The sequence below is a fragment of the Cellulomonas taurus genome (assembly GCF_012931845.1).
GTDB lineage: Bacteria > Actinomycetota > Actinomycetes > Actinomycetales > Cellulomonadaceae > Cellulomonas > Cellulomonas taurus.
The window spans coordinates 3,313,332-3,428,674 of record NZ_CP051884.1; the positions used below are offsets into that span (position 1 = coordinate 3,313,332).

At 72.1% G+C, this 115,343-nt stretch carries 98 protein-coding genes, 1 tRNA gene and 1 riboswitch; of the genes, 59 read left to right on the plus strand and 40 right to left on the minus strand.

Translation table 11 applies throughout. The features are described from left to right. Positions 1–65 precede the first annotated feature (65 nt). Positions 66–1,583 (minus strand): MFS transporter, encoded by a 1,518-nt coding sequence (locus HGK68_RS15370; protein WP_169166751.1) that lies wholly within the window; start codon positions 1,581–1,583, stop codon positions 66–68. 119 nt (positions 1,584–1,702) lie between these two features. Between HGK68_RS15370 and HGK68_RS15375 the strand changes: the two genes are divergently transcribed. Together HGK68_RS15375 and HGK68_RS15380 are read left to right on the plus strand one after the other, a co-directional pair. Further along, the gene (locus tag HGK68_RS15375; RefSeq protein WP_169166752.1) at positions 1,703–2,221 is read left to right on the plus strand and encodes a TetR family transcriptional regulator; all 519 of its coding nucleotides are present in this window, start codon (positions 1,703–1,705) and stop codon (positions 2,219–2,221) included. A 237-nt stretch (positions 2,222–2,458) separates the two neighbouring features. Then, positions 2,459–5,158, plus strand: a complete 2,700-nt coding sequence (locus HGK68_RS15380; protein WP_169166753.1) for a cation-translocating P-type ATPase — start codon at positions 2,459–2,461, stop codon at positions 5,156–5,158. A 15-nt stretch (positions 5,159–5,173) separates the two neighbouring features. Here HGK68_RS15380 and HGK68_RS15385 read toward each other — a convergent pair whose 3' ends face one another. The 5 genes from HGK68_RS15385 to dcd all read right to left on the minus strand — a co-directional run bounded on the left by HGK68_RS15385 (position 5,174) and on the right by dcd (position 10,183). Continuing rightward, the gene (locus HGK68_RS15385; RefSeq protein WP_169166754.1) at positions 5,174–5,695 is read right to left on the minus strand and encodes a hypothetical protein; all 522 of its coding nucleotides are present in this window, start codon (positions 5,693–5,695) and stop codon (positions 5,174–5,176) included. Between the two features lie 101 nt (positions 5,696–5,796). Further along, entirely contained in the window at positions 5,797–6,597 is an 801-nt protein-coding gene (locus HGK68_RS15390) for an SDR family NAD(P)-dependent oxidoreductase (RefSeq protein ID WP_169166755.1), read from the minus strand. Further along, complete coding sequence (locus HGK68_RS15395) at positions 6,598–8,454, minus strand: glycoside hydrolase family 15 protein (protein ID WP_169166756.1); 1,857 nt, start codon at positions 8,452–8,454, stop codon at positions 6,598–6,600. It lies immediately after the preceding gene. Positions 8,455–8,535: 81 nt separating this feature from the next. Then, positions 8,536–9,603, minus strand: coding sequence for a hypothetical protein (locus HGK68_RS15400; RefSeq protein ID WP_246260429.1), 1,068 nt, complete (start codon positions 9,601–9,603; stop codon positions 8,536–8,538). 4 nt (positions 9,604–9,607) lie between these two features. Further along, the gene (dcd, locus tag HGK68_RS15405) at positions 9,608–10,183 is read right to left on the minus strand and encodes a dCTP deaminase (protein ID WP_169166757.1); all 576 of its coding nucleotides are present in this window, start codon (positions 10,181–10,183) and stop codon (positions 9,608–9,610) included. 167 nt (positions 10,184–10,350) lie between these two features. Between dcd and HGK68_RS15410 the strand changes: the two genes are divergently transcribed. After that, a complete protein-coding gene (locus tag HGK68_RS15410) occupies positions 10,351–12,825 on the plus strand; it encodes a glycoside hydrolase family 94 protein (protein WP_169166758.1) in 2,475 nt (824 codons plus the stop codon). A 59-nt stretch (positions 12,826–12,884) separates the two neighbouring features. Here the strand turns inward: HGK68_RS15410 and HGK68_RS15415 are convergent, their stop codons facing one another. After that, the gene (locus tag HGK68_RS15415; RefSeq protein ID WP_169166759.1) at positions 12,885–13,289 is read right to left on the minus strand and encodes a hypothetical protein; all 405 of its coding nucleotides are present in this window, start codon (positions 13,287–13,289) and stop codon (positions 12,885–12,887) included. Between the two features lie 79 nt (positions 13,290–13,368). Between HGK68_RS15415 and HGK68_RS15420 the strand changes: the two genes are divergently transcribed. The 3 genes from HGK68_RS15420 (at position 13,369) to HGK68_RS15430 (ending at position 16,523) form a co-directional block, all read left to right on the plus strand. Further along, positions 13,369–13,439: transfer RNA gene (locus HGK68_RS15420), tRNA-Gly, on the plus strand. A 227-nt stretch (positions 13,440–13,666) separates the two neighbouring features. Then, entirely contained in the window at positions 13,667–15,598 is a 1,932-nt protein-coding gene (locus HGK68_RS15425; RefSeq protein WP_169166760.1) for an oxidoreductase, read from the plus strand. 61 nt (positions 15,599–15,659) lie between these two features. Further along, the gene (locus HGK68_RS15430) at positions 15,660–16,523 is read left to right on the plus strand and encodes a DUF4031 domain-containing protein (protein WP_343036939.1); all 864 of its coding nucleotides are present in this window, start codon (positions 15,660–15,662) and stop codon (positions 16,521–16,523) included. Between the two features lie 59 nt (positions 16,524–16,582). On the opposite strand, the gene HGK68_RS15435 is transcribed toward HGK68_RS15430, so the two are convergent. From HGK68_RS15435 to HGK68_RS15455, 5 genes are all read right to left on the minus strand, one after another. Beyond that, positions 16,583–18,754 carry a threonine/serine exporter family protein gene (locus HGK68_RS15435; RefSeq protein WP_169166761.1) on the minus strand — a complete coding sequence of 724 codons (2,172 nt, stop codon included), beginning with the start codon at positions 18,752–18,754 and terminating at the stop codon, positions 16,583–16,585. Next, complete coding sequence (locus HGK68_RS15440) at positions 18,751–19,020, minus strand: acylphosphatase (RefSeq protein ID WP_169166762.1); 270 nt, start codon at positions 19,018–19,020, stop codon at positions 18,751–18,753. Before HGK68_RS15440 ends, HGK68_RS15435 begins: the two co-directional genes overlap by 4 nt. 587 nt (positions 19,021–19,607) lie before the next feature. Further along, entirely contained in the window at positions 19,608–20,159 is a 552-nt protein-coding gene (locus HGK68_RS15445; protein WP_169166763.1) for a DinB family protein, read from the minus strand. A gap of 190 nt (positions 20,160–20,349) precedes the next feature. Next, positions 20,350–20,586 (minus strand): BldC family transcriptional regulator, encoded by a 237-nt coding sequence (locus HGK68_RS15450; RefSeq protein WP_343036940.1) that lies wholly within the window; start codon positions 20,584–20,586, stop codon positions 20,350–20,352. Then, entirely contained in the window at positions 20,583–23,042 is a 2,460-nt protein-coding gene (locus tag HGK68_RS15455; protein ID WP_169166765.1) for a LuxR family transcriptional regulator, read from the minus strand. Before HGK68_RS15455 ends, HGK68_RS15450 begins: the two co-directional genes overlap by 4 nt. A gap of 243 nt (positions 23,043–23,285) precedes the next feature. On the opposite strand from HGK68_RS15455, the gene HGK68_RS15460 reads away from it, so the two are divergent. The 3 genes from HGK68_RS15460 (at position 23,286) to HGK68_RS15470 (ending at position 25,982) form a co-directional block, all read left to right on the plus strand. Next, complete coding sequence (locus HGK68_RS15460; RefSeq protein ID WP_169166766.1) at positions 23,286–23,951, plus strand: biliverdin-producing heme oxygenase; 666 nt, start codon at positions 23,286–23,288, stop codon at positions 23,949–23,951. 58 nt (positions 23,952–24,009) lie between these two features. Further along, positions 24,010–24,615: a TetR/AcrR family transcriptional regulator gene (locus tag HGK68_RS15465; protein ID WP_169166767.1), complete on the plus strand. Its 606-nt coding sequence runs from the start codon at positions 24,010–24,012 to the stop codon at positions 24,613–24,615. Positions 24,616–24,719: 104 nt separating this feature from the next. After that, entirely contained in the window at positions 24,720–25,982 is a 1,263-nt protein-coding gene (locus HGK68_RS15470) for a sensor domain-containing diguanylate cyclase (RefSeq protein WP_246260431.1), read from the plus strand. Between the two features lie 3 nt (positions 25,983–25,985). On the opposite strand, the gene HGK68_RS15475 is transcribed toward HGK68_RS15470, so the two are convergent. From HGK68_RS15475 to HGK68_RS15490, 4 genes are all read right to left on the minus strand, one after another. After that, positions 25,986–27,932 (minus strand): NHL domain-containing thioredoxin family protein, encoded by a 1,947-nt coding sequence (locus tag HGK68_RS15475; protein WP_169166768.1) that lies wholly within the window; start codon positions 27,930–27,932, stop codon positions 25,986–25,988. 69 nt (positions 27,933–28,001) lie between these two features. After that, complete coding sequence (locus HGK68_RS15480; RefSeq protein WP_169166769.1) at positions 28,002–30,053, minus strand: S9 family peptidase; 2,052 nt, start codon at positions 30,051–30,053, stop codon at positions 28,002–28,004. Positions 30,054–30,065: 12 nt separating this feature from the next. Next, the gene (locus tag HGK68_RS15485) at positions 30,066–32,123 is read right to left on the minus strand and encodes a bifunctional copper resistance protein CopD/cytochrome c oxidase assembly protein (protein WP_246260433.1); all 2,058 of its coding nucleotides are present in this window, start codon (positions 32,121–32,123) and stop codon (positions 30,066–30,068) included. Further along, a complete protein-coding gene (locus HGK68_RS15490; RefSeq protein WP_169166770.1) occupies positions 32,120–32,833 on the minus strand; it encodes a copper resistance CopC family protein in 714 nt (237 codons plus the stop codon). Before HGK68_RS15490 ends, HGK68_RS15485 begins: the two co-directional genes overlap by 4 nt. A gap of 171 nt (positions 32,834–33,004) precedes the next feature. On the opposite strand from HGK68_RS15490, the gene HGK68_RS15495 reads away from it, so the two are divergent. Genes HGK68_RS15495 through HGK68_RS15505 form a run of 3 tightly spaced genes read left to right on the plus strand, consistent with a single transcriptional unit; the run spans position 33,005 to position 34,581 of the window. Then, a complete protein-coding gene (locus HGK68_RS15495) occupies positions 33,005–33,640 on the plus strand; it encodes a JAB domain-containing protein (RefSeq protein WP_169166771.1) in 636 nt (211 codons plus the stop codon). 51 nt (positions 33,641–33,691) lie between these two features. Next, on the plus strand, positions 33,692–34,087 hold the full coding sequence (locus HGK68_RS15500; protein WP_169166772.1) for an NUDIX hydrolase: 396 nt from the start codon (positions 33,692–33,694) through the stop codon (positions 34,085–34,087). Positions 34,088–34,104: 17 nt separating this feature from the next. Continuing rightward, a complete protein-coding gene (locus HGK68_RS15505; protein WP_169166773.1) occupies positions 34,105–34,581 on the plus strand; it encodes a PPOX class F420-dependent oxidoreductase in 477 nt (158 codons plus the stop codon). Positions 34,582–34,647: 66 nt separating this feature from the next. Here HGK68_RS15505 and HGK68_RS15510 read toward each other — a convergent pair whose 3' ends face one another. The 7 genes from HGK68_RS15510 to hisC all read right to left on the minus strand — a co-directional run bounded on the left by HGK68_RS15510 (position 34,648) and on the right by hisC (position 43,230). Then, entirely contained in the window at positions 34,648–36,225 is a 1,578-nt protein-coding gene (locus tag HGK68_RS15510; protein WP_169166774.1) for a dihydrolipoamide acetyltransferase family protein, read from the minus strand. 103 nt (positions 36,226–36,328) lie between these two features. After that, the gene (locus HGK68_RS15515) at positions 36,329–37,348 is read right to left on the minus strand and encodes an alpha-ketoacid dehydrogenase subunit beta (protein WP_169166775.1); all 1,020 of its coding nucleotides are present in this window, start codon (positions 37,346–37,348) and stop codon (positions 36,329–36,331) included. After that, on the minus strand, positions 37,345–38,472 hold the full coding sequence (gene pdhA / locus HGK68_RS15520) for a pyruvate dehydrogenase (acetyl-transferring) E1 component subunit alpha (RefSeq protein ID WP_169166776.1): 1,128 nt from the start codon (positions 38,470–38,472) through the stop codon (positions 37,345–37,347). The genes HGK68_RS15515 and pdhA overlap by 4 nt, the downstream gene beginning before the upstream one ends. A gap of 360 nt (positions 38,473–38,832) precedes the next feature. Continuing rightward, complete coding sequence (locus HGK68_RS15525; protein ID WP_169166777.1) at positions 38,833–39,273, minus strand: response regulator; 441 nt, start codon at positions 39,271–39,273, stop codon at positions 38,833–38,835. After that, positions 39,270–40,850 carry a sensor histidine kinase gene (locus HGK68_RS15530; protein WP_246260435.1) on the minus strand — a complete coding sequence of 527 codons (1,581 nt, stop codon included), beginning with the start codon at positions 40,848–40,850 and terminating at the stop codon, positions 39,270–39,272. The genes HGK68_RS15525 and HGK68_RS15530 overlap by 4 nt, the downstream gene beginning before the upstream one ends. After that, positions 40,847–42,070 (minus strand): PP2C family protein-serine/threonine phosphatase, encoded by a 1,224-nt coding sequence (locus tag HGK68_RS15535; protein WP_246260437.1) that lies wholly within the window; start codon positions 42,068–42,070, stop codon positions 40,847–40,849. Before HGK68_RS15535 ends, HGK68_RS15530 begins: the two co-directional genes overlap by 4 nt. Before the next feature lie 95 nt (positions 42,071–42,165). Then, entirely contained in the window at positions 42,166–43,230 is a 1,065-nt protein-coding gene (hisC, locus tag HGK68_RS15540; protein ID WP_169166778.1) for a histidinol-phosphate transaminase, read from the minus strand. A gap of 26 nt (positions 43,231–43,256) precedes the next feature. Between hisC and HGK68_RS15545 the strand changes: the two genes are divergently transcribed. Next, positions 43,257–43,643: a phage holin family protein gene (locus HGK68_RS15545; RefSeq protein ID WP_169166779.1), complete on the plus strand. Its 387-nt coding sequence runs from the start codon at positions 43,257–43,259 to the stop codon at positions 43,641–43,643. A gap of 20 nt (positions 43,644–43,663) precedes the next feature. On the opposite strand, the gene HGK68_RS15550 is transcribed toward HGK68_RS15545, so the two are convergent. Further along, the gene (locus HGK68_RS15550) at positions 43,664–45,223 is read right to left on the minus strand and encodes a GAF domain-containing protein (RefSeq protein ID WP_169166780.1); all 1,560 of its coding nucleotides are present in this window, start codon (positions 45,221–45,223) and stop codon (positions 43,664–43,666) included. A gap of 81 nt (positions 45,224–45,304) precedes the next feature. On the opposite strand from HGK68_RS15550, the gene purB reads away from it, so the two are divergent. Beyond that, the gene (gene purB, locus HGK68_RS15555; protein ID WP_169166781.1) at positions 45,305–46,735 is read left to right on the plus strand and encodes an adenylosuccinate lyase; all 1,431 of its coding nucleotides are present in this window, start codon (positions 45,305–45,307) and stop codon (positions 46,733–46,735) included. 27 nt (positions 46,736–46,762) lie between these two features. On the opposite strand, the gene HGK68_RS15560 is transcribed toward purB, so the two are convergent. Beyond that, on the minus strand, positions 46,763–48,025 hold the full coding sequence (locus HGK68_RS15560; RefSeq protein ID WP_169166782.1) for a glutamyl-tRNA reductase: 1,263 nt from the start codon (positions 48,023–48,025) through the stop codon (positions 46,763–46,765). Positions 48,026–48,071: 46 nt separating this feature from the next. On the opposite strand from HGK68_RS15560, the gene hemE reads away from it, so the two are divergent. The 17 genes from hemE (at position 48,072) to HGK68_RS15645 (ending at position 67,970) form a co-directional block, all read left to right on the plus strand. Beyond that, the gene (hemE, locus tag HGK68_RS15565; RefSeq protein WP_169167169.1) at positions 48,072–49,190 is read left to right on the plus strand and encodes a uroporphyrinogen decarboxylase; all 1,119 of its coding nucleotides are present in this window, start codon (positions 48,072–48,074) and stop codon (positions 49,188–49,190) included. Positions 49,191–49,227: 37 nt separating this feature from the next. Beyond that, a complete protein-coding gene (locus tag HGK68_RS15570; RefSeq protein ID WP_169166783.1) occupies positions 49,228–50,682 on the plus strand; it encodes a protoporphyrinogen/coproporphyrinogen oxidase in 1,455 nt (484 codons plus the stop codon). A 14-nt stretch (positions 50,683–50,696) separates the two neighbouring features. Further along, on the plus strand, positions 50,697–51,698 hold the full coding sequence (hemC, locus tag HGK68_RS15575) for a hydroxymethylbilane synthase (RefSeq protein ID WP_169167170.1): 1,002 nt from the start codon (positions 50,697–50,699) through the stop codon (positions 51,696–51,698). Further along, complete coding sequence (locus HGK68_RS15580) at positions 51,698–52,516, plus strand: uroporphyrinogen-III synthase (protein ID WP_169166784.1); 819 nt, start codon at positions 51,698–51,700, stop codon at positions 52,514–52,516. The genes hemC and HGK68_RS15580 overlap by 1 nt, the downstream gene beginning before the upstream one ends. Positions 52,517–52,614: 98 nt before the next feature. Beyond that, complete coding sequence (gene hemB / locus HGK68_RS15585) at positions 52,615–53,553, plus strand: porphobilinogen synthase (RefSeq protein WP_246260778.1); 939 nt, start codon at positions 52,615–52,617, stop codon at positions 53,551–53,553. Beyond that, positions 53,550–54,866, plus strand: a complete 1,317-nt coding sequence (gene hemL, locus HGK68_RS15590; RefSeq protein ID WP_169166786.1) for a glutamate-1-semialdehyde 2,1-aminomutase — start codon at positions 53,550–53,552, stop codon at positions 54,864–54,866. Before hemB ends, hemL begins: the two co-directional genes overlap by 4 nt. A 506-nt stretch (positions 54,867–55,372) precedes the next feature. Further along, a complete protein-coding gene (locus HGK68_RS15595; RefSeq protein ID WP_169166787.1) occupies positions 55,373–56,065 on the plus strand; it encodes a SipW-dependent-type signal peptide-containing protein in 693 nt (230 codons plus the stop codon). Between the two features lie 7 nt (positions 56,066–56,072). Continuing rightward, positions 56,073–57,545 (plus strand): signal peptidase I, encoded by a 1,473-nt coding sequence (locus HGK68_RS16300; RefSeq protein ID WP_169166788.1) that lies wholly within the window; start codon positions 56,073–56,075, stop codon positions 57,543–57,545. Further along, positions 57,542–59,323: a choice-of-anchor G family protein gene (locus HGK68_RS15605; protein WP_169166789.1), complete on the plus strand. Its 1,782-nt coding sequence runs from the start codon at positions 57,542–57,544 to the stop codon at positions 59,321–59,323. The genes HGK68_RS16300 and HGK68_RS15605 overlap by 4 nt, the downstream gene beginning before the upstream one ends. Before the next feature lie 208 nt (positions 59,324–59,531). Then, a complete protein-coding gene (locus HGK68_RS15610; protein ID WP_169166790.1) occupies positions 59,532–61,202 on the plus strand; it encodes an ABC transporter substrate-binding protein in 1,671 nt (556 codons plus the stop codon). A 63-nt stretch (positions 61,203–61,265) separates the two neighbouring features. Then, entirely contained in the window at positions 61,266–62,354 is a 1,089-nt protein-coding gene (locus tag HGK68_RS15615; protein WP_169166791.1) for an ABC transporter permease, read from the plus strand. Further along, a complete protein-coding gene (locus tag HGK68_RS15620; protein ID WP_169166792.1) occupies positions 62,354–63,352 on the plus strand; it encodes an ABC transporter permease in 999 nt (332 codons plus the stop codon). Before HGK68_RS15615 ends, HGK68_RS15620 begins: the two co-directional genes overlap by 1 nt. Further along, positions 63,349–65,031, plus strand: a complete 1,683-nt coding sequence (locus HGK68_RS15625) for an ABC transporter ATP-binding protein (RefSeq protein ID WP_169166793.1) — start codon at positions 63,349–63,351, stop codon at positions 65,029–65,031. Before HGK68_RS15620 ends, HGK68_RS15625 begins: the two co-directional genes overlap by 4 nt. A gap of 75 nt (positions 65,032–65,106) precedes the next feature. Then, positions 65,107–65,751, plus strand: coding sequence for a response regulator transcription factor (locus HGK68_RS15630; protein WP_169166794.1), 645 nt, complete (start codon positions 65,107–65,109; stop codon positions 65,749–65,751). 74 nt (positions 65,752–65,825) lie between these two features. Beyond that, positions 65,826–66,407, plus strand: coding sequence for a hypothetical protein (locus HGK68_RS15635; protein ID WP_169166795.1), 582 nt, complete (start codon positions 65,826–65,828; stop codon positions 66,405–66,407). Between the two features lie 10 nt (positions 66,408–66,417). Beyond that, positions 66,418–67,149: a hypothetical protein gene (locus HGK68_RS15640; protein WP_169166796.1), complete on the plus strand. Its 732-nt coding sequence runs from the start codon at positions 66,418–66,420 to the stop codon at positions 67,147–67,149. A 98-nt stretch (positions 67,150–67,247) separates the two neighbouring features. Continuing rightward, positions 67,248–67,970: an MBL fold metallo-hydrolase gene (locus HGK68_RS15645; RefSeq protein WP_169166797.1), complete on the plus strand. Its 723-nt coding sequence runs from the start codon at positions 67,248–67,250 to the stop codon at positions 67,968–67,970. Between the two features lie 86 nt (positions 67,971–68,056). Here HGK68_RS15645 and HGK68_RS15650 read toward each other — a convergent pair whose 3' ends face one another. Then, a complete protein-coding gene (locus HGK68_RS15650) occupies positions 68,057–68,617 on the minus strand; it encodes an excalibur calcium-binding domain-containing protein (protein ID WP_169166798.1) in 561 nt (186 codons plus the stop codon). Between the two features lie 114 nt (positions 68,618–68,731). Continuing rightward, complete coding sequence (locus HGK68_RS15655) at positions 68,732–69,835, minus strand: acyltransferase family protein (RefSeq protein WP_169166799.1); 1,104 nt, start codon at positions 69,833–69,835, stop codon at positions 68,732–68,734. Between the two features lie 97 nt (positions 69,836–69,932). Here HGK68_RS15655 and HGK68_RS15660 point away from each other — a divergent pair, with 97 nt between their 5' ends. From HGK68_RS15660 to HGK68_RS15675, 4 genes are all read left to right on the plus strand, one after another. Beyond that, positions 69,933–70,214 carry a metal-sensitive transcriptional regulator gene (locus HGK68_RS15660; RefSeq protein ID WP_169167171.1) on the plus strand — a complete coding sequence of 94 codons (282 nt, stop codon included), beginning with the start codon at positions 69,933–69,935 and terminating at the stop codon, positions 70,212–70,214. Positions 70,215–70,243: 29 nt separating this feature from the next. After that, the gene (locus HGK68_RS15665; RefSeq protein WP_169166800.1) at positions 70,244–70,474 is read left to right on the plus strand and encodes a heavy-metal-associated domain-containing protein; all 231 of its coding nucleotides are present in this window, start codon (positions 70,244–70,246) and stop codon (positions 70,472–70,474) included. A 50-nt stretch (positions 70,475–70,524) separates the two neighbouring features. After that, positions 70,525–72,885 carry a heavy metal translocating P-type ATPase gene (locus HGK68_RS15670; protein ID WP_169167172.1) on the plus strand — a complete coding sequence of 787 codons (2,361 nt, stop codon included), beginning with the start codon at positions 70,525–70,527 and terminating at the stop codon, positions 72,883–72,885. A 66-nt stretch (positions 72,886–72,951) separates the two neighbouring features. Further along, positions 72,952–73,692, plus strand: a complete 741-nt coding sequence (locus HGK68_RS15675; RefSeq protein ID WP_169166801.1) for a copper homeostasis protein CutC — start codon at positions 72,952–72,954, stop codon at positions 73,690–73,692. Positions 73,693–73,749: 57 nt separating this feature from the next. Here the strand turns inward: HGK68_RS15675 and HGK68_RS15680 are convergent, their stop codons facing one another. Beyond that, positions 73,750–74,511: a hypothetical protein gene (locus HGK68_RS15680; RefSeq protein WP_169166802.1), complete on the minus strand. Its 762-nt coding sequence runs from the start codon at positions 74,509–74,511 to the stop codon at positions 73,750–73,752. A gap of 455 nt (positions 74,512–74,966) precedes the next feature. On the opposite strand from HGK68_RS15680, the gene HGK68_RS15685 reads away from it, so the two are divergent. Next, entirely contained in the window at positions 74,967–75,836 is an 870-nt protein-coding gene (locus HGK68_RS15685; RefSeq protein WP_169166803.1) for a CPBP family intramembrane glutamic endopeptidase, read from the plus strand. A 96-nt stretch (positions 75,837–75,932) separates the two neighbouring features. On the opposite strand, the gene HGK68_RS15690 is transcribed toward HGK68_RS15685, so the two are convergent. Further along, positions 75,933–76,535, minus strand: a complete 603-nt coding sequence (locus tag HGK68_RS15690; RefSeq protein WP_246260439.1) for an HdeD family acid-resistance protein — start codon at positions 76,533–76,535, stop codon at positions 75,933–75,935. A gap of 189 nt (positions 76,536–76,724) precedes the next feature. On the opposite strand from HGK68_RS15690, the gene HGK68_RS15695 reads away from it, so the two are divergent. Next, positions 76,725–79,229: a flippase-like domain-containing protein gene (locus HGK68_RS15695; RefSeq protein ID WP_169166804.1), complete on the plus strand. Its 2,505-nt coding sequence runs from the start codon at positions 76,725–76,727 to the stop codon at positions 79,227–79,229. A 15-nt stretch (positions 79,230–79,244) separates the two neighbouring features. Here the strand turns inward: HGK68_RS15695 and HGK68_RS16305 are convergent, their stop codons facing one another. Next, entirely contained in the window at positions 79,245–79,376 is a 132-nt protein-coding gene (locus tag HGK68_RS16305) for a hypothetical protein (protein WP_281358365.1), read from the minus strand. A 15-nt stretch (positions 79,377–79,391) separates the two neighbouring features. Beyond that, positions 79,392–79,466: riboswitch (cyclic di-GMP riboswitch) on the minus strand. Between the two features lie 64 nt (positions 79,467–79,530). Beyond that, the gene (locus HGK68_RS15700) at positions 79,531–81,405 is read right to left on the minus strand and encodes a penicillin-binding transpeptidase domain-containing protein (RefSeq protein ID WP_343036944.1); all 1,875 of its coding nucleotides are present in this window, start codon (positions 81,403–81,405) and stop codon (positions 79,531–79,533) included. Between the two features lie 103 nt (positions 81,406–81,508). Between HGK68_RS15700 and HGK68_RS15705 the strand changes: the two genes are divergently transcribed. The 4 genes from HGK68_RS15705 (at position 81,509) to HGK68_RS15720 (ending at position 84,359) form a co-directional block, all read left to right on the plus strand. Beyond that, positions 81,509–82,795 carry a hemolysin family protein gene (locus HGK68_RS15705; protein ID WP_169166805.1) on the plus strand — a complete coding sequence of 429 codons (1,287 nt, stop codon included), beginning with the start codon at positions 81,509–81,511 and terminating at the stop codon, positions 82,793–82,795. A gap of 70 nt (positions 82,796–82,865) precedes the next feature. After that, positions 82,866–83,276 carry an ATP-binding protein gene (locus HGK68_RS15710; RefSeq protein ID WP_169166806.1) on the plus strand — a complete coding sequence of 137 codons (411 nt, stop codon included), beginning with the start codon at positions 82,866–82,868 and terminating at the stop codon, positions 83,274–83,276. A gap of 25 nt (positions 83,277–83,301) precedes the next feature. Further along, positions 83,302–84,006, plus strand: a complete 705-nt coding sequence (locus HGK68_RS15715; RefSeq protein WP_169166807.1) for a DUF1361 domain-containing protein — start codon at positions 83,302–83,304, stop codon at positions 84,004–84,006. 8 nt (positions 84,007–84,014) lie between these two features. Continuing rightward, positions 84,015–84,359 carry a YciI family protein gene (locus HGK68_RS15720; protein ID WP_169166808.1) on the plus strand — a complete coding sequence of 115 codons (345 nt, stop codon included), beginning with the start codon at positions 84,015–84,017 and terminating at the stop codon, positions 84,357–84,359. 4 nt (positions 84,360–84,363) lie between these two features. Here HGK68_RS15720 and HGK68_RS15725 read toward each other — a convergent pair whose 3' ends face one another. Next, positions 84,364–85,542, minus strand: coding sequence for an MFS transporter (locus HGK68_RS15725; protein ID WP_169166809.1), 1,179 nt, complete (start codon positions 85,540–85,542; stop codon positions 84,364–84,366). Positions 85,543–85,618: 76 nt separating this feature from the next. Here HGK68_RS15725 and HGK68_RS15730 point away from each other — a divergent pair, with 76 nt between their 5' ends. Further along, the gene (locus HGK68_RS15730) at positions 85,619–86,983 is read left to right on the plus strand and encodes a glycoside hydrolase family 30 protein (RefSeq protein ID WP_169166810.1); all 1,365 of its coding nucleotides are present in this window, start codon (positions 85,619–85,621) and stop codon (positions 86,981–86,983) included. A gap of 16 nt (positions 86,984–86,999) precedes the next feature. Next, the gene (locus tag HGK68_RS15735) at positions 87,000–87,401 is read left to right on the plus strand and encodes a pyridoxamine 5'-phosphate oxidase family protein (RefSeq protein ID WP_169166811.1); all 402 of its coding nucleotides are present in this window, start codon (positions 87,000–87,002) and stop codon (positions 87,399–87,401) included. A gap of 4 nt (positions 87,402–87,405) precedes the next feature. Here the strand turns inward: HGK68_RS15735 and dnaB are convergent, their stop codons facing one another. Then, entirely contained in the window at positions 87,406–88,779 is a 1,374-nt protein-coding gene (gene dnaB / locus HGK68_RS15740; protein WP_246260441.1) for a replicative DNA helicase, read from the minus strand. Between the two features lie 267 nt (positions 88,780–89,046). Here dnaB and HGK68_RS15745 point away from each other — a divergent pair, with 267 nt between their 5' ends. Next, on the plus strand, positions 89,047–90,405 hold the full coding sequence (locus HGK68_RS15745; RefSeq protein ID WP_169166812.1) for an MATE family efflux transporter: 1,359 nt from the start codon (positions 89,047–89,049) through the stop codon (positions 90,403–90,405). Here HGK68_RS15745 and HGK68_RS15750 read toward each other — a convergent pair. The 6 genes from HGK68_RS15750 to HGK68_RS15775 form a co-directional block, all read right to left on the minus strand. Next, positions 90,392–90,625: a hypothetical protein gene (locus HGK68_RS15750; RefSeq protein ID WP_169166813.1), complete on the minus strand. Its 234-nt coding sequence runs from the start codon at positions 90,623–90,625 to the stop codon at positions 90,392–90,394. The two genes, HGK68_RS15745 and HGK68_RS15750, sit on opposite strands and share 14 nt — an antisense overlap. Before the next feature lie 201 nt (positions 90,626–90,826). Then, positions 90,827–91,276 (minus strand): 50S ribosomal protein L9, encoded by a 450-nt coding sequence (rplI, locus tag HGK68_RS15755; RefSeq protein ID WP_169166814.1) that lies wholly within the window; start codon positions 91,274–91,276, stop codon positions 90,827–90,829. A 14-nt stretch (positions 91,277–91,290) separates the two neighbouring features. After that, a complete protein-coding gene (gene rpsR, locus HGK68_RS15760; RefSeq protein WP_122149621.1) occupies positions 91,291–91,527 on the minus strand; it encodes a 30S ribosomal protein S18 in 237 nt (78 codons plus the stop codon). A 96-nt stretch (positions 91,528–91,623) separates the two neighbouring features. Beyond that, a complete protein-coding gene (locus HGK68_RS15765) occupies positions 91,624–92,163 on the minus strand; it encodes a single-stranded DNA-binding protein (protein ID WP_169166815.1) in 540 nt (179 codons plus the stop codon). Positions 92,164–92,224: 61 nt separating this feature from the next. Then, positions 92,225–92,518, minus strand: coding sequence for a 30S ribosomal protein S6 (gene rpsF / locus HGK68_RS15770; RefSeq protein WP_169166816.1), 294 nt, complete (start codon positions 92,516–92,518; stop codon positions 92,225–92,227). A 140-nt stretch (positions 92,519–92,658) separates the two neighbouring features. Next, complete coding sequence (locus HGK68_RS15775) at positions 92,659–95,025, minus strand: transglycosylase domain-containing protein (RefSeq protein ID WP_169166817.1); 2,367 nt, start codon at positions 95,023–95,025, stop codon at positions 92,659–92,661. 223 nt (positions 95,026–95,248) lie between these two features. Here HGK68_RS15775 and HGK68_RS15780 point away from each other — a divergent pair, with 223 nt between their 5' ends. The 7 genes from HGK68_RS15780 to HGK68_RS15810 all read left to right on the plus strand — a co-directional run bounded on the left by HGK68_RS15780 (position 95,249) and on the right by HGK68_RS15810 (position 102,474). Continuing rightward, positions 95,249–95,896, plus strand: coding sequence for a PadR family transcriptional regulator (locus HGK68_RS15780; protein WP_169166818.1), 648 nt, complete (start codon positions 95,249–95,251; stop codon positions 95,894–95,896). Then, a complete protein-coding gene (locus HGK68_RS15785) occupies positions 95,893–96,987 on the plus strand; it encodes an inositol-3-phosphate synthase (protein WP_169166819.1) in 1,095 nt (364 codons plus the stop codon). The genes HGK68_RS15780 and HGK68_RS15785 overlap by 4 nt, the downstream gene beginning before the upstream one ends. A 171-nt stretch (positions 96,988–97,158) precedes the next feature. Next, positions 97,159–98,442 carry an MFS transporter gene (locus HGK68_RS15790; RefSeq protein ID WP_169166820.1) on the plus strand — a complete coding sequence of 428 codons (1,284 nt, stop codon included), beginning with the start codon at positions 97,159–97,161 and terminating at the stop codon, positions 98,440–98,442. A gap of 352 nt (positions 98,443–98,794) precedes the next feature. Beyond that, on the plus strand, positions 98,795–99,076 hold the full coding sequence (locus tag HGK68_RS15795; protein ID WP_169166821.1) for a hypothetical protein: 282 nt from the start codon (positions 98,795–98,797) through the stop codon (positions 99,074–99,076). Further along, complete coding sequence (locus HGK68_RS15800) at positions 99,073–101,082, plus strand: alpha/beta hydrolase (RefSeq protein WP_169166822.1); 2,010 nt, start codon at positions 99,073–99,075, stop codon at positions 101,080–101,082. Before HGK68_RS15795 ends, HGK68_RS15800 begins: the two co-directional genes overlap by 4 nt. Then, positions 101,079–101,660, plus strand: a complete 582-nt coding sequence (locus tag HGK68_RS15805; protein ID WP_169166823.1) for a hypothetical protein — start codon at positions 101,079–101,081, stop codon at positions 101,658–101,660. The genes HGK68_RS15800 and HGK68_RS15805 overlap by 4 nt, the downstream gene beginning before the upstream one ends. Before the next feature lie 274 nt (positions 101,661–101,934). Next, positions 101,935–102,474 (plus strand): hypothetical protein, encoded by a 540-nt coding sequence (locus tag HGK68_RS15810; RefSeq protein ID WP_169166824.1) that lies wholly within the window; start codon positions 101,935–101,937, stop codon positions 102,472–102,474. A 57-nt stretch (positions 102,475–102,531) separates the two neighbouring features. Here HGK68_RS15810 and HGK68_RS15815 read toward each other — a convergent pair whose 3' ends face one another. Next, a complete protein-coding gene (locus HGK68_RS15815; RefSeq protein ID WP_169166825.1) occupies positions 102,532–104,001 on the minus strand; it encodes a CCA tRNA nucleotidyltransferase in 1,470 nt (489 codons plus the stop codon). A 66-nt stretch (positions 104,002–104,067) separates the two neighbouring features. On the opposite strand from HGK68_RS15815, the gene HGK68_RS15820 reads away from it, so the two are divergent. The 8 genes from HGK68_RS15820 to HGK68_RS15855 all read left to right on the plus strand — a co-directional run bounded on the left by HGK68_RS15820 (position 104,068) and on the right by HGK68_RS15855 (position 115,291). Further along, the gene (locus tag HGK68_RS15820; RefSeq protein WP_246260443.1) at positions 104,068–104,613 is read left to right on the plus strand and encodes an NUDIX hydrolase; all 546 of its coding nucleotides are present in this window, start codon (positions 104,068–104,070) and stop codon (positions 104,611–104,613) included. Beyond that, on the plus strand, positions 104,610–106,820 hold the full coding sequence (locus HGK68_RS15825) for a DUF6049 family protein (protein ID WP_169166826.1): 2,211 nt from the start codon (positions 104,610–104,612) through the stop codon (positions 106,818–106,820). Before HGK68_RS15820 ends, HGK68_RS15825 begins: the two co-directional genes overlap by 4 nt. Beyond that, positions 106,820–108,469 carry a murein biosynthesis integral membrane protein MurJ gene (gene murJ / locus HGK68_RS15830; RefSeq protein WP_169166827.1) on the plus strand — a complete coding sequence of 550 codons (1,650 nt, stop codon included), beginning with the start codon at positions 106,820–106,822 and terminating at the stop codon, positions 108,467–108,469. The genes HGK68_RS15825 and murJ overlap by 1 nt, the downstream gene beginning before the upstream one ends. An 84-nt stretch (positions 108,470–108,553) precedes the next feature. Then, a complete protein-coding gene (locus HGK68_RS15835; RefSeq protein WP_169166828.1) occupies positions 108,554–111,391 on the plus strand; it encodes a protein kinase family protein in 2,838 nt (945 codons plus the stop codon). Positions 111,392–111,463: 72 nt separating this feature from the next. Next, on the plus strand, positions 111,464–112,525 hold the full coding sequence (gene trxB, locus HGK68_RS15840) for a thioredoxin-disulfide reductase (protein WP_169166829.1): 1,062 nt from the start codon (positions 111,464–111,466) through the stop codon (positions 112,523–112,525). 5 nt (positions 112,526–112,530) lie between these two features. Further along, positions 112,531–112,869, plus strand: a complete 339-nt coding sequence (locus HGK68_RS15845; RefSeq protein WP_169166830.1) for a thioredoxin family protein — start codon at positions 112,531–112,533, stop codon at positions 112,867–112,869. Between the two features lie 82 nt (positions 112,870–112,951). Beyond that, a complete protein-coding gene (locus HGK68_RS15850) occupies positions 112,952–114,295 on the plus strand; it encodes an aminotransferase-like domain-containing protein (protein WP_169166831.1) in 1,344 nt (447 codons plus the stop codon). 105 nt (positions 114,296–114,400) lie between these two features. Continuing rightward, on the plus strand, positions 114,401–115,291 hold the full coding sequence (locus HGK68_RS15855) for a D-alanine--D-alanine ligase family protein (protein ID WP_425483654.1): 891 nt from the start codon (positions 114,401–114,403) through the stop codon (positions 115,289–115,291). Positions 115,292–115,343 lie beyond the last annotated feature (52 nt).

Below are 115,343 nucleotides of genomic sequence, written 5' to 3' on the forward strand. Positions count from 1 at the left end.
CGAACGCCGCGATGTGGCCGTTCCGAGAAACGTGGCGAAAATAGCGCTTAAGGCGATTTGTGCATTTACTTCCCGGTCGCCTTCCGCAACGTCACGAAGGACACCACCGCCGCCCCCACCGCCACCACGATCCCGACCAGCGACGCCCGCTGCATCCCCAGGTCGAAGGCGGCCCTGGCCGACTCCAGCAGCCCGTCCGCCACGGACGGGTCCAGCTCCCCGGCGACCCGGACCGCTCCGGCCAGCGTCTCGGCGGCGGCGTGCGCCTGATCGGCGGTGACGCTCGTGGGGACGACCACCCCGGCTCGGTAGGTGGCGTTGAGCACCGAGCCGAGGACGGCGACGCCGAGGGTGGCACCCAGTTCGTAGGCGGTCTCGGACACGGCGGAGGCGGAGCCGGCCTTCTCCGGGGGGACGGACGCGACGATCTCGTCGTTGGTCAGCGTCTCCGCGAGGCCGACGCCGAGCGCCATCACCACGAAGGCGACCGCGATGGTGGTGACGGTGGGGTCGGTGCCCACCCGGCTGGCCAGCAGGTAGCCGAGGGCGGCGAGCAGGAAGGACCCGCCGATCAGGACGCTGGGCCGCACCCAGCGGATCAGCTTCACCGCCAGCAGCCCGGCGACCACGGAGGCGACCAGCCCGGGCAGGAGCACCAGCCCGGCGTCCATCGGCGACAGGCCGAGCACCAGCTGCAGGAACTGGGAGACGACCACCAGCAGGCCGTTGAAGCCCATGATGGACAGCAGATTCGCCGACACCGCGCCGGAGAAGCTGGCCCGGCGGAACAGGGTGACGTCGAGCATCGGGAACGGCAGCCGCCGCTGACGACGGACGAACACCCAGCCCGCGACCAGACCGATCGCCACCCCGGCGAAGGTCCGCCCGGTGACGCCGCGCTCGCCGATCTCGATGATGGCGTGCACCAGCGGCAGCATGGTGACCAGGGACAGCACGATGCTCGGCACGTCGATCGGGCCGGGGTGCGGGTCGCGGGACTCCGGCACCAGCCAGAGCGCCAGCGGGATGAGCACCAGCAGCAGCGGGGTGTTCAGCAGGAACACCGACCCCCACCAGAAGTGGGTGAGCAGGAAGCCGCCGACGATGGGGCCCAGCGCACCACCGGCCGCGAAGCCCGCCGCCCAGATCGCGATGGCGAGCCGCCGCCGCGCCCGGTCGGTGAACAGGTTCCGCAGCAGGGACAGGGTGGAGGGCATCAGGGTCGCGCCGAACACGCCCAGCAGCGCCCGGGCGGCGATCAGCAGCTCCGGGGTCGGCGACCACGCGGCCAGCAGGGAGACCAGCGCGAAGCCGGTGGCACCGATCAGCAACAGGCGCCGACGGCCGATCCGGTCGCCGAGCGAGCCCATCGGCACCAGCAGTCCGGCCAGCATCAGCGGATACGCGTCGACGATCCAGAGCAGTTGCCCGCCGGTGGCACCGAGTGCCGTCGTGATCGCGGGCAACGCGAAGCTCAGCACGGTGTTGTCCACCGAGATCAACAGGACCGGCAGCATCAGGACGGCGAGCGCCGCCCACTGACGGGTGGCGGTCGCCTTCGGCGGGGCGAGGAGCGCGGACATGCGGGTGGTGCCTTTCGGACGACGGCGGTGATGGTCGCGCTCTGCCTCCTCGGGGCGGCTCTCGACCACCGCTACTGTACCGTCCAGACGGTACAGTAATCGACCGATACGGTGGTGACATGGCCGACACCGCGAGCACCCGCGACCGCCTGCTGGATGCCTTCGAGCAGGTGCTGATCGCCCACGGCAGCCGGGCCGCGACCCTGGACGCGGTGGCGGCGGCGGCCGGGGTGTCCAAGGGCGGGCTGCTCTACCACTTCAAGAACAAGGCGGCGCTGGAGGCCGGGCAGCACGCGCGCCTGCGCGCGCTGGGCGAGGCCGACATCGCGGCGATGCGTGCCGCCCCGGAGGGTGCCGCCGAGTACTACCTGGCCGAGTCCGTCTCATCCGGGGGCGCGCTGGACCGCGCGCTGATCGCCTCCGCACGACTGGCCGAGGACGCCGGCGAACAGGACACCGTCCTCGACGACCTGCGGGCGGCCTGGTACGACGTGCTGCTGGCCGAGCTCGGTGACCCGGCGCTGGCGCACGTGATCCAGCTGATCGGCGACGGGATGTACTACAACGCGGTGGCCGGCAGCCGGGACGAGGGTGCCCTGGAGCACGCCAGGGAGATCCTGTCCCGACTGCGCGGGTGACCGCTCAGATCCGCACGCGGCGCGGGTTGCTCACCGTCGACCAGTGCGACTCCTCCGTGCCCTGGGCACCGTCCTGCTCGATCGTCGTCTCGTCCATCACACGCCCCCCTTGCTGACTCCGAGTTGGGCGACCAGTCTGGGCAGCACCGAGGCCGCGCGCATCCGGAATCGGTGAACACCGTGTAAAAACCTGGGACCCACACGAATCCGGTGTGCGCCGGGCACGATGGAGGACCGATGACTGCACACCCGGACACCACCAGCTCCCCGTACGCCGACTCCGCGGACCGCGTGCTGCTCGACCTCGGTGTCACCGCGGACGGCCTGACCGACGACGCCGCCCGCGAGCGCCTGACCCGCTCCGGCCCGAATCGCCTGCCGACCCCACCGCGCCCCGGGGTGATCCGTCGACTGCTCGGGCACTTCGACGACATCCTGATCTACATCCTGCTGGCGTCGGCAGTGCTCAAGGCGATCCTCGGCGACTGGATCGACTTCACCGTGATCCTCGCGGTGGCGGTGATCAACGGCGTGGTCGGCTTCGTCCAGGAGGGGCAGGCCGAGAAGGCGCTCGACGGCATCAAGACCATGCTGTCGCTGGATGCCCAGGCGCGCCGCGACGGTCAGTGGCGGGTGGTCGACGCCGAGACCCTGGTGCCCGGTGACGTGATCCGGGTCCGGTCCGGCGATCGGGTCCCGGCGGACGTCCGGCTGCTCTCCGCGACGAACCTGCAGGTGGACGAGGCGGCCCTCACCGGCGAGTCGGTCCCGGCGGCCAAGGACCCGCGGGCGGTGGACTCCCGGGCCGGGATCGGCGATCGGTCGTCGATGCTCTACTCCGGCACGCTGGTCGCCACCGGCACCGGGACCGGCGTGGTGGTCAGCACCGGCGCCGACACCGAGATCGGCCGCATCCAGGCCCTGGTCGCGGGGGTGAACCATCTGGACACCCCGCTCACCCGGCAGCTGGCGGCCTTCGGCCGGGCGCTGTCCATCGGCATCCTGGTGATGGCGGCGGTGATGCTGGTGATCGGCCGGGTGGTGCACGACTTCGAGCTGCCGGACCTGGTGTCGGCGGCGATCGGCTTCGCGGTGGCCGCGGTGCCGGAGGGCCTGCCCGCGCTGGTCACGGTGACCCTGGCGCTGGGCGTGCAGCAGATGGCGCGGCGGAACGCGATCACCCGGAAGCTCACCTCGGTGGAGGCGCTGGGTTCGGTCACCACGATCTGCTCGGACAAGACCGGCACCCTGACCACGAACGAGATGACCGTCCGCTCGGTGGTGACCGCCGCCGGCGAGTACGCGGCGCACGGCCTGGGCTACGCCCCCGAGGGGCACCTGACCCGCGGCGACGCGACCGTCGACCCCGCGGCGCTGCCCGACCTGCGACGACTGATCCAGGCCGCCGGGGCGTGCAACGACGCCCGGGTGGTCCGGGACGACGACGGGCAGTGGACGGTCGTCGGCCAGCCCACCGAGGGCGCGGTCGCCACCCTGACCCGCAAGGCCGGGGTCGACCTGACCGAGGTGCGACGGCTGGCGGTGCTGCCCTTCGAGTCGGCGACCAAGTACATGGCGACCCTGGACGACCAGGGATCCGAGCGTCTGATCCGCGCCGTCGGCGCCCCGGACCGTCTGCTCGACCGCTGCACGCACCAGCTGGCGGCGGACGGCGGGATCGAACCGCTGGACCGCGCCCACTGGGAGGCGGTGATCGACGACCTGGCGAGCCAGGGACTGCGCACCCTGTCGGCCGCCGAGCTGGCGGCGCCGGGGCAGGAGACCCTCGACCCGGAGGACCTCACCGAGCTGGTGTTCCTGGGTGTGCTCGGCATCGTCGACCCCCCGCGACCCGAGGCGGTGCAGGCGATCGCCGACTGCCACCGGGCCGGGATCCGGGTCAAGATGATCACCGGCGACCACGTCGGCACCGCGACCGCCATCGCCCGGGAGCTGGGCATCCTGCCCGCCGACGGTGACCCGGACACCGTGCAGGCTCTCACCGGCGCCGAGCTGGAGGCGATGACCGGGGACCAGCTCAGCGCCCGGGTCCGGGAGGTCGACGTCTACGCGCGCACCAGCCCGGAGCACAAGCTGCGGATCGTGCGCGCGCTGCAGGGCCACGGGGAGGTGGTGGCGATGACCGGTGACGGCGTGAACGACGCCCCCGCGCTGACCCGGGCCGATGTCGGCATCGCGATGGGCATCAAGGGCACCGAGGCCACCAAGGAGGCCGCCGAGATCGTCCTCGCCGACGACAACTTCGCCACCATCGAGCGGGCGGTGGAGGAGGGTCGGCGGATCTACGACAACATCCGCAAGTCGGTGGTCTTCCTGCTGCCGACCAACGGTGCCCAGTCGCTGGTGATCCTGGTGGCGGTGCTGTTCGGGCTGTCCCTGCCGCTGGCACCGGTGCAGATCCTGTGGGTCAACCTGGTCACGGCGATCACGCTGTCCCTGGCGCTGGCCTACGAGCCGGCCGAGCCGGGGGTGATGAGCCGGCCACCGCGCAAGCCCGGCGGGTCGGTGCTGTCCCGCGACTCGTTCACCGAGGTGATCACCGCCTCGCTGCTGATCGGTGGCGCCACGCTGGTGGTCTACCTGGTCGAGCGCGCCGCTGGGTCACCGAATGCCGTCGCGCAGACCGCCGCGGTCACCATGCTGGCGCTCGGCCAGCTGGCCTACCTGTTCTCCTGCCGGTTCCTGAACAGCAGCAGCCTGACCGTCCGGGTGCTGCGCGGGAACCCGGTGGTGTGGTGGGCGACCGGTGCCCTGCTGGCGTTCCAGCTGTTGTTCACCTACGCGCCGTTCATGCACAGCTGGTTCGACTCCGCCCCGATCGGAGCCCGGCAGTGGGCGTTCACCGCCGGGCTCGCGATCGTGATCTTCCTGCTGGTCGAGGGGGTCAAGGCCCTCGACCGCCGGCGGGGTCGGTAGACGGTCGAGAGGCAGTCAGTAGGTCGAGGCGACCGACCAGAACTCCTCGCCCGGCTTCTGCACCAGGCGGTAGTCGAAGAACGAGCCGTCGGCGAAGGTCATCCGCACCACCGGCACACCGCCCTGCGCCTTCTTCCCGGTGTCGACGATGCTCGCCACCTGCTCGCGCGGCACGGTGGCCAACAGCTCGCCCGGCGTGTGGTTCATGGTCAGGCCGAGGTCCCAGACCGTCATCGACCGGGCACCCAGCACCAGCACGTGCGGGCCGTCCGCCAGCGGCAGTCGGCGGGCGACCCCGTCCTCGTCGCCACCGATGTGCCGGGCACCCGAGACAGCGTTCTCCACCGCCGAGGTCGCCGCGTTCAGCACCCGGCCGGAGACGCTCAGACCACCGCCGCCGCCACGCTCGTAGGCGCTCGGGATCACCCCGGTCGCCGCGAGGACGTCGTCACCCGGCGGCAGCTGACCGGCCAACGCGGTGCTCAGGTCGACCTCGGGACCGGTGAACATCTCCTTGTAGCGCTGCCACAGACCCATCGCGGGTGCACGTCCTCTCGGCTGAGGCCGGCTGGGCGCGCGGACCGATTCCGCGCTGGGTGTCACCGCAGGTCCGGCCGCGCCCAGCCTGGCACGCCGGGTCAGATCGTCGCCACCGACCCGGAGTCGACCCGGTAGTTGGACCCGTTCACGAAGCTGGCCCGCTCGGACACCAGGAACGCGATCACGGCGGCGACCTCCTCCGGGCGACCACGGCGCTTGAGCTCCATGAACGGACGCTCCTCGTCCAGGAAGGATGCGATCGCCTCGTCCCGGTCGGTGCCGCGCTCCTCGGCGCGCGCGTCCATCATGGCGTCGGTCATCGGGGTCTCGATGAAGGCGGGCGACACCGCGTTCACCAGCACCCCGTCGCTGGCGTAGGACTTGGACAGTCCCTTGGTCAGGGAGAGGATCGCGGCCTTGGCGGCGCAGTAGGGCAGCTCGTCGGCATAGGGCTGCACCCCGTCCTCGGATGCCAGCAGCACGATCCGGCCCCAACCGGATTCCCGCATCCCGGGCAGTGCCGCCCGGACCACCCGGACCGCGGCGAGCAGGTCGACGTCCAGGGTGTGCGCCCAGTCGTCGTCGGTCAGGTCGTGGAACAGCCCCTGGGCCCCGGTGATGCCGGCGGAGTGCACCAGGATGTCCGGCGCGCCGAACGTCTCCCGGGCCCGGGTGAACAGGGCGGCGACGGCGACCGGGTCGGTGAGGTCGGCCGCCACCGGGAGCAGCCGGTCGGATCCGGCGGCCAGTTCCTCGACCGCGGCGGCGAGGGCGTCCTCCTTCTGGTCGGTCAGGACCACCCGGACCCCCTCGTCCAGCAGCTGGCGGGCGGTGGCGAGGCCGATGCCGGAGTCGCCGCCGGTGATGAGGGCGACGCGGTCGGTGATGCCCAGGTCCATTCAGTCCTCCGGTGTCTCGGTGAAGGTGAGAGCCGCCTGCACCAGGGCGAGGTGGCTCAGTGCCTGGGGCAGGTTGCCCAGGAAGTCTCCGGTCCGGGCGTCGATCATCTCCGGCCAGATGCCGACGTCGTTCGCCTGGGCCAGCAGGTCATCCATCCACTCCCGGGCCTCGTCCACCCGACCGACCAGTGCCATCGCCGCGACCCCCCAGAACGCGCAGGCGACGAAGCTGCCTTCCTCCTGCGGCATCCCGGTGTAACGGTGCAACAGCGGCCCGGTGCCCAGCTCGGTGCGCAGGGCGTCGATGGTGCGGCTCATCCGCTGCCCGGTGTCGAAGCCGCTGCGGGCGTGCAGCAGGATCGACGCGTCCAGGGCATCCGCGCCGGGGTACATCAGATAGGCGCCGCGCTCCTCCGACCAGCAGTGCTCACGCACCCAGTCGGCGATCCGCTCCGCCTCGGCCGCCCAGCGCTCGGCATTGCCGGGGATCTGCCCCTGTTCGGCCAGGTGCACGGCGCAGCGCAGTGCCTGCCAGCAGCCCAGCTTGGAGGTGGTGTAGTGCCGTTCCTCGGTCAGCTCCCACATCCCGGCGTCCGGGCGGTGCCAGGCGTCGGCTGCCTGGTCGGCGATCCCGGCCAGCAGTCGACCGGTGTCGGCGTCCAGCAGGTTCCCGGCGTCGACATACCCACGCACCACCGCGAGCAGGTCGCCGTAGATCCCCAGTTGCAGCTGCCCGTCGGCCCGGTTGCCGGTGAGCACCGGACCGATCCCGCGCCAGCCCGGTGCCAGCGCCTCCTCCTGGCCCTCCGGCAGTCGACCGTCGAGGGTGAAGAAGACCCGCATCCCGTGCTCGCGCAGGGTGCGCAGCACCCAGGCGGTGGCAGCGTGTACCTCTTCGCGCAGGCCGAAGCCGATCCACGCGTCCAGGGTGTAGGCCGCGTCCCGGACCCAGGCGTAGCGGTAGTCCCAGTTCTTGCCGCCGGCCAGCGACTCCGGCACCGAGGTGGTGGCGGCCGCGGCGATGGCGCCGGTCGGGGCGTGCAGCAGGAGCTTCAGGGTGAGGGCCGAGCGCTGCACCGCCTTGCCCCAGGGTCCGTCGTAGTGGAACTCCCGGGTCCAGGCACGCCAGTTGTCGGCGGTGCGGTCCAGGCCACGGTCGGCGTCGTCGGGATCAGGCAGGAACACCGGTTCGCCCGCCGTCGCCGCCAGCACCAGGAGGTGCCGACTGGCCGGGGTGGCGGTGAAGCTGCCGGACACCGACTGCCCCTCCGGCACCACCGTCATGTCGCCGGCGGTCCGCACCCCGACAGTCACCCCGTCGTCGTGCAGCACCAGTCCGTGCACGGTGTCCTGGACCCAGGGCGACGCGGTGCCCAGCACGGTGCCGGGCCGGACCCGCCAGGCCATCGGCACCGTGCCGCGCAGCCCCTCGATCCGGCGCGCCAGCTCGCTCCACGGCAGTCGACCGGCGGTGCCGGTGTTCATCGCATCGGTGATCCGCACCTCGCCGTCGTCGGTGACGAAGGTGGTGGCCAGCACGTTGGTGCCGACCAGGTACTCCCGGCGCACCTGGAACGGCACGGTGGGAGCCAGTTCCACCTGGCCACCGTTCTCCGCGTCGACCAGGGCGGCGAACACCGGCGGGGTGTCCAGGTCCGGCAGCGGCAGCCAGTCGACCCGGCCGTCGTCGGCGACCAGCGCCACGGTGCGACCGTCACCGAGGGCGGCGTAGGTCCGCAGTGGCGCGTAGCCGTCGATCCGGGCACACGGTTCCCGCAGATCCTCGGAGGCCGCGTGCCCTGAGCCTTCGCGGGCGTGGTCGGCGTCGCCGTCCAGGTGTCCGAGGCCGTCCGTCATCGTCGTGCTGCCGTGTGCATCGGGCCATCGTCAGGGGACGACGGGTCGTCGGCAATCGGAACGGGCCGGGCCCGTCCGACGTCACAGTTCCGCGGGGTCCACCAGGAATCCGGCCATGTCGGCGACCTCGCCACCGACGTCCGACTGCACCTCGCGAGCGATGGACCGCACCACCTGCGCCGCCCGGCCGCGGGCCACCCGGTGCGCGAAGGACGGTTGCTCGGCCTCCAGCTCCTCCAGTTCCGGCGGCTCCCAGGTGACCCGGTAGGCGACCACCTCGCCCTGGGTCCACTCCAGACCGTGCAGCACCAACGGCAGCTCGCCCTCGGTCTCGGCACGGACCGAGACAGCACCGTCCGCACCCAGATCGATCAGCACCCCGAAGCCCTCGGCGGCCGGCGGGTGCGCGACCATCCACGCGTCGAAGGCGTCCGCCTCGGCATGCAGGCGACGCCGTTCCTCCGGGTCCTCGACCCCGATCCCGGCGTCCGGTCGTTCCACCAGCACCTGACCGGTGTGCGTCACGGTGGGCAGCCGCTCGCCGGTGGTCACGGGGGCGTCGGCCCGGGCCTGCGGCGCCACCCGACGGGCGGCGGCCAGCACCACATGCGGCTCCACCCACCGGTCGCTGAGCACCGTCAGGTCCAGCGCGGCGTCCATCTCCGGCACCAGCACGGCGCCGGTGTCGGTGCGCACGGCACCGCCGAGCCGACGTGCCACATCCACCAGCCAGCGCAGCACCCGACCTTCCTCGCGGACCGGCTGCTGATCGCCGAAGGCCCGGCGCAACCCGTCCCGATCACCGCCGATGGCCGGGGTGGTCGCGCGTTCCCGGGGCACGTCCACCGGCCAGGCGGCGACGATGTCACCCGGCGCCCCGAGCCGGGCGGCCACCGCGGGCTCGACCCCGAACGGGCCGGTCAGGGTGGACAGCCGTCCGAGCCGGAGCACGCCGGGAGTGGGCTGGGCGGCCGAGTCGCGCCGACTCATCGGCACTCGGGGCGGGCGCTCCCACCGCGCCGCCGCGAACCGACTGATCGCGAGCACCTCGACCTCCTCCGCCACCACTCCCTCCGGGAGCAGCAGCAGGTGGCGACCGGGCGCGGGCGGGTTCTCCGGCCAGCTGGTGAGCCGCGGCAGCGGGATCACGCGCTCACACCTGGGTGCGGTGGAAGTTCTGCCAGGACCGGGAGGCGGTCGGGCCGCGCTGACCCTGGTACCGCGAGCCGGAGGCGCCGGAGCCGTAGGGCCGCTCGGCCGGGGAGCTGAGCCGGAAGAAGCACATCTGACCGATCTTCATGCCCGGCCACAGCGTGATCGGCAGCGTCGCCACGTTCGACAGCTCCAGGGTGACGTGGCCGCTGAACCCCGGGTCGATGAACCCGGCGGTGGAGTGCGTCAGCAGGCCGAGCCGACCCAGCGACGACTTGCCCTCCAACCGGGCGGCGATGTCGTCCGGGAGGGTGACCTGCTCGTAGGTCGAACCGAGGACGAACTCCCCCGGGTGCAGCACGAACGGCGCCTCCGGGTCGACCTCGACCATGCGGGTCAGGTCGGGCTGCTCGATCGACGGGTCGATCATCGCGTAGCGGTGGTTGTCGAACAGCCGGAAGAACCGGTCCAGCCGCACGTCGACGCTGGACGGCTGCACCATCTCCGGCGTGGACGGGTCGAGGACCACCCGCCCGGACTGGAGTTCGGCACGGATATCGCGATCGGAGAGCAGCACGGGCCCACGGTACCGGTCGCCCCCGCGCTCCCTCAGCCTCGGAGCGTCACTCCTCGGAGGTCGACGGGGCCCATTGAAGCGGTTCGACCGTGCAGTACGCTGTCCGCCATGGGTGCGTGGGAGCGCTCCCGCACAGCAGTCAGCACACCACTCCGGAAGGCGCAACGATGCGGTTCGGCCACTTCGACGACGAGGCACGCGAGTACGTCATCACGACGCCGCACACCCCGTATCCCTGGATCAACTACCTGGGTTCGCAGGAGTTCTTCTCGCTGATCTCGCACACCGCGGGCGGCTACTCCTTCTACCGCGACGCGAAGATGCGCCGCCTGACCCGGTACCGCTACAACAACATCCCCGCCGACGACGGCGGCCGGTACTTCTACGTCAACGACGGCGGCGACGTGTGGACCCCGGGCTGGCTGCCGGTCAAGGCGGAGCTGGACCACTTCGAGGCGCGGCACGGGCTGGGCTACACCCGGATCACCGGTGCCCGCGGCGGCCTGACCGTCGACACGCTGTTCTTCGTCCCGGTGGAGGAGAACGCGGAGATCCAGCAGGTCACCCTCACCAACGACTCCACCGAGTCCAAGACCGTGCAGCTGTTCTCCTTCGCCGAGTTCTGCCTGTGGAACGCCCAGGACGACCAGACCAACTACCAGCGCAACCTGTCGCTGGCCGAGGTCGAGGTCGAGCTGGACGGCCCGCACGGGTCGGCGATCTACCACAAGACCGAGTACCGCGAGCGCCGCGACCACTACGCCGTCTACGCCGTGAACACCCGCGCCACCGGCTTCGACACCGACCGGGACAGCTTCGTCGGACCGTGGAACAGCCTCGGCGAGGCAGCCGTGCCGCGCGCGGGCAAGGCCACCGACTCGGTCGCCTCCGGCTGGTACCCGATCGGCTCGCACCAGGTCGAGGTCACGCTGGCACCGGGCGAGTCCCGGTCGCTGACCTACGTGCTCGGCTACCTGGAGAACGACCACGAGACCAAGTGGGCGCCGGGCAGCGACATGCAGCTGATCAACCGCGACCCCGCGCACGAGCTGCTGGCCCGCTACGCCACGACCGAGCAGACCGAGGCCGCCTTCGAGCGGCTGCGCACCTACTGGGCCGACCTGCTGGGCAGCTACACGGTCAGCTCCGGCGACGAGAAGCTGGACCGGATGGTCAACATCTGGAACCAGTACCAGTGCATGGTCACCTTCAACATGTCCCGGTCGGCGTCCTACTTCGAGACCGGCATCGGCCGCGGCATGGGCTTCCGCGACTCGAACCAGGACCTGCTCGGCTTCGTGCACCTGGTGCCGGAGCGGGCACGGGAGCGGATCATCGACATCGCCTCCACCCAGTTCCCGGACGGGTCGGCGTACCACCAGTACCAGCCGCTGACCAAGCGCGGGAACAACGACATCGGCTCCGGCTTCAACGACGACCCGCTGTGGCTGATCCTGGGTGTGGCGGCGTACATCAAGGAGACCGGCGACTGGGCGATCCTGGACGAGCAGGTGCCCTTCGACAACGAGCCCGGCTCCGAGGTCCCGCTGTTCGAGCACCTGACCCGGTCCTTCGACTTCACCGTCCAGCACCGCGGGCCGCACGGGCTGCCGCTGATCGGCCGGGCCGACTGGAACGACTGCCTGAACCTGAACTGCTTCAGCACCACCCCGGGCGAGTCCTTCCAGACCACGGAGAACCAGTCCGGCGGCGTGGCCGAGTCGGTGTTCATCGCCGCGATGTTCGCCGCGATCGGCCCGGAGTACGCCGAGCTGGCCGAGCGCCGGGGCCTGACCGAGGTCGCCGCCGCCGCCCGCACCGCCGTCGAGGAGATGCGGGAAGCGGTGCTGGCCCACGGCTGGGACGGCGAGTGGTTCCTGCGCGCCTACGACTTCTTCGGCAACCCGATCGGCACCGACGCCAAGCCGGAGGGCAAGATCTGGATCGAGCCGCAGGGCTTCGCGGTGATGGGCGGCATCGGCGTCAACCCGGAGAACACCGCTGACCCGGCCTCGCCGGCGGTCCGCGCGCTGAACTCGGTGAACACCCACCTGGCCACCGACCACGGCATGGTGCTGCAGCACCCGGCGTACACCAGCTACCAGATCGAACTCGGTGAGGTGTCCACCTACCCGCCGGGCTACAAGGAGAACGGTGGCATCTTCTGCCACAACAACCCCTGGGTCATCATCGGGGAGACCGTGGTCGGCAACGGTGCGCGTGCCTTCGACTACTACAAGCGGATCACCCCGGCCTACCGCGAGGACATCTCCGAGGTGCACCGGCTGGAGCCCTACGTCTACGCGCAGATGATCGCCGGCAAGGAGGCGGTCCGGCACGGCGAGGCGAAGAACTCCTGGCTCACCGGCACCGCCGCCTGGAACTTCGTCGCGGTCAGCCAGTACCTGCTCGGCGTGCGCCCCGACTACGACGGCCTGGTGGTCGACCCGCAGATCGGCCCGGACGTGCCCTCGTTCACCGTCACCCGGACGATCCGGGGCGCCCGGTACGAGATCGCCGTGACCAACTCGGGTGCCGCGGGTGCCCGGGCGGCGATCACGGTAAACGGCGCGGCCATCGACGGCCGCACGGTGCCCTACGCGGCGGCGGGCAGCACGGTGCGGGTCGCGGTCACCGTCTGACGACGCAGCACGACGCACGGCGCGAGCGCCTCGGGGATTCCCGGGGCGCTCGTGTCGTCCTAGCGCTCCCCGGCGCGCGTGGCCGTGGCCCAGAGCGCCTCGAACCCGTCCCGGGTGATGGTCCGCTGGAACTCGTCGTCGACCAGGTCCTCCACCGCCATCGGCTGGTCGGACAGCCCACCCCGGTCGTCGACCATCGCCTCGAACCACGCGTACCGGCGCGCGTCGGCTCCCTCTCCGTCGACCTGCCGGATCGGCCAGAACTCGCCGCCGGGGCCGGGTGCGACCTCCCACGCCTGCGACGTCCCGGACAGCTCCGGGCCGATCGCCAGGTAGCGCCGGTCGGCCCGCACCGCCACGGAGCGCAAGGCCGTCGCCGCCCGCACGAGGGCCGCACGGGCGTCGTCGTCCAGCAGCACCCGGTCCGGGTCCACCGACGCGGCGGTCGGCTCGAACCTGGTCATCCCACTCCCCCGCCGACGGTGCTCCCACTCGCTCCGCGAACCCGTTACACTGGTCGGACGCGCCCAGCAGGGCGCTCGTGCGGATGTAGTTCAATGGTAGAACTTCAGCTTCCCAAGCTGATAGCGCGGGTTCGATTCCCGTCATCCGCTCCGCCGAAGGCCCGGACCCCCACGGTCCGGGCCTTCGTCGTGCTGCCGCCGCGGTGACGAGCCCCCGCCGTCGACGCCTGCCGCGTGACACTTTGTGCCTGAGTTCACGAACTTGGGACCATCGACCCCTCCTGACCACATGGTCGGTAACCGACGATTTAAGTGATCCGTCAGGGATTCGGCGCTTCATCCCCCCGGTCGCGCCGCCGCACCACAGAGGACTCGCCATGACCACCACCTTCGACCACGTCCTGAGCCCCGGCAGGATCGGCGGCCTGGAGCTGCCGAACCGGATCGCCCTGGCCCCGATGGGCACCGAGATGGGCACCCACGAGGGCCTGATCACCGAGCGCGAGATCGCGTACTACACCGAGCGCGCCAAGGGTGGCACCGGGCTGGTGATGACCGGCATCTCCGCCGTCTCGCAGGACTACGAGGTGATCAACCCCGGTCTCTGCCGGGTGGACACCGACGACTGCCTGCCGGGCCTCACCGCGCTGGCCGCCTCGATCCACGCCGTCGGCGGGAAGATCAGCCTCCAGCTCACCGCCGGGCTCGGCCGCAACATCAACAACGTCGACCCGGAGCGGCTGCCGATCTCCGCCTCGGACAACCCGCACTACGCCCGGCCCGACGTGCTGTGCCGCCCGCTGGAGGTCGAGGAGATCCGGGTGATCGTGCAGCGGCACGCCGAGGCGGCGGCGCGGGCGCTGGCGGCCGGGATCGACGCGATCGACATCCACGGGCACACCGGTTACCTGGTCGACCAGTTCATGTCCCCGGTGTGGAACCGGCGCACCGACGAGTACGGCGGCTCCACGGAGAACCGCTGCCGGTTCGCGGTCGAGATCATCCAGGCGATCAAGTCCGCCGCACCCGGACTGCCGGTCAGCTTCCGACTGTCGGTGGACCACCGGTTCGAGGGCGGGCGCACCGTCACCGAGTCGCAGCGGATCGCTCAGGTGTTGGAGGCGGCCGGGCTGGACCTGCTGATCGCCGACGACGGTTCCTACGAGGCGATGGACTACGTCTTCCCGCCGTACTACCTCGGCGACGCGTGCATGGCCCCGGCCGCGAAGGCGATGAAGGAGGTGCTGTCGATCCCGGTGATGGCGGTCGGCAACCTCACCCCGGAGAACGCCGAGGCCGTGATCGCCGCCGGTGAGGCCGACTTCGCCGGGATCGGTCGCGGGCTGATCGCCGACCCGGAGTGGGCGAACAAGCTGCGGGCGGGTCGTCGCGGCGACCTGCGGCCTTGCATCCGGTGCAACGCGATGTGCGTCGGGCACGCGTTCTTCGCCGAGGCGCTGGGCTGCGCGGTGAACCCGCAGGTCGGCTTCGAGCGCGAGCGGGTGCTGACCCTCAGTCGACGCCCGCAGCACGTCGTCGTGATCGGCGGCGGACCGGGCGGGCTGGAGGCTGCGCGGGTCGCGGCCCAGCGCGGGCACACCGTCGACCTGTACGAGAAGGGCAGCAACCTCGGCGGCGTGCTCTGGCCCGCCGCCACCCCCGAGTTCAAGAAGGAGCTGCGCGGGATGGTCGGCTGGTGGGAGCGGCAGTTCACCGACCTGCCGGTCACCGTGCACCTGAACGCCGAGGTCACCGCCGACTCCCCGGTCCTCGCGGACGCGGACGCGATCATCGTCGCGACCGGCTCGCTGCCGATCGTGCCGCGCGGCATTCCCGGGATCGATGGCCGGAACGTGGTCGAGGTGCTCGACTTCCACCTGGGGACGCCGGTCGGTCGCCGGGTGGTGGTCGCCGGTGGCGGGCTGTCCGGCGCCGACTCGGCCCTGGAACTCGCCCAGGCCGGTCACGAGGTGACGATCGTGGAGATGGCGGACGAGATCGCCAAGGACATGATCGTGATCAACCGGATCACCCTGCTCCGCCAGCTCGCCCAGCACGGGGTGCGCATCCTCACCGGGCACACCGTCACGGCCGTCGACGACACCGGGCTGACCGCCACCGACCCGGAGGGTCGCCCGGTGCACGTCGAGGCGGACACCGTGTTGTCGGCCTTCGGGGTGCGGCCCAACACCGCGCTGCCCGAGGCGCTGGCCGGCCGCCCGCACGTGATCCCGGTCGGCGACTGCGTGCGCCCGGCCAAGGTCGGCGAGGCGATCAACGCCGGGTTCATGGCGGCCTTCGCGCTGTGACCCGACCACCCGCACGCCCCGGCAGCGGGGCGTGCGGGTGCCCACTCGTAGCATCGACCCCGTGATCCTCGTCGACCCGCCGGCCTGGCCCGCCCACGACACCCTGTGGTCGCACCTGGTCTCCGACCACTCGCTGGCCGAACTGCACGACTTCGCCGCCGCCCTCGGCATCGGCCGGCGCGCCTTCGATCTGGATCACTACGACATCCCCGCGTCCCGGCACGGCGACGCCATCGCGGCCGGTGCCACCCCGCTCGGCGGCGGGGAACTGACCCGGCGGCTGATCGGCTCCGGACTGCGGGTGCGCGGCCGGGACCGGGCGGTGCTCAAGGATCTGCGTCGACGCTGGCTGAGGCTCCGGCCCGACGACCATGCCACCGTCGACGACCTGCTGGTGCGATGGCGGGAACCGCACCGCACGTACCACGGCCCCACCCACCTGGCCGAGACCCTGGCGGCGCTGGACCGGCTCACCGGCGACGGTGCGGTGCCGACGGGCGACCGGGACGCCGCCGAACTCGCCCTCTGGTTCCACGACGCCGTGCACGACGGCGACACCCCGGCGGACGAGGAGGCGTCAGCCGACCTGGCGCTGCGCGTGCTCGGCGACGAGCGGGTCGCCACCCTGGTGCTGATGACGGCGCGGCACGAACCCGACCAGCAGGATCCGGCCTCCGCCCTGGTCAGCGACGCCGACCTGGCGATCCTCGGCGCCGACCGCGGACGCTACGACGAGTACACCCGGCAGGTGCGCGCCGAGTACGCGACGGTGCCCGACGAACGGTTCAGGATCGGCCGTCGGGCGGTGCTGGAGCAGTTGCTCGGGTTGCCGTCGCTGTACGCGACCGACCGGGGCCGGGCACTGTGGGCCGATCGCGCGCGGGAGAACCTGCACCGGGAGCTGGGCGCGCTGGCCACCGGCTGAGCAACGGCCCGGCCGGCCCGGCGGGGTGCGCGGCCCCCGCTCCAGCGCGGCGGACCGGCTCAGATCAGCGGCGGCACATCCGGCGCGAGCCGGCGTTGCAACCCCGATCCCAGGGCGAGGCCGGCCAGCACCCCGAGGCAGATCGCGACCATCGAGACCCCGGTGGTCACGATCGTGGTGACCGCCTGCGCGCTCGCACCGTCCAGGGCCGAGGCCACCCCGACCAACCCCAGCGCACCGGGCACCAGCACCCAGAACCCGGGCAGGAAGGTGACCAGGAACGGCGGTCCGGTCGGTCGGGTCGCGGCGACCATCGCCACCGGCGTCATCGCCAGCGCCCCCACGAAGGACGACACCGACGCGCCGAGCAGCAACCCGCCGACCACCTGACCGGCATAGGCCACCACCAGCACCAGCGTGATCCACGGCAAGGCGGCGGTGCGGGCGTCGTTGTTCAGCACCACCCCCACCGCGTACACCAGCACGCCGATCCACGGGGCCGCCCAGCCCAGCGGATGACCGCCGCTGCTGCCCATCTCGGTGGACGGCACCCCGACCAGCCCGGCCGCGGCGGTGATCCCGAGCGCCAGCAGCACCAGCTGCATCACTCCGGCCGCCAGCCGCGCCGAGCCCGCGATCATCTGCCGGGTCGCCAGGTCGATCACCCCGGTGGTCAACAGCGCGCCGGGCAGGAACGTCACCAGCGGACCGATCAGCGGCGCCAGCAACCCGACCGGCAGACCGGTGCGGACCAGCAGGAACACCGGCACCGCGACCAGGAACGCGCAGGCCCCGGTCAGCAACCCCTGGTAGACGGTCGGCATCCGACGGGTCAGCCGCGTCACCACCGACACCACGCCACCCAGCACCGCCGCGAGCAGCACGTCCAGCCATCCGCCGCCGAGCACCAGCGACAGTCCGGCGGCGACCAGCACGTACCCGAGCGCCCGGCGACGACCGGTGGACGGCGGCGCCGATTCCAGCACCGCGGCCAATCGGTCCAGCCCTTCGGCGGGCTCCACGTCGCCGCGGACCGCGTCCTGCGCCAGATCCAGCACGTCCGCCACCTGATCCAGCCGCAGTGCCTGCGAACCGGCGGTCGCCACCGCGGTCCGCACCGTCTGGCCGTCCGGCACCGACACCATCAGTGCGGTCGGGAAGGTCACCACCGCCGTGCCGGGCAACCCGTTCACCGCGGCGATCCGCTCCAGCGTCCCGTTCACCTGGGCGATCGGCGAACTGCTGTCCACCATCGCCTCGCCCAGTCGCACCAGGAACCGGACCGTGAGCTGCGGGTCGGCGCCGGTGCGCGCCCGCGACCCGGCCCCGGGCGACACGGGGGCCACCTGCGGCACCGGAGCGGTGGTCCCGGCGGCGCGATCGTCGGCGTCGCTCACCGCGACCAGTCCGACCACCTCCGCACCCGCCGGCTCCGCACCCCCGTCGCCGTCCGGGAATCCGGCCCCGGCCGGGTCCGCGTACTCGGGTGCGGGCACGGTCGAGGTGGGCACCCTCGAAGTGGGCACCGTCGAGGTGGGCACCCTCGAAGTGGGCACTGTGGACGTCTCGGCGGTCGCGGGCATGACGGGCTCACCCTGGGCCGCGGCCTCACCCTGACCGGCGGGCTGGCTCTGCGCGGCCGACTCACCCTGCCCGGCGGGCTGGCTCTGCGCGGGCGACTCACCCCGCGCGGCGGGTACGGCGGGTCCTGCGCCGCGCGAGCGGGGCGCCAGCGCACCGGACCGCCACAACCACACCAACCCGGCGGCCACCGCGACCAGGATCAGCGCCGCGACCAGCACCATGCCCCAGGGCAACCCCGAGTCCACCGCGGCCGGACGGCTGATCCAGCCGGGTGCCGGCACGGTCGTCGTGCCGGTCGGCTCGGGGGTCGGTGTGGCGGGAACGGTGCTCTCGGGGGTCGCGGACGGCGCCACCGTCGGCTGCTCCTCCGGAACCGTGGTCGGGGCCGTGGTCGGCTGCTGCGTCGGCGCGGGTGACCCGGTGGGCACCGGCGTGCTGCTGCTCGGTCGCGGCGAGGGCGTCGCGCTGGGGGCCGGGTCCGGGGTCGTGGTCGGCAGGGAGGTCGGCACCGCCTGCGGGTCCACGTCGGGGTTCCCCGGGTCCACCACGGCGGTCGTCCGCCCCTCGACGGCCGAGCGTGCGTCGGTCCGGGCATGGTCGGTCCCCAGGCGCGCACCCACCGCCGACCAGTCGACTGCGGCGATCACCGGTGAACGCCGAAGCCGTCGATGCCCTCGGGCTGCTCCACCTGCACCTCGACCCCGGTCACCCGACTCGAGCGCGGCCCGGTCCGCAGCCAGTCGACCATCGCCTCGACGGCGGGGCCCTCGCCCTCGACCACGGCTTCCACCGTTCCGTCGTCACGGTTCGCCACCCAGCCGGAGACGCCGAGACGCTCGGCCTCCTGAGCGGCGGACCACCGGAAGCCGACGCCCTGGACCCGGCCCCGGACCACCACCCGCCTGCGCTGCATCCACCTCTCCCCACACCCGACAACCGCTTCTGCGAGGCTACCGGCGGCTGCCCAGGCTGCCAGGCCGGGTCGGTGACGGTTCAACGTCCACACGCTCCCGGGCCCATGACCTGCATGGACGGCGCTTCGTCCCCCGTGGTCGCCCACAGTGTGGATCAACCTGTGGATAACTCGTCGACAACCTGGGCGTTGTGGGCAGATCACCGCTCCGGCCGGCCGCCCGACGCGGGTGGTTGTGCACAGTCGGCGGCGACCATTCCTCGGTCCGATACCGCGTCGGAACTGCTGGCGTCAAGCTGACCTCCGACGCGCCCGAGCACCGACCGCCTCGCCGCGTGTCGCACCGGAAACCCGCTTTCACCTGGGCCGATGCCGCCCGGTAGTGGGCGTGACGGCGACTGCGGAAGGTACACCCCTTGTGCGCTCGGGTGGCAACCCCTTGGAGCCGACTGTTTCCCGCGCACACGGTTATCCACACGCCGTCCACAGCTTCGCCCGTTCCTCACGGGACCTGTCCACAAAGCTGTGGACGAAATCTGTGGATAACACGCCTCTCGACACGCCGAGCAGCGGGCGTGAGGCAGCTCTCAGGCGCCGATGTCGTGCAGGTGGTGCACCACGTCGTGCAGGTAGTAGGCGCTCAGCGTGCTCACCGTGAAGATCGACCCGTTGGAGCGGCGGCCGGTGCGCTGCCACTGCCCACCCGACACCTGCTCCAGCGACCGGGCGAAGGCCTCGGCGGCGTCCGCGAGCTCATCCGCCACCCGGCCCGGATCCTGCAGGTCGTACCGGTCATCGCGAGCGGTGACATCTTGATCCCAGTTGGCGAACAGCGGGTCGTCCTCGGTGAGCATCAAGGCCAGCCGCTCCGCGAAGATCCGGTGCACGTCCCGGACGTGGGCGCCGTACTCCAGCGCGGACCACACCGTCGGGGCCGGGCGCACCGTGGCGTCCCGCCGCCCGAGGGCCGCCCGATAGCGCGGCACCAGGTCGCGGGTCGTCGCGGCGATCTGCTCCGCGGGCACGTCCTGCGCGCCGAAGCCGCACTCGGTGCACCGCTGGTCCAGGACCCAGGTCCAGTCCTTGGCATCGGGGGCGGCGGGAACGTAACCGGGTGCGGGCTGGTCGGCGGCAGTCATAGCGGCACGGTAGGCGCGGGCGCGGGTGATCAACAGCCCGGTATCGAGCACCGGGACGGCCCGCACCGCCGCCAGTCCCGCACCGCCGTCAGCGCCACACGGCCGTCAGCCCCACACGGCTGTCAGTCCGGCACCGCCGCCAGTCCGGCACGGCGGTCAATCCGGCACGGCGGTCAATCTCGCACGGCCGTCAGTCCCGCACGGTCACGTCACCGACCCGGGTGCGCGGCACCGCACCGACCCGCGGTGGTTCCAGCAGTCGCTGCACGTCCTCCCGGCGGTAACGGCGATGACCGCCCAGGGTCCGCACGGACGCGAGCCGTCCGGCCCGGGCCCATGCGGCCACCGTCTTCGCCTGGACGCCGAACACGGCGGCGACCTCCGCCGGCGTCATCAGGTCGTCGTCGGCTCTCGCGATGATCTTCACTTCCATACCTCCCCGAGGTCTGCACGGCTGGGGACGCCGAGCTTGCGGATGATGCGGTGGACGTGGTTCTCGACCGTGCGCACGCTGAGGAAGCAGCTCGCGGCGATCTCCGTGTTGCTCCGCCCGGCCACGACCAGGCGGAGGATGTCCTGCTCCCGCGGCGTGACGGCGGTGCGCAGCGACCGGCCGGGGGTCAGGTCCAGCGGCGTGCACCCGACCTCGTCGGCGAGGGCGTGCGCGCGGGACCGCCAGTGCTCGGCGGACCGTTCGTCGTTGCGGTACAGGGCGGCGAGCGTCCGCGCGATCACCCCGGCGAAGAACGGTCGACGCGCTGTGCGCAGGGCGGTGAAGGCCTGTTCCAGGACGGCCGGGTCGCGGCTGGCGAGGGCGTCCTGGTAGCTGATCATCGGGGCGAAGAGCGGGTGCGAGGCCCGGTCGGCCACCTCGTGCAGGTGGGCCAGCCGGTGGGCCGACCAGCTGCCGACCCCGAACGTCCACACCGCGAGCGCCGCGGGGACGAACCCGCGTCGTTCCAGCACCAGTCCCGCGTCCCACAGGGCGCCCAGCCCGGCGTCCCCCTCCCGGAGCGCGTCGATGTACGCCCGCGACCACTGGGTCGACCCGAACGGGAGGTAGGAGTGGACGACACCGAACCGCTCGGCCTGCCGTTGGGTGGACTCGGCCAGGTCGAAGCGCCCGCGTCTGGCCTGGAGCGCGGCGAGCATCGCGAGACTGCCCACCTGCACCGGCATGTGCGGGAAGGGCGGCACTCCGATGGCCAGCACCGCGTCCAGCACCGTCTCGGCCTCGGCGAACCGGCCCTGCAGGAACAGTCCGACGGTCAGGGCGTGCGAGTGCAGCGCCACGCCCGCGCCGTCCAGGGCGCTGAGCGCCCGGCCCCGGTGCTCCCGGGTGATCGCGAGCAGATGGTCCAGGTCGTCACCCCGCAACGCGGCCGCCTGCACTCGCCACAGGGCGCGCGCTGTGCGCTCCTCCGCGTCGACCGGCTCCGGCAGCGCGGCGAGCGCGGTCGCCGCGCGGTGCCCGTCACCGGCGATGAGCGCCTCGACGACGGGGGCGGCCGGGCACCACGGGGCGGCGGCGGGTGTCCGGCGGGGTGTCCAGGGTCCGGCCGTCACCGATGCCAGGTGCGCCGCCAGCCGGGCCGACCCGAGCCGCGTCCGCCCGGCATCAGGGCTGTGGACCGGGCCGGTGAGGACCGCGGTGGCCGAGGGCAGGTCGGCGTCCACCCAGGCGTGCCATCGGGCGACGACGTCCCGGTAGCGGAGGGTCTCGTCCGGCGGCCCCGAGCCGGGATCGGTGCGCTCGATCACGCGCAGCACCTCGCGCCGGTCCACCCCCCGCGCGATGAGCGCGCGGATCAGATCGGCGGCGGCGCCCGGTCCGGGATCGGCGTCCCAGCGCGCCTGAGCGCGGGCATGCACCCGGCGCTGCCGTGCCTGGAGCAGCACGGCGGGACCGAACACCTCGCTCGTCCTGGTCGCCGGCTCGTCGTCGGGGACATCGCCGTCCGCGCTGGTGATCGCCCGCATCAGCGGGGTCGCTGCCCGGCGCAGGTACTCGGCCAGCAGGGGTGGGCTGATCGCGAGCACCGGCGGCTCGTCGTCGGTCACCTCGATCAGCTGTCGTTCCTCCAGCTCCTGCAGCACCCCGTCGGGGACCAGCGCACGCGCCGCGTCGAGGTCGCATGCCCCCACCCGTGCCAGTCGGAGCAGCCCGGCGATCGGCTCCGGGGACAGATCCGAGAGGAAGGTGGCGACCACCCGGGAGATGCCCGGATTCCACAGATCGGAGGTGGCCTGCCAGAGGTCGCCGCGCTGCACCAGCCGCCCGGCCCGGCGCGCGGCGGAGGCGAACCGGACCAGGAGCCCGGGCAGTCCGGCGGACTTGGTCATCAGGCGGGCGACGGTCGCGGGTTCCACCACTCCGCCGAGCTGGTCGGCCAGCAGCTCCGCGCACTCCTCGAAGCCGAGGGGCCGGATGTCCAGGCGCAGCGCCGCCGGGAACGGCAGCCTGGCACCGTCGTCGCGGCGGACCCGGGCGGTGGCGACGACGGCTGCCCGCGTGCGGTCCACCGCGTGTTCGAGCAGCGCGACCGATGTGTCGTCCAGGTCGTCCAGATCGTCGATCAGGAGCACCTGGTCGTGGTGCCCGAGCCGTTCGACCAGCGCCGGGAACAGGGTGGACACCGTCAGGTCGGCGCTCCGAGGCATGGGTCCGGCCATCTGCGCCAGCCCGAGCGGCGATGTCGACGGGTCGAGCCCGCGCACCCCGTGGACCACCACCGGGTCGTGGCCGGACTCGCGCAGATGGCGGGTCACCGCCTGCAGCACCGTGCTGCGCCCCGACATCGGCCGACCGAGGATCACGATGCTCTCGCGCAGGGCGATCGCGTCGAGTGACTCGTCGAGCAGCGTCGAGTGGCAGAAGGTCATGGCTCACGTCCGGACGGCGGGTGGATGCGTGGGCAGCGAATCACCGCTCAGGAGCCGGGTGGCCGGTACCCGTGCGATTTAAGGGGCATTTCGGTGAAAAGTGAGTACCCCTAGCGGGCCGCCTGAGGGCTGAGCGCCACCTAGTCGCGAGTGACCACCCCTGATCCAGCAAACGTTAGGCATACCTAACTTTCTGTGCGATGCTGACGCCGTGTCACTTCCGCACCCCCGCGAAGGAGCCTCATGACCGCGACCACATCCGCCCCGACCACCGACGAGAGCCTCTCGGCGCTGCTGCGCACGGGGACCCGTGGTGAGCACCAGGCGGCCGAGTCGTCCGCGTTCGTGGACCGACTGCTCGCAGGTGATCTCACCGCCGCCGCGTACACGGATCTCGCGGCCCAGCTGCTGCACGTCTACCGCGCGCTGGAGCAGGTCGGCGACTCCCTGGCCGACGACCCGGTCGGCAGCACCCTGGTCTTCGAGGCACTGCGCCGCGCCCCGGCCCTGGAGCACGATCTGGCGGCGCTGTCCGGCGCCGACTGGCGGGAGCGACCCGACGTGATCACCCCGCACCCGGTCACCGCCGCGTACACCGCGCGGATCCTGGCCGGCGGTCTCACCGGGTACGTCGCCCACGCCTACACCCGCTACCTCGGTGACCTGTCCGGCGGCCAGATCATCGCCCGGATGGTGCAGCGGCACTACGGCATCCCGGAGGACGCCCTGACGTTCTACCGCTTCCCGGAGATCGACAAGCTGAAGCCGTTCAAGGACGTGTACCGGGCCCGTCTCGACGCCCTGACGCTGACCGCCGAGCAGCGGCACGCGGTGGTGGCGGAATCACGCGAGGCGTTCCGGGCGAACCGGGAGCTCTTCACGGTCCTGGGTGCCGCCCACCTGAGCTGACACACGATCCTCACGTCACCGGATCCCCGGTGCTGACACTTCGTGCAAAGATGTCAGCATGCCCAAGATCATCGGCGGATCCCTGCACGAGCACCGGGAGCAGACCCGCCTGAAGCTGTTCGCCGCGCTGGCGGAGCTGATGACCGAGCGGGGCTTCGACGCGATCACCCTCGCGGACATCGCCTCGGCCGCAGGCATCGGTCGGACCGCGGTGTACAACCACTTCGCCGACAAGGAGGCGATGCTGCTCGGCTTCATCATGCACGAGACCGAGCAGTACGTGGTCGCCCTCGAGCACGAGCTGGACGGCATCGACGACCCGACCGAGAAGCTGCGCACCTACATCCGCGCCCAGTCCCGGCTCAAGCGCGACTACCACCTGGTCAGCGGCGCTGACCTGCGGTCGGTGCTGTCCCGGGGCACCCAGCAGCGGGTCCGCGAGCACGTGATCATGCTGGAGCAGGTGCTGCGCCGGATCCTGGCCGCCGGCATCGACTCCGGCGCCTTCCCCGCGCAGGACCTGGGCACCTCGGTCGCCCTGGTGAACGCCTGCCTGACCCGCACCCTGCCGCCGGACGGCGAGGCGCGTGAGCAGGCGATCGAGTCGACGGTGACCTTCGTGCTGCGCGCCGTCGGTGCCGACCCGGAGCTGGCCGCCGCCTGACCTGACCCGGCCGGGGGTCGGCCACTCACCCGTGCGGGTGGTGATCCGGGGGTTCGCCCGGTGAACCGGATGTGCCGATGCTGACCAGCCGGGATGATGAGGCCATGACCGCTGCCGTTCGCGAGCTCGCCCTGCTGGCCCACCGGCTGGCCGGGACCACCGTGCCCGAGGACGTGCACCGCGCGGCCGTCGACGCCCTGACACAGTTGATCGGCGGCGAGACCACCCTGCTCCGGTTCGAGCAGGACGACCAGATCGCGATCGCCGGTGCCCAGGTGGAGGACGCCCCCGCGCTGGACGGCGACGTGCTCGGCGACCTGCGCCGGACCGGGGAGACCCTGCTGCTGCCGGCCGGTGGCCGCACCCCCGCCCGGCTGGTGGCGCCGATCCGGGTGAACGGTGAGCTGTGGGGCGCGTGCCTGGTGCGGCGGCTCGCGTCGTTCACCCCGGACGACGCCGCCCGCGCCGAGCTGGTGGGCGCGCTGGCAGCCGGGGCGATCGCCCGCACCGACCTGGCCGAGCAGGTGCGCCACCTGGTCTCCGACGACGCACTGACCGGTCTGAACACCCGCCGGGTCGCCGACGAGGCGGCGCATGTGGCCCTGGAGTCGGGGCAGGAGACCTGCATCGTGATGTGCGATGTGGACGGGCTGAAGCGGGTGAACGACGACCTCGGCCACGACGCCGGGGACGATCTGCTCCGCGCGGTCGCCGGGGTGCTGCGCCGGGCCGGAGCCGGGCTGCCGGGTGCCACGGTGGCGCGGATCGGCGGCGACGAGTTCTGCCTGGTCACCCAGGGCATCCCCCGGTCGACCGTGGTGCGGGTGATGGAGTCGGCGGTGGCGGATGCCCCGTTGCCGCACGGTGCGTCGCTGTCCTACGGGGTGGCCTCCTCCGCACGCGGGTCACTGGGCACCCGGCCGACCACCCGCTCGCTGTTCCGCCGGGCCGATGCCGCGCAGTACCACGCCAAGCGCGCGCACCGGGCGGAGCGGTCCCGGCAGTACCGCTCCGACGACCCGGCCACCGTGCTCGGCCGCACCGTCTCCGCGGCTGTGAGCGCCCTGTCCCAGGCCGGACCGAACCGGCTCAGCCGCCTGTGCGCGCTGGCCCCCGCAGTCAGCGAGTCGATGGGCGGATCGGCCTGGGCGGTGCACCGCGAGCTGTCCGGCGCCGGGGAGGACCAGCAGTGGGCGGCGGTCGCCCGCGGCGGTTCCAGCGGGGTGCACCTGCCCGACGTGCGGCGGATCGAGCTGCGCGAGGGCGAGTGGGTGATCACCGTGGAGAGCACCCTGCCGAAGCACGACCGCACGGTGGAGGCCACCCTGCACACGCTGATGTCGCTCGCGGTGCTGGGCGGCGCCTGACCGTCAGCCGTGCAACGGGAGCATCAGCTCCGCCGCGCCCGCCTCGACCACCCGGACCGGCACACCCCACTCCTGGGAGTTGAGGTGGCAGGCGGGGAACTCGATGCTCGGGTCTGCGTCGCAGGAGGCGGCACGGGCGGCGATGTGCAGCACGCCCTCGGTGACTTCGGGGTTGATCCGGAGCGTGCGGGTCAACGGGATGTCCCGACCGTCGCCGTCGAGCAGCAGCTCCGGCGGTGAGCTGGACACGGTGAGCTGGGTGGAGGGCCCGTAGCGGTCGTCGTACTTCTGCCCGGCGGCGGGGGTGAAGACCACGTCCAGGACCAGGTCCCCGGCGGCGATGTCGGTGGCGGGGCGGGCGGTGCGGTGCGCCCCGGCGTCCAGGATCTCCCCGGCGAGGGTGGCCGGCAGGGCGATCCGGGTCAGGCGGTGCGCCGCCGACTCGACCACCAGCACGGTCAGGTCGCCGTCGGTGGCGGGCAGCACCACGATCCCGCTCGGCTCGGCCAGGCCGGTCGCCAGTGTGGACACCTGGCCGTCCGCCGACCAGCGGCGCAACGCGCCGTTGTAGGTGTCGGCGATCAGCACCGAGCCGTCCGGCAGGGCCGCCACGCCGAGCGGGTGCTGCAGGAGCGCCTGCCCTGCCTCGCCGTCCCGGTGCCCGAAGTCGTAGAGCCCGGAACCGACCACGGTGCCCACGCCGACCGACGACCACGCGTCCGCCGGGTCGACCGCGGGGGCGGTGTCGGCGGTGTCCAGGAAGCGCAGGGCGGAGGTCTCCGCGTCGGCCAGCCACACCCGTCCGTCGACGCCGACGCTCAGACCGGACGGCTGGGCGAACCAGGCACCAGCCGGGTCACCGTCCTCCAGGCCCTCGTTCATGGTGCCGGCGACCGGTTCGATCGCACCGGAGACCGGATCGAACGCCCACAGCTGGTGGTTGCCGGCCATCGCGACCAGCGCGGTGCCGGTGGCGGGCACCCAGGTCACGTCCCACGGCGACGACAGCGGCACCGACCGCGGGTCGCGGTCCCGCCACAGCTCGGGGTGCCCGGGCAGCGGCGCGGCCACGGTCGGCTCGCCCACCAGGTACTGGGTGCCGGTCCCGGCCACGGTGGTCACCTCCCCGTCGGCGAGCCGCACGCCGCGCAGTGCGTGGTTCACCGTGTCGGCGACCAGCACGTCGTAGCCGACCTGCTCGGCGACGTCGGCGGGCAGCAGGGCCAGGCCGTTCGGCTCGCTGAACCGGGGCTGGTCGCCGTCGGTCAGACCGCGCTCACCGGTGCCGATCCGGCGCACCAGGGTCTCGCCGTCGGCGGCCAGCTCGGTCAGGGCGTGGTGCCCGGCGTCGGCGACCAGCAGGTTGCCCGAGGGCAGCAGCACCGCCTTGGCCGGGAAGCGCAGGGTGCCGGCGACCGGCTCGGGCGGCACGTACACCCCGGCGCCCCGGTGCAGGGTGCCCTTGGCGTCGTGCTCGGCGATCAGCTCCTCGACCAGCACGGTGAGGTTGCTCAGGTGCCCCTCGCCCGCCATCTGGGCCACGATGTAGCCCTCCGGGTCGATCACGACCAGCGTCGGCCAGGCCCGCGCGGTGTACGCCGACCAGGTCACCAGCTCCGGGTCGTCGAGCACCGGGTGGTGCACCTCGTAGCGCTCGACCGCGGCGGCCAGCGCATCCGGGTCGGCCTCGTGCGCGAACTTCGGCGAGTGCACGCCGATGATGGTCAGCACGTCGCGGTGCTGCTCCTCCAGCTCCCGCAGCTCGTCCAGGACGTGCAGGCAGTTGATGCAGCAGAACGTCCAGAAGTCGAGCAGCACGATCTTGCCGCGCAGGTCCGCGAGGGTCACCTGCGCACCCCCGGTGTTCAGCCACCCCCGGCCGATCAGCTCGGAGGCGCGGACGCGGGGCAAGCGGGAGGTGGAGGCGGTCACAGGAGAAGTAGACAGCATCGACACCGTCGCAGCCAGACAACCGAGGGGCTGTGCAACCTCACAGTTGCACAGCCCCTCGGTTGTCGATCAGCCCAGCGCGTCCGGCAGCTCGGGCAGGTCGTCGCCGGACAGCCCCAGCACGTGCTCGGCCAGGAACCGCTCGACCACGGCGTACCAGACCGTGGCGTGCTGCGGGGTGAGGACCCAGTGGTTCTCGTCCGGGAAGAACAGGAACCGGTGCGGGGTCCGGCCCTGGTCGTCGGCGGGCAGGCCCGACTTCGACAGCAGCTCGTACCAGAGCCGCAGGCCCTCACCGATCGGCACCCGGTAGTCCTTGTCGCCGTGGATGACCAGCATCGGGGTGACGATCTTCTCCACCGACAGGTGCGGGGAGTTGGCCAGGGCCATCTCGTCGGTCATCTCCCGCGCCCAGTAGAAGGCGTCGTCGGTGGTCGGCCCGAACTGGTCGAGCGCCCACAGGCTGGCGTGGGTGACGATGCCGCGGAACCGGTCGGTGTGCCCGGCGACCCAGTTGGCCATGTACCCACCGAACGAGCCGCCCATCGCGGCGGTCCGGGTCTCGTCGATGTCGGCACGCGCCACGGTGACGTCGGTGATCGTCATCAGGTCGGTGAACGGGGCGGCACCCCAGGCACCCCAGCCGCGCTGGATGAACTCCTGGCCGTAGCCGGTGGACAGCGCCGGGTCAGGCAGCAGCACGGCATAGCCCTGGGCAGCCATGATCCAGGGGTTCCACCGCCAGGACCAGGTGTTCCAGGAGTTCAGCGGCCCACCGTGGATCCAGAGCAGCAACGGCGCGGGGGTCGCGTCGCTCGCGCCCTCGGGCAGCACCAGCCAGGCACGCAGCGGCGAGCCGTCCTCGGCGGTGCCGGTGACCTCGGTCAGGGTGCCGGGCAGCTCGGGCAGCGGCGCGGGGGTGGGCAGGGCGACCGCATCGACCGGTGCACCGGAGGCGAGCGCGACAGTGAGATCGATCCGGACCGGGTGGGCCGGGGCCAGGTAGGACGACCGCAGCGCGTAGAGCGTGGCGCCGTCCGGGCTGAGCTGCAGATCGGTGAACACCGCGTCGTCGGCGGTGATCCGGGTGATCGCGTCCGTGGCGAGGTCGAGGTGGAAGACCGGACCGCGACCGTTGTCGTCGGCCTGGATCAGCAGACCTGCACCGTCCCGGGTCCAGGTGACGTGCGCCGGCCACCGGTCCCAGTCGGCGGCCAGCCGACGCGGGGTCGTCCCGTCCAGGTCGGTCAGCCACAGCTCCACCCGCGGCGCCTCGTGCGGGGTGGAGATCGTCTCGCGCAGGTAGGCGACCCGGTGACTGTCCGGGGCGATCGCCGGGCCGAAGGACTCGCCGGTCGGGTCGTCGACCAGGGTGCGTCGCTCGCCGGAGGCCAGGTCGATCGCGACCAGGATCTGCCGCAGCACACCCTTCGCGGCGGGCACCGTCCAGGAGGTCACCGCATGCCGACCTTCCGGCGTGAGCACGGCGTCCTCGTGCCGCAGCCCGACGCCCGGGTCGACGGTCACGTCCCGCAGGGTGCTCCGCTCGGCGTCCGTGGAGTCGACGGCGAACAGGTGCGGCAGCGACGGGCCGAGGTCGTGGTCCCAGTACCGGACCGGGTAGGCGTCGTGCAGGATCGCCGCCACCTTGGTGTCCTGGCGCAGGGTGTGCCGGCGCTCGTCGTCCTCGGCGTCGGTCGACCGGGGCAGCACCTCGGAGAACACCGCGGTCACGGGGGCGGCCGCCGCCGTCAGCACACCGTCGATCCCGGCGTGCCGGGTCGCCAGCACCCGGGCCTCACCCCCGGCGGCGGGCAGCAGCCACAGGGCGGCGGGGGCGTCGTCGTCGGTCGCCTCCGGGTCGGGGCGGCGCGAGGTGAACAGCAGGTCGCCGGTGGAGCTGAAGACCGCGGACGACTCGCCCTGGGCCGAGCGGGTCAGGCGCTGGGCGGGGCGCTCACCGGTCGGGTCCACCTCCCACAGCGCGGTGACGTGCTTGGTCCGCTTCGGGTCGAGGGTGGACACCGCCGTGACCAGCCGGGTGCCGTCCGGGGAGAGTCGCAGGCCGGAGAGCCGGGGCAGGGCGATGTACGCGTCGAGGTCGTGAAAAGGGGTGGTCATGCGACCGGTGTATCACGGACGACGGTCGGAGTCCGCGTTGTTATCCCGCTCGGCCAGCCCGGCCAGCATCGCGTTGTAGGCGTCCATCTCCACGTCGCCGTCCCGGTCCACCTTGCGGTCGCGGCGCTTGGCGGTGCGCTCGTCGTCGCGGGACCAGGCCAGCGCCACCCCGATCGCCAGGGCCAGGGTGGGCAACTCGCCGATCCCCCAGGCCACGCCGCCGCCGCGTTGCTGGTCGGCCAGCGCGCTGGGTCCCCAGGGCCGACCCAGGTTGCCGAACCAGTCGGGGACCAGCAGCACCTCGCCGGTGACCAGCGCGACCCCGAAGAACGCGTGGAAGGCCATCGTGGCGAACAGCAGCAGCAGCCGCTGCGGGTAGCCGGGCCGGGTCGGACCCGGGTCGATGCCCACCAGCGCGTTGGCGAACAGGTAGCCGGCGAGCGAGAAGTGCAGCACCATCGCGTAGTGGCCGACGCCGGACTCCAGCGCCCAACCGAAGATGCCGGTGTAGTAGAAGACGATCATCGACCCGGCGAAGTTCACCGCGGCGACCAGCGGGTTGGCGAAGAACCTCCCCCATCGGCTGTGCACCAGGGCCAGCAACCACTCACGGGGACCACGGGAGTCGTCCGCGTCCCGCCCGGACCGTGACTGCCGGGCCGGTAGCGCACGCAGTGCCAGAGTGACCGGCGCTGACAGCGCGAGCAGCACCGGGATCACCATCGCCAGCAGCATGTGCTGCACCATGTGCGCGCTGAACAGGACGTGCCCGTACATCGCCGGGCCGCCGGAGGTGGTCCAGAAGAAGATGACCATGCCGGTCACCCAGCTGACGGTGCGCGGCCAGGGCCAGGCGTCGCCGCGTCGGCGGAGCCGGAGCACCCAGCGCAGGTAGGTCACGATCCCGGCGACGGCCGCGGTGGCGAGCAGCACGTCCCACCGCCACTGGGTGATCCAGGACAGGGTGGTCGGCTCCGGCGGCAACGCGTGGCCGGTGACGATCTCGGCCGGGGTCGGGTTCGTGATCGGCTCGTCCGGCACCGGCGGGGCGGTGGACCCCAGGGCGACGGCGACCCCGGAGACGGCGCCCATCACGGTCAGCTCGACCAGCACCAGCCGCCAGAACAGGAACGCGACCGGTCCGTCGGTGACCGAGAGCTTGGCGACGACCCGGCGCCGGTGCAGCAGGCCGAGCAGCCCGAGCACGCCGAACAGGCCGATCTTGGCCAGCAGGAGCAGCCCGTAGCGGGTGCCGAAGTCCGACCAGGTGTCCAGCCGGACCAGCGAGTTCACCGTGCCGGAGACGGCGACCAGCCCGAAGCACCAGCCGGCGATCACACTGAACCGCGAGACGGCCGGTGCCAGGTCGCGGCCGAGCCGGTGCGCCAGCGGCGCCAGCGCGGCGAGCACCCCGATCCACAGCGCGGCCCCGACCAGGTGCAGGAACATCGACGAGGTCGCCAGGTCGTGCGAGGCGGCGCCGGAGGCGTGCCCGGTCTGCGCGGTCTGCCACAGGGCGACCAGCACCAGCGCGGCGGTCCAGGCGGCCCCGAGCGGGGAGGTGACCAGCAACGAGAGCGCGGTGACGATCCCGGCCGCGATCACCGCCGTCAGCAGCACCCGCCCGAGTTCGAAGGTGGTGACGAACTGGCCCAGCTCGGCCCCGAACGCGGGGTCGGTGGGCGAGAGTCCGGCGACGTTCGCGTAGGTGAGCACCAGCTCGACCACCGCGATCAAGGTCCAGGCGGCGGAGGCGGCGGCCGTCACCCCGGAGGCGGCCCGGATCATCCCGGGGTCGGCGCGGCGGGGCAGCACCGTCGCCAGCAGCACCAGTCCGCCGAGGGTGAGCGAGGCGGCCAGTTCGCTCAGCGTGCTCGCCACCGGCAGACCCCATCGGACCAGCGCACCGGGGTCGCGGAGCAGCACCGGGTCGGCGGCGCCGCTGAAGGCGACTCCGGCCAGCACGGCTGCCACCGCGGCGATCACCAGCGCGGTGATCCGGGTGACACCCCAGGTGGGGGTGGGGCGCGGCGTGGTGGGGCGCGGCGTGGCGGCCGCCGTCGTGGTCACTGGTCCCGGCTGGCCTTCGCCTTGCGCCGCTCGTGGACGACGAAGGTCACCACGGCCGCGAGCGCGAGCACCCCGACCACGATGGCGACGATCGCCCCGGCGGCCAGGCCGGCGTCCGCGTCCTCGGCGGTGGCGTCGTCCGACGGGGCGGTGGCGATGATCGAGGGCTCGACGATCGGGCTGGGATCGGCGCTCGGTGCGTCGGTGGCCTGGGTGGTCACCTCCGGCTCGGCGTCCGGACCCGGGTCGACGCCCACGGTGGTGGCGGCCTCCGCCGTGAAGCCGAAGCTGCCGTCGATCGGGTGACCGTCGGCGGAGGTGACCCGCCAGGTGACCGTGTAGGCACCGGCGGGCAGGTCGCCGGTGAGCGCCTGGGTCACCGTCGCGTCCACCAACTGCACCGCGCCGTCACTGACGGTCACGCCGTTCGGGTCGGTGACCACGATCTCCGAGCCGAGCGCCTGGGCCGGCTCGTTGAAGGTCAGGGTGATCTGCTCCGGGGCGGATCCGACGGTGGAACCGTCGGCCGGGTCGGTGCCGATCAGCGCGTTGTGCGCGCTGGCACCCGGTGCGGCGAGCACCAGCAGCACCAGGCCGAGCAGTGCGACCGCCAGGGTGGCGGCGGCGCGCAGCACGAGCGGCCGATCGGCGGCAGGGCGGGGCAGGGCAGACAGGGCAGACAGGGCAGAGGTGCGACGGTCGGTGCTCACCGCCCCATCATGACCCGCGGCGGCGATCCGCGGGTCCTCCACCGGCGGGTGATCGGGGTCGGGGTGGCTGATCTCACGTCCGCGAGCGTCGCCGTGGCCGCCAGGAACGGGCCAGGAACGGGCCTGTGGATAACCGCCCGCACCGGTGGGGACCGGCCTAGCGTCGAGGGCATGGGCACGACGATCGCCGACACCGACCCGTGGGACCGACCCCGCGAGCGCCTGCTGCGCCTGGGGCCCGACGCCCTGTCCGACGTCGAACTGGTCGCTCTGCTGCTCGGCTCGGGCGCACCGCGAGCCGGCGTGATCGAGCAGGCACGCGAGCTGCTGCGCCGTCACGGTGGTCTGGCGGGGCTCGCCGCCCAGAACTCGATCGGCCTGACCGCGGCACCCGGGGTCGGGCCCGCGAAGGCCACCCGGATCGTGGCGGCCCTCGCGCTCGCCCGACGGTTCGGCACCTCCACCGACCGGCGGGACACCCTGCGCGGCCCGGGCGACATCGAGCGGATCGCCGCGCCCCTGCTGGCCGGTGTCGTGGACGACCGCCTGGTGGTGATCGCCGCCGACCGGGCCAGCCGGGTCCTGGGTGCCACCGTGCTGCCGCGGACCCGCGCCCACGAGTGGCCCGCCCCGGTGCGTCCGCTGCTGGCGGAGGCGCTGCGGCACGGTGCGGTCACCTTCGCGCTGGCCCACTGCTGCACCGAGCCGACGGGCGACCACCGACCGTTCACCGCCACCGTGGCCGCGGCGGCCGAACAGTGCGGGCTGCGGCTGCTCGACCACGTGGTGCGCGGGGCGGGTCACTAGCCGGTCACGAGCCGGTCACTAGGTAGTCCCCAGGTCGGTCAGGATGGGGTCATGCCCGATGCGCCCGTCCTGACCGTTGCCGCCGCCCTCATCACCGACGACCAGGGGCGCTACCTGCTGGTCCGCAAGCGCGGCACGACGGCCTTCATGCAGGCGGGCGGCAAGCTCGAACCCGGTGAACGGCCCGACGCCGCACTGGTCCGGGAGGTCGCCGAGGAACTCGCCCTCCGGGTCCAGCTCACCGACCTGCGGCCGCTCGGCGTCCGGCACGCCCCCGCCGCCAACGAACCCGGCCACCGGATCACCGCCCACGTGTTCGCGGTGGAGAACGTGCAGGGGACGGCGGTGCCCAGCGCGGAGATCGAGGAGGCGCTCTGGGTCGACCGCGAGCAGGCGGCGGTCCTGCCGCTGGCACCGCTCACCGCCCAGCTGCTCGGCCTGGACTGACCCACTACCCTCGCCGCATGCCCCGGAGCATCGCGACCGCCACCACCGTCGACCTGCCGACCCTGCTGGACTTCGTCCGGCCCCGGCACCACCTGCTGCTGGTCACCACCCGGCGCGACGGTCGACCGCAGATCTCTCCGGTCTCCGGCGGCGTGGACGAGCAGGGCAGGATCGTGATCTCCACCTACCCCGGCCGGGCGAAGACGGTGAACGCCGAGCGCGACCCCCGGGTGTCGATCTGCGTGCTGTCCGACGACTTCGGTGACGCGTGGGTCCAGGTCGACGGCGACGCCGAGGTGCTGCACATGCCCGAGGCCGAGGACGCCCTGGTCGACTACTACCGGTGCATCGCCGGGGAGCACCCCGACTGGGACGAGTACCGCGCGGCGATGCGCACCCAGGGCAAGTCGCTGATCCGGGTCACGCCCACCCGCTGGGGCCCGATCGCCACCGGCGGTTTCCCCGCCGACGTCGCCGCCCGCCTGGACGGCTGAGGCCCCCGCGCGCACGCGGGCACGCCTCCCGCGCGGGGAAGCCTGCCTGCGTGCGGCCGCAGTGCGTCAGGCCCAGACCAGCCCCTGGGAGGGGTCGGCCAGGACTGCCGCGACGTCGGCGAGGACCCGGGAGCCGAGTTCGCCGTCGACCAGTCGGTGGTCGAAGCTCAGCGCGAGCTGGGTGACGTAGCGGGGCTTGATCTTGCCCTTGTGCACCCACGGCTGCTGGCGGATCGCACCGAAGGCGAGGATCGCGGCCTCACCCGGGTTGAGGATCGGGGTCCCGGTGTCGATGCCGAACACGCCCACGTTGGTGATGGTGATCGTGCCGTCGGACATGTCGGTCGGGGAGGTCTTGCCGGCCCGGGCGGTGGAGGTCAGGTCGGCGATGCCCTCGGCCAGGTCGTGCAGGCCCATCCGGTGCGCGTCCTTGATGTTCGGCACCACCAGCCCGCGCGGGGTGGCGGCGGCGATCCCGAGGTTCACGTAGTGCTTGTAGACGATCTCCTGCGCGGACTCGTCCCAGGAGGCGTTGATCTCCGGGTGGCGGCGCACCGCCAGCAGCAGCGCCTTGGCGGTGATCAGCAGGGGCGTGACCCGCACGTCGGCGAACTCCCGCTCCTCGCGCAGCCGGGCGACCAGCTTCATGGTGCGGGTGACGTCGACGGTGTGGAAGACGGTCACGTGCGGGGCGGTGAACGCGCTGGCGACCATCGCCTCCGCCGTGCGCTTGCGGACCGACTTCACCGGGACCCGGGTCTGCCGGCCGTCGGCGGACACCGTGCCGGAGGCGAGCCAGGGCTGGTCGTCGCCGGGGTAGGTGGCCAGGGTGCGGGGCTCGGCCTGGGCGGTGTACGCCAGAACGTCCTCCCGGGTGACGATGCCGCCGGGGCCGGTGGGCTGCACCGACTCCAGGCTGATCCCCAGGTCCCGGGCCAGCTTGCGCACCGGGGGCTTGGCGAGGGCACGACCCGCCTGCGACCGGGCGTTCGACGACGAAGCGGTCGTCGCCGGGTTGGCCGGGGCGGCGGTGGACGTGCCAGAGGTGGCCGTGCCAGCGGCCACCCGGCCGGCGCCAGGACCAGCGGTGCCGGATCCAGCGGCTCCGGGACCCGAGGTCGAGCCACCCGCAGCCGGTCCGGTGGAGCCGGTATCCGAACCGGAACCCGACGGGGCACCCACGGCGGGGTCGCCCTCGGCGGAGGTGAACCGGGCCCGGCGGCGGGTGGTGGGCTCAGCGGTGCCGTAGCCGACCAGCACCGCACCACCGGCCGCGGCGTCGGAGTCGGCGGGCTCCGGGGCCGCCGAGGCGGGCGAACTGGCCGGGGCGGCGGGGGTGGGTGCGGACTCGGCGGCCGGTGCGGCACCACCACGGGTGTAGGGCGCTCCGGCACCCTGCGGATCGGTGTCGACCACGATGATCGGCACGCCGACCTCGACGGTCTCCCCCTCGGACACCAGCAGGTCGACCACCACACCGGCGAACGGACTCGGCAGGTCGACCAGCGACTTGGCGGTCTCCACCTCGACGATGGTCTGGTTGATCTCGACGGTGTCGCCGACCGCGACGTGCCAGGCGGCGATCTCGGCCTCGGTCAGGCCCTCACCGGCGTCGGGGAGGCGGAACTGCTGGTAGGACGGCACTGGTTCTCCTTGGCGGACGAGCAGGCTCTGACGGGCAGGCTCTGGGGCGAGCGACTCGGCTCGGCGGGCGAGCTGCGCGGTGGGACGAGCGGGGCTGGGCGGCTCAGTGGGCGAGGACGCGGTCGACGGCGTCCAGCACCCGGTCGAGGCCGGGCAGGTACTCGTGCTCCAGCTTGGCCACCGGGTAGGGCGAGTGGAAGCCACCGACCCGCAGCACCGGGGCCTCGAGGTGGTAGAAGCACTCCTCGGTGATCCGGGCGGCGACCTCGGCGCCGGTGCCGTACAGCACCGGGGCCTCGTGCACGACGACGCAGCGGCCGGTGCGCCGGACCGACTCGGCGACGGTGGTCACGTCCAGCGGGGAGATCGCGCGCAGGTCGACCACCTCGATGCTGTGACCCTCGGCGGCGGCGGACTCGGCGACCTTCAGCGCGGTGGCCACGGTCGGGCCGTGCGCCACCAGGGTGACGTCGGTGCCGGGGCGCAGGATGCGGGCGGAGTCGAGCAGGGCGCCGGCGCTGGGGGCGAGCGGGTCGGACGTGGTGTCCACCTCGCCCTTCTCCCAGTAGCGGCCCTTCGGCTCGAAGAACATCACCGGATCCGGGCTGGCGATCGCCTGCTGGATCATCACGTGCGCGTCGGCGGGGGTGGCCGGGCTGACCACCCGCAGGCCGGCGGTGTGCGCGAACAGCACCTCCGGGGACTCGCTGTGGTGCTCCACCGCGCCGATGCCGCCGCCGAACGGCACCCGGATCACGATCGGCAGGTTCAGCCGCCCACGGGACCGGTAGTGCATCTTGGACAGCTGGGTGGTGATCTGGTCGAAGCCGGGGAAGATGAACCCGTCGAACTGGATCTCGCACACCGGCCGGTAGCCGCGCATGGCCAGGCCGATCGCGGTGCCGATGATCCCGGACTCGGCCAGCGGGGTGTCCACCACCCGATCGGTGCCGAAGTCCTTGGCCAGACCGTCGGTGACCCGGAACACGCCGCCGAGCGCGCCGATGTCCTCGCCCATCAGCATGACCTTGGGGTCACGCTCCATGGCCCGGCGCAGGCCGGTGTTGATCGCCTTCGCGAAGGTGATCTTCTGCGCGGCGCTGGTCTCGTGGGCTGTGCTCATTCGGCTGCACCTCCGATGAAGGACGACTCGTAGCGCTCGAACCACTGGCGCTCGGCGTCGACGATGGCGTGCGGGGTGGCGTAGACGTGCTCGAACATGCTGCTCGTGCTGGGGCGGCCCAGCGACCGGGTGAACTCCCGCACCCGCTCGCCCAGGGCGTCCGCCTCGGCGGCGACCGAGGCGCGGAACTCCTCGGTGAGGTCACCGGTGGCGGTCAGGTGGGCGGTCAGCCGGTCGATCGGGTCGCGCTGACGCCAGTAGTCCTCCTCCGCGGCCGACCGGTACCGGGTCGGGTCGTCGGAGGTGGTGTGCGCGCCCATCCGGTAGGTGAAGGCCTCGATGAACGTCGGGCCGCCACCGGACCGGGCACGCTCCAGCGCCTCGGCGGTCACCGCGTAGCAGGCCAGGACGTCGTTGCCGTCGACCCGGACGCTCGGGATGCCGAAGCCGAGTCCGCGGTCGCCGAGCGGCACCCGGGTCTGGCGGACGGTCGGCTCGGAGATCGCCCACTGGTTGTTCTGGCAGAACAGCACCAGCGGCGCGTTGTTCACCGCGGAGAAGACGAGTGCCTCGTTGACGTCGCCCTGGCTGGTCGCGCCGTCACCGAAGTACGTGACGACGGCGGTGTCGCGCTCGGGGTCGCCGGTGCCGACCGCGCCGTCCCGCTGCACGCCCATCGCGTACCCGGTCGCGTGCAGGGTGTGCGAGCCGATCACCAGCGTGTAGAGGTGGAAGTTGTGCTCGCTCGGGTCCCAGCCACCGTGGTCGACCCCGCGGAACAGCCGGAGCAGCTCGGTCAGGTCGAGGCCACGGGTGTGCGCCACCCCGTGCTCGCGGTAGGACGGGAACACGAAGTCCTGCGGGGCGAGCGCCCGGCCGGAACCGATCTGCGCCGCCTCCTGGCCGAGGCTCTGCACCCAGAGACCGAGCTCGCCCTGCCGCTGCAGGGAGGTCGCCTCGGTGTCGAACCGGCGCACCAGCACCATGTCCCGCCACATGCCCCGCAGGGCGTCGCCGTCCAGGTGGGCCACCCGCGGGCTGTAGTCCGGGTGATCGACCCGTTCTCCGCTCGGGGTGAGCAGCTGAACGAGTCCGTCGTCGGTCAGCGGTCCGCTGTCGTGCACGCGGTTCTCCTTCGCCTGCGCCTGCGCCCCCGGTCCGGGACGCTCTTAACCTACGCCACCGTAGGCTACGCAACCGTAGGTCCGCTGTCCGGGGGGTCGTCAAGCCTCGGCCGGACCGGTTGTGCGAGTCCTACAACCACGCCCGACCACTCTCCCGCGCCCACCCGTCCCGCTCCCACCCGGCTACCCCGCCCCCTCCCACGGGAAAACCCGAGTCGCGTCACCGAGATGACAGAAACCGACGCATTGCCGGCGTGGCAGCGTCGGTTTCTGTCATCTCGACGAGGGAGCGCGCGGTCGAGCGCGGAGGCGCGGGTTGAGCGCGGAGGCGCGCAGGGTCGGGCGCGGGAGCCCGCGGGGTCAGCGCTGGGGGAGGCGGACGACCTCGACGAAGAACTCGTCGATCTGGCGGACGACCTCGATGAAGCGGTCGAAGTCCACCGGCTTCGTGACGTAGGCGTTGGCGTGCAGGGAGTAGGAGCGGACCACGTCCTCCTCGGCCTCGGAGGTGGTCAGCACCACGACCGGGATCCGGCGCAGCGCCTCGTCGCCCTTGAGCGCCTCCAGCACCTCACGGCCGTCCATCTTGGGCAGGTTGAGGTCGAGCAGGATCAGGTCCGGGGTCGGAGCACCCTCGTGCTCGCCCTCCTTGCGCAGGAACTCCATCGCGCTGACCCCGTCCGGCACCACGGACAGCCGGTTGGCGACCTTGTTGTGCTCGAACGCCTCCTGGGTCATCAGGACGTCGCCCGGGTCGTCCTCCACCAGCAGCACATCGATGACCTTGCCCGCCATGTTCATTCCTCGATCCTGCCGGACAGCGCCGGCACAGTGTCGGAGCCGACCGGGAGCGTCCAGCGGATGCTGGTGCCCGGCCCGTCGGTTTCCCCGAGCCAGATGCGACCGCCGTGATACTCGACGATCTTCTTGCAGAGAGCCAGGCCGATGCCCGTGCCCCCGTACACGTCCTTGGGGTGCAGCCGCTGGAAGATGACGAACACCCGCTCGGCGTACTGCGCGTCGATCCCGATGCCGTTGTCCCGGCAGTCGAACTCCCAGGTGTCGCCGTCCTGCCGCGCGGTGATGCGCACCGTCGGGGGTCGCTCCGGGTCGCGGAACTTGATCGCGTTGCCGATCAGGTTCTGCAGCAGCTGGACCAGCAGGCCCCGCTCCCCCGCGACCACCGGCAGGTCGTCGACCTCGATCACCGCGCCGGTGTCCTCGATCAGGCTGCCCAGGTTGTCCAGCGCGTCCGCGAGCGCCTCGTCCATCGGCACGTCGGTGACCTCGCCGCCGATCCTGCCCACCCGGGAGAAGCCGAGCAGGTCCTGGATCAGTGCCTGCATCCGCTTGGCGCCGTCCACGGCGAAGCCGATGTACTGGTCGGCGCGCTCGTCAAGCTGGCCGCCGTACCGCTTCTGCAGCAGCTGGGTGAAGCTGGCCACCTTGCGCAACGGTTCCTGCAGGTCGTGCGAGGCGACATAGGCGAACTGCTCCAGGTCGCGGTTCGACCGGCGCAGCTCCTCCGCCTGCTCGGACAGCTGTTCGTGGGCGGCGGCGACCTCGGCGCGGGACGCCTCGATGGACTGCAGCTGCTCGACCAGGCTCAGCCGCATCCGCTCCACGTCGGCCGCGAGGTCGGCGATCTCGCCCGGACCGGTGGTCTCGACCCGGTGGTGCAGGTCGCCGGAGGACACCGCCCGGCTGTCCTCGGCCAGGGCGTTCAACGGTCCGGTGATCCACCGGCTCAGCGTCCGCCACAGCAGCATCGCGGCGATCACGGCGGAGACCGCCAGCACCGCCATCGCGAGCACCACCAGCTGCACCCAGGTGTTCATGTCCTGGTTCGCCTCGTCGCGGCGCTGGTTCAGCAGATCGAGGTAGTCCTGCACCGCGCTGCGGGTCTGGTCGAAGACGACCTGCCCCGCGGTGATCTGCTCCGGCCCGACCGACCCCGGCCCCTCGGTCTGCACCCGGGTGATGATCGGCTGGGCGATCTGCTCGTCCCAGTCCTCCGCGGCGTCCAGCGCCGCCTGTGCCGCCTGCTGCACCGGTGCGGACACCCGTCCGGAACGGTTCTCCGCGACGCTGCCGAAGGTGTCGAGGGCGTCACCGACCCGCTCGTAGGGCTCCAGGGTGACGTCGGACCCGGTCAGCGCGTATCCACGCACCGCCGTCTCGGCGTCGACCAGCCGGGTGTAGGAGCTCTCGGCGCGGGTGATCACCTGGAAGTAGGTGTCGGTCACCTCGTCCTGCCGGTCGAGCATCTGCCACAGCGCGAACGCGGAGGCGGCGACCAGCAGGGCCAGCACCAGGCCTCCGGCGGTCAGCGCCTGGGCGAGTCGACGTCGCAGGGTGATGGTCGTCGTGCGCCTCACGCCTGCACCACCCCGGCCCCGCCCCAGCCCACGACCACCAGTGCCGTGTCGTCGACCAGTTCTCCGCCGTGCTGGGCGCGCACCTCGTGCAGCACCCCTTCGACCACGTCGGCCGGGTCGGCCGCCAGTGCGTCATCCACCACCGTCAACAGCCCTTCCTTGCCGATCCGTTCCGAGCCGCGTCCGGCGATGGTGGCTTCGAGCACCCCGTCGGTGTACATCATCAGTCGCCACCGCTCCCCGAGCGGCAGGCGCTCCGGCTCCCAGCCGCTGGTCAGCGGGATGCCCAGCGCGCGGCCCCGCCGGTCGGTGGGCAGCAGGTGCGAACGCCGCCCGGCCGCCGGGTCGCCGAGCAGGAAGGGCACCGGGTGTCCGGCCAGGTACATGTCCACGGTCTGCCGGTCCGGGTGGATCGCGACCATCGAGGCGGTGGTGAAGATCTCGTCCCGCCCGCGCTCGGAGACCAGTACGCGCTCGAGCAGCGGGAAGAGCTGCTCCACCGGGGTGTCGGCCAGGACCAGGGTCCGCCAGGCGGTGCGCAGCACGGCACCGAGGGCCGCCTCGTCCGGGCCGTGGCCGCAGACGTCACCGACCAGGGCCAGCACGGTGCCGTCCGGCCGCTGCACCACGTCGTAGAAGTCCCCGCCGAGCACTCCGGCGCGCCCGGCGCGGTAACCGACCCGGACCTCCAGCTGGTCGTCCGCGATCGCCGGGCGGGGCAGCAGGGCGCGCTCGAAGCGGACGGTCTCCTCCGCCTGGATCCGGGAGCGGTAGAGCATCTCGTCCGCCGCCTGGAGCTGACGGCGCTGGACGGCGTACCGGATCGAGCGGCTGAGCAGTTCGCCGTCGACCTCGCCCTTGACCAGGTAGTCCTGCGCGCCGGCGGCCACCGCCTTCAGGCCGGTCTCGGTGTCGGTGCGGCCGGTGAGCACCACGACGGCGGGCGCACCGGCGCCGAGCAGCTGGCGCAGCGCGTCCAGGCCGTGCGCGTCGGGGAGGCCGAGGTCGAGCAGCACGCAGTCGACGTCCAGGCGTTCGACCGCCTCGTTCAGGGTGCGGACGTGCTCGGTGTGCACCGACAGTCCAGCGTCCTCCAGATGCTCGCCGACCAACATCGCGTCACCGTCGTCGTCCTCGACCAGCAGCAGCCGGATGAGATCACCGTCGGTGGGATCGCCGAAGTCGTGCGGAGGCGCGGGCCAGTCACCGCTGTCCGTCACTGCACCACCCTTCGTGCGGGTGGACGATTCGCGGCAGTTCGGCAACACCGACGAATCATCCCTGAGTTGCGCAGCGTAACGGTCCTGAGCTGCTGCTACCGGCGGAACTCCGCGCTCACCCGCAGCACCAGGTCGCTCGCCTCCGGTTCGCCGACGCTGATCCGCACCCCGTCACCGGCGAAGGGTCGTACCAGCACCCCGGCCGCGGTGGCCTGCTGCGCGAACCGGGCAGCGTCGTCACCGAGGGGCAGCCAGACGAAGTTCGCCTGCGAGTCCGGCACCGCCCAGCCCTGCTCGCGCAATCCGGCCAGCAGACGCGCGCGCTCGCCGACGATCCGCTCCACCCGGTCCAGGAGCTCGGCGCTGGCCCGCAGCGACGCCACCCCGGCCAGCTGCGCCAGGTGCGACACCCCGAACGGGGTGGACGCCGACCGGATCCCGGCGGCGAGCCGGGCGTCGGCCACCGCGAAGCCCACCCGGAGTCCGGCCAGCCCGTAGGCCTTGGAGAAGGTGCGCAGCAGCACCACGTTCGGGTGCGCGGCCAGCACCGCCAGGCCGTCGGGTGCCTGCGGGTCCCGCACGAACTCGACGTAGGCCTCGTCCAACACCACCAGCACGTCGCGCGGCACCGCGGCCAGGAACGCCTCCAGCTCGTCGGCGTGCACGGCCGGGCCGGTCGGGTTGTTCGGGGTGCAGACCAGCACCACCCGGGTGCGCTCGGTCACGGCGGCGGCCATCGCGGGCAGGTCGATCCGTCCGTCCTCACCCGCCGGCACCTGCACCGACTCCGCCCCGGCCAACGTCACCGCGATCGGGTACGCCTCGAAGGACCGCCACGGGTAGACCACCTGGTCACCGGCGTCGCAGAACGCGGCCAGGATGTGGCCGAGCACCGCCACCGACCCGCAGCCGGCCACCACCTGATCCGGCTGCACGCCCAGGTGCGCGGCCACCGCGTCGGTCAGCTCGGTGGCATACATGTCCGGGTAGCGGTTCACGTCCACCGCGCCGTCCGCGATCGCCGCCACCACCGAGGGCAACGGCGGATACGGGTTCTCGTTCGACGACAGCTTGAAGGCCGCGGCACCGACCGGCACCCGGGCACCGGGCACGTAGGGCGGCAGGGTCGACAGGGCGGGGCGCAGTGGCACGTGCTTCACACCCGACAGAATGGCACCATCAGGACATGAGATTCATCGTGCGCGTGCTGATCAGCGGTGTGGCCCTCTGGCTCGCCGAGATCCTGCTGTCCGGGATGGAGATCGTCGGAGCCGACACCACCGGCGGCCGACTGGGCATCATCCTGCTGGTCGCGCTGGTGTTCGGAGTGGTGAACGCCATCGTCAAGCCGATCGTGCAGGTGCTCAGCATCCCGCTGTACATCCTCACCCTCGGCCTGTTCACCCTGGTGGTGAACGCCCTGATGCTGATGCTGACCGCGTGGATCACCGAGCAGACCGACTGGGGTCTGCGGATCGACAGCTTCGGCACCGCGGTGATCGGCGCGCTGATCGTGTCGATCGTCAGCTTCGTGCTGTCGGTGCTGATCCCGGAGTCACGCCGCCGCGACTGACGACGCGGCCCCTGGGACCGTCACGTCGTCTGGAACGCCCGGGCCATCCGCCGCTGCTCGTCCAGCACCTCGCCGATCCTGGCCTGCACCTCGTCCATCCGCCGGATCGTGCTGCTGACCGACTCGATCCCGGCGGCCACCGCGGTGGTGTTGGCCTGGATGTCCGCGACCTGCTGCTCGACCCGACTGGTGGCGGCCGAGGTGCCGCCGGCCAGCTCCTTGACCTCGGTGGCGACCACCGCGAAGCCACGGCCCGCCTGACCCGCCCGCGCCGCCTCGATGGTGGCGTTCAGCGCGAGCAGGTTGGTCTGGTCGGCGATGGTGGAGATCACCCGGATCACGTCGCCGACCGCCGAGGACGAGGCCTCCAGCACCCGGACCTGCTCGGCCATCGCGTTGGTCTGGCTCACCGCCTCCTCGGCGACCGCGAGCGCCTCACCGGCGCTGTCGGAGAGCCGGGCGACACTGGTCAGCAGCGCGTCGGCGGCGGTCCGGTCCCGGGTTGCCGCCCGCAGGATGTCCAACCGCTGCGACACCAGCTGGGAGACGTTGCGCAGCGAACCGCGGCGGCTGTCGCTGAGCTCGATCGTCTCGGTGGTGAAGAAGTCCATCGTGCCGACCACCTCGTCGCCGACGATGACCGGCAGGCACACCCCGGACTTGACCCCGGCGCGCTGGGCGGCGGGTGCGCGGACGCAGTCGGTCAGCTCCCCCAGGTCCGGCACGAACACCAGGTCCCGCGCCCGCCAGGCACGTCCGGCCAGCCCGACCCCCTCGGCGAAGGACGCCGCCAGGGTGACGGCGCGGAACTCGGACCCGGCGGTGCCGGACTCCACCGCGAACCGCAGGGTCCGGCTGCTCGGGTCGACGGCCCAGTACGAGCCGTACTCCCAGCCGAACTCCTCGCGGACGGTGTCCAGGGCGGTGCGCAGCGCCGACTCCTCGTCGTGGCAGGCACCGACCTTGGCGACCGAGGTGGTCACCGCCTTCTGGTCCAGGGCGACCTGCTCGATCTCCCGGTTCGCGTGCCGGGCTGCCAGCGCCTGGGAGACGGTGCGGGCCAGGATGTTGAGCACCGCCACCTGCTCGGGCCCCTCGCCCCGGCGCTCGCGGGACAGCAGTTCGATCACCGCGAACACCCGGCCGGCGCGCCACAGCGGCATGGTCATCGCACCTCGGGCACCCGCCCGCAGGAAGACCTCGCCACGGGAGCAGTTCGGTGGGTGCTCCTGCAGGTCGGCGACCGGCAGCACCCCGTCGTTCTGCCAGGCCAGGCCGCACAGGCCGACGCCCTTGGGCATGGTGAACGAGGGCGACATCCGGCTCAGCTCCGGTGAGAGCTCACCGCACTGCTCGCCGAACACCAGCAGGTTCTGCCGGGTGTCCACCCGCCAGATCGACCCGTACTCGAAGCCCAGCCCGACCCGGATCACGTCCAGGAGCTCGCGGGTGCCGCTGGTGTTCGCCTGGCGTTCGAGTGTGCGGACCACCTCGTCCAGCGCACGCAGTTCCCGGCCGACGTCCGTGCCGTCATCAAGCGCTTTCCCGGTCGCCTCGCGCCGGTGTCGCAGTCCCACCATGTCCCTGCCCCCCTGTATGGCTGACCGGTGTATCGGCCAGGAACCTTCGAGGTTGAGAGGTCGCGTGGAAAGATGCGGCCCATGCCTCACGCGCCCGCCGCCCGCGTCCGCCTCGCCGATGTCACCCCGCCGCTCGCTCTGGGCCCGTTGGACGGTCGTTACCGCCCCGCCGTCGCGTCCCTGGTCGACCACCTGTCCGAGGGGGCGTTGAACCGGGAGCGGGTGCATGTCGAGGTCGAGTGGCTGATCCACCTGACCGACCACCAGGTGGTGCCCGGTGCGCCGACCCTCTCCGACGACGAGCGCGCCTACCTGCGCGCGGTGGTGACCGACTTCGGTGCCGCGGAGATCGCCGAGCTCGCGGAGATCGAGCGGCAGACGGTGCACGACGTGAAGGCCGTCGAGTACTTCCTCAAGCGACGACTGGCGGCGGCCACCGGCACCGCCCTGCCGGCGCTCGGCGAGCTGGTGCACTTCTGCTGCACCAGCGAGGACATCAACAACCTGTCCTACGCGCTGATGGTGCGCGGCGCGGTGCGCGAGGTCTGGCTGCCCGCCGCCGAAGCACTGGTCGGTCAGGTCGCCGACCTGGCGCGGGAGCACGCCGAGGTCCCGATGCTGGCGCTGACCCACGGCCAGCCCGCCACCCCGACCACGCTCGGCAAGGAGCTCGCCGTGCTGGCCCACCGGCTGGGTCGGCAGCTGCGCCGGATCGCCGGGGCCGAGTACCTGGGCAAGCTGAACGGGGCGACCGGCACCTACGGCGCGCACGTGATCGCGGTGCCCGGCGCCGACTGGCCGGAGGTGTCCCGGACCTTCGTGGAGCACCTGGGGCTGACCTGGAACCCGCTGACCACCCAGATCGAGTCGCACGACTGGCAGGCCGAGCTCTACGCCGACATCGCGCGCTTCAACCGGGTGCTGCACAACCTGGCCACCGATGTGTGGACCTACATCTCACGCGGGGTCTTCGTGCAGATCCCGGTGGCCGGGGCGACCGGCTCGTCCACGATGCCGCACAAGGTGAACCCGATCCGGTTCGAGAACGCCGAGGCGAACTTGGAGCTGTCCTGTGCCCTGCTGGACACCCTGTCCGCGACCCTGGTCACCAGCCGACTGCAGCGCGACCTCACCGACTCCACCACCCAGCGGAACATCGGCCCGGCCTTCGGCCACTCGCTGCTCGCGCTCGACAACGTGCGGCGCGGCCTGGCGGCGCTGTCGGTGAACACCGAGCTGCTGGCGGCCGAGCTGGACCAGAACTGGGAGGTGCTCGGCGAGCCGGTGCAGTCGGCGATGCGGGCGGCAGCCGTCGCCGGGGTGACCGGGATGGAGAACCCCTACGAGCGGCTGAAGGAGCTGACCCGGGGTCGGCGGCTGACGGCCGACGACATGCGGGAGTTCATCGCCGGGCTCGGACTGCCGGCGGACGTCGCCCAGCGGCTGTCGGCCCTCACCCCCGGCACCTACACCGGCCTGGCCGCCCAGCTGGTCGGCCACCTGGAGGACTGAACTCCGGCCACGACGGCCCGCGAGGGGTCAGCCCAGGGCTGCGGCCCCGGCGCCGGCGCCGCTGACCAGGGCCGGCACGTCGATCGCCGCCAGCTCGGCCAGGCCGGCGGCGTAGCTGGCGGTGTCACCGACCCGGGCGGCGGTGCGGGCGCGGACCGTCGGCTTGTGCATCGCGGTGCGCACCCGGCGGCGCAGCGACCGTGCCGACCGCGGGCTCAGCTGGGCGCTGACCCGGGCGAGCTCGGCCATCACCCGGCGGCGCTCGGCGACCACCGGCGGGTCCCACTCGCGGGTGCGCAGCTCGGACTCGAAGGTGTGCACCTCCTCGGCGACGATCCGGCGGGCATCGGCCACCGTCGCGGAAGTGTCGCCCGGTGCGTGCTCGGCGACCGTGGCCAGCCCGACCAGGGTGACACCGGGCAGGGTGCCGACCTCGGGGTCCACGTCGTGCTGCAGCGCCAGGTCGACCACGGCCAGCGGTCCGCCGGTCCCCCGGCGCACCGTGTCGGCGTCCAGCAGCGATCCGGCGGCACCGGAGCAGGCCACCACCAGGTCGATCCCGGCCAGCGCACCGGCCAGGTCACTGGTGGCGGCGTCCACGCCACGATCCGCGGCGAACCGCCCGGCGCGACCGCTGGCGGAGTAGACGGTGATGTCGGTGCAGCCGCGGGCCTTCACCGCGGCGAGGCTGGCCCCCGCGTAGGAGCCGGTGCCGATCAGCAGGCAGCGCACCTGCGACCAGTCGGGCAGCGCCGCTTCGACCAGGTCCAGGGCCACCCCGACGACGGACCGCCCGGCGGCACCCAGTCCGGTGTGGGCGCCCACGGCACGCGACGTGCGGCTGGCGGCCTGGAACAGTCCCTCCAGCCCGGAGGTGGTGGTGCCGTCCCGGCGGGCGGTGGTGAGGGCGCGACGGACCTGACCGGCGATCTCGCGCTCCCCGACCACCATCGACTCCAGTCCGGAGGCGACGGCGAACAGGTGCTCGGCGACCGCGGTGCCGGTGACCGGGGTGAGCGCGTCGGACACCCGCTGCGCCGGATAACCGGAGCGCTCGGCGACCACCGACATCGCGGCGGCGGCGGCCACGTCCACCGACTCGGGGTCGGCGGTGTCGTCGACATCCAGGTACAACTCGAACCGGTTGCACGTCGCGAGAACGACGGCACCGGAAATCGGGGCGAGTCCGCTCACGACCTCCCGGCCGACCGCGTGCGCGTCGGCGGACAGCCGCTCCAGCACGGACAGGTCGAGGTCCTGATGGCTCGCTGCCAGCGAGAGCAGCACCACGGCTACGATTGAATCACTCCAGGAAAGGACCGGACCAATCTCCGCGCTGTCGACTCCGTCACGTCCGCTGCCCAGCCTGCCCGACGGGACAGGTCTCCCGGCCGACCATCCGCTGGTCGACGGCCGCACCGGCTCCGCCCCGTTGATCGATGCCTACCGAGGTCGCAGGCCCAGCCGCCGCCCGGTGTGGTTCATGCGCCAGGCGGGTCGTTCGCTGCCTGAGTACCGCGCCTCCCGCGCCGGGACCGAGATGCTGGACGCCTGCCTCACCCCGGAACTGGCCGCGGAGATCACCCTGCAGCCGGTCCGTCGCCACGACGTGGACGCCGGGATCTTCTTCTCCGACATCGTCGTCCCGCTCAAGCTGGCCGGGGTGGACGTGCGGATCGAGCCCGGCGTCGGGCCGGTATTCGGGTCGCCGGTGCGCACCGCCGCCGAGGTGGACCGCCTGCTGGCCGAGCACCCCGCCGAGTCGCTGGACGGCACCGCGCTGTCCCCGATCACCGAGGCCGTGGCACTCACCGTCGCCGAACTGGGCGGCACCCCGCTGATCGGCTTCGCCGGGGCGCCGTTCACGCTGGCGGCGTACCTGGTCGAGGGGCGGCCGTCCCGGGATCACCTGGCGGCCCGGACCCTGATGCACGGCGACCCGGAGACCTGGGCCCGGCTGACCGGGTGGGCAGCGGACGTGGCCGGCCGGTTCCTGCGGGCGCAGATCCTGGCCGGGGCCAGCGCCGTGCAGCTCTTCGACTCCTGGGCCGGATCGCTGTCGCTGGAGAACTACCTGCGCTCGGTCGGCCCCGCCTCGCACCGCACGCTGCGCCACGTCGCCGACCTGGGTGTGCCGCGGGTGCACTTCGGCACCGGCACCGGCGAGCTGCTGGCGGCGATGCGGGACGTCGGCGCCGATGTGGTCGGGGTGGACGACCGGCTGCCGCTGGACGAGGCGGTGCGACGCCTCGGGGGTGACGTACCGGTGCAGGGCAACATCGATCCCGCCCTGCTCGCCGCCCCGTGGCCGGTGCTGGAGGCGCACGTCCGGGAGGTGGTGGCCCGCGGGGCCACCGCGCCGGGCCACGTGGTGAACCTCGGGCACGGGGTGCCGCCGACCACCGACCCCGACGTGCTCACCCGGGTGGTCGCCCTGGTGCACGCCCTCGACTGAGGATCCAGCCACGCAGAACAACGAGAGTGAACGCGACATGACGCAGGCCGGCGACGACTGGGACGCGATCGTGGTCGGGGCCGGGGTGGCGGGGCTGGTGGCCGCCCGTGAGCTGGCGACCGCCGGGCTGCGCACCCTGGTGCTGGAGTCCTGGTCCTCCCCCGGCGGCGTGGTCGGACGGCACGAGGTCGACGGTCTGACCCTGGATGCCGGAGCCGAGTCCTTCGCCACCCGGGGCGGTGCGGTCGCCGAGCTGGCGGGCGAACTAGGGCTGACCGCCGCGGTCGTGTCGCCCGAGCCCTACGGCGCCTGGGTCCGCCTGCCCCGCGGCGCCGGTCCGCTGCCCCGCACCGGCCTGCTCGGCATCCCCGCGCACCCCTTCGCCCCCGACGTCCGGCGCACGATCGGGTGGCTCGGATCGCTGCGGGCAGCGGCCGACCGGTTGCTGCCCGCCTCCCACGGCATCCGGCCCGACGACCAGGTGACCACCCTCGGCGACCTGGTGCGCGCCCGGATGGGCCGTCGGGTGCTGGACCGGCTGGTCCGCCCGGTGGTGGCCGGGGTGCACGCGGCCGAACCGGAGGCGATCGCCGCCGACGCGGTGGCGCCCGGACTGGTCGCGTCCGCTCGTGCCGCGGGATCGCTCAGCCTCGCCGTCCGGGCGCTGCGCGCGAACATCCCGGCCGGTTCCGCCGTCAGCTCGCTGTCCGGCGGGCTGCACACGCTGGTCGACGCCCTGGTCGAGGACGTGCGGGCCCGGGGCGGTGAGCTGCGCTGCGGCGCGGCCGTGACCGCCGTGCACCGGGTGCCCGGTGCCGCCAGGTTCCGGGTCGAGTCGCAGGGACACGTCCTGACCGCACCGCGCCTGGTGGTGGCCTCCCCCACAGCCACCACTCTGCTCACCGACGTGGCCCCCGACCTGGCCGGGCTGCACACCGACCCGGGTGCGGACATCGTGCTCGCCACCCTGGTGCTGGACGCCCCGGAACTGGACGGCCACCCGCGGGGAACCGGTGTGCTGGTCGCGCACGGCGTCCCGGAGGTGCGGGCCAAGGCGCTGACCCATGCCACCGCGAAGTGGCGCTGGCTCGCCGAGCTGGCCGGGCCCGGACGGCACGTGGTCCGCCTGTCCTACGGGCGGGCGGGCGAGGGCGCCCCGGACGTGCCGGCCGATCTGGACGGACTGACCGATCTGGCGCTGCGCGACGCGTCGTCGATCCTCGGCGTGGCCCTGGACCGCGACCGGCTCCGTGCCTCCGCCCGGGTCACCTGGCGGCAGGGACTGCCGGTGCCGAGCGCCGCCCACCGGGAGACGGTGCGCCGGGTGCGCGACGCGGTCTCCGAGGTGCCGGGCCTCGCGGTGGTGGGCGCCTGGGTGTCCGGGAACGGGCTCGCGTCGGTGGTGCCGGACGCCCGCCGGGTCGCGGCGGCCCTGGCCGAGGTCGACCCGTGGACCACCTCATCAGCCGCTTCGACAAGGAGAAATCGGTGACCGAGACTGACCTCATGCCCCCACCGGTCCGGGTCGGAACCCGTGCGTCCCAGCTTGCCCTGACCCAGACCGGGCACGTCGCGGACGCCCTGACCCGCCTCGGGGCCGGGGCGCACGAGCTGGTGCGGATCCGCACCGAGGGCGACCGGTTGACCGGGTCGCTGACCACCCTCGGCGGCACCGGGGTCTTCGTCACCGCGCTGCGGGACGCCCTGCTCGCCGACCGCTGCGACGTGGCGGTGCACTCCTTCAAGGACCTGCCCACCGCCGCGGCCGACGGTCTGGTGATCGCCGCCGTGCCGCCCCGGGAGGACCCGCGCGACGCGCTGTGCGCCCGGGACGGCCTCACCCTGGCGACCCTGCCGGAGGGTGCGACGGTCGGCACCGGATCGCCGCGCCGGGCCGCGCAGCTGCTGGCGGCCCGGCCGGACCTGCGGGTGGTCGACATCCGGGGCAACGTCGACACCCGGCTGGCCCGGGCACTCGGCGCCGAGGCCGACCTGGACGCCGTGGTGCTGGCCCGTGCCGGGCTGGCCCGGCTGGGACGACTGGACGCGATCAGCGACACCCTGCCCACCGACGTGATGACCCCGGCGCCGGCCCAGGGGGCGCTCGCGGTGGAGGTGCGGGCCGAGGTGATCGGCTCCGGCAGCCCGTTGGCACTGGCCCTGGCCCTGCTGGACGACCCGGCATCCCGATTGGCCGCCTTCGCCGAGCGCGCGCTGCTGGCCCGCCTGGAGGCGGGATGTGCCGCCCCGGTGGGTGCCTACGCCCACCTGGATCCGGTGCAGCCGACCGACGCCTCCCCGCAGCACCCGGAGGCGGCACGCTCCGCGCTGAGCCTCACCGCGGTGGCCCTGCGACCCGACGGGACGGAGCGCCTGCGGCACAGCGACGACGTTCCGCTGACCGGTGACCCGGTGATCGACGCCGCCGAGGCGACCGCCCTGGGCGAGCGCCTCGCCGCCGATCTGCTGGCCGACGGCGCCGCCGAGCTGGCGGGGCTGAGCGCGTGATGCCGGAGACCGGGCTGGTGCCCGCCCCGCAGGGTCCGCTGACCGGGCTGCGGGTGCTGGTGCCACGGGAGACCGAGGGCCCCGATCCGCTGGTGATCGCGCTGCTGGCCGCCGGTGCCGAACCGGTGGTGGTGCCGCTGATCCAGACGGTGCCGCCGGAGGATCCGACCGAGCTGGACGACACCCTGCTCGCGGTGCAGGCCGGGTACTACGGCTGGGTCGGTGTCACCAGCGCCGCCGCCGTCCCGGTGCTGGAGGACCGCGCCGAGGAGACCGGCACCCCGCTGGTCGACCTGCTCGCCGACGTCCGGGTGGCAGCGGTCGGCGGCTCCACCGCCCGTGCGCTGCGGTCGGTCGGGGTGCGGGTCGACGTGGTGCCGACCGGGCAGTCGTCGGCCCGGACCCTGCTCCGCGCCTGGCCGCCGGTCGACTCCCAGCCGGAACCGCGGCGCGTCCTGCTGCCGCTGGGCGACCTGGCCGCCGACACCCTGGCCGAAGGACTGCGCAGCCACGGCTGGGCGGTCGACGTGGTCACCACCTACCGCACCGTGCCGGGCCCGATGCCCGAACCGGAGACCCGCCAGGAGTGGGCAGCGGGCGCCATCGACGCCGTGCTGCTCACCTCCGGCAGCACCGCCCGCAACCTGGTCGACCTGCTCGGCCCGGTGCCGGACGGTGTCCACCTGATCTGCATCGGCGATTCCACGGCCGCCGAGGCACTGCGCGCGGGGCTGCGGGTGTCCGCGGTCGCCGTCGAGCAGTCGCCCAGCGGCCTGGTCGCCGCGCTGATCGCCACCGTGACTGGAGCGTTGTCATGACCATCGACCCCACCCGTCCGAACGCCGCCGCCCTGGCGGCCGGCGCAGCCGCGCACCCCGGTCGGGTCCGCCCGCGCCGGATCCGCGCCACCCCGGCGATGCGCCGCTCGGTGGCCGAGACCCGGCTGCACCCGGCCGACCTGATCCTGCCGATCTTCGTCAAGGAGGGGCTGGCCGAGCCGACGCCGATCGTGTCGATGCCGGGGGTCATGCAGCACACCCGCGACTCGCTGAAGCAGGCGGTGGCCGAAGCGGCGGCCGCCGGGATCAGCGCGGTGAACATCTTCGGCGTGCCCGCGGTCCGCGACGCCGTCGGCTCCGGCGCCACCGACCCGGACGGCGTGCTGAACCGGGCGATCGCCGACGTGCGCGCCGAGGTCGGCGACGCCCTGGTGGTGCAGGCCGACCTGTGCCTGGACGAGTTCACCGATCACGGGCACTGCGGGGTGCTGGCCCCAGACGGCACCGTGGACAACGACGCCAGCCTGGTCCGGTACTCGGAGATGGCACTGGCGCAGGCCGCTGCCGGGGCCCACATGGTCGCGCCGAGCGGGATGATGGACGGCCAGGTCGCCGTCATCCGGGACACCCTGGACGCCGCCGGACGCAGCGATGTCGGCGTGCTGGCCTACTCCGCGAAGTTCGCCTCCGCGTTCTACGGCCCGTTCCGGGACGCGGTGGAGTCGACCCTGGAGGGCGACCGCCGGACCTACCAGATGGACTCGGCGAACCGGCGCGAGGCACTGCGCGAGGTCGAGCTGGACATCGCCGAGGGTGCGGACGTCGTGATGGTGAAGCCGGCCGGGCCGTACCTGGACGTGCTGGCCGAGGTCGCCGCGATGAGCACGGTGCCGGTCGCCGCGTACCAGGTGTCCGGTGAGTACGCGATGATCGAGGCCGCCGCAGCGAACGGCTGGATCGATCGGCGGCGCGCGATCACCGAGTCGGTGCTCGGCATCCGACGGGCCGGCGCCGACCAGGTGTTGACCTACTGGGCGGTCGAACTCGCCCACTGGCTGCGGGAGGAGTGGCGATGACCGGCACGAACGAGGAGCTGTTCGAGCGAGCGCGGGGCGTCGTCCCCGGCGGGGTGAACTCGCCGGTGCGCGCCTACGGCTCGGTCGGTGGCGCGCCCCGGTTCCTGACCTCCGCGCGCGGTGCCTACGTCACCGACGAGGACGGCCGGGAGTACGTCGACCTGGTCGGTTCCTGGGGCCCGGCGCTGCTCGGCCACGCCCACCCGGCCGTGCTGGACGCCGTGCACGCCGCCGCCGACCGTGGTCTGAGCTTCGGCGCGCCGACCCGGACCGAGATTGAGCTGGCCGAGGCGGTGCGCGAGCGGGTACCCGCCGTGGAGCGGCTGCGCCTGGTGTCCACCGGCACCGAGGCGACCATGACCGCGATCCGGCTGGCCCGCGGGGTCACCGGCCGTGACCGGGTGATCAAGTTCGCCGGCTGCTACCACGGGCACGTCGACTCGCTGCTGGCGGCCGCCGGGTCCGGCGTCGCCACCCTGGCGCTGCCCGGGTCGGCCGGGGTCACCGCCGCGGTGGCAGCCGAGACCATCGTGCTGCCCTACAACGACCTCGCGGCCGTCGAGGCGGCCTTCGCCGAGCACGGCGACTCCATCGCGGCGATCATCACCGAGGCGGCTCCGGCCAACATGGGCGTGGTCCCGCCGGATCCCGGTTTCAACGCGGGTCTGGCCCGGATCGCGCACGGGCACGGTGCGCTGCTGATCCAGGACGAGGTGCTGACCGGCTTCCGGGTCGGCCCGGCGGGCTGGTGGGGGCTGGAGGCGCAGCCGGAGGGCTGGTCGCCGGACATCCTGACCTTCGGCAAGGTGATCGGTGGCGGGCTGCCGGTGGCCGGGCTCGGCGGCTCGGCCACGATCATGGACCACCTGGCACCGGTCGGGCCGGTGTACCAGGCGGGGACGCTCTCCGGGAACCCGGTGGCCACCGCCGCGGGACTGGCCACGCTGCGTGCCGCCAACGCCACGGTGTACGCCGCCGTCGACGCCGCCTCCACCACGGTGCGGACGGCGGTGCACGAGGCACTGTCCGCCGCCGGGGTGCCCCACACCGTCCAGGTCGCGGGCAACCTGTTCAGCACCGTCTTCGGGGTGGACGGGGGCGTCCGGGACTACGCCGGGATGCTCGCCTCCGAGTCCTGGCGCTACCCGGCGTTTTTCCACAGCCTGCTGTCCGACGGGGTGTACGCGGCGCCGTCGGCCTTCGAGGCGTGGTTCCTGTCCGCCGCGCACGATGACGCCGCCCTGGACCGAGTGCTCACCGCCCTGCCCCGCGCAGCCCGCGCCGCCGCGGAGGCCACACCCCCGACCGCCTGACGCCGGGCCTCGGCGGTCGGGGCCCGGTCCCAACGCGCGCAGGCCAGCCCTACCCGGCGCAACCCCGGCCGGGCCCGCGCGGCGTGAGCCCACGCAACCCCGACCGGGCCCGCGCGGCTCCGGCCCGCGCCAGGTCGGCAGTTCGCGCCACATCCGGGCGGGCGAACTGCCGACCTCGGGCGCGAACTGCCGACCTCGGGCACGGACTGCCGACCTGGGCGCAGACTGCCGACCTCGGGCGCGGACTGCCGACCTCGGCCCGGCGGTCGGGGAGCGGTACGGCTGTCTCACATCGTGAAAGCGCTTGCCCGGGTCTTTCCGCTGACAGAGCGCACAAACACCGCTCCCCTATTTGTGTATTTGCACATATGCGGGTGATGTCTGAAGCTATGGCTTGCGTCACAGGGAGCAGGGGGCTCCGTGACGATGCCCGGGGTGGCGGTGCGGCCGCCCCGGGTCAGGACGGGTGCAGGGGGCAACCGTCCGGTGGAGACCGGGGGGAATCCATGACTGCACAGGAATCGCACACGACCGTCGACATCCGGAACCGGAAGCGCCGCTCGAAGGGTCGCCTGCGGGCCATCCTGGCCGCGGTCGGGGTCCTGGGTATCGGCGCCGCCGTCACGCTGGCGGCCTGGACCGACACCGAGTGGATCTTCGGTGGTTCCAACACCGACACGCCGATCGGCACCTCGGTGTTCGAGATCGAACAGAACGTCTACGACGGTCAGAGCTGGCAGAACCGGGAGAACTGGCCCACCGACGCCACCGCCGGGAAGCTGAACTTCACCGTCGCCGCCACCTCGCTCACCCCGGGTGCAGTGGTCTACGCGCCGGTGCAGCTGCGGGCGGCGCCCGGGTCCATCGGCGGCACGGCGGTGTTGAACGGCGCGGTCGCGGGACCGAACACCAACGCCGCGCTCTTCGCCGCGCTCACCTACCAGGTCCGCACCGGTGTCACGCAGGCGAACTGCAACGCCGCCGGGATCGGGGCCGGCACCACGATCGTCGCCGCTGGGCAGCCGCTGACCGCCAACGGCACCGCCTCGTTCCCGATCGGTGCGGCCACCAACGCGACCACCGCGGGTACTCCGGTCGACGTCTGCTTCCAGATCACGATGCCGTCCACCGCGACCAGTTCGGCCTTGCAGGGCCAGACGGTGACGCCGGTGTGGAACTTCGTGGCGACCAGCTCGTGATCGCCCGGTGGGTTCGCACCGCGCACCACCGACACCCGGCCGGGCCTGGCGGCGTGCCGCCGATCTGACCCGCGAGGTGCTGCTGACCGTCGCCGCGATCTTCGGCGCGATCTGCGGCCTGGTCATCGTGCTGGTCGTGACGCTCGACCTCGGGGTGATCGTCTTCCGCACCGGGTCGATGAGTCCGACCATCCCCACCGGGTCGGCGGCCATCGTCCGCACGCTCCCGGCCGATCAGGTGGCCGTCGGCGATGTGGTCACGGTCCCGTCGCCGCTCGGTCCGCTGCCGGTCACCCACCGGGTCACCTCGGTCGAGGCGCTGCCCGACGGCCAGACCCGGCTGCACCTGCGGGGTGACGCCAACGATGCGGAGGATCCGTTCCCCTATGACGTCACCGAGGTGCGCCGGGTGGTGGCGCACGCGCCGGGTGTCGGGTTCGCCCTGGTCAGGCTGGACGACCCGATCGTGATGGGCGGTGTGACCGTGCTGGTCGCGGGGCTGATCCTGTGGGCGCTCTGGCCTGCCCGCGGGCCGGAGCCCTCGGCGCGGGAGCTCCAGCCGACATCGGCTCTGCTGGTCCTGCTCGCGGTCGCCGCGCTCACCTTGGGCCCGACGGCGGCACCGGCCCAGGCGGTCGGCGTCCCGGAGCCGCAACCCTCCGCCACCGCGCCGCCCGCGGGCGGTTACCCGCAGGCGGACGGGGTGCTCGCCCTGTCGTCGTCGCTGCCCCCCGGCGCCGACTGGTCGCTGTCCCCGGGCAGCGACCTGCCGTGGCGGGTGACCTCGGCGGCGCTGCCTCCGGCGGGCGCGGACGGCGCGAAGGGCTGGCTGTGGGTGAGCCTGGTGGCCGGGGGTGCCCTGGTGGAGCAGGACGACGCGGTGCGGCTGACCCTGGAGCTCTGCGACGCCTGGGCGCTCGACGGCAGCTGCCCCGCCGGTCGCCGTGACCTCCCCGTCCCGATCGAGGAGGGCGTGGTGTGGCTGGACCGGGTGCCGGTCGGCGAGCTGACCACCGAGCGGGCACAGCAGGTGGTGGTGCGGATCGAGGTGGCGGACGCGCTGCCGGACAGTGCCCAGGGACTGGACATGTACCTGGGGCTGCGGTTCGACGCCTTCGGGGACTCGGTGACCATCGGCGAGGGCGGCGAGGTGCCCGGTGAGCCGGGTGGGGGCGAACCTGGCGGCGGGGGGCCGGACAGCGGTGGTCCGGGCGGTGGCGATCCGGGGCCGGGTGGCACCGACGGGGCGGGCGGCCCGGGGGCCGTGGGCGGCTCCGGCGACGCCTCGACGGCGGCGGATCCGGGCGGCCTGGGGGTCACCGGGTCGGAGCTGCGTCCGGCGACGTGGGCGGTGGCGGCGCTGCTGATCGGGACGGTGCTGTTCACCCTCGGCCGCGACCGTCGCGCGGCGCGAAGGTCGGGAGCCGCCGACGCACGCCACATCGACGGGCACGCCGCGCGGACGGAGGACGGGTCATGAGCCGCCGCCGCATCCTCCGGGCTGAGCTGCGCGCCACGGGTGGTGCGGCCATCGAGGCGCGGACCGCGCGGCACCGGGCGACCGGCATCGGCCTGCTCCTCGTGCTGGTAGCCGCCCTGGTGCTGCACACCGGGCCGCTCCGGCCCCAGCTCACCGACGCCGCCTGGACCGACCGCGAGTACGCCTCCGGCGCGCTCGGCACCCGCACCACCTGGTGCGACACCGGCCTGTACCGCACCGTCGCCCGGGGGCAGCTGTTCGCGGCCACCGTGGGGACCGGCAGCACCAGCACCGTGCCCGTGGTCGCCCCGGTGCGGGTCACCCAGACCGGGTCGTCGGTCTCCGCCACCCCGGTCACGGCCACCAGCCCGACCACCAACGCCTACGTGTACCCCGTGGCCGCGAGCGCCCTGCAGTCCACCAGCAGCACCCTGGAATCGGCGGTCGCCTTCGGCAGCGTGACCAGCGCGCAGAACAACCAGTACGGCAACGCCGCCAGCAACGGGCAGGTGGTCGGTGGATCGGGGGCGGTGTCGAACACCGGGGTGCTGAACACCGCACTGACCGGGGCGCCCGACCTGGCCACCGTCGATGTCCGGGCGCTGGTCACACCGACCCTGCTCGCCACCGCGCTGGGCGCGACCCCCGCCGCCGATGTCACCGGCGGGCTGCGGCTGATCCCGGGCACCGTCGGGTCCACCACCACCCGGGACTCCTGCATCGAGCGGAACACCTCCTCCCGCGCCTACACCGTGTCCGGGCTGCGCCTGGAGGCGGAAAGCGCGAGCCTGCGCGCGGCGGCGACCCAGACGACCAGCGCGGCGACCACGATCCAGAACGCCACCGCCAGCACCGGAGCGATCGCCACCCAGTCGGCGGCGAACGTGAACACGGTCCTGACCAACCGCCAGGCGCTGCTGAACCTGCTCACCCCCAGCGGCACCTCCGGCACCCTGTCCCTGAGCGTCCCGGTGAACGTGCCGGGGGCGGTGTCGTCGTTGACCGGTCAGACGCTCGGCGCCGGGACACCGGTGCAGCTGAACCTGGCGACCGGGCGGATGACCGTCGACCTGGCGGCGTTGACCAGCGCGAGCACCGGGGTGAACGGTCTGGCTCCGAACACCGAGGTGCTGACCGCGACCGTCCTGAACACCGCCCGCACCTCGGTCGGCACCCTGCTCCCGGCCTACCAGACCTCGGTGCTGAACGCGATCAGCACCGCGCTGAACACCAGCGTCGCCACGCTGCGGATCACCAGCACGCTCAGCCTGCTGAACCTCGGCCTGGTCCAGGAGCCGTTGGCACTGACCTACACCGGGACGCTGAACCAGTTGAACGCCGCCCAGGGTGGGACCGTGGCCGTGTCGGTCGGGGTGAGCAACAGCTGTGGCCTGGCCACGACCGGCTCGTGCACCACCGTGCGGAACGACCTGAACTCGGCGAGCGGGCAGACCGACCTGCGCACCGCCGTCGCCAACGCCCTGACCACGACCGTCTACGGCACCGCCACCGCCGCGCAGCCCCAGGGGCAGATCACCACCGCCGTCACCACCGCCCAGACCACCCTGCAAGCGCTGCTGGCGGCGCTGCCGAACGCGGTGTCGGCCCAGGTGAACGTCCAGGCCGATGTCGCCGGTGCCCGGCCGGTGGTCCCGTTGGACACCGGGGAGATCGGGGTGACGGCCCTGCGGATCGGGTCGGCGCCCGCCGGCCGCACCGCCTGGCTCGCCTTCGGCGGATCGGCCGCGGGACCGAATGCCTACCTCCCGGCGCCCTGAGGTCCCCCGACTGGCCCAGCTGGGACTACTGGGCGGTAACCAGGCCCTGACCTGCACGCCAATCGTCCCGAAACATCCCGGAAACAGTGGGATGTACCGATTGTGCGATTCCTGTGCTTACCTGTGCCCCTCGTCACACCGAGCGGCAGCGTCGCCGTCCGGGGAACGTGACATATCAGGGGATCCACCACGGAAACAGAGGGACACCATGACAGCGCTGCACACGCGCCGACGCTTGATCGCCCCGACCGCCGGACTGGCTCTGACCGGTCTCCTGCTCGCCGCCTGCGGCAGCGGTGGCAGCGACGACGGTGCCAGCGACGGCGGCGGTGGCGGAGGTGGGGGCGGTGACTCGATCCTGATCGGCACCACCGACAAGATCACCACCATCGACCCGGCCGGCTCGTACGACAACGGGTCCTTCGCCGTGATGAACCAGGTGTACCCGTTCCTGATGAACACCCCCTACGGCAGCCCGGACGTCGAGCCGGACATCGCCGAGTCGGCCGAGTTCACCAGCCCCACCGAATACACGGTGAAGCTCAAGGACGGCCTGACCTTCGCCAACGGCAACGACCTGACCAGCTCGGACGTCAAGTTCACCTTCGACCGGCAGCTCGCGATCTTCGAGTCCGGCGCCGACGGCGGCAACGGCCCCGGCTCGCTGCTCTACAACCTGGACAGCGTCGCCGCGCCGGACGACACCACCGTCGTGTTCACCCTGAAGACCGAGAACGACCAGGTCTTCCCGCAGATCCTGTCCAGCCCGGCCGGGCCGATCGTGGACGAGGACGTCTTCGCCGCCGACGCGTTGACCCCGGACCAGGACATCGTCGACGGCAACGCCTTCGCCGGTCCGTACACGATCACCGACTACAGCCAGAACGACCTGGTCAGCTACCAGGCCAACCCGGACTACCAGGGGCTGCTCGGCGCACCGAAGAACGACGCGGTGGACGTGCAGTACTTCACCGACGCCTCGAACCTGAAGCTGGACATCCAGGAGGGCAACGTCGACGTCGCCTTCCGCTCGCTGTCCGCCACCGACATCGAGGACCTGCGCGGGAACGACGACGTGCAGGTGGTCGACGGCCCCGGCGGTGAGATCCGGTACATCACGTTCAACTTCGACACCCAGCCGTTCGGCGCGACCACCCCGGAGGCCGACCCGGCCAAGGCACTGGCCGTCCGCCAGGCGGTGGCCGACCTGATCGACCGCGAGGAGATCGCCGACCAGGTCTACAAGGGCACCTACACCCCGCTGTACTCCTACGTGCCCGAGGGCCTGACCGGCGCCGTCGAGCCGTTGAAGGACCTGTACGGCGACCACGAGGGCGGCCCGGACGCGGACGCCGCGACGTCGATCCTGGAGTCGGCCGGCGTCGAGACCCCGGTCACCCTGAACCTGCAGTACTCGAACGACCACTACGGCCCGTCCTCCGGTGAGGAGTACGCGCTGATCAAGGACCAGCTGGAGTCCAGCGGCCTGTTCACGGTGAACCTGCAGACCACCGAGTGGGTGCAGTACGCCAAGGACCGCACCTCGGACGTCTACCCGGCCTACCAGCTCGGCTGGTTCCCGGACTACTCGGACGCCGACAACTACCTGACGCCGTTCTTCCTGACCGAGAACTTCCTCGGCAACCACTACGACAACAAGACCGTCAACGACCTGATCCTGCAGCAGGCGGCGACACCGGACGCCACCGAGCGCACCGCGCTGATCGAGCAGATCCAGGGCCTGGTCGCCCAGGACCTGTCCACCGTGCCCTACCTGCAGGGCGCCCAGGTCGCGGTGACCGGCACGGACATCACCGGGGCCGAGGACACCCTCGACGCCTCCTTCAAGTTCCGGTACGGCGCACTCGGCCGTAGCTGATCCCTCAGTTCCGGGGCGGGCCGCACACCCAGCGGCCCGCCCCGGAACGCTGTCAGGAGTGACATGACGTCCACCACCCTCGACCCGACCACGGTCGACGCCCCGAAGTCCCGCCGCGGCACGCGTTCCGGCGGCGGACTGGGCCGCTACATCCTGATCCGGTTCCTGCTGATCATCCCGACCGTGTTCATCCTGGTCACCACGGTGTTCATCCTGATGCGGGCCACCGGTGACCCGATCACCGCCGCCCAGGGCGGTCGTCTGCCGGCCGACCAGCTCGCCGAGCGGATCCACGCCGCGGGCTACGACCGGCCGATCCTGACCCAGTACGTCGACTACCTCGGCGACCTGCTGCGCGGGGACCTCGGCACCACCATCTCGGACAGCCGCCCGGTCACCGAGGTGCTCACCACCTTCGGCACCGCGACCCTGGAACTGGCGTTCTACGCGCTGATCGTCGCCTTCCTGGTCGGCATCCCGCTCGGCCTGGTCGCCGCCTACTTCCGGGACAAGGTGCCGGACGCCCTGCTGCGGGTGTTCGCCATCGCCTGCTACGCCACCCCGGTGTTCTTCGCCGGACTGCTGCTCAAGCTGATCTTCGCGGTGCAGCTGGACTGGCTCCCGGTCGCCGGCCGCGCCTCCAACCGTTCCGAGCTCGCCATGCGCCGACTCGACGACCCGACCGGCATCTACCTGATCGACGCCTTCCGCACCGGCAACCCCGATGTGGTGGCCGACGTGCTGCAGCACGCGATCCTGCCCGCGGTCGCCCTCGGCCTGCTCACCGCCGGGGTGTTCCTGCGCCTGGTCCGGACCAACGTGATCGGCACCCTCGGCTCCGGGTACGTCGAGGCAGCCCGGTCCCGGGGGGTGAAGGAGTCCCGGCTGCTGCGCAAGCACGCCTACCGCCCGGCCCTGATCCCGATCATCACCGTCGTCGGCATGCAGGTGGCGATGCTGCTGGTCGGCGCGGTGCTGACCGAGACCACCTTCGAGTGGCGCGGACTGGGCTTCCAGCTGTCGCAGTACCTGCAGGCCCGTGACTTCGTCGCGGTGCAGGGCATCGTCGTGATGCTGGCGATCATCGTCGCGCTCACCAACTTCGTGGTCGATGTGATCGCCGCGCTGATCGACCCGAGGGTGAGGTACTGATGCGTCAGCTCCCTGTGATCCGGCAGCTCCGCCAGAGCGTCGGTCTGCAACGCGGCATGCTGATCGCCGGACTGGTCCTCACCGGCATCTTCCTGCTCGCCGCGATCTTCGCCCCGCTGCTCGCGCCCTACGGCTACGGCCAGCTCCGCAGCCCGGACACCGGCCTGTTCGGCGCCACGCAGCCGCCGTCGTCGGAGCACCTGCTCGGCACCACCGTCGGCGGCTACGACGTGCTGTCCCGGGTGATCTGGGGATCGCGCACCGCCCTGCTGGTGATCGTGATCGCGGTGGCGGCCTCGCTGTTCATCGGCGTGCTGCTCGGCCTGATCTCCGGCTACTTCGGTGGCTGGCTGGACCGGATCCTGGTCGTGATCGCGGACGCCGTCTACGCCTTCCCCTCCCTGCTGCTGGCCATCGTGCTCGCCATCGTGATCAGCGGCGGGCAGTCGTCGATGATCGGCGGTGTGCTCGCGGCGGCGCTGTCCATCACCGTGGTCTTCACCCCGCAGTACTTCCGGGTGGTGCGGGCCGAGACGGTGCGGATCAAGGCCGAGGCCTTCGTCGAGTCCGCCCGGGTGATCGGTGCCGGGCACCGCCGGATCATGTTCCGGCACGTGCTGCGCAACGCGACCCGCACGCTGCCGCTGATCATCACGCTGAACGCGTCCGAAGCGATCCTCACCCTGGCCGGGCTCGGCTTCCTCGGCTTCGGCATCGAGGCCACCGCCGCCGCCGAGTGGGGCTACGACCTGAACAAGGCGATCTCCGACGTCAGCTCCGGTGTCTGGTGGACGGCCACCTTCCCCGGCGTCGCCATCGTGCTGGTCGTCCTCGGCATGACCCTGGTCGGCGAGTCCCTGAACGACCTCGCCGACCCCCGACTGCGCACCCGACGCCGGGCGGGCGCGGCCACCGACGACACCACCGCACAGACCTCCGTGGTGCCCGGCGGCGCACTGCCCGGGCACGCCGCCGAACTGGAAGGGGGTGCTCGATGACCGGCCCCGTGGTCAGGATCGAGAACCTGTCCGTCTCCTTCGCCACCGACGCCGGATCCGTGCGTGCGGTGGACGACGTCAGCCTCACCGTGAACGCCGGCGAGGTGCTGGCCGTGGTCGGTGAGTCCGGCTCGGGCAAGACCGTGACCAGCAAGACCATCCTCGGCCTGCTGCCCGAGACCGCCACCACCCGGGGCGCGGTCGTGCTGACCAGCAAGGACGGCAGCACCGAGCACGACATCATCGGCCTGCGCGGCAGTGCCCTGCGGGGCGTCCGGGGTCGGGACGCGGCGATGGTCTTCCAGGAGCCCTCCACCGCCCTGAACCCGGTGTACACCGTGGGCTGGCAGATCATCGAGGGCCTGCGCGCGCACCGGAAGCTCAGCCGCACCGCAGCCCGGGCGGAGGCGATCGACATCCTGCGCCGGGTGGGCATCCCCGACCCGGAGCACCGGATCGACCAGTACCCGCACGAGTTCTCCGGCGGCCAGAAGCAGCGGATCGTGATCGCCCAGGCGCTGGTGCTCGACCCTGGGGTGATCGTCGCCGACGAGCCGACCACCGCCCTCGACGTCACCGTCCAGGCCGAGATCCTCGACCTGCTGCGCCGCTGCCGGGACGAGTTCGGCACCGCGATCGTCCTGATCACGCACAACATGGGGGTGGTCGCGGATCTGGCCGACCGGGTCGCCGTGATGTACTCCGGCGAGATCGTCGAGCAGGCCCCGGTCCGGCAGCTGTTCAGCGCCCCGGCCCACGAGTACACCCGCCGCCTGCTGGACGCCGTGCCCCGGATCGGTGGCGGCACCGTGCACGCCCGCACCCGCGCCGCCGCCCGCCCGGAGGGCTGGGAGTCCGCCACCCCGGTGGTCGAGGCGACCGATCTGGAGATCACCTACCCGGGCAGGTTCCGCCGTCCCGGCTTCCGGGCCGTCGACGGGGTGTCCCTGACGATCCGACCCGGCGAGGTGCTGGGCCTGGTCGGCGAGTCCGGTTCCGGCAAGACCACCATCGGGCGCGCCATCGCCGGTCTCACCCCGGTCTCCGGCGGCTCGCTGCGGGTGCTCGGCACCGAGATGAACGGCGTCCGCGAGCGCGAGTTCCGGCCCGTCCGCCGCCGGATCGGCTTCGTGTTCCAGGACCCGGCGACCAGCTTCAACCCGCTGCTCACCATCGCGCAGTGCGTCGCCGAGCCCTTGATCGTGCACGGCAAGGCCCGTTCCCCCGAGGACGCCCGCTCCGCCGTCGACGACCTGCTCGAATCGGTGCAACTGCCGAAGTCCTTCGGCGACCGGTTCCCGCACGAACTCTCCGGTGGGCAACGCCAGCGCGCCTCCCTGGCCCGCGCCCTCGCCCTGGACCCCGAGCTGCTGATCGCCGACGAGCCGACCAGCGCCCTGGACGTCTCGGTGCAGGCCCGGGTGCTGGAACTGTTCAGCGAACTCCAGGCGTCCCTCGGCTTCGCCTGCCTGTTCATCAGCCACGACCTGGCGGTGGTCGACCTGCTCGCCGACCGGATCGCGGTGCTGCACCACGGCAGCCTGGTCGAGGAGGGCACCGGCGAACAGGTGCTCGGTGCCCCGCAGCAGGAGTACACCCGCCGGCTGCTGGCGTCCCTGCCGGTGCCGGACCCGGTGGAGCAGGAGCGACGGCGGGAGGAGTGGCGGGCGCTGGCCTGAGCCGATCAGGTCGAGCGGTCGGTACCCGGGCGCGTCCTGCGGCTCGGCGGGGGCAGCCCTCCGCAAGATCGGTACATGGGGGCCGTAGTGGTGCGCGTCATCGCTGCGGCCTCCGTGGTGCTGGCCACCGGCATGACCTCGGCCCTGCGCGGCCTCGGGTGGTGCGTCGTCGACGCCGAGCACCTCGCCCCCGAGGCGCTGACCGTCCTGGTCCTGGACGACGAACCGGCGACGCGGATCCCCACCCCGCGCTCCGGCGCCCGACCGCTCGCGCTCGCCGTCGACGTCTGCGTGGGCGGCGTCCCGTCCCTCCCGGCGCTGATCGTGCACGCGGAGCGGGGCGCGCAGGTGTTCAACGCCGCCACCCCGTTCCCGGTCCTCGTCCGGTTGATCGACCAGGCGCTGCGCGACCGCGGCACCGTCGCCACCACCGCCGCCGACCTGCGCCGCCGTGCCGTGGAGTCCGCCGCGTTGGCCCGGCTCACCCGGCAGGAGAGCGCCGTGCTGGTCGCCCTGATGTCCGGTGCCAGCGCCGCCGACATCGCGGTGCGCACCCACCGTTCCCTGCACACGGTGCGCAGCCACATCCGCTCGGTGCTGAGCAAGCTCGGCGTCACCTCGCAGACCGCCGCGGTGGCGATCGCCGCCCGCTCCGGGCCGCCGGCCGAACTGGTGTGGGACCACGCACACTTCACCAATTCTGGTGATGAACGCCGGTGACTGCGCCCCGGAAGCTGAACCCGCAACACAGCAGGGGGCACTCGGCCCACAGCCGAATTCGAAGGAGCAGGACCATGGCACAGACCGTGAAGAAGGTCGTCGAGATCATCGCGCCGATCGCGCTCGACGCACTGGCGACCGCAGCTGAGGCACTGATCGCGGGCGCCGCCACGCAGCAGGCGATCGCGCTGCTGCCGGAGCGCACCCGCGCCGTCGGTGACAACGACGACGGCCAGATCATCACGAAGGACACCTGGAGCTACTGCGAGACCAACTTCGCCACCCAGTACGGGTACTTCTACGCCGGGATGCGCTCGCAGCCGGTGACCGGCGACCTGCCGATCGCCGCCGCCGAGGACATCATCGTCTGGGAGAAGTCGAACGGGATCGCGGACATCCAGACCTATCTGCAGACCATTTTCAAGGACTCGATCAGCGACGCCGACGCCATCGAGCTGGCGCAGAACCTCGGCACGATCTTCCAGCAGCGGTTCAGTGAGGTCGCCCTGGAGTGGACGCCGTTCTCCAAGCGGTACAACTTCCGCGACCAGCTGATCGTCGACGTCTACATGGTCACCTCTCCCGCCACCGACGTGAACCAGCAGCCGGCCGGGATCGCCAGCTACTGCTTCGTCGCCTACGAGCACCAGCACTGAGGCGACGGCGATGGCACTCGTCTACCGGGGCATGCTCCCCGACGGCGGCGGACCCCTGGTGGCCGCCAACAACGCGAACGCCCTGGGCGTCCGCTACCCACCGAACCCGACCACGGACATCCAGACCTACCTCAACGGGGCCGCCCAGTGGGTCAACCCGGTGACGCCCGCCGGTGCGCCCCAGGGCATGTCCGTCGCCACCGGCTCGGGGTGCAACCTGCCTCCCCACCGGCGACCGAGCGGCGCGCCCTGGAACGGTTCCGGCCGCGCCGGGCTGCGCATGTGGCAGCTCGACGACAGCACCCTGCACCCGGCCCAGCTGACCAACACCCCGGCCCCGACCCACGCGCACCCGCACCATGCGGTGATCGCCCCGGGTGAGGCGATGGCGGTCGTGACCTACATCGGTGACCTCGATGCCACCGTGGGAAACTGGTCGCTCGCACCGGATCCGGCCGTCGCCTGCGCGGCTGCCGTCCTGGGGGAAGGTGGCACCGTGCATCCCGAGGTGGACCGGCTGGCCACGGCGGTGGCCCGTGGCGGTGACCACGCGCCCCTGATCGAGGCACTGCTCGCCGCCAACCGCGCCGGGACCCCCGGCGCCCAGCTGATCGCGGGGCTGGACACCCGCGCCCAGCAGCTCGACCAGGCCGGTAACGACGACGGCGCGGAGGCACTGCGTGCCGTGCTGGACCGGCTCACCGGGTTCTGCGCACCCGACCAGCGGGTCGATCTGGCCTGAGACACGCACGACGGCGGCCCGATCCCTCACCGGGGGTCGGGCCGTCGCCCTGCCGAAACGCCTGCGCGTGCCCCGCTCACCGGATTACCGTCCGAGACATGACCCACCCGCTCGCGGTCCGGGAGACCGCCCCCGGCCTGTTCACCGCCCGCACTCCCCTGGTCAACTGGCTGCTGGCCGTCGACGGGGACGCCGTGCTGCTGATCGACTCCGGCTACCCGGGCCAGTGCGACGCCCTGGTCGAGTCGCTGCGGATGATCGGCCGCCGACCCGAGGACGTGGTCGCCGGGATCGCCACCCACGGCCACGTCGACCACATCGGCGGCTTCACGCACCTGCGCACCGGACTCGACTTCCCGGTCTACGGCCTCGCCGCCGAACTGCCGAACCTGCGCCGCGAGGTCGTCCACCAGGCCGACCTGCGCGCCATCGCCCCCTCGCTGTGGCAGCCCCGGGTCGCCCGCTGGGCGGTCGCCGCGATGTCGGCCGGCGGCCTGCGCGACGTGGCGATCCCCGACGCGGCCGAGGCTCCCGCCGACCAGCCGCTCGACCTGCCGCTGCGTCCCGTGCTCCGCGCCGTCCCCGGGCACACGCCGGGCAGCGCGGTGGTGCACTTCCCGGAGCTCGGCGTCCTGGCCACCGGCGATGCCGCGGTCACCGGTCACCCGACCCTGCGACCGCCCGCCCGCCCGGGGCTGATCGACCTGCCCGCGTACTTCCAGCACGACCCGGACGTTGCGCGGTCCGGTCGTGAGCTGCTGTGCAGCTGGGACGCCGGGATCGTGATTCCCGGTCATGGGCCGGTCATCCGCCGATCCTGACCCCCTGCGCCGAGGGGTCAGAACCCGAGGCGGTTCAGGCACGCGGCGCGGTTCGGGCGGTCCCAGTGGGCGCGCTCGCCAGGTGCCTATTCGCAGGCGATACCGTCGCCGTCCCGGTCCAGCTTGGAGCTGTACCCCGGCTCGCCGCTCATGATCGGCGCCGCCCCGGCCGCGCGCGCCTCGGTGCAGTTCGCGTAGAAGGTCGAGCCACCACCGGAGGTCGTGGACCCGCTGGCCGAGCTGGACCCACCGGCCGAGCTGGAGCCGGTGCTGCTCACCGCGGCCGCCGCGCTGGCCTCTCGCGCCGCCACCGCTGCCTCTCGGTCGGCGATCCACTGATCCGCCTCGTTCAGCGCGGTCTCGCGGGTGCTGGCGTCGGCCTCCCGGGCGGCGACGCTCTGCGACCGGGTCTCCACGGCTGCTTCGCGGGAGGTGACGGCCGCCTCCCGTTCGGCGAGGTCATCGACGGCAGCGGTCGGCGTCGCGGTGGCCGTGACGGTGACGGTGGGTGCCGGTTCGGCAGCGGTCGACTGGCCGGAGCCTCCGCTGCCGACCAGCGCACCGAGGAACACGCCGCTCGCCAACAGGATCACCGGTCGGGTGCGTTGGCCCTTCACCCCGAAGATGGCGCTACCGACACTGGTCATGGCTCCCCCTGGATCGTGAGACGACCGCCGCCGAGCGGCGGCTGATCGTGCAGCACGCTAGGGGTCCGGGCGCTCACCACGGGGGGCTTTCGTCCTGTCCCTAGGTGTTACCCCTCAGAGCGGCTCCGGCTCGTGATCCCGTCCCCGCACCACCGGCCGCACGCGCAACACCCGCTCCAGACCGCGACGCATCCGCCGCTGGAACGGCCGCTCGGCCACCCGGTACACCAGGATCGCCACCGCCACGCACACCAGGATCGCGGCGGCCAGGGTGCCGAATCTGCCCAGGTGCGGGGCCAGCACCTCGATCGTCGCCCAGCCCACGTACTCGTGCGTCAGGTACAGCGGGTAGGTCAGCAGGCCGAGCAGGGTGAACACCCGCCAGTCCGTCCGGGTGAGGGCGGGCCACAGGGCGGCGGCGGCCACCATCGCGACGCAGGCGACCACCAGCACCCCGATCAGCGCTGGTGACGTCACGTGCCCGGAGCTGATGGCGTCGATCGCCCCGATCGTCTTCCACTGGGTCATCACCACCGCCGCGGCGACGTCCAGCGCGAGCACGGCCCAGGCGATCGGCCGGTGGCCGGTCCGGTAGAGCACCGAGATCACCATCCCGGCGCAGAACAGCGGTGCCCACTCGATCAGCGTGAACCGGCCGAACCACCCGAGGTCGAGCAGGCTCAGCGGCACGGTGACCAGTGGGACCACCGCCGCCACCATCAGCACCCGGCGCAGGGTGAGGCCGATCCGGATGAACAGCAGGATCAACAGGTAGAACTGCAGCTCCACCCAGAGCGTCCAGTAGACCCCGTCCACCCGCGGCACCTCGAACAGGTCCTGCAACATCGTGAGGTTGACCAGCACCTCGGTCGGGGTGCGGCCCTCGAAGCTCGGCCACAGCCAGCGCAGCGTAGCGGTGAGCAGCACCGCCAGCCAGTAGGCGGGATAGAGCCGACTGACCCGGGAGGCGATGAACGCGCCGCCGGATCGACGCCAGGCCGAGGTCAGGATCACGAAGCCGCTGATCACGAAGAACAGATGCACCCCGAGGTAGCCGTAGCGACTGACCTCGGACAGCCACGGGAACACCTGGAACGGCAGCTCGTCACCCCAACGCTGGTGGTCGCGCGCGGTGAAGTGGAAGAACAGCACGGCCATCGCGGCGACGAAGCGCAGGAGGTCGACCACGGTGAGTCGAGGCGCGGAGGCGGATGGCATCCGGAGAACCTACGGCGGATCGCTCGAGTCGACCTGTCGAAATACCCCGGGGGGGTATAGCGTTCACCGGGTGGACCCCGACGAGCAGGAGACACCGATGCACGGCTACACCCCGAACAAGGACGACTACGCCAAGCGGATGCGCCGGATCGAGGGCCAGGTGCGCGGCATCGCCCGGATGATCGACGAGGACGTGTACTGCATCGACGTCCTGACCCAGGTCGCCGCCGTCACCAAGGCCCTGCAGTCGGTGAGCATCGCGCTGGTCGAGGACCACCTCGGGCACTGCGTGGTCGACGCCGCCAAGAAGTCACCCGAGGAGGGTGAGGCCAAGGTGAAGGAAGCCGCCGAGGCCATCGCCCGCCTGGTCCGCAGCTGACCGTCCCACCCCCTCCGAGAGGAACTCCCATGACCACCACCACCTTCTCCGTCGACGGCATGACCTGCGGCAACTGCGTGAAGCACGTGACCGAGGAGCTGACCACGCTGCCCGGTGTCACCGATGTGCAGGTCGAGCTGGTCACCGGCGGCTCGTCCCCGGTCACCGTCACCTCCGAGGCCCCCCTGGACCCGGCGGCCATCGCCGCCGCCGTGGACGAGGCCGGCTACGCGGTCACCCCGAAGGGATCATTGCTGTGACGTCCACACCCGAAGCACCGGTCGGCACCGTCGACCTCGCCGTCGAGGGCATGACCTGCGCCTCCTGCGTGGCGCGGGTGGAGAAGCGACTGAACCGGGTCCCCGGTGTCCAGGCGACGGTGAACCTGGCCCTGGAGTCGGCGCACGTCGAACTGCACCCGGTGGACGGCCGGCTCCCGGACACCGAAGCGCTGGTGGAGGCGGTCCGCAAGGCCGGCTACGAGGCGACGGTCACCGGGGGCACCGGCGACACCAGCACGAGCACGCAGGACCCGGCGGCCGCCCACGACATGACGCCGACCCACGACATGGCCGGCATGGACCCGACCGAGCACGCGCTCTCCGGGCACAGCATGGCGCCGGGTCACGAGATGGACCCGGACGAGGACACCTCCGCCCCGACCGACCGGCGCGGCACCGACCTGCGCCGCCGACTGCGGGTCGCCACCGTGCTCACCGTGCCCGTGGTGCTGCTCAGCATGATCCCGGCGCTGCAGTTCACCGGCTGGCAGTGGCTGGTCACCGTGCTCGCGCTGCCGGTGGCGACCTGGGCAGCCTGGCCGTTCCACCGCGCCGCCGCGCGGGCCGCCCGCCACGGGTCGTCGACGATGGACACCCTGGTCTCGATCGGGATCATCGCCGCCACCGGCTGGTCGCTGTGGGCGCTGCTGCTCGGTGGCGCCGGGCGGCTCGGCATGACGATGACCCCCACCCTCTGGCCGGCCGCCGACGAGCACACCGGGATGCCGGAGCTCTACTTCGAGGTCGCCGCCGTCGTCACCACGTTCCTGCTGGCGGGTCGGTACGCCGAACACCGCAGCCGACGCCGGGCCGGGGACGCGCTGCGCGCGCTGCTCGACCTCGGGGCGAAGGACGTCGCACTGCTGGTCACCGGGCCGGACGGTCGGCGCACCGAGCGTCGGGTCCCGATCGGGCGACTCACCACCGGCGACGAGTTCGCCGTCCGCCCGGGCGAGAAGGTCGCCACCGACGGTGTCGTGGTCGAGGGCACCAGCGCCGTCGACACCAGCCTGCTCACCGGCGAACCGGTGCCGGTGGACGTCTCCCCCGGCGACGAGGTGACCGGCGCGACGATCAACACCGCCGGACACCTGGTGGTCCGCGCGACCCGGGTCGGCGACGACACCCGTCTGGCGCAGATCGGCCGTCTGGTCACCCGCGCCCAGACCGGCAAGGCACCGGTGCAACGACTGGCCGACCGGATCTCCGCGATCTTCGTGCCGGTGGTCCTGGTGCTGGCGATCGGGACCCTGGCCGTCTGGCTGCTCTCCGGCGGGTCGGCCCAGTCCGCCTTCACCGCCGCGGTCGCCGTGCTGATCATCGCCTGCCCCTGCGCCCTCGGCCTGGCCACCCCGACCGCCCTGCTGGTCGGCACCGGTCGCGGTGCGCAGCTCGGCATCCTGATCAAGGGACCGGAGACGCTGGAGCAGACCCGCACCGTCGACACCGTCGTGCTCGACAAGACCGGCACCCTGACCGAAGGTCGGATGGAACTGGTCGACGTCCTGACCACCGAGGACCGGGACGAGCTGCTGCGGTTCACCGCGGCCGTCGAGTCCCGTTCCGAGCACCCGATCGCCCAGGCCATCGCCCGCGCCGCGGACACCGCGGATCTGGACGTGCACGAGTTCCGGAACATCCCCGGCCGTGGCGTCGAGGGCGTGGTCCGCGCTCCGCACACCGGTGTCACCCTGGCCCGCCGGGTCCTGGTCGGTCGCCCGCAGTGGCTGGCCGAACAGGGTGTGACGGTGGACCAGGACCTCGCTGCCCGGTTCGCCGCCGCCGAACAGGACGGGGCGACCGCCGTGATGGCCGCGTGGGACGGTGCCGCCCGGGGTGCGCTGGTCCTGCGCGACCCGTTGAAGCCGACCTCCGCCCAGGCGGTCGACGACCTGCGTGCCCTCGGCCTGCGCCCGGTGCTGCTGACCGGCGACAACGCCGGTGCCGCCCGCCGGGTCGCCGCCGAGGTGGGCATCGCCGACCAGGACGTGATCGCCCAGGTGCTGCCCGCCGACAAGGTGGACCGGGTCGCCGCCCTGCAACGCACCGGCGCCCGGGTCGCGATGGTCGGTGACGGCGTGAACGACGCGGCCGCACTCGCCACCGCCGACCTGGGACTGGCGATGGGCACCGGCACCGACGTCGCCATCGAGGCCGCCGACGTCACCCTGGTGCGCGGCGACCTGCGGTCCGCCGCGCAGTCGATCCGACTGTCCCGGCGCACCCTGCGGATCATCAAGCAGAACCTGTTCTGGGCCTTCGCCTACAACGTCGCCGCGATCCCGCTCGCCGCGCTGGGTCTGCTCAACCCGATGATCGCCGGAGCCGCGATGGCGTTCTCCTCGGTGCTGGTGGTCACCAACTCGCTCCGGCTGCGCCGCTTCGCCTGAGCACACGGGGGTCCTCCACTACGGCATGATGGCGAGCCGTCGACGCCGACCCGTTGGAGGACCCCCGTGACCGTTGCGCTGGAGATCGCCGTCCAGGACGCCGTCGGCTACCGGATCGCGGCGGAGTCGTCCGCCGACCGGATCGAACTCTGCGCCGGACTCGCCGCGACCGGCGGGCTGACCCCCTCCGCCGGGCTGCTCGGCACCGTGCTCGGCGAACGCGGCTTCCTGCGCGGCGCCGACCGCCCGGCCCCCGAGGTGCACGTCCTGATCCGCACCCGCCCCGGCGACTTCGACTACGCCGACCACGAGGCCGAGGTCCTGGTCCGCGACGTCCGCCTGGTCCGCAGCTCCGGCGCCGACGGCGTCGTGGTCGGCGGCCTCACCACCGACGGTCAGGTCGATCTGCCGCTGCTCGGTCGTCTGATCGACGCCGCCGACGGCATCCCGGTCACCTTCCATCGCGCGATCGACACCGTCGCCGACCCGCTCGCCACCCTCGACCTGCTGATCGACGCCGGGGTCACCCGGGTGCTCACCTCCGGCGGCGCCCCCCGCGCCATCGACGGCGCCGACCGGCTTGCGGCCCTGGTCGCCCACGCAGCGGGTCGGGTGCAGATCATGGCGGGTGGCGGGGTCCGGCCCGACGACATCCCGGCCCTGGTCGCCACCGGCGTCGACGCCGTGCACCTGTCCGCCAGTCGCCCGGTCCAGGCCGACGGCGGGCCGGGCGGCGGCGGGGACGCCGGGTACACGGTCACCGACCCGGCCCTGGTCGCCGCGGCGGCCTCCGCGCTGCGGAGCTGAGTGCCCCGGGGTTCGTCCGGTTCCACATCGGAGCGCCGGGCCCAGCGACGTCACCCGTCACGTGCGCGCTAGGTACGCGCAGGCGCTGACGGTGCCGGATGCACCACCGAGAACGGCGACCGCACACGCGACGCAACCGAACCCGGCCGAGGCGACGCACGCCAGGCTGCACGCCGCACTGATCAGCGTGATCGCGGCCCAGTTCACACCCTGGTTGTTGAGGCACCTGGAGAACTCGCTCCAACTCCACCCAGTCGAATAGACACCTGCGCCGTTCTCTGTGGCCTCGGAATTCGCGACCACCAGATCCTTGGTGCGAGTTCCGTCCTGCCACACGGTCATGGCCGCATGGTCGTCATCCAGCATCCCGGACGCCATCTCGATGACCGTCATCCCCTCCGCTGTGGCGACGAAACTCACCTTCGATGTGAGCGGAAGGTCCGACCCGACCAGCGGAACGGTGACCGTCTCAGCGCCCGCGATGTCCTGCGCGACAGCACCGCTCCAGTCCATGACCAGGTCGCTCCGAGGGCTGTAGCCATAGCGCTGGGCGAGTGCGACCCGGTCGGCCTCGGTGGCGGCGGTCACCTCGACCACCTCGGCCGCCTCCTCGGCCACCTTGTCCAGTTGAGCGGTCCCCGTCACGTCGTCGGATTCCAGGTGTAGGCGACCACCGTGGTCGGCGATCGGGGCGACGCTCGGCCCGACCGCCGTCTCCACACCCCCGAGGACAGCACTCTCGAACAGGGTGGAGCTCGTGCCCCAGCGGGCAGCGGTGAAGAATCCGACAACAAGGGTGACCGCCAGGATCATCGCCACGGCGACAACCGACCTACTCCGACGAGCCTCCCGTTGCCGTGTCGATATCGCGCAGACGACCGCGGCGAGCGCGGCAGCGCAAGCGGCGATGAACAACCCCGCTGACAACGGCCTGGCAGCGAGGCCACCTGCCACCAATGCCGAGGTGAGTAAGAGGAGCGCCGCCGGAACTGCCCGCTGCGCGTCACACTTCTTGCTTGTCATGATGCCCCGCTTCCACGTTCTCGTCATCGAGAATGGGCGCACCCCGGACGGGCACACCTAGCGCGGCTGTGCAGGCACACTACGACTGTGCGCGACCGAGCCCCCGGGACCATCGCCTCTGGTCGCCGACGACACCCGCGCATGGCCGCGGTGCCGAAAGTCGACGCACGGCCCGCCGCCGTGAGCTCCGGCGCCGGAAACTCACAGTCGACGTCCAGCCCACGTCGAGCCGGCGGCCGTACCCTGCCCAGGTGTCCCAGCCCGACGCCGCAGCCCCGGACCCGCGCACGGCCGCCGCCGCCGAGCGCACCACCGCGCCCGCTCAGCGCCCCGGCACCTCCGCAGCGCCCCAGCCCTCCGAGCGCGCCCGCCGCCGCCGACTCGGCGTGGAGATCTGGATCGTCCTCGGCCTCTCCCTCGGCAAGTCCGGGGTCTATGCACTGGTCAACATCGTCGCCCGGCTCACCGCCGATAAGTCGCTGCGCGAACAGTCGACGGCGCTGAACACCAGCCAGTCACCGCGGCCCTACCTGGATCTGACCTACCAGCTGCTCTCGATCGGCTTCGCGCTGATCCCGGTCGCCCTGGCCCTGTACCTCCTGTCCCAGAACGGCCGCAGCGCCCTGCTTCGGATCGGCCTGGACCGGGCGCGGCCGCTGCGGGACCTCGGCGTCGGCTTCGGCCTCGCGGCGCTGATCGGCCTGCCCGGTCTGGGGCTCTACGTCCTCGGGCGGGCGATCGGGATCACGGTCGAGGTGCAGGCGGCCGCGCTGAACGCCGCGTGGTGGACCATCCCGGTGCTGCTGCTGTCGGCGTTGCAGAACGCGCTGCTGGAGGAGGTGATCGTGGTCGGTTACCTGATGGAGCGCCTGCGCGAGCTGCGCTGGGGACCGGTGGCGATCATCGCCGCGAGCGCCCTGCTGCGCGGGTCGTACCACCTGTACCAGGGCATCGGCCCGTTCGTCGGCAACGTGGTGATGGGCGTCGTCTTCGCCGAGTACTACCGCCGACGCCGCCGGGTGATGCCGCTCGTCGTCGCCCACACCCTGCTGGATGTGGTCGCCTTCGTCGGCTACGCCCTCATCCCGGCGGCCTGGCTCGCGGCCCTCGGCATCAGCTGAACGCCCCGCCCGCCCCACCGCCTGCCGCGCGCCCTCGCGGGGCCACGACGAGGCCGGCGTCGGAGCGGGAGCGGGGCCAGACGGGCGCGGAAGGGATCAGCGGGTCGGCCCCGCGGACTCGGCGGACTCGGTGAAGGACCGCAGCTGGCGTCCGAAGGACCGGGTCACGAAGCCGGCCACGATCATCACCGCACCGCCCACCAGCGCGAACAGCCCGAACATCGCGACCACCACGGTCAGCGACTCCTGCGGCTGGATCGCCAGCATCGCCCCGAACAGGAACGCGATCAGCCCGAACATCAGCGTGCCCACCCATCCGAGGTCCCGCGCCCGGAACTGGGTCGCGGCGACGATCAGCGCCATCACCCCGACCACCAGCGCCCAGAGCGCGAGCAGGTAGAACAGCACCAGCGCGGTCAGCCCGGGCCACAGCATGATCAGGATGCCGAAGGCGATGGAGACGACGGCCTCGGCCACCCACCAGCCCAGTCCGGGCCGCCGGCGCACCAGGAATGCCTGGGCCAGCACCACCAGACCGTCGGCGACGGCGAACGCGCCGTAGATCCAGCCCAGCGCCGACAGGGTGCGCAGCGGCTCGACCAGCATCAGCAGGCCGAGCACCACCAGCAGCACTCCGCGCAGCACCGGCATCCACCAGACCCGCCCGAGCAGTGTCGCGATCCGACCGTTGACGTCCACTGTGCGCCCTCCCCTTCAGTGGGAGTCGACACTCCCGGTGCTGGTCACGGTAGACCGGGCCGGGTCGGGCCACCACGGGACGGGGACATCCACCTCGGGGATGACCTGCACCGGTGTGGCCTCCGTCGCAGGGACGGAATCGCGCGCAGATCCCGGTGGTGGCGGTCCCGGCTGCCTACACTCCGAAGCATGTCCGACGCATCGACCAGCGCGCCGGCGGCGCCCGGTCGGTCCGAGGACGCCGCTGCGGCCGCGCACACCCGGATCGTGGACACCCCGGAGAACCGGGTGCACCACCCCAGCGACCTGCTCGGCGTCGTGCTGAGCGTGCTCGGCGTGGTGCTGGTGCTGGCGCTGTCGACCTACGCGCACAACACCGCCTCGGGTGTGGCCGAGGACGTGGAGAGCGTCTCGACCCTGTTGCAGGACCTGCTGGTGGTGCCGACCGCCCTGCTGGAGAGCATCGTCACCTTCTTCGTGCCGACAGCGGTGCTGATCGAGCTGGCGGTGCGTCGGCTCGGTCGGCAGATGCTGGAGGCGGTGGCGGCCTCGGTCGCCTCGGTGCTGGTGTCGTCGACGGTGCTGTGGCTGGTGGAGCACTTCGGGTCCGATCAGCTGGTCGCGGGTCTGTCGGTCCGGCTCGGCGGGGTGTGGACGGTGACGATCCCGGGCTACATCGCCCTGATCGCCGGACTGCTCACCGCCACCGGCCCGCGCACCCGGCGCCGCACCGTGTCCTGGTCGTGGAACCTGGTCTGGGTGGCGATCGGCATCATGGTCGTCACCGGCTCGGTGTCGATCACCGGTGTCGGGATCGCGCTGCTGATCGGCCGCGCCGGTGGTCTGGCCACCCGGTACGTCTCCGGGGTGCGTTCCGAGCGGGCCTACGGCCAGAGTCTGGTCGCCGGGATCCGCCGCACCGGCTTCGACCCGGCCCTGCTGGTCCGGATCCCGGACGACCTGCCCCCCGACGACGCGCCGCCGTCCGCGGACGAGCCCGGCACCCCGGCGGCGCGGGGCATGGCCCGGTACTCCGACCACCGGGTGTACGAGATGACCACCGTCGACGGCGACCGGTACGACGTGCTGGTCTACGACGGCGACCGGCAGGTGATCGGTTTCCTGTCCCGGCTGTGGCGCTCGATCCGACTGCGCGGGCTGGAGGGTCGGTCCACGGTGTCGCTGCGCGCGGCCGCCGAACGATCGGCGCTGCTGAGCTACACCGCCACCGCCGCCGGAGTCTGCTCGCCGCAGCTGCACGCGGTGTCCGAGGCCGACTCGTCGATGATCCTGGTCCAGGACCGGATCGCCGACGCGGTGCCGCTGGCGGACCTGGATCCGGAGGCGATCGACGACGACGCGCTGCGGGCGATCTGGGCGCAGCTCGGCGTCGCGCACGAGGCGGGGCTGGCGCACCGCGCGCTGACCAGCGACGTGGTGCTGCTCGGCCGGGACGACACCGGGGCGCCGCAGGTCTGGCTGATCGGCTGGGAGCAGGGCGACGTCGCCTCCTCCGAGCTGGCGCAGCGGATGGACCGCACCCAGATGGTCGCCCTGCTCGCGCTCCGGGTCGGGCCCACCCGGGCGCTGGAGTCGGCGGTCGCCGTGCTGGACGAGGCCGACATCGCCGCGATCGGTCCGCTGTTGCAGACCGTGGCCCTGCCGCAGCGCACCCGCGAGGAGCTGCGCGCGCACAAGCAGGTGCTGGCCGAGCTGCGGTCGGCGCTGGTCGCCACCCTGCCGCAGGCCGACGTGGAGCCGGTCGCGCTGAACCGGTTCGGCGCCCGCACCCTGATCACGATCCTGTTGACCGTGGCCGCGGTGATCGTGCTGCTCACCACGATCAACCTGCAGACCATCCTGGACGCGCTCCGGGAGACCGACTGGCGGCTGAGCCTGCTGGCCTTCGCCTTCGGGATGAGCACGCTGTTCGGCGCCGCCCTGACCCTCGTCGCCTTCGCGCCGCAGAAGATCCCGCTCTGGCGGGCGACCGTCACCCAGTCCGCGGCGACCTTCGTGGCACTCGCCGCGCCGGCCGGGATCGGTCCGGCGGCGCTGAACCTGCGGCTGCTGACCAAGCGGGGTGTCTCCGGGGCGCTGGCCACGGCGACGGTGGCACTGGTGCAGGTCTCGCAGTTCGTGGTGACCCTGCTGATGCTGCTGGTGCTGTCGGTCGCCTCCGGCACGAACCAGCTGGAGCGGTTCACGATCTCACCCACCGTGGTGCTGGCGATCGGCATCCTGGTCGGGGTGATCGCGGCGCTGATGCTGGTGCCGAAGGTCCGGCAGTGGGTGGCGACCAAGACCCTGCCGACCCTGCAGCAGACCTGGCCGCGGCTGATCGAGGTCGTGGGCCAGCCCCGGCGATTGCTGCTCGGCATCGGCGGTAACGCACTCACCACGCTCGGCTACGTGCTGGCCTTCGAGGTCTGCCTGCGCGCCTTCGGCCAGGAACTGTCACTGGTCCAGGTCGCCATCGTGTTCCTGGTCGGCAACACCGCCGGGTCGGTCGCCCCGACCCCGGGCGGTGTCGGCACCACCGAGCTGGCCCTGGGTGGTGCGCTGGCGGTGGTCGGCGTGAATCCCGGCGTGGCGACCTCGGTGGCCGTGCTGTTCCGGGTGCTCACCTACTGGCTGCGGATCCCGGTGGGCTGGGCGGCGATGCGCTACCTGCGCAAGGTCGGCGAGCTGTAGCACCGGGCGCGGGAGTCAGGCGCGGGCGGGGCCCTGCGCCGGGACCTCGGCCAGGCGGGCGGCGGCCAGTCGGCTCCACGACCCGAGGCGGGAGGCCAGGCGGTCGGTCAGGTCGTTCTCGGTCGACTCGGAGAAGCGCGGGTCCATGGGGCACATCCTTCGTTCGGCAGCCCGGCTGACCGCGTGGGTCCCGTGGCTTTGCGTCCCCGCCTTGCGGTGGGTTTGCCTTGTCGCTGACGAGTCAGACTCTAGGAGCGCGCCGCCCCGGGCGGAAGACCCAGAGGTCGTTGAATCTTGCAGTTCACCCGGCGATCGCGGTGAGGAATGCCTCCAGCAGCGGACCGGCGGTGTCCACCCCGGACGTCCCGGTCTCCACGAACACCGACACCGCCAGGTCACCCTGCCCGGCGATCATCCAGGCGTGCGCCTGGTCGCCGTCGCCGTACTGGGCGGTGCCGGACTTGGCGATCACCTCGACACCGGGCACGTCCTGCAGGAAGGTCGACCCGCCCTCGGTGACCACCGCGCGCATCATCGACCGGAGTGCGTCGGCCTCGTCGGTGCTCAGCGGGTGGGCCGGTTCGGCCGCGGTCGGCGCCGTGCCCACCACCAGCTGCGGCAGCACCCGGTGCCCCGCCACCACCGACGCGGCCACGGTCGCCATCCCCAGCGGGGTCGCCTGCACCCGGCCCTGGCCGATCAGCGACGCCGCATGGTCGGTGCCGGTGGCGTCGGTGGGCACCGCACCCAGGGTCGCGGCGAAGCCCAACTCGGCCTCGGTGATCCCCAGCGACTGTGCCGCGTCCGCAAGCGCCGCCTGCTGCACGGTGTCCCGGGCGCCGAGGAAGGCGGTGTTGCAGGAGTTCGCCACCGCGGTCCGCAGGGTGATGGTGCCCAGCTTGTCGGTCGGGTAGCCCGGCACGTTCTGGAACTCCCGGCCGTCGACGTTCAGGGTGGCCGGGCACTCGACCGGGGTGTCCGGCGTGATCCCGGTGCGCAGCATCGCCAGCGAGCTCGCGACCTTGAACGTCGAGCCCGGCGCGTACAGCCCGAGGGTGGCGGTCGAGGTGCCGTCACCGCCCGGACCGCTGGCCGCCGCGACCAGCTCCCCGGTGGACGGCCGGATGGCCACCAGCGCCGACGCCCCCTCCGTCTTGGACGACAGCACGTTCTCCGCGATGGTCTGCACGGTCGGGTCCAGCGTCAGCCGCAACGGCTCCCCGACCTGCGGCTCCGAGCTGAACAGTGCCCGATCCCCCGCCATGACCGTCAGGCCGGGGGTGCCGCGCAGCTGGTCGTCGAACTGCCGCTGCAGGCCGCTGAGCCCGGTCAGGTCACCGGCCGCCACCGCGCCCTCGGACTGCGCCACGATCTCCGCCGTCGCCTGGCCGACCGACCCGAGCACCGGCCGCGCGAAGGTCCGGCTCGGTGCCAGCGGCAGGGTGTCGGTCGTGGCGATCACGCCGGGCAGCGCGATCAGCGCACCGGTGTCGTAGTTCGGGTCGCCGTCCCGGATCACGATCGCCTCGACGAACGCCTTCTCCCCGGCGGCCGCGACCTGGGCCGCATAGTCGTCGGGGTCGAGCTCCAGCGCGGTGGCAAGCTGCCGGGCGGCGGCGTCCCACTGGTCGGCGCTCAACCGGGTCTTGTCCAGGCCGACCCGGTTCACCGGTCGGTTCTCCACGATGACCGCGTCGCCGGCACCGAGCACCTGCGCGCGTTCCGGCATCGACCGCTGGACGGTCAGCACCTCGGCGTCGGTCAGGTCGGGGGCGAGCAGCATCGAGCTCCAGGTGGCCTGCCACCCGTCGTCGGTCCGGGTCAGCGGCGCGTGGGTGTCGTAGGTCCAGCTCGCGCCGTCCAGGTCCCAGGTGTAGCTCAGCGTGGCGGCGGCACTGTCGGCGTCCGCGCCGTCCCGCACCGCCCCGGCGGTGACGGTCGGCTGCCACGGGTCGAGCCCGGCGTTCACCTCGGTCCGGCGAGCGGCAGCGTCGTCCGCGGTCGCCCCCGCCAGCGGCACCTGGCTGAAGTCGCCGTCGGTGAGAGCGGCGGCCAGCGCGTCGGCGACCTGCTGCCGGTCGTCCCCGTCGTCACCGCCGCAGGCCGCCAGCACACCGACCAGACCCACGGCCACCAGCGCCGCCATCATCCGAGACCGCTTCGTCGCTCCGCTCACCCGCACAGCCTAGGAATCGGCTGTGACCCGCGGTGCGGATTCGAGGTGCAGATCCGGTGCGCACCGTCTTGGATATCGACATGTCGACTCCTTCGAGCCGCTGATGGACGCCGAGACCTGGGCCAACATCGGACTGGTCCTCCTGTTCATCCTGATCGGCGGCGTGTTCGCCGGGACCGAGATCGCCCTGGTGTCACTCCGGGAGAGCCAGATCAACCGGCTGGAACGCCAGAGCAGCCGCGGCGCGCGGGTCGCCTCGGTGGCCCGGGACCCGAATCGGTTCCTGGCAGCCGTGCAGATCGGGGTGACGGTCGCCGGGTTCTTCTCCGCCGCCTACGGTGCCTCCACCATCGCACCGGACTTCGCGCCGGTGATCGAGTCGCTCGGGGTGCCGAGCGGCCCGGCCGGGACGATCGCGCTGGTGCTGCTCACCCTGGTGATCGCCTACCTGTCCCTGGTGCTCGGTGAGCTGGTGCCCAAGCGGATCGCCCTGCAGTCGTCGGCCAAGGTCGCGCTGGCGGTCGCTCCCCCGCTGGACCGGTTCGCGGTCCTGATGCGGCCGGTGATCTGGCTGTTGTCGAAGTCGACGAACGCCCTGGTCCGGTTGTTCGGCGGCGACCCGACCGCCACCAGCGAGGAGATGTCCGAGGCCGAGCTGCGCGACCTGGTGATCGCGCACCAGGGGTTGCCCGAGGACGAACGTCGGATCCTGGGCGACGTCTTCGAGGCCAGTGACCGGTCGGTCGCGGAGGTGATGCGGCCCCGTGGCGAGGTCAAGTTCCTGGACGCCGATCTGACCCTGGCCCAGGCGCTGGAGGAGGTGCGCGACCAGCCGTGGTCCCGCTACCCGGTCACCGGGATCGACTTCGACGACGTGCTCGGCTTCCTGCACATCCGCGACCTGATCGACGCCCGCGACCCGGAGCAGCCGGTGCGCCGGGTGATGCGGGAGATCGTCGCGCTGCCCGGCACCAACAAGCTGCTGCCCTCACTGTCCCGGATGCGGCGCGAGGGCGTGCACATCGCGGTGGTGGTCGACGAGTACGGCGGCACCGACGGCATCGTCACCCTGGAGGACCTGGTCGAGGAGCTGGTCGGGGAGATCCGCGACGAGTACGACATCGCGGGCTCCTCCGGCCCCGAGCGGCACGAGGATTCACCGGGCACCTACGACGCCGGGCTGTCCATCGAGGAATTCACCGAGCTGACCGGGATCGCCCTGGCCGACGGACCCTACGAGACGGTCGCCGGGTACCTGATCGCCCGGCTCGGACGGCTCGGCGCCGTCGGGGACAGCATCCCGATCGACGATCACCGGATCGAGATCGTGCAGGTCAGCGGGCGGCGCATCACCCGCATCCGGGTCATGCCGCCGCCCGACGCCGAGTGACACCGGATGCAGAACGGGAGGAATCGGGCCACCCTGGTTCCCGGACCATTCGGCCAGGAAAGGAGCCAGGATGCCCGAGCGCCTGCTGCTCCCAGCAGACCCGTCGTCGATCGCCCGTGCCCGGCACTGGGTCGCCGCCCTCGGTCGGCGCGCCCACGTCGGCCCCAGCGCCGAGCACACCCTGGAGTTGCTCACCAGCGAGGTGCTGACCAACGCGATCGTGCACACGGGTGCCAGCGCGCCGATCTCGGTGCGGGCCGACCTGCGGCAGGATGCGGTCCGGGTGGAGGTCACCGACACCGACACCACGATGCCGGTGGTCCGCCCGGCCAGCGCCACCCGTGCTGGCGGCAACGGGATGCGGATCGTGGAGATGCTCGCGTCGACCTGGGGCGTGGACGTCCACCCGGGCGCCGGCAAGACGGTGTGGTTCGAGGCCCGGGTGGGTGCGACGCTGCGGACGGCACTGCTCGGCGCGTGAGCCGGTTCTCCGGCACGATGACCGCATGCTCCTGAACGACAGCATCGCCGGCATCGTCGGGATGAACGTCCTGGCCGTGGCGCTGATCGTGCTGCGGTCCTGGCTGTTCGGCACTCGGCTGTACCGGCCGATGCTGCTCAACGTCGGCCTGTCGGTGACACCGGTGTTCGTGCTGCTGGTCGCCGTGCTCGGCGAGGGCATCCTGCTCGCCGCCGGTGCTCCGGTGCCGCTGATCGTCGTGCTGGGCGTGGTCCTGATCGGCGGCTGGCTGCTGTTGCTGCCGAATGCCGGGTACCTGATCACCGAACTTAACCTGAACCACCGCCGGCCCGGCGAGCGAGTGCCGGAGTGGTACGACATCCTGCTGGTGCTGTCGCTGGCGATGTCCGGCGTACTGAACATGCTGTTCAACGTCTTCCTGGTGCAGCTGGCCTACGTGGCGGTCCGCTTCGACGAGGTGGCGGCGCTGACCAGTGCCGAGGTCCGGATCGTCACCGGAGTAGTGCTGCTGCTGTCGGCCTTCGGCATCTACCTGGGCCGGAACCTGCGGCTGAACAGCTGGGACATCGTGCGGCCGTGGCGGATCGTGGCGAAGCTGTTCGCGCACCTGCGGCAACCGCGTGCGGCGGCGAACGCCGCGGGGTTCACTGTGACCGCGGCGGTGTTCTTCGGCCTGATGTACCTGGTCGTGGTCGGGCCGCTGGTCCGTGCGGTGCAGCTGCTGTCCTAGGGGGCGTCATGTCGTACTACCTGATCTCCTTCCCCAGCGGTGAGATGGACATCCCGCCCGGCGGCATCGAGGAGGTGGCCAGGACCTCCCACGCTGTGGTGCGCGAGGCGAAGGCCGCCGGGGTGTGGGTCTTCGGCGGTGGGATCGACGAGTCGGTGCCCCCGGTGCGGGTCGCCGCGGACGGCACGGTCGTCGACGGCACCTACCCGCAGACCGCCCGTTTGGAGGGCGGGTACACGATCCTGGACGTGCCCGACCGGGAGACCGCCCTGCACTGGGCGGCCAGGATCGCCGACGGCTGCCGGTGCCCGCAGGAGGTCAGGAAGTTCGGCGACGACCCGGAGAGCCGCTGAGCCGCTAGGCCCGGCGACGCCCCTGCAACACCCCGGCGGTCGCCACCACCACGATCCCGGCGAAGGGCACCACCAGCAGCCCCGTGCGCAGACCGCTGGCGTCGGCGACCAGACCGACCAGCGGCGGTGAGGCGAGGAAGCCGATCCGCATCAACCACGACACCACCGTCAGGCCGGTGCCGGGCTTGAGACCGGGCAGCTCGTCGGCCTCGTGCATCGCGGCCGGGACCAGGGTGGCGACCCCGAAGCCGGCGGCTGCGAAGCCCAGGATCGTGCCGGGCACCGACGGGAACGCGAGCGCCAACGCCATCCCGACCGCCACCAGCGTGCCCCCGGCCCGGGCTACCGCGCGCTGCCCGAACCTGTCCACCAGCCGGTCGCCGAGCACCCGGCCCACGAACTGCGCCCCGGTCAGCGCGATGTACCCGGTGGCCGCCACCGCAGCGGAGGCGCCGAGCGAGCCGGACAGGTAGATCGCCGCCCAGGAGTTCCCGGCGTCCTCGACCAGGGTCCCGGCGGTCGCGATCAGCACCAGCGCCGCCAGGATCACGACCACCCGGCCGCGGGACGCCCCGACCCGGTCGCCGAGCTGACCGGGATCGGCCACCGCCTGCTCGTCACCGTCACGTCCCGGCAGGCAGAACCGCAGCGCGACCAGCGCGACCAGGCTGAACAGCACCCCGCTGACCGCCAGGTGCACCCCGCGCGGGATGTCCAACGCGATCGCCCCGGCCGCCATCGATCCACCGAGCACCGCGCCGATCGACCACACGGCGTGGAAGGAGTTGATGATCGAGCGGCCGTAGCGGCGTTGCACCCGCAGACCGTGGGCGTTCTGCGCCACATCGGTGATCGCGTCCATCGCCCCGGCCAGGAACAGCGCGGTCACCAGCAGCCCCACACTCGGCGCCAGCGCCGCGCCGAACACCCCGAGGGCGGTGACGATCGTGCCCAGCACCGCCGCCCGTGCCGACCCCAGTCGTCGGATCGCCCAGGCCGCCCCCAGCCCGGCCACGATCGCACCGGTGGGGAACGCGGCGATCGCCAGGCCGTAGGTGGCGTTGCTCAGCCCCAGGTCGGCTTTGATCTGCGGATACCGCGGGATCAGGTTGGCGAACAGGGCACCGTTGGTCAGGAACAGCGCGGCAACGGCGGCGCGCGCCCGGCGGTCGACAGCGTGCATGTGTACGAGCGTACACAACCGCGCCGCGCTATTGTTACCGATTGGTCAGTAGGTAACGACGACGACGGAGTGTTCGATGAGGATCACCACCTGGACCAGCACCACCCAGCACCAGCCGTGGCAGGACCTCGGCACCGTCGACCCCGGCCCGATCACCCGGATCCCGGACGTGTTCGTCCAACTGGACGACCAACGCCAGCAGATCGAGGGCTTCGGCGCCACCTTCAACGAGCTCGGCTGGACCTCCCTGAGCCGCCTCACCGACGATCAGCGCGCCACGATCTTCCACGAGCTGTTCGCCCCCGGCATCGGCGGCAACTTCACCCTCGGCCGGATGCCGCTCGGAGCCAACGACTTCAGCCGCGACTACTACTCCTACGCCGAGGTCCCCGGCGACTTCGACCTGGCGCACTTCAGCATCGCGCAGGACCACGAGACCCTGATCCCGTTCATCCGCTCCGCCCAGTCCGAGCAGCCGGACCTGCGCCTGTGGGCATCCCCCTGGGTCCCGCCGCAGTGGATGAAGACCAACGGCCACTACGCGTCGGCCCAGCCGTGGATCGACGGCGTCGAGAACGGCCTGACAGCCGACCAGGTCCAGCAGGAGGGCACCGACTCCTTCATCCAGGACGAGCGCCACCTCGCCACCTACGCCGCCTACTTCGGCCGGTTCGTCGACGCCTACGCCGCACTCGGCATCGACATCTCGATGGTCATGCCGCAGAACGAGTTCAACTCCGCCCAGCCCTACCCCAGCTGCACCTGGACCCCCACCGGCCTGGCAGCCTTCCTCCGGCACCTCGGACCGCAGATGCGCGCCCGCGGCGTCGAGGTCTTCCTCGGCACCGTCGAACGCCCGAACGAGTCCCTGGTCGCCGACGTCCTCGCCGACCCGGAGGCCGCCGCCGCGATCACCGGCATCGGCGTCCAGTGGCACGGCAAGTCCATCGTGCCGTTCCTGGCCCGCGACTACCCCGAGCTGCGGATCTACCAGACCGAGCAGGAATGCGGCGACGGCCGGAACGACTGGCGCTACGCCCGCTACTCCTGGCGCCTGATGCGCGACTTCCTGAACAACGGTGCCAGCGCCTACCAGTACTGGAACCTCTCCCTCGACCGCGGCGGGGTCAGCCGGTGGGGCTGGTCGCAGAACTCCCTCATCGTCGTCGACCCGGACACCGGCACCTTCGAGTACACCCACGAGTACCAGGTGCTCAAGCACGTCAGCCACTATGTCCAGCCCGGCGCCCACCTGGTGCCCACGCTGTCCTACACCGGCTACGAGAACCAGCTCGCCTTCCGCAACCCCGACGGCAGCGTGGTGATCGTCATGCAGAACGACACCGGCGAGGAGATGCCGGTGCAGATCACCGTCGGCGACCAGGTCGTCGAGCCGGTGCTGCCCGCCGACTCGCTCAACACCTTCGTCGTCGAGGTGTGACGACTACCCTCACGCCATGCCCCGGCTGACCGACCCCCAGCGCGCCTTCGTCACCGAACGCCACCTGGCCACCCTCACTACCCTTCGCGCCGACGGCAGCCCGCACGTGGTCCCGGTCGCCTTCACCTGGGACGACGAGGCCGGCATCGCCCGGATCACCACCAACCCGACCACGGTCAAGGTCCGCAACGCGCGTCGGGGCACCGCCGATGCCCCGACGCGCGCGGCGCTGTGCCAGGTCGACGGACGGCGCTGGCTCACCCTGGAGGGCACGATCAGCGCCGACGACTCCCCCGCCGAACTCGCCGAGGCGCTGCGGCGGTACGGGGAGCGCTACCGGCCGCGGGATCCGCTGATCGAGCGGGTGGTGTTGCGGGTGGCGGTGGAACGGGTGATGTCGTCGCGGGATCTGCGGTGACGCCTCACGCCTGCATGTCCACGAACCGCGAGTAGTGCCCCTGAAACGCCACCGTGATCGTGTCCGTCGGCCCGTTACGGTGCTTGGCCACGATCAGGTCGGCCTCGCCCGCACGGGGCGACTCGCGCTCGTAGGCGTCCTCGCGGTGCAGCAGGATCACCATGTCCGCGTCCTGCTCGATGGAGCCTGATTCACGCAGGTCGCTCATCTGCGGCTTCTTGTCGCCTCGCTGCTCGGGGCCACGGTTCAGCTGCGAGAGGGCGATCACCGGCACCTCGAGCTCCTTGGCGAGCAGCTTGAGCGCACGGGAGAACTCGGAGACCTCCTGCTGGCGGGACTCGACGCGCTTGCCGGAGCTCATCAGCTGCAGGTAGTCGATCATCACGAGCTTGAGGTCGTGCTTCTGCTTGAGCCGCCGGCACTTGGCCCGGATCTCCATCAGCGACATGTTGGGCGAGTCGTCGATGAACAGCGGTGCCTCGGAGATGCGGCCCATGGTGCTGGCGAGCTTCTGCCAGTCCTCGTCGCCCATCTGGCCGGTGCGCATCTTCTGCAGGGCGATCCGGGCCTCGGCGGCGAGCAGTCGCATGGTGATCTCGTTGCGGCTCATCTCCAGGGAGAAGACCACCGAGGCCATGTTGTGCTTGATCGAGGCGGCTCGGATCATGTCGATGCCGAGGGTCGACTTACCGATGGCGGGTCGGGCCGCGATGATGATCATCTGCCCGGGGTGCAGGCCGTTGGTGAGCCGGTCGAAGTCGGCGAAGCCGGTGGGGACGCCGGTCATGCCGTCGCCGCGGTGCCCGGCCGCCTCGATCTCGTCCACGGTGCCACCGAGCACCTCGCCCAGCCGGTGGTAGTCCTCGGTGGTGCGACGCTCGGAGACGGCGTAGATCTCGGCCTGGGCGTTGTTGACCAGCTCGTCGACGTCGCCGCCGTCGGTGGCGTAGCCGATCTGGACGATCTTGGTGCCGGCCTCGACCAGGCGTCGCAGCACCGCCCGCTCGCGCACGATCCGGGCGTAGTACCCGGCGTTGGCGGCGGTGGGCACCATGCTGATCAGGGTGTGCAGGTAGGAGACGCCGCCGATCCGGCCGATCTCACCGCGCTTGGTCAGCTCGTCGGCGATGGTGACGGCGTCGGCGGGTTCGCCCCGGCCGTACAGGTCGATGATCGCGTCGTAGATCGACTCGTGGGCGGGCTTGTAGAAGTCGGCGCCGCGCACCTGCTCGACCACGTCGGCGATGGCGTCCTTGGAGATCATCATGCCGCCGAGCACCGACTGTTCGGCGTTCAGGTCCTGGGGCGGGGTGCGGTCGTAGCTCCTGCCGCTGCCGGGCTCCGACGGTGCCGCGTACTCGAGCTCATCGATCGACACTGTGGTTCCTCTTCCCCGCCTCGCGTGTACTCCCTGAGCATCAGGTGTACCCGGCGCCTCCGACATCGTCTGCCCGGCGCCCACGCGAGGTTAGGTGCCGTGGTTCCCCGGCACAAGCGAGTCGTCCACAGGGCCTGGGGACGACCATGTGGAAGGCTGTGGACGACCCCCACACCGTTGTCCACAACCCGTGGACACAGCTGTGGAGAACTGTGGACCAAGACCGGGCGATGCCCGTTCTCACCGGCCAGAACGCCGTACACCGATGTGGACACCAGAAAGTTGACCGCGATTTCACGTTTCGGACGCTCACCGTCCACCGTCGACCGTCAGATCCTCGGCCTCGCGGTCCCCGCCCTCGGTGCGCTGATCGCCGAACCGCTGTTCGTCCTGGTCGACTCCGCCATCGTCGGACGGCTCGGGACCACCGAGCTGGCCGGGCTGTCGCTCGCCTCGACCCTGCTGGTGACGGTGGTCGGCCTGTGCGTCTTCCTGGCCTATGCGACGACGGCTGTCGTGGCCCGCAAGCTCGGCGGCGGGGATCGCGCCGGCGCCCTGCAGACCGGGGTGGACGGTCTGTGGCTGGCGGCCGGGCTCGGGGTGGTCCTGGCGGTCCTCGCCTTCCTCGCCGCGCCCTGGGCGATCGCGGCCCTCGGGGCGAGCGGCGACGTGGCGACCCAGGCCGAGCACTATCTGCGCGCCTCCGCCCCCGGGCTGCCCGGCATGCTGCTGGTGCTGGCGGCCACCGGCGCGCTGCGCGGGCTGCAGGACACCCGCACGCCGCTGATCGTCGCGGGTGTCGGTGCGGCGGTGAACGCGGTGCTGAACCTGGTGCTGGTCTACGGCGCCGGACTCGGGATCGCCGGGTCGGGGGCCGGCACCGCACTGACCCAACTGGGGATGGGCGCGATCCTGGTCGCGGTGGTGGTGCGAGGCGCCCGGTCGGTCGGCGCCTCGCTCCGTCCTGCCCCCGGCGGCATCGTCACCGGCATCCGAACCGGTATCCCGCTGCTGGTCCGCACCCTGTCCCTGCGGGCGGCGATCCTGGTGACCGTGTGGGTGGCCACCGGCTTGGGACCGGTCGCCCTGGCCGCCCACCAGGTGGTCAACTCGCTGTGGGGCTTCGCCGCGTTCGCCCTGGACGCCCTCGCGATCGCCGCCCAGGCCCTGATCGGCCACGCCCTCGGATCGAGCGACCTGGACCGGGTACGCGCCCTGCTGCGCCGCACGCTGACCTGGGGCGTCGGCGCTGGAGTCGTGCTCGGGGTGGTGCTGGGCGGCGGGGGCTGGTGGCTCTCCGCCCTGTTCAGCACGGACGACCAGGTCCGGCACGCGATCACCGTGGCGCTGATCGTGGTCGCGGTGCTGATGCCGATGGCGGGGTGGGTGTTCGTGCTGGACGGGGTGCTGATCGGCGCGGGCGACGGGCGTTACCTGGCCTGGGCCGGTCTGGTCACGCTGGTGGTCTACCTGCCGTGCGCACTTGCTGTGCACACCTGGGCCCCGGACGGCTGGGTCGGCCTCGCCTGGTTGTGGGGTGCGTTCGCGGGGGTGTTCATGCTCGCCCGGGCGGTCACCACCGGCCTGCGCTCCCGCACCGACCGGTGGCTGGTCACCGGGGCGTGACGTCGGTGTCCGGCTCGCCCGCCGCGGCCTCCGCGTTCCGCTTGGACAGCGCGAGCATCGACCCGGCGCCGATGCACAGGAAGACCACCCCGATCGGCAGGAACACCCACTTCATCGCGTGGTCGAACAGCAATCCCATCGTGAAGAAGGGTGCTCCGATCGCGAACATCGAGGCGGCGGCACCGATCGTGGCCTGGCTGGGGTCGGTCTGCTTCGTCATGCTCCGAGCCTAGGGAACAGCCCTGAGCAGCGGATCCGGCGCGGGGCGGAACCTGATCCCGGGTGCGCTCCGCCGCGCGGTGGAGACGGGCAGCCCGGCGGTGGAGACGAACGTCAGCCAGCGGTGCGAGCGCCGGACCGCTGACAGCACAGCGCCCCGCCCCGGAGACCCGGGACGGGGCGCTGCTGCCAGGCGACAGGATCAGGCCGAGACGACCGTGACCTTCAGCTTGGCGGAGACCTCGGGGTGCAGGCGGACCTGGACCTCGTAGTCACCCAGGGCCTTGATCGGCTGGGCGACCTCGATCTTGCGACGGTCGACCGACGGGCCACCGGCGGCCTTGACGGCGTCGGCGATCTCGGCGGTGGACACGGCACCGAACAGACGACCACCGTTACCGGTCTTGGCAGACACGGTCACGCCGGTGGACTGCAGGGAGTCGCGGACGGCGCGAGCGTCGTCCAGGGTCGCGATCTCACGGGACTTGCGTGCCCGACGGATCGCGGTGACCTCCTTCTCGGCACCCTTCGACCACGGGGTCGCGAGGCGGCGCGGGATGAGGTAGTTGCGGGCGTACCCGTCCTTGACGTCGACGACGTCGCCGGGGGCACCCAGACCGGTGACCTCGTGGGTCAGGATCAGCTTGGCCATGGTGGTGCTCCTTCTCAGCGAGCCGACGACGAGTAGGGCAGCAGAGCCATCTCGCGGGCGTTCTTCACGGCCCGTGCGATCGCACGCTGCTCCTGGACGGTCACGCCGGTGACGCGACGGGCGCGGATCTTTCCGCGGTCGGAGATGAACTTCCGCAGCAGAGCGGTGTCCTTGTAGTCGACCGACTCGATCTTCGCCGCCTTGAGCGGGTTCTGCTTCTTCTTGGGCTTCCGGACAACGGCCTTGGCCATCGTGGTGCTCCTTCTCTGGGAGCCCGGGGCGTTGCCATGCCCCGGGATGGGGTGTGAATGGGGTGGGTGACGATCAGGTCGTCACCCGGATGCGGATCAGAACGGGGGCTCGTCCGAGTAGCCGCCACCGCCGCCGCCCTGGGGAGTGGCCCACGGGTCGTCAGCGGGCTGGTTGCCGCCGCCGCCACCGTTGAAGCCACCACCCTGCTGCTGGCCGCCGTAGCCGCCGCCACCGCCGCCGTTGCCACCGAAGCCGCCGCCACCACCGGACCGCTGGGCCCGGGTGACCTTGGCCGAGGCGCTACGCAGCGACGGGCCGACCTCGTCGACCTGCAGCTCGACGACGGTGCGCTTCTCGCCCTCACGGGTCTCGTAGGACCGCTGCACCAGCCGGCCCTGCACGATGACCCGCATGCCCTTGGTCAGGGACTCGGCGACGTTCTCCGCTGCCTCGCGCCAGATCGAGCAGCGCATGAACAGCGTGTCGCCGTCCTTCCACTCGTTGGTCTGACGGTCGAAGGACCGCGGGGTGGACGCCACGGTGAAGTTGGCCACCGCTGCACCGGACGGCGTGAACCGCAGTTCCGGGTCGGCGGTGAGGTTTCCGATCACCGTGATGACAGTGTCACCGGCCATGAGTGCTCCTCGGGCTTGTGGGGGAGTGAGATCCGTTCACGCTATCCGCGTGTACCGACGCTCAGGCGTCCTTGCGGTGCACCTTGGTGCGCAGGACGACCTCGTTCAGGCCGAGCTGGCGGTCCAGCTCCTTGGCGGTCGCCGGGGTGGACGAGAAGTCGACCACCGCGTAGATGCCCTCGGACTTCTTCTGGATGTCGTAGGCAAGACGACGACGGCCCCAGATGTCGACGTTGTCGACGGTGCCGCCCTCGGTCTTGATGACCGACAGGTACTTGTCGAGCGACGGAGCGACGGTGCGCTCGTCGGTCTCGGGGTCGAGGATGATCATCATCTCGTACTGACGCAGGCTCATACCCACCTCCTCTGGTCTCGGCGGCCACGGTCGTTCCGTGGCAGGAGGGTTCGCACTGACGTGCGAGCTGCGTGACCGTGCCGCCCTGGTGCGTCGATGGCGACGACCGAGATGGCACAGCAACACACAAGCCTACCCGATCAACCGCCGTTGCCGGGGTTCGCCGGATCGCCGGCCGCCCCTGGATCCGCCGGCGGCTGGGTCTGGGTCGGTGCCGGGTTCGGTTGGACCGCCGGACCGGTGGACACCACCACGGTGACCGCCGAACCCGGTGCCACCTGGGCGCCGCCGCCCGGGCTGACCGAGATCACGTACCCCGAGGCCACGTTCGGGCTCGACTGCTGGGTCACCTGCGGCACCAGACCGGCGTTGACCAGAGCAGCCTCGGCGTCACCCGACAGGCGACCCTCCAGGCCGGTCGGCACCGCGACGGTGGTCGGCGCGGCCGGCTCCTCCGGCGCGGGTGCCTCGGTGACCTCCTGGGTGGGCTCCGGGGTGGAGGTCGGCTTGGTGGTCGCACCCACGTTCGCGCGGTCGGGGAAGCTCAGCTCCTCGGCGTACTGCGGCAGCGTGAAGAGCTGCTCCATGTAGGACGCCCACAGGGCCGCGGGCCAGGTGGACCCGGTGATCTCCTTGACCCCGCCCCACGGGTCGATGGTGACCCGGTCGGCACCGTTGTCGCCGACCTGGCTGAAGGCGACGGCGGTGGCGACGTTCGGGGTGAAGCCCATGAACCACGCCGACTTGTTGTCGTTGGAGGTACCGGTCTTGCCGGCGATCTCCCGGTCCAGCGGCTTGATCCAGGTCTTGCCCGAGCCCTGCTGCACCACCTGGGTCATCGCGTAGGTGGCGTCGGCGGCCACATTCGCGTCGTAGATCGTCGTCGCCTGGTTCTCGCCGGAGTAGGCGACGCTGCCGTCCGGATACACCGCCTGGCGGACCATGTACGTCTTGTGGTGCTGACCCTGGGCGGCGATGGTCGCGTAGGCGTTCGCCATGTCGACCGGCTTCACGTCGTCGACCCCGAGCACATTGGACGCGACCGAGCTGACCGGCGTGGTGATGCCGGAGTCGGTGGCGACCTGCGCGGTCTGGTCCGGACCGACCTCCAGGTTCAGCTCGGCGTAGACCGTGTTCACCGACTGCGCGGTGGCCTTGATCAGGTCGATGTTCCCGTAGCTGGTCCCGCCGAAGTTGTTCACGGCGTTGCCGTCCCACCCGTCGATCGTGCGCGGGCTGTTGCCGTTGAAGCGGCTGGTGAGCGGGATGCCCTCCTTGAGCGCCGCGATCAGGGTGAACGGCTTGAACGTCGAGCCCGCCTGCACCGCGTAGGTGGCCCGGTTGTACTGGTCGGCCAGGAAGTCGTCGCCGCCGTACATCGCCACGATGCCGCCGGAGGCGGGGTCGGTGGTCACGACGCCGACCTTGAGGTTCGCGCTGGGCTGCTCGCCGTCGGAGAGCTCCCCGCTGCGCAGTCGGCCGACCGCATCCACGGCCATCTGCTGCGCGGAGGCGTCGACGGTGGTGGTGATGGCCAGGCCGCCGGAGCTGATCTGCTCGTCGCTGATCCCGTTCGCGTTCAGCTCGGACTTCACGTACTGCAGCAGGTACCCGTTGGTGCCGCCGTAGGTGTCCGAGCGGGAGAACTCGACCACGGTCGGGAACACCTGGGCGTCCCGGTCGGCCTGGGTGATGTACCCGTCCTCGACCATCAGGTTCAGCACCCGGTTCCAGCGCTGCTCGGCCTTCTCCGGGCTGACCGCGGGGTCCCAGTTGTTCGGCGACGGGATGATCCCGGCCAGCAACGCCGCCTCGGAGACCGTCATCTCCGCCGAGGGGTGACCGAAGTAGGCGATGGACGCGGCATCGATGCCGTAGGAGTCGCGGCCGAAGTAGATGGTGTTCAGGTAGCGACCGAGGATCTGCTCCTTGGTCTCGGTCTGCGAGATCTTGATCGCCCGGAGCGCCTCCTGGGCCTTGCCGAGGTAACTCGTCGTGGTCTGCCCCACGTAGTACCGCTCGACGTACTGCTGGGTCAGGGTCGAGGCGCCCTGGGTCTCGCCGCCGGTGATGTTGTTCAGCAGCGCGCGGCCGATGCCGGTGATCGAGACACCGGAGTTCTCGAAGAACGTCCGGTCCTCCGAGGAGACCACCGCCTGTCCGACGTAGGCGGGCAGCGACTCGTAGTCGATCAGGTTCCGGTTCGGGCCGGGGAAGGTCCCGATCGGGGTGGTGCCGTCGGAGAAGTAGGCGGTGCTGGTCTGCTCCTCGGCGAAGTCGTCCGGCGCCGGGATGTCGGTCAGCGCGTACGCCGCGACCCCCACCCCGAGGCACAGGAAGATGAACGCGGTGATCGATCCGACCACGAACCGCCAGGAGGGCAGCCAGCGCCGGATGCCGGTGTAGCCGCGCCGCGGATAGTCGATCAGCCGCCGCCGACCTCGGGGGTCGGCGGGGATACGACGCACGGTGGTCGACCGGCTCGACGGTCGGTTGCTGCCTGCCACGGTGTGCCTTCCTGTGTCCTGGTCCCCCGCCTGATGGGCCGCCGGGCCCGGATCAGTATGCGTGAGCACCACCTCGCGACCGAGTCGACGGCTCGTTCTTCGGCCGACCTTCACGCGATCGCTACTGGTCCTTTCGGGGTGCTTGCCCGGATCGTCCCGGTCCCTTATCGTCCTCGATGTATCAATCCGATACATCCAGTCGATGGTGACCCAGGGAGGGCAGATGCGCGCACGATCCGATGTGCTCGAATCGGCGATCCTCGGTCTGCTGCACGACTCCCCGATGCACGGGTACGAGCTGCGCAAGCGCCTCAACCTGCTGCTTGGGTCCTTCCGGGCCCTCAGCTACGGGTCGCTGTACCCGTGCCTGAAGTCGCTGGCCGCCCGGGGCTGGATCTCCGGCTCCGACGCGTCCGAGGCACCGGCGCACGCCCTGTCCGGCAAGCGGGCACGCATCGTGTACCAGCTCACCGCCGAGGGCAAGGAGCAGTTCCAGAACGTGCTGGCCTCCTCCGGCCCCGCCGCCTGGGAGGACGAGAACTTCGGCTTCCGGTTCGCCTTCTTCGGCCAGACCGACGCCGAGACCCGGCTGCGCATCCTGGAGGGCCGGCGGACCCGGCTCACCGAGCGGCTGGAGATGATCCACGACTCGCTGACCCGCACCCGGGTGCGGATGGACGAGTACACCCTCGAGCTGCAACGCCACGGGCTCGACCAGGTCGAGCGCGAGGTCCGGTGGCTCGACGACCTCATCGACCACGAGCGCCGCACCCGCGGTGCCCGTCCCAGCGGAGCCGACCACCAGGTCGATCACCGCACAAACGCCGCGGGTGCTGACCCAGCGGCTCAACCTCAGAAGGAGCGAGGATGACTGCCATCCGCGTTGCGATCGCCGGTGTGGGCAACTGCGCCTCGTCGCTTGTCCAGGGCGTGCACTACTACGCCGACGCCGACCCGGCGGGCAAGGTGCCCGGCCTGATGCACGTGCAGTTCGGTGACTACCACGTCTCCGACCTGCAGTTCGTCGCGGCCTTCGACGTGGACGCGAAGAAGGTCGGCTTCGACCTGTCCGAGGCCATCGGCGCCTCGGAGAACAACACGATCAAGATCGCCGACGTGCCGCCGCTGGGCGTCACCGTGCAGCGTGGCCCGACCCTGGACGGCGTGGGCAAGTACTACGCGCAGACCATCGAGGAGTCGGACGCCGAGCCGGTCGACGTCGTGCAGGTGCTCAAGGACGCCAAGGTGGACGTCCTGGTGTCCTACCTCCCGGTGGGCTCCGAAGAGGCCGACAAGTTCTACGCCCAGGCGGCCATCGACGCCGGTGTCGCGTTCGTGAACGCCCTGCCGGTGTTCATCGCCTCCGACCCGGTGTGGGCCAAGAAGTTCGAGGACGCCGGTGTCCCGATCGTCGGCGACGACATCAAGTCCCAGGTCGGCGCGACCATCACCCACCGCGTGCTCGCCCGCCTGTTCGAGGACCGCGGCGTCATCCTGGACCGCACGTACCAGCTGAACGTCGGCGGCAACATGGACTTCAAGAACATGCTCGAGCGCGAGCGCCTGGAGTCCAAGAAGATCTCCAAGACCCAGGCCGTCACCTCGAACCTGCAGGACGGTCCGCTGGCCGGCAAGAAGGACGACCGCAACGTCCACATCGGCCCGTCGGACTACGTCGCCTGGCTGGACGACCGCAAGTGGGCCTACGTCCGCCTGGAGGGTCGTGCCTTCGGTGAGGTGCCGCTGAACCTGGAGTACAAGCTCGAGGTCTGGGACTCCCCGAACTCGGCCGGCATCATCATCGACGCCGTGCGCGCCGCGAAGATCGCCAAGGACCGCGGTGTCGGTGGCCCGATCCTGTCGGCCTCGACCTACTTCATGAAGTCCCCGCCGGTCCAGCACGAGGACCAGGAGGGCCGCGGGCTCGTCGAGGCCTTCATCCGGGGTGACATCGAGCGCTGACCGGAGCGCAGCGGAAGGTAGGCCCGAGCGCAGCGAGGTCCTGCCTGAAGCGGAGCGCAGGTCAGCGCGAGCAATAAGCACAGAGCGCTGACCGCACCGCTGAGCACCCGCCCACACCGAACGGCCCCGCCTCCCCCCGGAGAGGCGGGGCCGTTCGGCTACCCTCGCCGGGTGCAGGTGGTCTCCGATCTGAAGCAGCTCTGGCCCCTGGTCGACTTCCGGAAGCTGCTGGTGGTCCGCCTGACCAGCCAGTGCTCCGACGGCCTGTTCCAGGCCGGGCTGGCGACCCTGTTCTTCTTCTCCCCGGAGAACGCGACCACCGCGACCGGGGTGGCGGCCGCCTTCGCCGTGCTGCTCCTACCGTTCACGGTGGTCGGACCGTGGGCCGGGGTGTTCCTCGACCGGTGGCGACGACGTCAGGTGCTGGCGATCGGCAACCTGATCCGCGCCGGGCTCGCCGTGGTGATCGGGCTGATCATCCTCACCGTCGGCGTGAACCCGGCGGTGTACGTGCTCGCGCTGGTGACCCTGTCGGTGAACCGGTTCCTGCTGGCGGCGATGTCGGCCTCCCAGCCGCGGGTGGTCGCCGGCGAGCTGCTGCTCACGGCGAACTCGATCACTCCGACCCTCGGCACCCTCTGCAACGGCCTGGGCACCGGGATCGGGTTGGGCCTGAGCCTGGTGCTGCCGCAGACCTCGGTGCGGGACTTCGTCGTGCTGCTGTGCGCCGCCGCGGTGATGCTGTGCGCCTCGCTGCTGGCCGGGCGGATCGGGATCGACCGCCTGGGCCCCGATGTCACCGTCGACGTGCGGCAGATCCGGCAGCAGCTGAGCAGCCTCGGCCACGGCCTGGTCGACGGCGCGCGCTACCTGATCCGGCGCGGCACCCCCGGCCGGGCACTGACCGTGATGACCGTGCACCGGTTCCTGTACGGCGTGGTGTTCATCGCCAGCATCCTGATCGCCCGGAACCTGCTGTCCGACCCCACCGACGCCCGGCAGGGGCTGCTCACCTTCGGGGTGATCGGGTCGGCGACCGGGATCGGCTTCGCATTGGCGATCGTGGTCACCCCGATCGTGTCGCCGCTGATCGGCCCGCACTCCTGGATCGCCGCCTGCATGATGTTGGCGGCCGTCACTCAGGCGCTGCTCGCCGTCACCGTCGCCTGGCCCGCCGTGATCGCCGGGTCGCTGCTGCTCGGCCTGGCCGCCCAGGGCGCGAAGATCGCCGTGGACACCATCGTGCAGCGGGACACCGCCGACGCGTATCGCGGCCGGGCGTTCTCCCTCTACGACGTGCTCTACAACGCCGCCTTCGTGGGCGCGGCAGCCCTCGGGGCGTTCACGCTGCCGGACACCGGGTGGTCCCGGCCGGTGTTCGCCGCCCTCGCCGTGGTGTACCTCGCGGCGGGGCTGCTCTACCGGACCCGAGCGACCGAGCCGAACCCGGTCTAGCCGAGCCGCGCGGCTCGCCCCGCCCGGCCCAGCCCGGCCCGCCGAGTTCGGCACTTCCGCCCCGCCCCGCACGCCGAGTTCGGCACTTCCGCCCCGACTTCGCGAGCTCAGATCCCGAACTCGGGGCCGAACCAGCGAACTCGACGTCGGGCCCCCGGCCCGCGACCGGGTCAGATGCGCTTCGCCCGGCCGGTACACCTGCTCGACCGTGTCGTTGACCCCGGTTTGAGCACGTGATCGGGATTGCGGGGTACTCAATGCGAGTCCTGAACCACTCAACCCGAAGGCCCGACCCACTCAACCTGGACCGTTCCACTTCCGCGGAGTTCCGCGCGCCGCCACAGTCGTCGCCATGAGCGATCTGAGTCTGGACCTGGAAGCCGCACGGTCGGCGCAGTCCGCCCTGCACCGGGTCTCGGGCGGGCTGCGCCTCGACCTGCGGCAGTGGGTGCCGAATGCCGGTGCCACCCGGGTGCACACGGCACTGGACGCCTGGGTGTCGTGGATCGCGCAGGACAGCACCACGCTGTCCGCGCGGGTGTGGGCCGACGGTGACGCCGTGCGCGATGCCGCCGCTGCCCTGATCGATGCCGACCGACAGCTGGCCACCGCCGGTGTGGCGGCGGCCCGGTGACCGCCTGGACCCGGGAGGACCCCGGTGCCGGCGATCTGGACGGGTTGGACGCCCTGGTCGGCCGGTTGTGTCGGCACCTCGATGCCCTGGTTCAGGCACGCGATGAGGTCGCATCGGTCGGTCACCATGTCGCGGCGGGATGGACGGGACAGGGCGCGCAGGCGTGGCAGGAGTCGACCACCGCACGGACCCGGCAGCTCACGACCAGCGAGGACCTGACCCGGCGCGGCGCGGAGGCGGTGGCGTTCTACAGCGGGCAGGTCAGGGTGATCCGGTCCCGGGCCTCGATCGTGCACGAGGACATCGCCTTCGCCCGCACCGCCGTACGTCGGGCGACTGAGGAGTGGGACCGGGTCCAACACGACCCGCTCGCCGACGACTGGGATCGGCGGATGGCGCTGATGGCGGTGCAGCGCACCGAGCAGGAGCTGATCGACGCCGATGCGGTGCTGGACCGACTGGCTCTGGAGCGTCAGGCTCTGGACGACGGGTTGGCTCCGGTGTTGGAGTCGGTGGTCCCGGTGACCTGGTCCGGTGGCGGGCGGGTGACAGCCGAGTGTTCGGTGGACGCCTTCGGCCGTGGCATCCCCGGGATGGCCGCATGGGTCGCGGGGCTGCCGGAGGGCGCGCAGGGTGACGCGGCAGCGCGGTGGCTGGTGGGGCAGTTGACCCAGGGCGAGTACGACGCGCTGCTGGCAGCCTGCCCGGAACTGGCCTGCCGGTTGATGGCCGACGACACCACCGGGGCGTTCGCCGTGCGGTACCCCGGGTTGGACGCGGCGATCGACCTGGCCGACCCCGACGCCCGGATCGCCGCGGTGCTGGCCGCGTGTGCCGCGATGACCCCGGAGGAACTCGCCGGGCTGACCCGCGCCTACCCCGGGGTGGTCAACAACCTGGACGGGGTGCCGCTGGCCACGAGGATCGCCGCCAACCGGGTCGCTGTCGCCGCAGCCGTGGTCGATGCGAACCGGCGACTGGCGGAGGTGCGCGAACGGATGACACAGCTGGCCACGGGTGCCGGGCCGGACGACCTGACCGAACTCAGCCGGTTGTCCGAGCAGAAGGTGGAGCTGGAAGCATCGCTTGCCTGGTACGACACGCTGCTGCACGAGCCGGACATCGACACCGTGGATGCCGAGGGCAACCCGATGAAGATGACGGGTCACCACGTGGTGGCCTTCGACCCGGAGACCGGGGTGTTCGGCGAGCTGGTCGGCAATGCCGGGGCACCGAATGTCGCGGTGCTGGTCGGTGGCACCGGGACGAACTTCGTTTCGATGTCCGGGCAACGCAGCCGGGCGTGGGAGTTCGTCAGCGCGGCACCACAAGGCCTAGGGGTGATCACCTATCTCGGTGGCCTGATGCCTCAGGGGGTGCACATCGAGAACCCTCGTGCGAAGCATGCTTTCGAGGCCGTCGACCCCGCCTACGCCAAGAGCGCCGGTCCACGCCTGGCGTCCTTCGCCAACGGTGTGCGGGCCGTCACCGGGGCCACGGTCACCGTGGCGGGGCACTCCTACGGCGGATCAGTGGTGGGCGCCGCCGAAGCGCACGGCATGGTGGTCGACCGGATCCTGCACATCGAGTCCGCCGGTGCCGGGCCAGGCATCCATACCCCGGACCAGTACGCGGCCCCGAACACCCCGCGCTACTCCATGACCGCACCCGGCGACGTCATCGGAATCATCCAGGGAACGAGCGTCGGTTCGCTGCTCGGGCACGGTGCCGACCCCGACACCCTGCCCGGCGTCACACACCTGGAGACCGGCCGGATCGACAGCACCGACCCGACCAGCGAGCTCCTGCAAGGGCCGTCATCCCACAGCCAGGTGTTCACCCGGGGATCCGACGCCTGGAACAACATGCGCGCGGTGATGACCGGTGGTGACGTCACCCTGTGGACCGACCCGGATCTCGCGCACGCCACCGGGGCTGTCGACCCGCAGTACACCTACCCGATGCAAGACCCGACGTACGTCCCACCCACTGCGGACGTGCCGTGAGCACCCGCCGCACCGCGACCGCTGGTGCTACCGCACTGCTCCTGCTCGCGAGTTGCTCAACCGGCCCCTCGCAGGAGATCCGGGTCGGGAATGCCGAACGCTCCTACCGCTACACCGTCGCCCTCGCCGACCAGCTGGTCGCCCACACCCGTGAGACCTTCCCGGACCTGACATTCGACCTCAACAAGCAAGCCGGTGCCGACGACTGGTCGGCGTGCACCGACGAGAACTACGTCAACGGTGGGCAACCCGAGGTGTACCAGTGGGGGGCGAGTCGATACTTGACGATCAGGCCCGCCGACCCACCCGGCACCGTCCAGTTGATCGAACCGATCGCGCACGCCTACATCGACGCAGGCTGGACGATTCGCAGGGATGAACGGGACCAGGTCACCTCGCCCTCGTACGACCTCAATAAGGGCGGCACGATGATCGGCTTTGTCGCTCGATCCCTCGACGCCCCGCCGGAACGAATCAACACACTCATCATCCACGTGTACGGCCCCTGCCTGGACTCCCCGAACGACCTCGGCGACTTCGACCCCTACGACCCCGATGCCTACTTCGACGCCCACTGACACCGACGCCCACTGGTCGCCGCACCATGGGATGGCACCGTTCAGCCCCAGTGCGGGCAGTCGGTATCGCCTGGTCTCCACCCACCAGGCCAGCGGCGCCACTGGCACAGCGTCCTCGCTCCGGGACACGAGTGCCGGCACAGCCCCTGGCCGTGGCGCAGACTGTGCCGCGCGAGGTCAGCAGCGCAGCCGACCCGCCCCACCAGAGCCTGCGCACCCCGAACGACGGGCCGCGAACCGGCGCCGCCTCCTGATCGCGATCACCTCGACTCTGATGCTGCTCGCCGGTTGCTCAACCGGCCCGTCGCAGGAGGTCCGGGTCGGGAATGCCGAACGCAGCTACCGCTACACCGTCACCCTCGCCGACCAGCTGGTCGCCCACACCCGTGAGACCTTCCCGGACCTGACATTCGACCTCAACAAGCAAGCCGGTGCCGACGACTGGTCGGCGTGCACCGACGAGAACTACGTCAACGGTGGGCAACCCGAGGTGTACCAGTGGGGAGCGAGTCGATACATGACGATCAGGCCCGCCTACCCACCCGGCACCGTCCAGTTGATCGAACCGATCGCGCAGGCCTACATCGACGCAGGCTGGACGATTCGCCGGGACAACCGGGACCAGGCCACCTCGCCGTGGTTCGACCTCACGAAGGACGGCACGCTGATCAGCTTCGCCGCCCGATCCCTCGACGCTCCCCCAGAATGGAACAACACCCTCAACATCCACGTGTACGGCCCCTGCCTGGACTCCCCGAACGACCTCGGCGAATTCGACCGCAACGACCCCGATGCCTACTTCGACGCCCACTGAGGCAGGCGCCGACCGCGTGACCAGCCGCTCATCGCCGCCCCTGCACGGTCAGTGCTGTCAGCGCCCCGCCCACCAGGCCAGCAGCGCCGCCCGCGCAGCGTCCTCCCCCATCGGCCCGTTCTCCATCCGCAGCTCCAGCAGGTGCCGGTATGCCTCGCCGACCTCGCGCCCCGGCCCGATGCCGAGGATCGCCATGATCTGCGTCCCGTCCAGGTCGGGCCGGATCGCCGCGAGCTCCTCCTGCTCCCGCAGCTCGGCGATCCGCTGCTCCAGGTCGTCGTAGGCCTCGGACAGCCGACGGGCCTTGCGCTGGTTGCGGGTGGTGCAGTCCGAGCGGGTCAGCCGGTGCAGCCGTTCCAGCAGCGGGCCGGCGTCGGTGACGTAGCGGCGCACCGCGGAGTCGGTCCAGGCACCGTCGCCGTAGCCGTGGAACCGCAGGTGCAGTTCGACCAGCCGGGACACCTGCTTGATCGTGTTCTTGTCGAAGTGCAGCGCCCGCAGCCGCTTCGCGGTCATCTTGGCGCCGACCACCTCGTGGTGGTGGAAGCTGACGCCGCCGCCGTCCTCGAACCGGCGGGTGGGCGGCTTGCCGATGTCGTGCAGCAGCGCGGCGAGCCGGAGCACCAGGTCGGGGCCGGGCACCGGTCCGTCGGGGCCGGTCTCCAGGGCGATCGCCTTGTCCAGGACGGTCAGCGAGTGCTCGTAGACGTCCTTGTGGCGGTGGTGCTCGTCGATCTCCAGGCGCAGCGCGGGCAGTTCGGGCAGCACCCGGTCGGCCAGTCCGGTGTCGACCAGCACCCGCAGCCCGGCGCGCGGGTCGGCGGACAGCAGGAGCTTGACCAGTTCGTCCCGCACCCGCTCGGCGGAGACGATGCTGATCCGATCGGCCATGTCGGTGGCGGCGGTGAAGGCGTCGTCGTCGACGGTGAACCCGAGCTGCGCGGCGAACCGGGCGGCCCGCATCATCCGCAGCGGGTCGTCGTCGAATGACTGCCGGGGGTCGACCGGGGTGCGCAGCACGCCACGGGCCAGGTCGCTCAGGCCGTCGAAGGGGTCCACGAAGGTGAGGTCGGGCAGCCGGATCGCCATCGAGTTCACGGTGAAGTCGCGCCGGGACAGGTCGCCGTCCAACGTGTCGCCGAAGGCCACCTCGGGCTTGCGGGAGGTCGGGTCGTAGGCGTCGGTGCGGTAGGTGGTCACCTCGACCACCACGTCCTCGCTCTGGTCCCCGCGGCGGCTGCGCTTCTGGGCGCCGATCGTGCCGAACTCGCGGCCGATGTCCCAGTGCGCGTCGCCCCAGCGGGCGAGGATCCGCTCCGACTCGTCGGGGGTGGCGGAGGTGGTGAAGTCCAGGTCGGCGCTGGCCCGGCCCAGGAACGCGTCGCGCACCGGACCGCCGACCAGGGCCAGCTCGTGTCCGGCGGCGCGGAACAGCTCCCCGAGCTCCAGGGCAGCGGGTGCGAGCTCGGCGATCACCGTCAGGGCGCGCTGGCGCAGGACGGCAAGGTTCTGGGATGACTCCGACACGGTGTCCAAGCCTGCCAGATCGATGGTCCGGGGCTGTCGCCGGGGTGGCTTGGCTACAGTGGCCGCATGTCCGAGCCGACCCCCGCCATGCCCCCGGCCGGCATTCCCGCGCCTCCGGGCGGTCACGCGCTGCGGATCGACCCGCGCGGCGCCCGGCCCCGCACGACGTTGCCGGTGGTCGAGGAGACCTCGGCCGGTGGTCTGGTGGTCCGGGTCAGTGGTGGGGTGCACGTCGCCGCGGTGATCGCGCGACGCAACCGGGCCGGTCGGCTCGAGTGGTGCCTGCCGAAGGGTCATCTGGAGGGCACCGAGACCGCCGAGGAGGCGGCCGTGCGGGAGATCGCCGAGGAGACAGGGATCATCGGCACCATCGTGCGTCGGCTCGGGGTGATCGACTACTGGTTCACCGGGGACGACCGCCGGGTGCACAAGATGGTGCATCACTACCTGTTGGGCGCCGTGGGTGGCGAGCTCACCGTCGAGGACGACCCGGACGGCGAGGCAGAGGACGCGGCGTGGGTGCCGGTGTCCGAGCTGCCGTCCCGGCTGGCCTATCCCAACGAGCGTCGACTGGCCGAGACCGCTTCCCTGGTGCTGGCCGACGGGGCATGAGGCACGCTGCCCCGAAGCGCCGATGGGCGGCGCTGCTGACCGTGCTGGTCGCCCTCGGGCTGACCGGCCTGGTCGCCGTCCCCGCCGGTGCCGCGCCGTCCAGTGAGGACCTGCCGGTGGCGGTGAGCCTGGCGGCGATGACGCCGCAGGTGCTCACACCGGGCGAGGACCTGAACGTGACGGTGAGCCTGCGCAACAACGGGGACGAGGAGATCACCTCGCCGCGCGCCTCGGTCCGGATCTACCGCTACCGGATGTCCAACCGGGACCAGCTCGACCAGTGGGCGACCAGGACCGACACCGGGCCCTACGGCGATGTCGCCGCCACCCAGTCGTTGGACGCGCCGATCCCGCCCGGCGGCTCGGCGACGGTGACGATCACGGTCCCGGCGCGATCGATCGGTCTGTCCCGTACCTCCGACGCTTGGGGGCCGCGCGGTCTGACGGTGGACGTCGGCGACGGGAGCTCCCGGGTCGGGATCGAGCGCAGCTTCCTGCTGTGGAACTCCGACGACGACCTGACGCCGACGCAGGTCGGTGTGCTCACCCCGGTCACCGGACCGGCCGTCACCCCGACCGTGGACGACGATCAGACCGAGGAGCAGGAACCGCAGCCCACGCCGACGTCGTCGTCGGCACCGACCGCGAGCGCCGACCCGGAGACCTCGTCCGCCGACGCCCCGGAGCAGCAGCCCAGCGGCGACCCGACCGCCCACGGTGACAGCGCCGAGGTCGGTTTGGACGCGCTGACCGCGTCGGGCGGTCGCCTCAGCCGGCTGCTGCAGGCCACGGCCGGCCACCCCTCGGTGTCCTGGGCGGTCGACCCGGCCCTGCTGCGCCAGGTGGCCGACGGCAGCCGTGCCGACCGCGCGTGGGCCGAGGCGCTCACCGCCGCCGGTGCCGACCGTGAGGTGCTGCGTCTGCCGTGGGCCGATCCGGATCTGGCGGCGCTGGCGCACTCCGGCCGGTCCAGCAGCACCGACCTGCTGAGTCAGGCGCTCAGCTCTTCGGCCGCCGCGAGCGACGAGCTCCTGACCGACGCCCCCACCCTGTTGTGGGGGTCGAACCCGGTGCTGGACGAGTCGACTGCGGAGCTGGCAGCCGCCCACGGTGACGGCGCCGCCCTGGTCACCGGCACCGCGTCGATGCCCGCCCGCTCCGACACCGACACACCCTCCGCTCCGACCAATGTGCAGACCGACGGTGGTCAGGTGACGGCCCTGGTCCCCGACGCCACCCTGTCCGAGCTGCTCACCGACCCGAACGCGGTGCAGGCGGGCAGCAGTCCGGCGATCGCCGCCCAGCGCATGCTGGCCGAGACCGCGGTGATCGCCCGGGGCGACGACTCCGGTGGCAGCTACGTGCTGATCACCACCCCGCGGGACTGGAGCCCGCAGAGCAGTGCCGCCGACGCCCAGCTGACCGCGCTGGAGTCCGCTCCGTGGGTCCGCACCACCTCGGTCGCCGACATGCTCGCCGCGCAGGACGCCGGGCGGGTGACCAGCAGCGACCGCGCCGACCCGCCCAGCACCGAGCGTGACCCGGCCGAGCTGACCCCGGCCTGGGTGAACGCGCTGGCCACCCAGTGGGAGTCGGCGGAGGACTTCGCCAGCGTGGTCGCCGACCCGGCCGGCCTGCTGCGGGGGCTCGACACCGACGTGCTCGCCCCGCTGTCGGTCGCCTGGCGCGCCGACCCCGACGGCCGCGCCGGTGCGGTCGAGGCGGCCATCGCTCAGGCCACCGCCCGGCAGAGCGGACTGTCGGTGCTGCTGAACGAACAGTTCACCGTCATCAGCTCCTCCTCGCAGATCACCGTGAACGTGCGCAACGAGCTGGATCAGGACGCCACCGTGCGGGTCGAGCTGCGGCCGCAGAAGGGCTGCCTGGAGACCACGCGCTCGCCGCTGGTGTCGGTGAGCGCGAACTCCGAGACCCCGGTCCCCCTCACCCTGCGCGCGACCGCCAACTGCGACGTCGACGTGGACGTGTCCCTGATCGCGGAGAACGGCCGCGAACTGTCCATGCCGCAGACCATCTCGCTGCGGCTGGCCCCCACCATCGAGAGCGTCGGCACCATCGTGGTCGGGGCGCTGCTGTTCGCCGGACTGCTGTTCGGCATCTGGCGGACGGTGCGCCGGGGTCAGACCAACCGCCGCGGAGCACGCGTGCTGGCCGAGGGGTCGGCGCAGGACACGAAGGACGACTGATGACCGCACCCGCTCCCGATCCGGAGAGCGAATCCACCGAGCAGGCTGCCGCGTCGGTCCGGCTCGGCCGCGCCTCGGCGATCATGGCCTCCGGCACCGCGGTGTCCCGGGTGTTCGGCGTCATCAACATCACCCTGCTCGGTTGGGCGATCGGCACCACCACCAACATCGCCGACGCGTTCTCGGTGGCGAACAAGGTGCCGAACACGCTGTATCTGCTGATCGTCGGCGGCGTGCTGAACGCGGTGCTGGTGCCGCAGGTGGTGCGCGCGTACCGGCGTCCCGACGGGCAGACCTACGTCGACAAGCTGTTGACCGTCGGCTTCGTGTTCCTCGGTGGCCTCACGCTGGTGCTCACCGTCGCCGCGCCGCTGTGGGTCCGGCTGTACTCCGACTACCCCGATCCGCGCACCACCGCGATCGCCACCGCGCTGGCCTTCTGGTCGATCCCGCAGGTGTTCTTCTACGGGGTCTACTCCCTGCTCGGGCAGGTGCTGAACGCGCGCGGGTCCTTCGGGCCGTACATGTGGGCACCGGTGGTCAACAACCTGGTGTTCATCGCCGGGATCCTGGTGTTCTCCCGGATGTTCGGCAGCATCGAGCAGGCCACCGACCTCGACTCCTGGTCGACCGCGCAGACCGTGGTGCTCGGCGGTTCGGCCACCCTCGGCATCGTCGCGCAGGCGCTGATCCTCCTGGTCCCGCTGTACCGCAGCGGCTTCCGCTACCGCCCGCGCTGGGGCCTGCGGGGCTCCGGACTCGGTTCGGCGGGACGGGTCGCGACCTGGACCTTCGCCGGGCTGCTGGTCGGGCAGATCGGTGTGCTGGCGGTGAGCGTGGTCGCCAGCGCGGTGCCGAAGGACCTGAACCTGGCCGGGAACGCGATCTACGACCGGGCGTTCCTGATCTTCATGCTCCCGCACTCGCTGGTGACCGTGTCACTGGCCACCGCGCTGTTCACCCGGCTCTCGGCCAAGGCGGCCGCCGAGGACACCGCTGCCGTCCGCGCGGACTTCTCCCTCGGTCTGCGCACCGTCGGGCTCTTCACCGTGCTGGGTACCACCGGGATCGCGGTGCTGGCGTACCCGCTCAGCCGCCTGCTGATCGTCGGTCAGCCGGATGCCGCGGTCCACGCACTGGCTCAGGTCGTGGTGCCGATGGTGCTCGGGCTTACCGGCTTCGGTGTCTGGTCGCTGTGCCAGCGGGTGTACTACGCCTACCAGGACGCCCGATCGATGTTCCCGATCCAGGTCGTGATGGCGGTGATCGTGATCGTCGGCACCCTGGTCGGACGCCTCGTCCTGGACCCGGCCTACTGGGTGGCGACCGCCGCCGCGTCGATGGCGCTGTCCTACTGGGTCGGCGCCGGGATCGCGATGCTGGCGCTGCGGCGCCGGCTGCACGGCATCGACGGCCGTCGGGTGCTGCAGGTGCACGTCAAGGCCCTGATCGCCGCCGTGCTCGCGGGCGGTGCCGGGCTCGGCCTGCTGGCGGCGCTCGGCCCGGTGCGTGGTTTCGGGGACGCCCTGCTCGCCTGCGTGCTGGGCGGGATCCTGATGGCGGGGATCTACCTCGCGGTGCTCCTGCTGCTCCGGGTCACCGAACTGCGCTCGGCCGTCGCGCCGGTGCTGCGCCGACTCAAGCGCTGACGGCCCCGCCACCGCACCGCGCACGGGTGCGCTGGCTAGCATGGCCCGCAACGACGACCCGGCGATCATCGAGGAGGACCCCGCGTGGCACAGCAGCGCCCCGGCACCTCCCCCGGTGGCGCCCGACGCGGCTCCATCGGTGCGACCGTCGGGGGTCGCTACCGGCTCGACCGTCCCCTGGTGACCGAACTGCCCGGCGCCGAACCGTGGTCAGCCACCGACACGATCCTCGACCGTCCGGTCCGGGTCGACCTGATCTCGGGCCCCCGGACCGCTTCCGCCCTCGACGCCGCGCGCCGCGCCGCCCTGGTCACCGAGCCGCGTCTGGCCCGGATCCTCCAGGTGGCCCAGGACGGCGAGCTGGGCGTCATCGTCAGCAACCAGGTCGACGGTCGTTCGCTCGCCGACCTGGCAGCCGCGGGCCCGCTGGTCCCGGAGCAGGCACGCGCCATCGTCGGGGAGGTCGCCGCCGCCCTGGAGGAGGCGCGACGCCGGGGCCTGCACCACCTCGCCCTGCGCCCCGGCGCCGTCGTCGTCACCCCCGCCGGTCGGGTCATCGTGCGTGGCCTCGCCGTCGACGGTGCCCTGATCGGATTGGCCGACACCCGGGCGCACGCCGCCAGCCGCCGGGACGCGATCGATCTGATCCGCCTGCTCTACTCCGCGCTCACCGGGTACTGGCCCGCCCCGCCGACCAGCACGGGTGCCGTGCCCACCTTCGCCGAATGGTCGGGTTCGGACGCCGCGGCCCCGCAGGCCGAGCCGGAGACCGGGCTCCCCGACGCGCCCACCACCGGCACCGGTTCCACCCCACCCGCCGAACTGGTCCCCCAGGTCCCGGCCGACCTGGACACCCTGTGCGCCGTCACCCTCGGGCCGCACGAGGACGGGCCGCACAGCCCCGGCGAGGTGGTGCGCGAGCTGGAGCCGTGGCGCGCGGTGCACGCCGAGGAGCTGTTCCGCGCTGCCGACGCCGGACGGTGGCCATCGGTCGGGTCCTCCGCGGGCTCGACGACGGCGGCCGGGTCGACGGCCTTCGCACCGGTGAAGCCCGCCGGTGCGGCTGGTGTGGGTGGGATGGTCGGCGGCGGTGCTGGTGTGGCCGCTGGCTCGGCCTCTGCCGTCGGCTCGACCGCTGTTGCTGGCTCGACCGCCTCCGTCGCGGACAGCGGGGACGCCCGGGCGAGGGAGACCACGGCACAGGCCGACGCCGCCGTGGCCGAGGACGAGTCCCCTGCCTCGACGCCCTCATCCGGTGACGACGCCCCGACGCCGACGACACCCACCCCCCTGGCCTCCGACGACGACACCGGGCTGAGCTGGATCCTCCCTGCGCCGGACGACGCCTCCGCCGCGACCTCGGCGAGCGCCGCCCCGACGCCGGTCTGGCCGACGATGCGCCCGGACGACGAGCCGTTCACCGCTGCGGTCACGGCGGCCGAATCCGCCCCAGCGCCGGTCGCCCCCCAGTCCGCCCCGGCCCCCGCAGTGGCGGACCCCGAGCCAGCCCCGGAGACCGCCCGTCCCGCCGCGGCCAGCCCCACCGCGGCACCCGAGCGCACACCGGACCCGCCGACCAGCGCCCCCGCCTCGACCCCGGCCACACCCGATCCGGACCGGGCCGCACCCGATCCGGACCCGGCCACCGGCGACGACACCCCGGGCACGGCAACCGTCGACCCGGTACCCGCCCCCTCCGACGCCGCATCGCCGACTCCTTCCGAGCCCGGCCCCCCGACCGCCGAGACGCCGACCCCGGCCTCCGCCCCTCCGACGGGAAGCTCCACGATGACCGACCAGCAGAAGCCCACCCCGGACGACGGCACCGATGCCGAGTCGACCACCCCGGCCCAGGGCACCGCCCCCGCACCGGGCGGCTCACCCGCACGGCAGTCGATCCGCGCCTCCTTCGGCTCGGGTGAGGGTGCCGGTGCACGACGCCCGGGCACGCCGCCGCCCGCGATCCCGCCGCGCACGCCGGGCCGTCAGGCCTCCAGCGCCGCTGCGGGCACGGCCGGCGCAGCTGCTGCGGGCACGGCCGGCGCAGCCGCTGCCTCTGCCGCACCGGCTTCCGCCGGGCCCACCGGCACCACGGCAACGGGCGCTGCGAGCGGAACCACCGCCGCGCGGCCGGTCGACACGTCCGCCCCGGCCGCGACCTCCGCCTTCCCCGCGACCAGCAGCGGCACCGCCCCCTCGGCCCGTGGTGCCGGTTCCGGCGGCGACACCCCCGACTGGGGTCTGCCGTTCGACCCCGAGTCCCGGCAGCCCCGCCAGCCCCGGCACCAGTTCGACCCCACCCGGTGGGTGCTCGGACTGGTCGGCGTCGGCATCGTCGTCGCCCTGGTGATCGCCATCGGTAACGTCACCCGGCCCTGGGGCGAGGGCAGCGGCAGCAACGACGCGGCCGCCACCCCGAGCGCGCAGGCCACCGCCGCACCGACCGAGGCACCCGCCGCCCCGGCCGAGGAACCGGCGCCGGCAGCGCCCGCGGTGGTCCCGACCATCGCGGGGGTCACCACCATCGACCCGTCGGACGGCGACGGGGAGAAGGAGGAGCTGATCCCGCGGATCTGGGACGGCGACCCGAACACCGCCTGGTACACGCACACCTACAACCGGCCCGACTTCGCCGGGTTCAAGAACGCGGTGGGCATCGCCATCACCCTGGCCGAGCCCGCCACGGTCACCTCCGTCACCTTGGAGGTGAACGGTTCCGGCGGCAACGTCGAGGTCCGTGCCACCGACGCCGCCAACCCCACCGCGGGGGACGTGCTGACCGCAGGCCCCCTGAACGGCCACACGGTGCTGACCCTGAGCCAGCCGACCGAGACCCAGAGCCTGGTGCTGTGGTTCACCTCGCTGGCGCAGACCCCGGACGGCAAGAACCGGATCGAGATCTCCGAGCTGTCGGTCCAGTAGGTCCGGGAACACCCGGCACCCGCGCACTGTTCTTCCCCACGTCTTCGCAGCAGTCCCTCGAGAGGTAGTCCCGTGACCGAGACCCCCATCCGCGACATCGTCATCGTCGGCTCCGGCCCCGCCGGTTACACCGCCGCCGTGTACGCCGCCCGCGCCGGCCTGGCCCCGCTGGTGATCGCCGGATCGGTGACCGCCGGTGGCGCGCTGATGAACACCACCGAGGTGGAGAACTTCCCCGGTTTCCCGGCCGGGATCATGGGTCCGGACCTGATGGAGGCCATGCAGCAGCAGGCCGAGAAGTTCGGCGCCGAGGTGGTCTGGGACGACGCCACCGAGCTGCAGCTGGACGGTCCGGTGAAGACCGTGACCACCGCCGGGGGCGACGTGGTCCAGGCACGCGCGGTCATCCTGGCCACCGGGTCGGCGTACCGGCAGCTCGGCCTGGACGACGAGTCCCGGCTGTCCGGCCGTGGCGTGTCCTGGTGCGCGACCTGCGACGGGTTCTTCTTCCGTGACCAGGACATCCTGGTGATCGGCGGCGGCGACTCGGCGGTCGAGGAGGCGACGTTCCTGACCCGGTTCGGCAAGTCGGTGACCATCGTGCATCGCCGCGACGAGCTGCGGGCGTCCAAGATCATGGCCGACCGGGCCAAGAACGACCCCAAGATCCGCTTCGCCTGGAACTCCGAGGTCGCGGCGATCCACGGCGAGGACAAGGTGACCAGCGTGACCCTGCGCGACACGGTCACCGGCGCCGAGCGCGAGGTCGGCGCGACCGGTGTGTTCGTGGCCATCGGCCACGTGCCGCGCACCGAGCTGCTGCACGGCCAGGTGGACCTGGACGAGAACGGCTACATCCTGGTCGAGGGCCGCTCCACCCGCACCAACCTGCCGGGTGTCTTCGCCTGCGGCGACGCGGTGGACCACATCTACCGGCAGGCCATCACCGCCGCCGGGTCCGGTTGCTCGGCGGCTCTGGACGCCCAGCACTACCTGGCGGCACTGGCCGACGCCGACCCGCTGTCCCCGGAGCAGATCCCGGCGGCGGTCGACGAGCTCGGTGCCGACGAGGTGACCGAGGACGACGCTCGTCGTGCCGAGGTCGCCGGCGCCGTCGCCATCGCCGAGGGCTGAGTGCCATGACGCTGCCGGCGGTCTCGGAGTCCACCTTCGACACGGAGGTGCTCGGCTCCGAGCTGCCGGTGGCCGTCGACTTCGGCGCGGACTGGTGCGCCCCGTGCCGCGCCGTTCGGCCGGTGCTGGACGAGCTCGCCACCCGTTACGAGGGTCGGCTCCGGATCGTCACCGTCGACACCGAGGCGGAGCAGGAACTGGCCGCGCGCTACGGCATCGTGTCCATCCCGACGCTGTACGTCTTCCACCAGGGCGAGTTGCTGCGCACCATCCCCGGTGCCCGGACCAAACTCGAGTACACCGCCGAGCTCGACGCCGCGCTGGCCGAGGCCGCCACGTTCTGACCCGCGTCGGAACCGTGAACGTCCGGCGCGCCGACCGTGGACGCCCCGCCGCTCACTGGACTCGGCGTGCCACACTCGGGGAATGACCGCAGAATCGCGGCCCGGCGAGCAGACGTCGGGCCCCCTCCCGACCTCAGCAGCCAACGGCACGCGACTCGACCGGTGGATCGGCTCCTACGCCGACCGCACGCACGGGATGCGCGCCTCCGAGATCCGCGCCCTCTTCGCCGTCGCGAACCGGCCCGAGGTGGTGTCCCTCGCCGGTGGCATGCCCTGCCTGGACGTCCTGCCGATGGACGACCTCGCCGACCTGGCCCAGCGGGTGGTCGCCACCCGAGGCACCGTGGCCCTGCAGTACGGCTCCGGCCAGGGCGACGAGGGCCTGCGCGAGCAGATCCTCGACGTCATGCGCCTGGAGGGCATCCAGGCGCACCCGGACGACGTCGTGGTCACCACCGGCTCGCAGCAGGCGCTCGACCTTGTGACCAGGCTGTTCATCAACCCGGGCGATGTCGTCGTCGCGGAGGCACCGTCCTATGTCGGCGCGCTCGGCGTGTTCCGGGCCTACCAGGCCGACGTGGTGCACGTCCCGCTGGACGCCGATGGGCTGATCCCCGAGGCGCTGGAGACCACCCTCGCCGACCTCGAACGCCAGGGTCGCCGGGTCAAGTTCCTGTACACGGTGCCGAACTTCCACAACCCGGCCGGTGTCACCCTCTCGCTGAAGCGTCGACCGCGGGTCCTGGAGATCTGCGCCCGCTACGGCGTGCTGGTCCTGGAGGACAACCCGTACGGGCTGCTCGGCTTCGAGAACGACCCGCTGCCCGCGATGCGCTCGATGGACGAGGACGGGGTGATCTACCTCGGGTCGTTCTCCAAGACCTTCGCCCCCGGTTACCGGGTCGGATGGGCTGTCGCGCCGCACGCCGTGCGCGAGAAGCTGGTGCTGGCCAGCGAGTCGGCGATCCTCAGCCCGTCCAACGCCTCGCAGCTCGCGATCAGCGCCTACCTGTCCACCCACGACTGGGTCGGTCAGATCAAGCAGTTCCGCGAGCTGTACCGCGAGCGACGGGACGCGATGATCGGGGCGCTCGCCGAGCACCTGCCCGACGCCACCTGGACGGTGCCGGACGGCGGGTTCTACACCTGGGTCAAGCTCCCGGACGGCCTGGACGCCAAGGCGATGCTGCCGCGGGCCGTCACCGCACGGGTCGCCTACGTGCCCGGCACTGCCTTCTACTTCGATGGGCAGGGCACCGACCACATGCGCCTGTCGTTCTGCTACCCGACCCCGGAGCGCATCCGGGAGGGTGTCCGGCGGCTGGCCGGCGTCGTGCAGGGTGAGAGCGAGCTGGTGTCGCTGTTCGGCACCGGTGGCGGCACCCGCGGTGACAGCGTGCAGTTCCCCGGCCCCGACCTGGCCTGAGTTCCGGTCGGCCCTTTTCGATCTCGGAGGAGTTCCGTGCCCCCCGCACTTCCCGCCAGTCCCCGTGTCGTCGTCCTCGCCGGGGGTCTGTCCCACGAGCGTGACGTGTCGATCCGCTCCGGACGCCGGGTCGCCGACGCGCTGCGCACCGCGGGCGTCGACGTCACCGTGCACGATGTGGACGCCGATCTGGTCCCCGCCCTCGCCGACACCCGCCCGGACCTGGTCTGGCCGCTGCTGCACGGCGCGTCCGGCGAGGACGGGTCGGTGCGCGATGTCCTGGAGCTGCTCAACCTGCCCAGCGTCGGCACCGGGCCGCGGGCCAGCCGGATCGCCTGGTCGAAGCCGATCGCCAAGACCTCGGTGACCCGCGCCGGTCTGGCGACCCCGGAGTTCGTCACGCTGCCGCAGTCGCTGTTCCGGGAGCTGGGCGCCAACCGGATCCTGGACGCCGTGGTGGCGAAGCTGGGGCTGCCGCTGGTGGTCAAGCCGTCCCGCGGTGGCTCGGCGCTCGGTGTGACCCTGGTGCAGTCGCCGGAGGACCTGCCCCGCGCCATGGTCGCCTGCTTCGCCTACTCGGACACCGCACTGATCGAACGGGCGGTGCAGGGCACCGAGGTCGCGGTCAGCGTGGTGGAGCTGGATGGCGAGCCCGTCGCTCTGCCCGCCGTCGAGGTCGTCACCGAGGGGCCCTACGACTATGACGCCCGGTACAACCCGGGTCGCACCGAGTACTTCGCACCCGCCCGGCTGTCCCCGGAGCTGGCGGACAAGGCCGCCGAGGTCGCGGTGGCCGCGCATCGGGCTCTGGGGCTGCGCCACCTGTCCCGTACCGACCTGATCATCGACGGCGACGGGCAGCCCTGGTTCCTGGAGGTCAACGTCGCCCCGGGCATGACGGAGACGTCGCTCTTCCCGCAGGCCGCCGAGGCGGGTGGGCACGACCTGCCCACGCTCTACCGGCGCATTGTCGAGGACGCGCTCGGCACGCGCTGAACTGCTGACATGCAGGAGGCCCCCACGGCTTACCGTGGGGGCCTCCTGCTGT

Excerpts from the sequence above, each read along its gene's own strand:
- HGK68_RS15640 (WP_169166796.1), top strand. The coding sequence starts at position 66,418 with ATGGCACTCGTCTACCGGGGCATGCTCCCCGACGGCGGCGGACCCCTG.
- murJ (WP_169166827.1), top strand. The coding sequence starts at position 106,820 with ATGACCGCACCCGCTCCCGATCCGGAGAGCGAATCCACCGAGCAGGCT.
- HGK68_RS15750 (WP_169166813.1), bottom strand. The coding sequence starts at position 90,625 with ATGACGAAGCAGACCGACCCCAGCCAGGCCACGATCGGTGCCGCCGCC.
- HGK68_RS15385 (WP_169166754.1), bottom strand. The coding sequence starts at position 5,695 with ATGGGTCTGTGGCAGCGCTACAAGGAGATGTTCACCGGTCCCGAGGTC.
- HGK68_RS15570 (WP_169166783.1), top strand. The coding sequence starts at position 49,228 with ATGACGCAGGCCGGCGACGACTGGGACGCGATCGTGGTCGGGGCCGGG.
- HGK68_RS15440 (WP_169166762.1), bottom strand. The coding sequence starts at position 19,020 with ATGCAGCGCAGGCGGGTGGTGGTCCGGGGCCGGGTCCAGGGCGTCGGC.
- HGK68_RS15615 (WP_169166791.1), top strand. The coding sequence starts at position 61,266 with ATGACGTCCACCACCCTCGACCCGACCACGGTCGACGCCCCGAAGTCC.
- HGK68_RS15620 (WP_169166792.1), top strand. The coding sequence starts at position 62,354 with ATGCGTCAGCTCCCTGTGATCCGGCAGCTCCGCCAGAGCGTCGGTCTG.
- HGK68_RS15390 (WP_169166755.1), bottom strand. The coding sequence starts at position 6,597 with ATGGACCTGGGCATCACCGACCGCGTCGCCCTCATCACCGGCGGCGAC.
- hemB (WP_246260778.1), top strand. The coding sequence starts at position 52,615 with ATGCGCCGCTCGGTGGCCGAGACCCGGCTGCACCCGGCCGACCTGATC.
- HGK68_RS15605 (WP_169166789.1), top strand. The coding sequence starts at position 57,542 with ATGAGCCGCCGCCGCATCCTCCGGGCTGAGCTGCGCGCCACGGGTGGT.
- HGK68_RS15795 (WP_169166821.1), top strand. The coding sequence starts at position 98,795 with ATGAGCGATCTGAGTCTGGACCTGGAAGCCGCACGGTCGGCGCAGTCC.
- HGK68_RS15505 (WP_169166773.1), top strand. The coding sequence starts at position 34,105 with ATGCCCCGGAGCATCGCGACCGCCACCACCGTCGACCTGCCGACCCTG.
- HGK68_RS15650 (WP_169166798.1), bottom strand. The coding sequence starts at position 68,617 with ATGACCAGTGTCGGTAGCGCCATCTTCGGGGTGAAGGGCCAACGCACC.
- hemC (WP_169167170.1), top strand. The coding sequence starts at position 50,697 with ATGCCCCCACCGGTCCGGGTCGGAACCCGTGCGTCCCAGCTTGCCCTG.
- HGK68_RS15660 (WP_169167171.1), top strand. The coding sequence starts at position 69,933 with ATGCACGGCTACACCCCGAACAAGGACGACTACGCCAAGCGGATGCGC.
- HGK68_RS15705 (WP_169166805.1), top strand. The coding sequence starts at position 81,509 with ATGGACGCCGAGACCTGGGCCAACATCGGACTGGTCCTCCTGTTCATC.
- HGK68_RS15720 (WP_169166808.1), top strand. The coding sequence starts at position 84,015 with ATGTCGTACTACCTGATCTCCTTCCCCAGCGGTGAGATGGACATCCCG.
- HGK68_RS15445 (WP_169166763.1), bottom strand. The coding sequence starts at position 20,159 with ATGACTGCCGCCGACCAGCCCGCACCCGGTTACGTTCCCGCCGCCCCC.
- hemL (WP_169166786.1), top strand. The coding sequence starts at position 53,550 with ATGACCGGCACGAACGAGGAGCTGTTCGAGCGAGCGCGGGGCGTCGTC.
- HGK68_RS15480 (WP_169166769.1), bottom strand. The coding sequence starts at position 30,053 with ATGACCACCCCTTTTCACGACCTCGACGCGTACATCGCCCTGCCCCGG.
- HGK68_RS15655 (WP_169166799.1), bottom strand. The coding sequence starts at position 69,835 with ATGCCATCCGCCTCCGCGCCTCGACTCACCGTGGTCGACCTCCTGCGC.
- HGK68_RS15525 (WP_169166777.1), bottom strand. The coding sequence starts at position 39,273 with ATGAACATGGCGGGCAAGGTCATCGATGTGCTGCTGGTGGAGGACGAC.
- HGK68_RS15500 (WP_169166772.1), top strand. The coding sequence starts at position 33,692 with ATGCCCGATGCGCCCGTCCTGACCGTTGCCGCCGCCCTCATCACCGAC.
- HGK68_RS15735 (WP_169166811.1), top strand. The coding sequence starts at position 87,000 with ATGCCCCGGCTGACCGACCCCCAGCGCGCCTTCGTCACCGAACGCCAC.
- HGK68_RS15730 (WP_169166810.1), top strand. The coding sequence starts at position 85,619 with ATGAGGATCACCACCTGGACCAGCACCACCCAGCACCAGCCGTGGCAG.
- HGK68_RS15725 (WP_169166809.1), bottom strand. The coding sequence starts at position 85,542 with ATGCACGCTGTCGACCGCCGGGCGCGCGCCGCCGTTGCCGCGCTGTTC.
- HGK68_RS15455 (WP_169166765.1), bottom strand. The coding sequence starts at position 23,042 with ATGACCTTCTGCCACTCGACGCTGCTCGACGAGTCACTCGACGCGATC.
- HGK68_RS15780 (WP_169166818.1), top strand. The coding sequence starts at position 95,249 with ATGCGCGCACGATCCGATGTGCTCGAATCGGCGATCCTCGGTCTGCTG.
- rpsR (WP_122149621.1), bottom strand. The coding sequence starts at position 91,527 with ATGGCCAAGGCCGTTGTCCGGAAGCCCAAGAAGAAGCAGAACCCGCTC.
- HGK68_RS15515 (WP_169166775.1), bottom strand. The coding sequence starts at position 37,348 with ATGAGCACAGCCCACGAGACCAGCGCCGCGCAGAAGATCACCTTCGCG.
- HGK68_RS15850 (WP_169166831.1), top strand. The coding sequence starts at position 112,952 with ATGACCGCAGAATCGCGGCCCGGCGAGCAGACGTCGGGCCCCCTCCCG.
- HGK68_RS15715 (WP_169166807.1), top strand. The coding sequence starts at position 83,302 with ATGCTCCTGAACGACAGCATCGCCGGCATCGTCGGGATGAACGTCCTG.
- HGK68_RS15425 (WP_169166760.1), top strand. The coding sequence starts at position 13,667 with ATGACCACCACCTTCGACCACGTCCTGAGCCCCGGCAGGATCGGCGGC.
- HGK68_RS15670 (WP_169167172.1), top strand. The coding sequence starts at position 70,525 with ATGACCTGCGCCTCCTGCGTGGCGCGGGTGGAGAAGCGACTGAACCGG.
- HGK68_RS15370 (WP_169166751.1), bottom strand. The coding sequence starts at position 1,583 with ATGTCCGCGCTCCTCGCCCCGCCGAAGGCGACCGCCACCCGTCAGTGG.
- HGK68_RS16305 (WP_281358365.1), bottom strand. The coding sequence starts at position 79,376 with ATGGACCCGCGCTTCTCCGAGTCGACCGAGAACGACCTGACCGACCGC.
- HGK68_RS15495 (WP_169166771.1), top strand. The coding sequence starts at position 33,005 with ATGGGCACGACGATCGCCGACACCGACCCGTGGGACCGACCCCGCGAG.
- HGK68_RS15785 (WP_169166819.1), top strand. The coding sequence starts at position 95,893 with ATGACTGCCATCCGCGTTGCGATCGCCGGTGTGGGCAACTGCGCCTCG.
- HGK68_RS15810 (WP_169166824.1), top strand. The coding sequence starts at position 101,935 with ATGCTGCTCGCCGGTTGCTCAACCGGCCCGTCGCAGGAGGTCCGGGTC.
- rpsF (WP_169166816.1), bottom strand. The coding sequence starts at position 92,518 with ATGAGCCTGCGTCAGTACGAGATGATGATCATCCTCGACCCCGAGACC.
- HGK68_RS15630 (WP_169166794.1), top strand. The coding sequence starts at position 65,107 with ATGGGGGCCGTAGTGGTGCGCGTCATCGCTGCGGCCTCCGTGGTGCTG.
- HGK68_RS15645 (WP_169166797.1), top strand. The coding sequence starts at position 67,248 with ATGACCCACCCGCTCGCGGTCCGGGAGACCGCCCCCGGCCTGTTCACC.
- HGK68_RS15610 (WP_169166790.1), top strand. The coding sequence starts at position 59,532 with ATGACAGCGCTGCACACGCGCCGACGCTTGATCGCCCCGACCGCCGGA.
- HGK68_RS15375 (WP_169166752.1), top strand. The coding sequence starts at position 1,703 with ATGGCCGACACCGCGAGCACCCGCGACCGCCTGCTGGATGCCTTCGAG.
- HGK68_RS15695 (WP_169166804.1), top strand. The coding sequence starts at position 76,725 with ATGTCCGACGCATCGACCAGCGCGCCGGCGGCGCCCGGTCGGTCCGAG.
- HGK68_RS15580 (WP_169166784.1), top strand. The coding sequence starts at position 51,698 with ATGCCGGAGACCGGGCTGGTGCCCGCCCCGCAGGGTCCGCTGACCGGG.
- HGK68_RS15380 (WP_169166753.1), top strand. The coding sequence starts at position 2,459 with ATGACTGCACACCCGGACACCACCAGCTCCCCGTACGCCGACTCCGCG.
- HGK68_RS15625 (WP_169166793.1), top strand. The coding sequence starts at position 63,349 with ATGACCGGCCCCGTGGTCAGGATCGAGAACCTGTCCGTCTCCTTCGCC.
- HGK68_RS15465 (WP_169166767.1), top strand. The coding sequence starts at position 24,010 with ATGCCCAAGATCATCGGCGGATCCCTGCACGAGCACCGGGAGCAGACC.
- HGK68_RS15410 (WP_169166758.1), top strand. The coding sequence starts at position 10,351 with ATGCGGTTCGGCCACTTCGACGACGAGGCACGCGAGTACGTCATCACG.
- purB (WP_169166781.1), top strand. The coding sequence starts at position 45,305 with ATGCCTCACGCGCCCGCCGCCCGCGTCCGCCTCGCCGATGTCACCCCG.
- HGK68_RS15460 (WP_169166766.1), top strand. The coding sequence starts at position 23,286 with ATGACCGCGACCACATCCGCCCCGACCACCGACGAGAGCCTCTCGGCG.
- HGK68_RS15845 (WP_169166830.1), top strand. The coding sequence starts at position 112,531 with ATGACGCTGCCGGCGGTCTCGGAGTCCACCTTCGACACGGAGGTGCTC.
- HGK68_RS15825 (WP_169166826.1), top strand. The coding sequence starts at position 104,610 with ATGAGGCACGCTGCCCCGAAGCGCCGATGGGCGGCGCTGCTGACCGTG.
- HGK68_RS15665 (WP_169166800.1), top strand. The coding sequence starts at position 70,244 with ATGACCACCACCACCTTCTCCGTCGACGGCATGACCTGCGGCAACTGC.
- HGK68_RS15545 (WP_169166779.1), top strand. The coding sequence starts at position 43,257 with ATGAGATTCATCGTGCGCGTGCTGATCAGCGGTGTGGCCCTCTGGCTC.
- HGK68_RS15765 (WP_169166815.1), bottom strand. The coding sequence starts at position 92,163 with ATGGCCGGTGACACTGTCATCACGGTGATCGGAAACCTCACCGCCGAC.
- HGK68_RS15475 (WP_169166768.1), bottom strand. The coding sequence starts at position 27,932 with ATGCTGTCTACTTCTCCTGTGACCGCCTCCACCTCCCGCTTGCCCCGC.
- HGK68_RS15395 (WP_169166756.1), bottom strand. The coding sequence starts at position 8,454 with ATGACGGACGGCCTCGGACACCTGGACGGCGACGCCGACCACGCCCGC.
- HGK68_RS15470 (WP_246260431.1), top strand. The coding sequence starts at position 24,720 with ATGACCGCTGCCGTTCGCGAGCTCGCCCTGCTGGCCCACCGGCTGGCC.
- HGK68_RS15415 (WP_169166759.1), bottom strand. The coding sequence starts at position 13,289 with ATGACCAGGTTCGAGCCGACCGCCGCGTCGGTGGACCCGGACCGGGTG.
- HGK68_RS15820 (WP_246260443.1), top strand. The coding sequence starts at position 104,068 with ATGTCCGAGCCGACCCCCGCCATGCCCCCGGCCGGCATTCCCGCGCCT.
- HGK68_RS15635 (WP_169166795.1), top strand. The coding sequence starts at position 65,826 with ATGGCACAGACCGTGAAGAAGGTCGTCGAGATCATCGCGCCGATCGCG.
- rplI (WP_169166814.1), bottom strand. The coding sequence starts at position 91,276 with ATGGCCAAGCTGATCCTGACCCACGAGGTCACCGGTCTGGGTGCCCCC.
- HGK68_RS15550 (WP_169166780.1), bottom strand. The coding sequence starts at position 45,223 with ATGGTGGGACTGCGACACCGGCGCGAGGCGACCGGGAAAGCGCTTGAT.
- HGK68_RS15595 (WP_169166787.1), top strand. The coding sequence starts at position 55,373 with ATGACTGCACAGGAATCGCACACGACCGTCGACATCCGGAACCGGAAG.
- HGK68_RS15710 (WP_169166806.1), top strand. The coding sequence starts at position 82,866 with ATGCCCGAGCGCCTGCTGCTCCCAGCAGACCCGTCGTCGATCGCCCGT.